107 protein-coding genes and 1 pseudogene are annotated in these 109,213 nt (G+C 64.0%); 59 read left to right on the forward strand and 49 right to left on the reverse strand.

The features are described 5' to 3' along the window. Positions 1-596, forward strand: a pseudogene (locus Q0Q36_RS08075) (elongation factor 4); the annotation flags it as partial. Positions 597-709: 113 nt separating this feature from the next. Here the strand turns inward: Q0Q36_RS08075 and Q0Q36_RS08080 are convergent. Next, entirely contained in the window at positions 710-1,045 is a 336-nt protein-coding gene (locus tag Q0Q36_RS08080) for a GIY-YIG nuclease family protein (protein WP_293797135.1), read from the reverse strand. Between the two features lie 160 nt (positions 1,046-1,205). Here Q0Q36_RS08080 and Q0Q36_RS08085 point away from each other — a divergent pair, with 160 nt between their 5' ends. The 9 genes from Q0Q36_RS08085 to tam all read left to right on the forward strand — a co-directional run bounded on the left by Q0Q36_RS08085 (position 1,206) and on the right by tam (position 9,372). Beyond that, positions 1,206-1,412 carry a CsbD family protein gene (locus Q0Q36_RS08085; protein ID WP_047573131.1) on the forward strand — a complete coding sequence of 69 codons (207 nt, stop codon included), beginning with the start codon at positions 1,206-1,208 and terminating at the stop codon, positions 1,410-1,412. A 132-nt stretch (positions 1,413-1,544) separates the two neighbouring features. Then, on the forward strand, positions 1,545-2,291 hold the full coding sequence (locus tag Q0Q36_RS08090) for an SDR family NAD(P)-dependent oxidoreductase (protein ID WP_293797139.1): 747 nt from the start codon (positions 1,545-1,547) through the stop codon (positions 2,289-2,291). A gap of 8 nt (positions 2,292-2,299) precedes the next feature. Beyond that, the gene (locus Q0Q36_RS08095) at positions 2,300-3,517 is read left to right on the forward strand and encodes an acyl-CoA dehydrogenase family protein (protein WP_293797142.1); all 1,218 of its coding nucleotides are present in this window, start codon (positions 2,300-2,302) and stop codon (positions 3,515-3,517) included. Positions 3,518-3,521: 4 nt separating this feature from the next. After that, a complete protein-coding gene (locus tag Q0Q36_RS08100; protein WP_293797144.1) occupies positions 3,522-4,559 on the forward strand; it encodes a phosphotransferase family protein in 1,038 nt (345 codons plus the stop codon). A gap of 174 nt (positions 4,560-4,733) precedes the next feature. Continuing rightward, positions 4,734-5,870: an ABC transporter substrate-binding protein gene (locus tag Q0Q36_RS08105; RefSeq protein ID WP_293797146.1), complete on the forward strand. Its 1,137-nt coding sequence runs from the start codon at positions 4,734-4,736 to the stop codon at positions 5,868-5,870. A 35-nt stretch (positions 5,871-5,905) separates the two neighbouring features. Then, positions 5,906-6,949 carry an iron ABC transporter permease gene (locus tag Q0Q36_RS08110; protein ID WP_293797147.1) on the forward strand — a complete coding sequence of 348 codons (1,044 nt, stop codon included), beginning with the start codon at positions 5,906-5,908 and terminating at the stop codon, positions 6,947-6,949. A 3-nt stretch (positions 6,950-6,952) separates the two neighbouring features. Continuing rightward, positions 6,953-7,738: an ABC transporter ATP-binding protein gene (locus tag Q0Q36_RS08115; protein WP_293797148.1), complete on the forward strand. Its 786-nt coding sequence runs from the start codon at positions 6,953-6,955 to the stop codon at positions 7,736-7,738. Then, complete coding sequence (locus Q0Q36_RS08120) at positions 7,738-8,532, forward strand: methyltransferase domain-containing protein (protein WP_293797150.1); 795 nt, start codon at positions 7,738-7,740, stop codon at positions 8,530-8,532. Before Q0Q36_RS08115 ends, Q0Q36_RS08120 begins: the two co-directional genes overlap by 1 nt. A 54-nt stretch (positions 8,533-8,586) precedes the next feature. Continuing rightward, positions 8,587-9,372 carry a trans-aconitate 2-methyltransferase gene (gene tam, locus Q0Q36_RS08125; protein ID WP_293797151.1) on the forward strand — a complete coding sequence of 262 codons (786 nt, stop codon included), beginning with the start codon at positions 8,587-8,589 and terminating at the stop codon, positions 9,370-9,372. Here the strand turns inward: tam and Q0Q36_RS08130 are convergent, their stop codons facing one another. The 6 genes from Q0Q36_RS08130 to Q0Q36_RS08155 form a co-directional block, all read right to left on the reverse strand. Beyond that, entirely contained in the window at positions 9,373-10,479 is a 1,107-nt protein-coding gene (locus Q0Q36_RS08130; RefSeq protein WP_293797154.1) for a siderophore-interacting protein, read from the reverse strand. It abuts the gene before it with no gap. An 11-nt stretch (positions 10,480-10,490) separates the two neighbouring features. After that, positions 10,491-11,603, reverse strand: a complete 1,113-nt coding sequence (locus Q0Q36_RS08135) for an ABC transporter substrate-binding protein (RefSeq protein ID WP_293797156.1) — start codon at positions 11,601-11,603, stop codon at positions 10,491-10,493. Beyond that, a complete protein-coding gene (locus tag Q0Q36_RS08140; RefSeq protein WP_293797158.1) occupies positions 11,600-12,439 on the reverse strand; it encodes an alpha/beta hydrolase-fold protein in 840 nt (279 codons plus the stop codon). Before Q0Q36_RS08140 ends, Q0Q36_RS08135 begins: the two co-directional genes overlap by 4 nt. An 8-nt stretch (positions 12,440-12,447) precedes the next feature. Beyond that, complete coding sequence (locus Q0Q36_RS08145; RefSeq protein ID WP_293797160.1) at positions 12,448-14,640, reverse strand: TonB-dependent siderophore receptor; 2,193 nt, start codon at positions 14,638-14,640, stop codon at positions 12,448-12,450. A gap of 164 nt (positions 14,641-14,804) precedes the next feature. Next, positions 14,805-15,668 (reverse strand): AraC family transcriptional regulator, encoded by an 864-nt coding sequence (locus Q0Q36_RS08150; protein ID WP_293797162.1) that lies wholly within the window; start codon positions 15,666-15,668, stop codon positions 14,805-14,807. Positions 15,669-15,801: 133 nt separating this feature from the next. Further along, positions 15,802-16,380 carry a cupin domain-containing protein gene (locus Q0Q36_RS08155; protein WP_293797164.1) on the reverse strand — a complete coding sequence of 193 codons (579 nt, stop codon included), beginning with the start codon at positions 16,378-16,380 and terminating at the stop codon, positions 15,802-15,804. Between the two features lie 324 nt (positions 16,381-16,704). Between Q0Q36_RS08155 and Q0Q36_RS08160 the strand changes: the two genes are divergently transcribed. From Q0Q36_RS08160 to Q0Q36_RS08190, 7 genes are all read left to right on the forward strand, one after another. Then, the gene (locus tag Q0Q36_RS08160; RefSeq protein ID WP_293797166.1) at positions 16,705-18,351 is read left to right on the forward strand and encodes an amidohydrolase; all 1,647 of its coding nucleotides are present in this window, start codon (positions 16,705-16,707) and stop codon (positions 18,349-18,351) included. Positions 18,352-18,366: 15 nt separating this feature from the next. Next, on the forward strand, positions 18,367-19,308 hold the full coding sequence (locus Q0Q36_RS08165) for an ABC transporter permease (protein ID WP_293797169.1): 942 nt from the start codon (positions 18,367-18,369) through the stop codon (positions 19,306-19,308). After that, positions 19,308-20,231 carry an ABC transporter permease gene (locus Q0Q36_RS08170; protein ID WP_293797171.1) on the forward strand — a complete coding sequence of 308 codons (924 nt, stop codon included), beginning with the start codon at positions 19,308-19,310 and terminating at the stop codon, positions 20,229-20,231. Before Q0Q36_RS08165 ends, Q0Q36_RS08170 begins: the two co-directional genes overlap by 1 nt. Positions 20,232-20,274: 43 nt before the next feature. Continuing rightward, entirely contained in the window at positions 20,275-21,864 is a 1,590-nt protein-coding gene (locus Q0Q36_RS08175; protein WP_293797172.1) for an ABC transporter substrate-binding protein, read from the forward strand. 71 nt (positions 21,865-21,935) lie between these two features. After that, on the forward strand, positions 21,936-23,369 hold the full coding sequence (locus Q0Q36_RS08180) for an amidohydrolase family protein (RefSeq protein WP_293797174.1): 1,434 nt from the start codon (positions 21,936-21,938) through the stop codon (positions 23,367-23,369). Between the two features lie 200 nt (positions 23,370-23,569). After that, positions 23,570-23,746: a hypothetical protein gene (locus Q0Q36_RS08185; RefSeq protein ID WP_293797176.1), complete on the forward strand. Its 177-nt coding sequence runs from the start codon at positions 23,570-23,572 to the stop codon at positions 23,744-23,746. Positions 23,747-23,776: 30 nt separating this feature from the next. Beyond that, positions 23,777-24,373, forward strand: coding sequence for an SCO family protein (locus Q0Q36_RS08190; protein WP_293797177.1), 597 nt, complete (start codon positions 23,777-23,779; stop codon positions 24,371-24,373). Here Q0Q36_RS08190 and Q0Q36_RS08195 read toward each other — a convergent pair. The 3 genes from Q0Q36_RS08195 to Q0Q36_RS08205 all read right to left on the reverse strand — a co-directional run bounded on the left by Q0Q36_RS08195 (position 24,318) and on the right by Q0Q36_RS08205 (position 28,257). Then, positions 24,318-26,234 carry a glycosyltransferase family 2 protein gene (locus Q0Q36_RS08195; protein WP_293797179.1) on the reverse strand — a complete coding sequence of 639 codons (1,917 nt, stop codon included), beginning with the start codon at positions 26,232-26,234 and terminating at the stop codon, positions 24,318-24,320. The two genes, Q0Q36_RS08190 and Q0Q36_RS08195, sit on opposite strands and share 56 nt — an antisense overlap. Before the next feature lie 125 nt (positions 26,235-26,359). Continuing rightward, positions 26,360-27,577, reverse strand: coding sequence for a tryptophan synthase subunit beta (trpB, locus tag Q0Q36_RS08200; protein WP_293797181.1), 1,218 nt, complete (start codon positions 27,575-27,577; stop codon positions 26,360-26,362). Continuing rightward, positions 27,574-28,257, reverse strand: a complete 684-nt coding sequence (locus Q0Q36_RS08205) for a phosphoribosylanthranilate isomerase (protein WP_293797183.1) — start codon at positions 28,255-28,257, stop codon at positions 27,574-27,576. Before Q0Q36_RS08205 ends, trpB begins: the two co-directional genes overlap by 4 nt. Positions 28,258-28,325: 68 nt before the next feature. Here Q0Q36_RS08205 and Q0Q36_RS08210 point away from each other — a divergent pair, with 68 nt between their 5' ends. After that, positions 28,326-29,657 carry a TAXI family TRAP transporter solute-binding subunit gene (locus Q0Q36_RS08210; protein ID WP_293797185.1) on the forward strand — a complete coding sequence of 444 codons (1,332 nt, stop codon included), beginning with the start codon at positions 28,326-28,328 and terminating at the stop codon, positions 29,655-29,657. A 60-nt stretch (positions 29,658-29,717) separates the two neighbouring features. Here the strand turns inward: Q0Q36_RS08210 and dinD are convergent, their stop codons facing one another. Then, entirely contained in the window at positions 29,718-30,563 is an 846-nt protein-coding gene (dinD, locus tag Q0Q36_RS08215; protein WP_293797187.1) for a DNA damage-inducible protein D, read from the reverse strand. A 212-nt stretch (positions 30,564-30,775) separates the two neighbouring features. Here dinD and typA point away from each other — a divergent pair, with 212 nt between their 5' ends. Together typA and Q0Q36_RS08225 are read left to right on the forward strand one after the other, a co-directional pair. Continuing rightward, on the forward strand, positions 30,776-32,599 hold the full coding sequence (gene typA, locus Q0Q36_RS08220) for a translational GTPase TypA (protein WP_293797188.1): 1,824 nt from the start codon (positions 30,776-30,778) through the stop codon (positions 32,597-32,599). Between the two features lie 203 nt (positions 32,600-32,802). Continuing rightward, on the forward strand, positions 32,803-33,741 hold the full coding sequence (locus Q0Q36_RS08225) for an aldo/keto reductase (RefSeq protein WP_293797190.1): 939 nt from the start codon (positions 32,803-32,805) through the stop codon (positions 33,739-33,741). 9 nt (positions 33,742-33,750) lie between these two features. On the opposite strand, the gene Q0Q36_RS08230 is transcribed toward Q0Q36_RS08225, so the two are convergent. Continuing rightward, entirely contained in the window at positions 33,751-34,362 is a 612-nt protein-coding gene (locus tag Q0Q36_RS08230) for a nitroreductase family protein (protein WP_293797343.1), read from the reverse strand. Positions 34,363-34,510: 148 nt separating this feature from the next. Between Q0Q36_RS08230 and polA the strand changes: the two genes are divergently transcribed. The 5 genes from polA to Q0Q36_RS08255 all read left to right on the forward strand — a co-directional run bounded on the left by polA (position 34,511) and on the right by Q0Q36_RS08255 (position 41,163). Next, positions 34,511-37,555 (forward strand): DNA polymerase I, encoded by a 3,045-nt coding sequence (gene polA, locus Q0Q36_RS08235; RefSeq protein WP_293797192.1) that lies wholly within the window; start codon positions 34,511-34,513, stop codon positions 37,553-37,555. Positions 37,556-37,645: 90 nt separating this feature from the next. Next, positions 37,646-38,788 (forward strand): AI-2E family transporter, encoded by a 1,143-nt coding sequence (locus Q0Q36_RS08240; protein WP_293797194.1) that lies wholly within the window; start codon positions 37,646-37,648, stop codon positions 38,786-38,788. A gap of 116 nt (positions 38,789-38,904) precedes the next feature. Continuing rightward, on the forward strand, positions 38,905-39,264 hold the full coding sequence (locus Q0Q36_RS08245; RefSeq protein WP_293797197.1) for a DUF883 C-terminal domain-containing protein: 360 nt from the start codon (positions 38,905-38,907) through the stop codon (positions 39,262-39,264). Between the two features lie 47 nt (positions 39,265-39,311). Beyond that, on the forward strand, positions 39,312-39,692 hold the full coding sequence (locus Q0Q36_RS08250; protein WP_293797199.1) for a hypothetical protein: 381 nt from the start codon (positions 39,312-39,314) through the stop codon (positions 39,690-39,692). Between the two features lie 79 nt (positions 39,693-39,771). Then, on the forward strand, positions 39,772-41,163 hold the full coding sequence (locus tag Q0Q36_RS08255; RefSeq protein WP_293797201.1) for a CHASE3 domain-containing protein: 1,392 nt from the start codon (positions 39,772-39,774) through the stop codon (positions 41,161-41,163). A gap of 5 nt (positions 41,164-41,168) precedes the next feature. Here the strand turns inward: Q0Q36_RS08255 and Q0Q36_RS08260 are convergent, their stop codons facing one another. Continuing rightward, complete coding sequence (locus Q0Q36_RS08260) at positions 41,169-41,549, reverse strand: response regulator (protein ID WP_293797204.1); 381 nt, start codon at positions 41,547-41,549, stop codon at positions 41,169-41,171. A gap of 161 nt (positions 41,550-41,710) precedes the next feature. Continuing rightward, positions 41,711-42,145 carry a DUF992 domain-containing protein gene (locus tag Q0Q36_RS08265; protein WP_293797207.1) on the reverse strand — a complete coding sequence of 145 codons (435 nt, stop codon included), beginning with the start codon at positions 42,143-42,145 and terminating at the stop codon, positions 41,711-41,713. Between the two features lie 146 nt (positions 42,146-42,291). Here Q0Q36_RS08265 and Q0Q36_RS08270 point away from each other — a divergent pair, with 146 nt between their 5' ends. Continuing rightward, positions 42,292-42,558 carry a hypothetical protein gene (locus tag Q0Q36_RS08270; protein ID WP_265057201.1) on the forward strand — a complete coding sequence of 89 codons (267 nt, stop codon included), beginning with the start codon at positions 42,292-42,294 and terminating at the stop codon, positions 42,556-42,558. A gap of 6 nt (positions 42,559-42,564) precedes the next feature. On the opposite strand, the gene Q0Q36_RS08275 is transcribed toward Q0Q36_RS08270, so the two are convergent. From Q0Q36_RS08275 to Q0Q36_RS08285, 3 genes are all read right to left on the reverse strand, one after another. After that, the gene (locus Q0Q36_RS08275; protein WP_293797210.1) at positions 42,565-43,182 is read right to left on the reverse strand and encodes an extensin family protein; all 618 of its coding nucleotides are present in this window, start codon (positions 43,180-43,182) and stop codon (positions 42,565-42,567) included. 227 nt (positions 43,183-43,409) lie between these two features. Then, complete coding sequence (locus Q0Q36_RS08280; RefSeq protein ID WP_265057203.1) at positions 43,410-43,574, reverse strand: hypothetical protein; 165 nt, start codon at positions 43,572-43,574, stop codon at positions 43,410-43,412. 142 nt (positions 43,575-43,716) lie between these two features. Then, complete coding sequence (locus tag Q0Q36_RS08285; RefSeq protein WP_293797212.1) at positions 43,717-44,511, reverse strand: response regulator; 795 nt, start codon at positions 44,509-44,511, stop codon at positions 43,717-43,719. 258 nt (positions 44,512-44,769) lie between these two features. On the opposite strand from Q0Q36_RS08285, the gene Q0Q36_RS08290 reads away from it, so the two are divergent. Genes Q0Q36_RS08290 through Q0Q36_RS08300 form a run of 3 tightly spaced genes read left to right on the forward strand, consistent with a single transcriptional unit; the run spans position 44,770 to position 47,223 of the window. After that, on the forward strand, positions 44,770-44,970 hold the full coding sequence (locus tag Q0Q36_RS08290; RefSeq protein ID WP_293797214.1) for a NepR family anti-sigma factor: 201 nt from the start codon (positions 44,770-44,772) through the stop codon (positions 44,968-44,970). Then, the gene (locus tag Q0Q36_RS08295) at positions 44,957-45,571 is read left to right on the forward strand and encodes a sigma-70 family RNA polymerase sigma factor (RefSeq protein ID WP_293797216.1); all 615 of its coding nucleotides are present in this window, start codon (positions 44,957-44,959) and stop codon (positions 45,569-45,571) included. Before Q0Q36_RS08290 ends, Q0Q36_RS08295 begins: the two co-directional genes overlap by 14 nt. After that, the gene (locus Q0Q36_RS08300) at positions 45,571-47,223 is read left to right on the forward strand and encodes a sensor histidine kinase (RefSeq protein WP_293797219.1); all 1,653 of its coding nucleotides are present in this window, start codon (positions 45,571-45,573) and stop codon (positions 47,221-47,223) included. The genes Q0Q36_RS08295 and Q0Q36_RS08300 overlap by 1 nt, the downstream gene beginning before the upstream one ends. 98 nt (positions 47,224-47,321) lie before the next feature. On the opposite strand, the gene Q0Q36_RS08305 is transcribed toward Q0Q36_RS08300, so the two are convergent. After that, the gene (locus Q0Q36_RS08305; protein ID WP_293797221.1) at positions 47,322-47,603 is read right to left on the reverse strand and encodes a hypothetical protein; all 282 of its coding nucleotides are present in this window, start codon (positions 47,601-47,603) and stop codon (positions 47,322-47,324) included. A gap of 186 nt (positions 47,604-47,789) precedes the next feature. Here Q0Q36_RS08305 and Q0Q36_RS08310 point away from each other — a divergent pair, with 186 nt between their 5' ends. The 4 genes from Q0Q36_RS08310 (at position 47,790) to Q0Q36_RS08325 (ending at position 51,811) form a co-directional block, all read left to right on the forward strand. Further along, a complete protein-coding gene (locus Q0Q36_RS08310; RefSeq protein WP_293797223.1) occupies positions 47,790-48,545 on the forward strand; it encodes a Crp/Fnr family transcriptional regulator in 756 nt (251 codons plus the stop codon). Positions 48,546-48,667: 122 nt separating this feature from the next. Continuing rightward, complete coding sequence (locus tag Q0Q36_RS08315; RefSeq protein ID WP_367187164.1) at positions 48,668-49,462, forward strand: class I SAM-dependent methyltransferase; 795 nt, start codon at positions 48,668-48,670, stop codon at positions 49,460-49,462. A 143-nt stretch (positions 49,463-49,605) separates the two neighbouring features. Continuing rightward, the gene (locus tag Q0Q36_RS08320) at positions 49,606-50,799 is read left to right on the forward strand and encodes a GGDEF domain-containing protein (protein ID WP_293797226.1); all 1,194 of its coding nucleotides are present in this window, start codon (positions 49,606-49,608) and stop codon (positions 50,797-50,799) included. Positions 50,800-50,857: 58 nt separating this feature from the next. Beyond that, positions 50,858-51,811 carry a glutaminase gene (locus Q0Q36_RS08325; RefSeq protein WP_293797229.1) on the forward strand — a complete coding sequence of 318 codons (954 nt, stop codon included), beginning with the start codon at positions 50,858-50,860 and terminating at the stop codon, positions 51,809-51,811. An 8-nt stretch (positions 51,812-51,819) separates the two neighbouring features. On the opposite strand, the gene Q0Q36_RS08330 is transcribed toward Q0Q36_RS08325, so the two are convergent. The 3 genes from Q0Q36_RS08330 to Q0Q36_RS08340 all read right to left on the reverse strand — a co-directional run bounded on the left by Q0Q36_RS08330 (position 51,820) and on the right by Q0Q36_RS08340 (position 55,033). Then, positions 51,820-53,442: an ABC-F family ATP-binding cassette domain-containing protein gene (locus Q0Q36_RS08330; RefSeq protein WP_293797232.1), complete on the reverse strand. Its 1,623-nt coding sequence runs from the start codon at positions 53,440-53,442 to the stop codon at positions 51,820-51,822. A 79-nt stretch (positions 53,443-53,521) separates the two neighbouring features. Beyond that, positions 53,522-53,995: a Cys-tRNA(Pro) deacylase gene (ybaK, locus tag Q0Q36_RS08335; RefSeq protein WP_293797235.1), complete on the reverse strand. Its 474-nt coding sequence runs from the start codon at positions 53,993-53,995 to the stop codon at positions 53,522-53,524. A gap of 348 nt (positions 53,996-54,343) precedes the next feature. Next, positions 54,344-55,033 carry an FRG domain-containing protein gene (locus tag Q0Q36_RS08340; RefSeq protein WP_293797237.1) on the reverse strand — a complete coding sequence of 230 codons (690 nt, stop codon included), beginning with the start codon at positions 55,031-55,033 and terminating at the stop codon, positions 54,344-54,346. A gap of 67 nt (positions 55,034-55,100) precedes the next feature. Between Q0Q36_RS08340 and Q0Q36_RS08345 the strand changes: the two genes are divergently transcribed. Next, positions 55,101-55,823 (forward strand): hypothetical protein, encoded by a 723-nt coding sequence (locus Q0Q36_RS08345; RefSeq protein ID WP_293797240.1) that lies wholly within the window; start codon positions 55,101-55,103, stop codon positions 55,821-55,823. 35 nt (positions 55,824-55,858) lie between these two features. On the opposite strand, the gene Q0Q36_RS08350 is transcribed toward Q0Q36_RS08345, so the two are convergent. Next, positions 55,859-56,500 (reverse strand): hypothetical protein, encoded by a 642-nt coding sequence (locus Q0Q36_RS08350; RefSeq protein WP_293797242.1) that lies wholly within the window; start codon positions 56,498-56,500, stop codon positions 55,859-55,861. On the opposite strand from Q0Q36_RS08350, the gene Q0Q36_RS08355 reads away from it, so the two are divergent. After that, positions 56,499-56,840 carry a hypothetical protein gene (locus Q0Q36_RS08355; RefSeq protein ID WP_293797244.1) on the forward strand — a complete coding sequence of 114 codons (342 nt, stop codon included), beginning with the start codon at positions 56,499-56,501 and terminating at the stop codon, positions 56,838-56,840. The genes Q0Q36_RS08350 and Q0Q36_RS08355 overlap by 2 nt on opposite strands. Before the next feature lie 96 nt (positions 56,841-56,936). Here Q0Q36_RS08355 and Q0Q36_RS08360 read toward each other — a convergent pair whose 3' ends face one another. Continuing rightward, a complete protein-coding gene (locus Q0Q36_RS08360; protein ID WP_293797247.1) occupies positions 56,937-58,214 on the reverse strand; it encodes a hypothetical protein in 1,278 nt (425 codons plus the stop codon). 175 nt (positions 58,215-58,389) lie between these two features. Here Q0Q36_RS08360 and Q0Q36_RS08365 point away from each other — a divergent pair, with 175 nt between their 5' ends. The 7 genes from Q0Q36_RS08365 to arsB all read left to right on the forward strand — a co-directional run bounded on the left by Q0Q36_RS08365 (position 58,390) and on the right by arsB (position 64,204). Continuing rightward, entirely contained in the window at positions 58,390-58,707 is a 318-nt protein-coding gene (locus Q0Q36_RS08365; RefSeq protein WP_291552543.1) for a helix-turn-helix transcriptional regulator, read from the forward strand. 51 nt (positions 58,708-58,758) lie between these two features. Continuing rightward, positions 58,759-60,156: an FAD-dependent oxidoreductase gene (locus Q0Q36_RS08370; RefSeq protein WP_293797250.1), complete on the forward strand. Its 1,398-nt coding sequence runs from the start codon at positions 58,759-58,761 to the stop codon at positions 60,154-60,156. Then, entirely contained in the window at positions 60,156-61,379 is a 1,224-nt protein-coding gene (locus Q0Q36_RS08375) for an MFS transporter (protein WP_293797253.1), read from the forward strand. Before Q0Q36_RS08370 ends, Q0Q36_RS08375 begins: the two co-directional genes overlap by 1 nt. A gap of 29 nt (positions 61,380-61,408) precedes the next feature. After that, positions 61,409-62,167, forward strand: a complete 759-nt coding sequence (arsH, locus tag Q0Q36_RS08380) for an arsenical resistance protein ArsH (RefSeq protein WP_293797255.1) — start codon at positions 61,409-61,411, stop codon at positions 62,165-62,167. Positions 62,168-62,241: 74 nt separating this feature from the next. After that, on the forward strand, positions 62,242-62,613 hold the full coding sequence (locus Q0Q36_RS08385) for a helix-turn-helix transcriptional regulator (protein WP_293797257.1): 372 nt from the start codon (positions 62,242-62,244) through the stop codon (positions 62,611-62,613). An 89-nt stretch (positions 62,614-62,702) separates the two neighbouring features. Beyond that, positions 62,703-63,128: an arsenate reductase (glutaredoxin) gene (gene arsC / locus Q0Q36_RS08390; protein WP_293797259.1), complete on the forward strand. Its 426-nt coding sequence runs from the start codon at positions 62,703-62,705 to the stop codon at positions 63,126-63,128. Between the two features lie 5 nt (positions 63,129-63,133). Beyond that, positions 63,134-64,204: an ACR3 family arsenite efflux transporter gene (gene arsB, locus Q0Q36_RS08395; protein ID WP_293797262.1), complete on the forward strand. Its 1,071-nt coding sequence runs from the start codon at positions 63,134-63,136 to the stop codon at positions 64,202-64,204. Between the two features lie 4 nt (positions 64,205-64,208). On the opposite strand, the gene Q0Q36_RS08400 is transcribed toward arsB, so the two are convergent. Together Q0Q36_RS08400 and Q0Q36_RS08405 are read right to left on the reverse strand one after the other, a co-directional pair. Next, entirely contained in the window at positions 64,209-65,087 is an 879-nt protein-coding gene (locus Q0Q36_RS08400) for a helix-turn-helix domain-containing protein (RefSeq protein ID WP_293797264.1), read from the reverse strand. Beyond that, positions 65,084-65,602: an arsenate reductase ArsC gene (locus Q0Q36_RS08405; protein WP_293797266.1), complete on the reverse strand. Its 519-nt coding sequence runs from the start codon at positions 65,600-65,602 to the stop codon at positions 65,084-65,086. Before Q0Q36_RS08405 ends, Q0Q36_RS08400 begins: the two co-directional genes overlap by 4 nt. A 112-nt stretch (positions 65,603-65,714) precedes the next feature. On the opposite strand from Q0Q36_RS08405, the gene Q0Q36_RS08410 reads away from it, so the two are divergent. Then, complete coding sequence (locus Q0Q36_RS08410; RefSeq protein ID WP_293797268.1) at positions 65,715-66,758, forward strand: ArsJ-associated glyceraldehyde-3-phosphate dehydrogenase; 1,044 nt, start codon at positions 65,715-65,717, stop codon at positions 66,756-66,758. Between the two features lie 4 nt (positions 66,759-66,762). After that, the gene (gene arsJ / locus Q0Q36_RS08415) at positions 66,763-68,007 is read left to right on the forward strand and encodes an organoarsenical effux MFS transporter ArsJ (protein WP_293797270.1); all 1,245 of its coding nucleotides are present in this window, start codon (positions 66,763-66,765) and stop codon (positions 68,005-68,007) included. Between the two features lie 287 nt (positions 68,008-68,294). On the opposite strand, the gene Q0Q36_RS08420 is transcribed toward arsJ, so the two are convergent. Beyond that, entirely contained in the window at positions 68,295-69,557 is a 1,263-nt protein-coding gene (locus Q0Q36_RS08420; protein ID WP_293797273.1) for a phospholipase D family protein, read from the reverse strand. 72 nt (positions 69,558-69,629) lie between these two features. Between Q0Q36_RS08420 and Q0Q36_RS08425 the strand changes: the two genes are divergently transcribed. Continuing rightward, positions 69,630-70,295 (forward strand): TauD/TfdA family dioxygenase, encoded by a 666-nt coding sequence (locus tag Q0Q36_RS08425; RefSeq protein ID WP_293797275.1) that lies wholly within the window; start codon positions 69,630-69,632, stop codon positions 70,293-70,295. Further along, positions 70,292-71,248, forward strand: coding sequence for a hypothetical protein (locus Q0Q36_RS08430; protein ID WP_293797277.1), 957 nt, complete (start codon positions 70,292-70,294; stop codon positions 71,246-71,248). The genes Q0Q36_RS08425 and Q0Q36_RS08430 overlap by 4 nt, the downstream gene beginning before the upstream one ends. Before the next feature lie 176 nt (positions 71,249-71,424). Here the strand turns inward: Q0Q36_RS08430 and Q0Q36_RS08435 are convergent, their stop codons facing one another. The 12 genes from Q0Q36_RS08435 to Q0Q36_RS08490 form a co-directional block, all read right to left on the reverse strand. After that, on the reverse strand, positions 71,425-71,811 hold the full coding sequence (locus Q0Q36_RS08435) for a cytochrome c family protein (RefSeq protein ID WP_293797279.1): 387 nt from the start codon (positions 71,809-71,811) through the stop codon (positions 71,425-71,427). Positions 71,812-71,839: 28 nt separating this feature from the next. Next, positions 71,840-73,114, reverse strand: a complete 1,275-nt coding sequence (glp, locus tag Q0Q36_RS08440) for a gephyrin-like molybdotransferase Glp (RefSeq protein ID WP_293797281.1) — start codon at positions 73,112-73,114, stop codon at positions 71,840-71,842. Between the two features lie 74 nt (positions 73,115-73,188). Further along, on the reverse strand, positions 73,189-75,651 hold the full coding sequence (locus tag Q0Q36_RS08445) for an arsenate reductase (azurin) large subunit (protein WP_293797283.1): 2,463 nt from the start codon (positions 75,649-75,651) through the stop codon (positions 73,189-73,191). An 11-nt stretch (positions 75,652-75,662) separates the two neighbouring features. Next, positions 75,663-76,184, reverse strand: a complete 522-nt coding sequence (locus Q0Q36_RS08450) for an arsenate reductase (azurin) small subunit (protein ID WP_293797285.1) — start codon at positions 76,182-76,184, stop codon at positions 75,663-75,665. A gap of 176 nt (positions 76,185-76,360) precedes the next feature. Beyond that, a complete protein-coding gene (locus Q0Q36_RS08455; protein WP_293797287.1) occupies positions 76,361-76,531 on the reverse strand; it encodes a hypothetical protein in 171 nt (56 codons plus the stop codon). 8 nt (positions 76,532-76,539) lie between these two features. Next, positions 76,540-77,076: a MerR family transcriptional regulator gene (locus Q0Q36_RS08460; protein ID WP_293797289.1), complete on the reverse strand. Its 537-nt coding sequence runs from the start codon at positions 77,074-77,076 to the stop codon at positions 76,540-76,542. Between the two features lie 76 nt (positions 77,077-77,152). Further along, complete coding sequence (locus tag Q0Q36_RS08465; protein ID WP_293797291.1) at positions 77,153-78,469, reverse strand: sigma-54 dependent transcriptional regulator; 1,317 nt, start codon at positions 78,467-78,469, stop codon at positions 77,153-77,155. Further along, on the reverse strand, positions 78,459-79,916 hold the full coding sequence (locus Q0Q36_RS08470) for an ATP-binding protein (RefSeq protein WP_293797293.1): 1,458 nt from the start codon (positions 79,914-79,916) through the stop codon (positions 78,459-78,461). The genes Q0Q36_RS08465 and Q0Q36_RS08470 overlap by 11 nt, the downstream gene beginning before the upstream one ends. Continuing rightward, positions 79,913-80,737, reverse strand: a complete 825-nt coding sequence (locus tag Q0Q36_RS08475) for a PhnD/SsuA/transferrin family substrate-binding protein (protein WP_293797346.1) — start codon at positions 80,735-80,737, stop codon at positions 79,913-79,915. The genes Q0Q36_RS08470 and Q0Q36_RS08475 overlap by 4 nt, the downstream gene beginning before the upstream one ends. 355 nt (positions 80,738-81,092) lie before the next feature. Beyond that, positions 81,093-82,919, reverse strand: a complete 1,827-nt coding sequence (locus Q0Q36_RS08480) for a hypothetical protein (RefSeq protein ID WP_293797296.1) — start codon at positions 82,917-82,919, stop codon at positions 81,093-81,095. Positions 82,920-82,966: 47 nt separating this feature from the next. Continuing rightward, positions 82,967-83,479, reverse strand: a complete 513-nt coding sequence (locus tag Q0Q36_RS08485) for an ABC-three component system middle component 2 (RefSeq protein WP_293797298.1) — start codon at positions 83,477-83,479, stop codon at positions 82,967-82,969. After that, complete coding sequence (locus tag Q0Q36_RS08490; RefSeq protein ID WP_293797300.1) at positions 83,467-84,468, reverse strand: ABC-three component system protein; 1,002 nt, start codon at positions 84,466-84,468, stop codon at positions 83,467-83,469. Before Q0Q36_RS08490 ends, Q0Q36_RS08485 begins: the two co-directional genes overlap by 13 nt. A gap of 308 nt (positions 84,469-84,776) precedes the next feature. Between Q0Q36_RS08490 and Q0Q36_RS08495 the strand changes: the two genes are divergently transcribed. Beyond that, the gene (locus Q0Q36_RS08495; RefSeq protein WP_293797302.1) at positions 84,777-85,913 is read left to right on the forward strand and encodes a hypothetical protein; all 1,137 of its coding nucleotides are present in this window, start codon (positions 84,777-84,779) and stop codon (positions 85,911-85,913) included. A 299-nt stretch (positions 85,914-86,212) separates the two neighbouring features. On the opposite strand, the gene Q0Q36_RS08500 is transcribed toward Q0Q36_RS08495, so the two are convergent. The 4 genes from Q0Q36_RS08500 to Q0Q36_RS08515 are packed head-to-tail and all read right to left on the reverse strand — an operon-like array spanning position 86,213 to position 93,114. Next, a complete protein-coding gene (locus Q0Q36_RS08500) occupies positions 86,213-89,170 on the reverse strand; it encodes a hypothetical protein (protein ID WP_293797304.1) in 2,958 nt (985 codons plus the stop codon). 2 nt (positions 89,171-89,172) lie between these two features. Then, positions 89,173-90,165: a TniB family NTP-binding protein gene (locus Q0Q36_RS08505; protein ID WP_293797305.1), complete on the reverse strand. Its 993-nt coding sequence runs from the start codon at positions 90,163-90,165 to the stop codon at positions 89,173-89,175. Positions 90,166-90,167: 2 nt separating this feature from the next. Continuing rightward, positions 90,168-92,333, reverse strand: a complete 2,166-nt coding sequence (locus Q0Q36_RS08510; RefSeq protein WP_293797306.1) for a transposase family protein — start codon at positions 92,331-92,333, stop codon at positions 90,168-90,170. A 13-nt stretch (positions 92,334-92,346) separates the two neighbouring features. Further along, positions 92,347-93,114 (reverse strand): TnsA endonuclease N-terminal domain-containing protein, encoded by a 768-nt coding sequence (locus Q0Q36_RS08515; RefSeq protein ID WP_293797308.1) that lies wholly within the window; start codon positions 93,112-93,114, stop codon positions 92,347-92,349. Between the two features lie 620 nt (positions 93,115-93,734). On the opposite strand from Q0Q36_RS08515, the gene Q0Q36_RS08520 reads away from it, so the two are divergent. The 6 genes from Q0Q36_RS08520 to Q0Q36_RS08545 all read left to right on the forward strand — a co-directional run bounded on the left by Q0Q36_RS08520 (position 93,735) and on the right by Q0Q36_RS08545 (position 97,985). After that, positions 93,735-94,187, forward strand: coding sequence for a helix-turn-helix transcriptional regulator (locus tag Q0Q36_RS08520; RefSeq protein ID WP_293797310.1), 453 nt, complete (start codon positions 93,735-93,737; stop codon positions 94,185-94,187). A gap of 249 nt (positions 94,188-94,436) precedes the next feature. Next, positions 94,437-94,667, forward strand: a complete 231-nt coding sequence (locus Q0Q36_RS08525; protein ID WP_293797311.1) for a hypothetical protein — start codon at positions 94,437-94,439, stop codon at positions 94,665-94,667. 96 nt (positions 94,668-94,763) lie between these two features. Further along, positions 94,764-96,881: an AAA family ATPase gene (locus Q0Q36_RS08530; protein ID WP_293797312.1), complete on the forward strand. Its 2,118-nt coding sequence runs from the start codon at positions 94,764-94,766 to the stop codon at positions 96,879-96,881. Continuing rightward, the gene (locus tag Q0Q36_RS08535) at positions 96,878-97,096 is read left to right on the forward strand and encodes a hypothetical protein (RefSeq protein WP_293797313.1); all 219 of its coding nucleotides are present in this window, start codon (positions 96,878-96,880) and stop codon (positions 97,094-97,096) included. Before Q0Q36_RS08530 ends, Q0Q36_RS08535 begins: the two co-directional genes overlap by 4 nt. A gap of 95 nt (positions 97,097-97,191) precedes the next feature. Continuing rightward, positions 97,192-97,545 carry a DUF6634 family protein gene (locus Q0Q36_RS08540; RefSeq protein WP_293797315.1) on the forward strand — a complete coding sequence of 118 codons (354 nt, stop codon included), beginning with the start codon at positions 97,192-97,194 and terminating at the stop codon, positions 97,543-97,545. Between the two features lie 68 nt (positions 97,546-97,613). Next, the gene (locus tag Q0Q36_RS08545; protein WP_293797317.1) at positions 97,614-97,985 is read left to right on the forward strand and encodes an MbcA/ParS/Xre antitoxin family protein; all 372 of its coding nucleotides are present in this window, start codon (positions 97,614-97,616) and stop codon (positions 97,983-97,985) included. 103 nt (positions 97,986-98,088) lie between these two features. On the opposite strand, the gene Q0Q36_RS08550 is transcribed toward Q0Q36_RS08545, so the two are convergent. Further along, a complete protein-coding gene (locus Q0Q36_RS08550) occupies positions 98,089-99,192 on the reverse strand; it encodes a hypothetical protein (RefSeq protein WP_293797320.1) in 1,104 nt (367 codons plus the stop codon). Between the two features lie 476 nt (positions 99,193-99,668). Here Q0Q36_RS08550 and Q0Q36_RS08555 point away from each other — a divergent pair, with 476 nt between their 5' ends. The 6 genes from Q0Q36_RS08555 to Q0Q36_RS08580 all read left to right on the forward strand — a co-directional run bounded on the left by Q0Q36_RS08555 (position 99,669) and on the right by Q0Q36_RS08580 (position 102,637). After that, on the forward strand, positions 99,669-100,001 hold the full coding sequence (locus Q0Q36_RS08555) for a four-helix bundle copper-binding protein (protein WP_293797323.1): 333 nt from the start codon (positions 99,669-99,671) through the stop codon (positions 99,999-100,001). Between the two features lie 31 nt (positions 100,002-100,032). After that, entirely contained in the window at positions 100,033-100,416 is a 384-nt protein-coding gene (locus tag Q0Q36_RS08560) for a DUF305 domain-containing protein (RefSeq protein ID WP_293797324.1), read from the forward strand. A gap of 47 nt (positions 100,417-100,463) precedes the next feature. Further along, complete coding sequence (locus Q0Q36_RS08565) at positions 100,464-100,934, forward strand: DUF305 domain-containing protein (protein WP_293797325.1); 471 nt, start codon at positions 100,464-100,466, stop codon at positions 100,932-100,934. Between the two features lie 99 nt (positions 100,935-101,033). Next, positions 101,034-101,375, forward strand: a complete 342-nt coding sequence (locus Q0Q36_RS08570; protein WP_293797326.1) for a hypothetical protein — start codon at positions 101,034-101,036, stop codon at positions 101,373-101,375. A 169-nt stretch (positions 101,376-101,544) separates the two neighbouring features. After that, the gene (locus Q0Q36_RS08575; protein ID WP_293797328.1) at positions 101,545-101,844 is read left to right on the forward strand and encodes a hypothetical protein; all 300 of its coding nucleotides are present in this window, start codon (positions 101,545-101,547) and stop codon (positions 101,842-101,844) included. Next, positions 101,834-102,637, forward strand: a complete 804-nt coding sequence (locus Q0Q36_RS08580) for a hypothetical protein (protein ID WP_293797330.1) — start codon at positions 101,834-101,836, stop codon at positions 102,635-102,637. Before Q0Q36_RS08575 ends, Q0Q36_RS08580 begins: the two co-directional genes overlap by 11 nt. Positions 102,638-102,756: 119 nt before the next feature. Here Q0Q36_RS08580 and Q0Q36_RS08585 read toward each other — a convergent pair whose 3' ends face one another. From Q0Q36_RS08585 to Q0Q36_RS08610, 6 genes are all read right to left on the reverse strand, one after another. Continuing rightward, positions 102,757-102,924, reverse strand: a complete 168-nt coding sequence (locus tag Q0Q36_RS08585) for a hypothetical protein (RefSeq protein ID WP_293797332.1) — start codon at positions 102,922-102,924, stop codon at positions 102,757-102,759. Then, entirely contained in the window at positions 102,924-103,412 is a 489-nt protein-coding gene (locus Q0Q36_RS08590) for a DUF411 domain-containing protein (RefSeq protein WP_293797334.1), read from the reverse strand. Before Q0Q36_RS08590 ends, Q0Q36_RS08585 begins: the two co-directional genes overlap by 1 nt. 159 nt (positions 103,413-103,571) lie before the next feature. Next, positions 103,572-106,751 (reverse strand): CusA/CzcA family heavy metal efflux RND transporter, encoded by a 3,180-nt coding sequence (locus Q0Q36_RS08595; protein ID WP_293797336.1) that lies wholly within the window; start codon positions 106,749-106,751, stop codon positions 103,572-103,574. Then, complete coding sequence (locus tag Q0Q36_RS08600) at positions 106,748-108,097, reverse strand: efflux RND transporter periplasmic adaptor subunit (protein WP_367187165.1); 1,350 nt, start codon at positions 108,095-108,097, stop codon at positions 106,748-106,750. The genes Q0Q36_RS08595 and Q0Q36_RS08600 overlap by 4 nt, the downstream gene beginning before the upstream one ends. Positions 108,098-108,158: 61 nt before the next feature. Continuing rightward, a complete protein-coding gene (locus tag Q0Q36_RS08605; protein ID WP_293797337.1) occupies positions 108,159-108,557 on the reverse strand; it encodes a FixH family protein in 399 nt (132 codons plus the stop codon). A 125-nt stretch (positions 108,558-108,682) separates the two neighbouring features. Next, positions 108,683-109,102 carry a hypothetical protein gene (locus Q0Q36_RS08610; RefSeq protein ID WP_293797340.1) on the reverse strand — a complete coding sequence of 140 codons (420 nt, stop codon included), beginning with the start codon at positions 109,100-109,102 and terminating at the stop codon, positions 108,683-108,685. Positions 109,103-109,213: the final 111 nt, after the last annotated feature.

Genomic DNA, 109,213 nt, shown 5'->3' on the forward strand with positions numbered 1-109,213 from the left:
TCGACGAGCCCTGGATCCGCGCCACCATCTTCACGCCGGACGAGTATCTCGGCTCCGTGCTGAAGCTCTGCCAGGACCGCCGCGGCTTGCAGATCGATCTCGGCTATGTCGGCTCGCGCGCCAAGGTCGTCTACGATCTGCCGCTCAACGAAGTCGTCTTCGACTTCTACGACCGCCTGAAGTCGATCTCGAAGGGCTATGCCTCCTTCGACTACCAGATCACCGACTATCGCGAGGGCGACCTCGTGCGCATGTCGGTTCTGGTCAATGCCGAGCCGGTCGACGCGCTCTCGATGCTGGTCCACCGGACGCGGGCCGAGTCGCGCGGCCGCGCCATGTGCGAGAAGCTCAAGGAGCTGATCCCGCCGCACATGTTCCAGATCCCGGTCCAGGCCGCGATCGGCGGCAAGATCATCGCTCGTGAGACCATCCGCGCGCTGCGCAAGGACGTCACCGCCAAGTGTTATGGCGGCGACGCCACCCGCAAGCGCAAGCTTCTGGAGAAGCAGAAGGAAGGCAAGAAGAAGATGCGGCAGTTCGGCAAGGTCGAAATCCCGCAGGAGGCCTTCATCGCCGCCCTCAAAATGGACGACTGAGCCGGACGCAGCCGGGCGATTCTGAGTAACAATCACCCTTGTCATTCCGGGGCTTCGCGCCATGGCGCGCCCCGGAATGACAAGGGTTGCGCTCAGCGACCGCAGTTGAGCGCCTAGAGCACTTCCGCTCCGAGCCTCGCCTGCCAATGGGCGAGGCGCTCCTTCAGTACGCGATCCAGCACATAGGCGATATCCTCGTCGTCCAACCTTTCCAGCGCCTCGAAGCGGAAGGCCTCGGGGCCATGCGCGTTCCATGCGGCCTGCAGCGAGCGCTGCCGGTGGCTGCCATGGCGCAGCGTGAAGCGCAGGCGGTTCTCGATCGTTGAAAGATCGGGCGCCCGGCCGACCCATGTCCGCCCGGCCGCCTCGCAATGGAAGGCGAAGATGCCCGCCACCGTCTTCCGTTCCTTGTAGGCGGCGGTCGCCGCCTTCCTCTCCGCGATCTGCATCGGTGCAACCTATCCTGTTCGACGGGGGCTAAATAATACCCGGATTTTAATAGCGCAAGTTTTTATCCGGGTAATTTATAGGGCGGCCGCATTTTCGGATGAACAATCGTGATGCCGGCGCGTTCTTTCAGGGAAGCCACTCTCAAACGAGGAGGTCCCGATGGACTGGAACCGCGTCGAAGGAAACTGGAAGCAGCTCAAGGGCAAGGTGAAGGAGCAGTGGGGCAAGCTGACGGATGACGATCTCGACGTCATCGCCGGCAAGCGCGATCAGCTCGAAGGCAAGATTCAGGAGCGCTACGGCCTCGCGAAGGACAAGGCTCGCAGTGATGTCGACGCCTGGTACGGCCGCCAGACCTGGCAGTGACCAGGGCGGCCTCGTGAGGCCGTAAAGGATTTGAGAGGCCCGGCGCGATGCGCCGGGCCTCTTCGACGTTTGGGCGCCTTGATCCCAGAGCGCGGCCGACCGAGACTTAGCTGTTCGAAGCGGGGATGCCTGATGTTCGACGATCTCTCGGGAAAGAGCGCGCTGGTGACGGGAGCTTCCGGCGGGCTGGGGCTGCATTTCGCCAAGCTGCTCGCGCATCACGGCGTCGACGTCACCCTCGCGGCCCGCCGACAATCCGCATTGGATCGGGCTGGCGCGGAGATCGCCGCAGCCGGGGGCACCGCAAAGCATCTGGTGCTGGACGTGGCTGACGCGGCCTCGATCGCGGAAGCCCTCGACGGCCGATATTTCGACATCCTGATCAACAATGCCGGCGTCAGCGGCGCCGGCCCGGCGGCCGATCTCGCGGAAGCGGATTGGGATGCGGTGCTCGACACCAATCTCAAGGGCGTCTTCCTCGTCGCTCAGGCCGTGGCGCGCGGCATGCGCGAAGCCGGCCGAGGCGGAAGCATCGTCAACATCGCCTCGATCCTCGGCCATCGCGTCGCCGGCGGCGTCAGCGCCTATGCCGCCTCGAAGGCGGGCGTGATCCAGTTGACCAAGGCGCTGGCGCTCGAATGGGCGCGCGATCGCATCCGCGTCAACGCGCTCTGCCCCGGCTATATCGAGACCGACATCAACCGCGATTTCTTCGCGACCGAAGCCGGCTTGAACCTGATCAGGCGCATCCCGCAGCGTAGGCTCGGCCAGCCGGAGGAGCTCGACGGCGCCCTGCTGCTGCTCGCCTCGTCTGCAGGCAGCTACATCACCGGCTCCACCATCGAAGTCGATGGCGGCCACCTCGTTTCGTCCTTGTGAGCACGGCCATGGATTTCGAGATTTCCCCCCGCATCGAGGATTACCGCGCGCGCATCGCCGCCTTCGTCGAGCGCGAGATCCTGCCGCTCGAAGCTGACCAGGCCTCCTACGATGCCCATGGCAATATCGCGCTGCCCTTGCTCGACACCATGCGCGCCAAGGCGCGTGCCGCGGGCTTGTGGTGCCTGCAGCTCAAGCCCGAAACCGGCGGAGCGGGCCTCGGCAAGATGGGCATGGCCGTTTGCTACGAGGAGATGAACCGCTCGATTTTCGGCCCGGTCGTCTTCAACTCGGCCGCGCCCGACGACGGCAACATGATGGTGTTGGAAGCCCTCGGCACGCCAGAGCAGAAGGAGCGCTGGCTGAAGCCCCTCGTCGAGGGCAGGGTGCGCTCCGCCTTCGCAATGACCGAGCCGCACCCAGGCGGCGGTTCCGACCCCTCGATGATCCAGACGAAGGCCGAGCGGCGCGGCGACAAGTACGTCGTCAGCGGCCGCAAATGGTTCATCACCGGAGCGGAGGAGGCCAAGCACTTCATCCTTGTCGCCCGCACCTCGGACGATCCGCGCAACGGCCTCACCGCCTTCCTCTTCCATGCCGACCAGCCGGGCTGGCGCATCCTGCGTCGCATCGAGATCATGGGGCCGGAGGAGCATGGCGGCCATTGTGAAATCGAATTCGATGGATTGGAAATCCCCGTCGAGAACGTGCTGGCGGGCGAAGGCAAGGGCATGAAGGTGACGCAGGTTCGCCTTGGCCCGGCCCGCCTGACCCATTGCATGCGCTGGCTCGGCCTCTCCAGGCGCTGCATCGAGATCGCCCAGGCCTATGCCGCCGAGCGCTATGGTTTTGGCCAGCGCCTTGCCGATCGCGAGAGCATCCAGCTCAAGCTCGGCGACCTCGCCATGCGCATCGAGATCGGGCGTCTGCTGGTGATGAAGGCGGCCTGGGAGCTCGATCGCGGCGGCTTCGCGCGTAAGGAAGTTTCGATGGCCAAGGTCCAGGTCGCCAATGTCCTGCACGATGCCGCCGATATCGCGATCCAGGTCAACGGCGCGCGCGGCTACTCCAAGGATACCGTGCTCGAATGGATCTACCGCTACGCCCGGCAAGCCCGGCTGGTGGATGGGGCCGATGAGGTCCACAAGATGGTGCTGAACCGTTTCCTCACGCAGGAGGGACGCGATTTCTGGCACTGGCCCGTGGCCGGGCGGGCGCAGGGCTGAGGCGATGGCAGCGCCGGCGCCGTCCAACATCGATTTCGATCCAGCCGCCCTGGCGAGCCTCTTGCGGGAGCGTTTCGGGCCCGGCGAACTCGCGCTCGAACGCATCGGTGGTGGCCAGTCCAACCCGACCTATTTCGTCGATTGGGGTGCACACCACCTCGTTCTGCGCAAGCAGCCGGCCGGGCCGATCCTGCGCGGCGCCCATGCGATCGACCGCGAGTTCCGCGTGCTCGAAGCGCTCTCGCGGACGAACGTGCCGGTGCCGCGCGCCGTGCTGTTCCACGCCGATCCCGAGCCGCTCGGCACACCTTTCTACCTGATGGAGCGGCTGGAAGGCCGGGTCTTTCATGATTGTGCCCTGCCGGGGCTGGAGCCGGACGAGCGGCGCGGCCTCTATCTCGGCATGGCCGAGGCTCTGGCGAAGCTCCATGCGGTGAGGCCAGATGAGGTGGGGCTCGGCGATTTCGGCCGGCCGGGCAATTATTTCGAGCGCCAGATCGCGCGCTGGACTAAGCAATTGCGGGAATCGCCGGGAGAACCAATCCCCGAGTTGGAGGCGGTCGCAGACTGGCTGCCGGCGCATCTGCCCGACGATGATGGTCAGGTTTCGATCGCGCATGGCGATTTCCGGCTCGGCAACCTGCTCTTTCATCCCGAAAAGCCCGAGGTGGTCGGCATCCTCGACTGGGAATTGTCGACGCTCGGCCATCCGCTCGCCGATCTCGGTTATTGCGCCATGCCCTGGCACACCACGCCCGACGAATATGGCGGCATCCTCGGGCTCGACCGGGCCGCGCTCGGCATCCCGGTCGAGGCGGAGTTCCTGGCGCATTACTATGCCCATGCCGTGCCGACGGCTCCGCTCCTGCGCTTCCATCTCGCCTTCGCGCTGTTCCGCTTCGCCGTGATCTTCGTCGGCATCGCCGACCGGGTCCGCGCTGGCACGGCTGCCGCCGCCAATGCCGCCGAGGTCGCGCCGCTCGCCCGACGCTTCGCCGTGCGAGCTCGGGAGGCGATGGAGGGGTCGGATCGCCTCGGTTGATTGCAAGACGAGGGCAGGATTCGGGAGAACGTTGTCTTCGTCGTCTGGCGTTACTCTCAATGAATTCTGGAATAGATCTAATTTAGATCAATTCAAAACAAGCAGAATTGCTTTGCTGTCCCAAGATGAGCTGTGTTAGCGCGAGGGCATCTTCCCCGGCAGGATGCTCTTCCAATGCCCGCTCCCCGTTGGCTTGCCCGTCTGTCTTCTGCCCTCCTGTTCGGCGTTTCCGTGCTCTTTGCCGGTGCTGCCGCCGCCGAGACGATCGAGGTCACCGATCTCGCCGGCCGCGTCGTCAACGTGACGCGCGACCCCTCGAAGATCGTGCTCAGCGAGGGCCGCCAGCTCTACACGCTGGCGATGCTCGACCGCGACGACCCATTCAAGCGCGTCGTCGGCTGGGGCAACGACCTGATCGAGAACGATCCCGGTGCCTGGGCAAAATACCTCGCCAAGTTCCCGAAGGCGAAGGACGTTGCGAACATGGGCAATCCCTATGCCGCCGATGTCAGCATGGAGAAGATCGCCGCGCTCGGCACCGAGGTCTACATCCTCGACCTCTCCAACTACTTCAAGGCGCAGGAGACCGGTCTGCTCGCCAAGCTCGAGAAGGCCGGCATCACCACCGTCTTCGTCGATTTCCGCCAGGACCCGACCCAGAACGTGCTGCCGAGCGTGCAATTGCTTGGCCGCATCCTCGGCCGCGAGAAGGAGGCGAACGCCTTCGCCGATTACTACATGCGCCAGACCCGCAGCATCTATGCTCGCGTCGGCGCGATCCCGGACAAGCAGAAGCCGATGGTCTTCGTCGAGCGCGCCGCCGGCCTGCTGCCCTGCTGTGCCACCTTCGGCCCGTTCAATTTCGGCCGCTATATCGAGGAAGCCGGCGGCCGCAACTGGGGCAGCCAGTTCTTCTCAGCCTTCCAGGCGCAGGCCGCACAGGAAAAGGTCCTCGCCGACAACCCGGACGTCTATTTCCTCACCGGCGCCAACTGGTACGGCAGCAATCCCGGCAGCAACGCGGTCGGCCTCGGCTATGACGCGACGCCGGAGCAGGTGCAGAAGCAATTGGTGGCGCTGATGAACCGCCCGGGCTTCCAGCAGCTCAAGGCCGTGCAGGGCAAGAAGGTGATGGCCTTCTACCATCAGTTCTACGACATGCCCTATTACTTCATCGCCGAGCTCGCCATGGCGAAGGAGTTCTATCCGGACCGGTTCAAGGACGTCGATCCGGAAGCGGTCTTCAAGGAATTCCACGAGAAATTCCTGCCGATCTCCTATTCCGGCGTGTTCTGGGCCAGGCTCCAGTGACGGCGGCCTGAGCGACGATGGCCGCGACCCTGCCCATGACGGCAACCGCCACCGGGGATTATCGCCGGCGCAATGCGCGCCGGCTGAAGCTCGTCCTGTTCGGCCTCGTCGCGCTCGCCGTCGCGCTGGCGCTCGATGTCTCGATCGGGCCCGGCAATCTCCCGCTCGGCGACGTCCTGCGCACGCTGGTCGATCCGCAATCGGCCACACCGCGGCTCTCCGTCATCGTCTGGGACCTGCGCCTGCCGATCGCGCTGATGGCGCTCGCCGTCGGCGCCATGTTGGGCCTGAGCGGGGCAGGCATGCAGACCATCCTCGCCAACCCGCTGGCCGATCCTTTCACGCTTGGCGTCTCTGCCGCCGCGACGGTCGGTGCGTCCGTCGCGATCGTGCTGGGCTGGAGTGTCGTGCCCGGCGCCGGCCCCTTCATCGTGACAGTGAACGCTTTCGTCTTCGCGCTGGCCGCCTCGCTCGTCCTGTTCTTCATGACCAAGCTGCGCGGCGTCAGCGCCGAGACGATGATCCTGGTCGGCATCGCCCTGCTCTTCACCTGCAACGCGATCACCGCGCTGCTGCAATACCGCTCGAATGAAGTGCAGCTCACACAGATCGTGTTCTGGACGCTGGGCAGCCTCGCCCGCGCCAGCTGGGAGAAGGTCGGCGTCGCAGCGCTTCTGATCGCACTGGCCTTGCCGTTCTTCCTGATGCGCGGCTGGGCGCTGACGGCGCTACGCCTTGGCGATGAGCGCGCCGAGAGCCTCGGCGTCCGCGTCGACCGCTTGCGGCTTGAGATCCTGATCGCGACCTCGCTGCTCGCCGCCGTCTCGGTCTCCTTCGTCGGCGGCATCGGCTTCATCGGCCTCGTCGGCCCGCATATCGCGCGGCTGCTCGTCGGCGAGGACCAGCGCTTCTTCCTGCCGGTCGCGACGATCGCGAGCGCTGTGCTGCTTTCGCTGGCCTCCACCGTCTCGAAGGTGATCACGCCCGGCGTGATCTATCCGATCGGCATCATCACGGCGCTGATCGGCGTGCCCTTCTTCATCAGCCTGGTCATGTCGATCCGCGGGCGGGGAGTCTGAGCGATGGCGCTGCTGATTCGCGATCTCGATTTTCGCTATGGCGCGACTCCGGTCCTGCAGCGGCTCGGCACCGAAGCCCTGCCGCGCGGCGAACTCGCCGCCTTGGTCGGCCCCAACGGCTCCGGCAAATCGACCCTATTCCGCTGCGCCGCCGGCCTGCTGCGGCCCGAGCGCGGCACGGTCGCGCTCGACGGCCATGACCTCTCGGAGCTCTCCCAGCGCGAACGCGCCCGCAAGGTCTTCTACCTCGCGCAGGATACCGGCGCGCGCGTCGCCCTCTCGGTCTTCGACATCATCCTGCTCGCCCGCAAGAGCCTGCACCGCGGCTACGCGCTCGCGGCCTCGCCCGCCGATACGCACGCCGTCGAGGCGGTGATCGAGGAGCTCGGTCTCGCGCCCTTCGCCTCGCGCGATATCGCCACGCTCTCCGGTGGCCAGCGCCAGCTCGCGGCGATCGGCCAGGCGCTGGTGCGCGAGCCCGACGTGCTGCTGCTCGACGAGCCGACCAGCGCGCTCGATGTCCGCCGCCAGCTCGACGTCATGGCGACGATCCGCGAGGCGACGCGCCGGCGCGACATCGTCACCGTCGTCGCGATCCATGATCTCTCGCTCGCGGCGCGCTTTGCCGACCGGGTGCTGGTGATGAATTCAGGGCGCATCGCGCAGGCTGGCGCGCCGGCCGAGGTGCTTGCGCATGAGGCGGTCTCGGAGACATATGCCGTCGGCGTGCATCTGGAGCATTCGGCCCGGGGGACGCTTCTGGTCGAGCCCTATATCCAGGTTCACTGATGTCCGCTCCTTCGACACATGACAATTTCACCCTGAAGGAAGAGATCCGAGCCTATTGGTCGGCGCGGGCCGAGAGCTTCGATCTTTCCTTCGGTCACGCCATCAAGTCGGACCGCGAGCTGAAGGCCTTCCAGCGCCTGATCGGCGATTCCTTCGGTCCTGAGCCGCTCGACGTGCTCGACCTCGCCTGCGGCACCGGTGAGATCACCCGCGCCTTGCTCTCGCTGAAGCATCGCGTCACCGCGCTCGACTTCTCCGAGGCGATGCTGGAACGCGCCCGCACCAAGCATGGCAAGGCCGCCCGCTTCCGGCTCGGCGATGCCGAGCGCCTGCTCGATGAAGACGCGAGCTATGACGCGGCGATCACCCGCCATCTCGTCTGGACGCTGACCGATCCGGAAGCGGCGCTCAGCGAGTGGTTGCGTGTCCTGCGCCCCGGCGGCCGCCTGCTGGTGATCGACGGCGACTGGGTCAACCGCACGCGCTGGCAGGCGCTGGTCAACCGCTTCGGCACCTGGCTGCGCGAGAAGCGCGGCGCGGCCGTCCACCAGATCGATGCCGACACCCATGCCTCGATCACCAAGCGCTTCTATTTCAAGGACGGCCTGAGCCGGCAGCAGCTCGAAACGATGCTGACCGCCGCCGGCTTCACCGACATCGTCCCGGCGGATTACCATCAGGTCGTGCGCGAGCAGCAGCGCGCGGCGCCGTTGCATGACGCGATTCGGCTGGCCTCCTCGACCCGTTTCGCCCTTCTCGCGCGCAAGCCTGCGGACGCTGCCGTTTCGCGCTAGAAGATGCGGACAGCGGCCGCTTCCTCAGGCGGCGCCGCGGGACAGGAGTGAGCGATGAACGCCAAGCCGGATTGGGATGCCGCGCAATATCTGCGCTTCGAGGATGAGCGGACGCGCCCGCCCGCCGATCTCCTCGCCCGCGTGCCATTGAACGAGCCCAGGCGCTGCATCGACCTCGGCTGCGGCCCCGGCAACAGTACGGAGCTGGTCGCGGCGCGCTTTCCCGGCGCCGTCAATGAAGGCCTCGATTCCTCGCCGGACATGCTGGAGAAGGCGAGGAAGCGTCTGCCAAACCTCACTTTCGACCTCGGCGACGTGAACACCTGGTCGGATGCCGCGGGCTACGACCTGATCTTCGCCAATGCCGTGCTGCAATGGCTACCGGATCACCAGGGCCTGTTTCCGCGTCTGGCGCGCTCGCTGACCCCTGGTGGTTGCCTCGCCGTACAGATGCCGAACAACCTCAACGAGCCGTCCCATGTCGCGATGCGTGAGGTCGCGGCGGAAGGCCCTTGGGCGGAGAAGCTCGCAACGGCCAAGGCCGAACGTTCGGCGATCGGTTCGTTCGGCGATTACCGGCGCTGGCTGATCGAGGCCGGCTGCCGCGTCGATATCTGGCAGACGACCTATGTCCATGCGCTGGCCAATCTCGAAGCCATCGCCGAATGGTTCAAGAGCACCGGCCTGAAGCCCTATCTCGACCGTCTGACGGCCGAGGAGCAGAAGGACTTCCTCGCCCGCTATCTCGGGCGCATCGCGCCGCATTACCCCATCGAGAGCGACGGCAAGGTGCTGCTGCGCTTCCCGCGCCTGTTCATCGTCGCGGTGCGCGAGGGCTGATCAGGCCTTCCCGGCTTCCGCCTTCTTGGCGGCGACATGCTCCTCGTCGGAGGCTCCGGCGCGCCAGTAGGAGACGACGAGGTTCTGGTCGCGCTCCGGCCGCAGCTTGCCGCGCGATGCCGCTCGGATTGCCTTGAACGCGGCATGTTCCGACGCCGACCAGAGATAGGTTGAAGGCCCGTCCTCCGGCCAGTCGATGGTCGCGAAGGCATCCTGCAGCAGCGGCAGGCTGCCCGGCGCGGCGTCCCCGCGATGCAGCCAGGTCAGCGCTATGCCGGCCGGGCGGCGCAGGGGCTGTTCCTCGCCGGCATCGGCGACCTCGATGAAGACCTGTCCGGTTGCCTCGGCCGGCAGGTTCTCCAGCATCCGCGCCACGGCCGGCAGGCCGGTCTCGTCGGCGAGAAAGACATAGCGCTCGGCCGGCTTGAGCCCACGCCCGCCGGGACCTGCCATGCCGATCCGGTCGCCGGCTTTGGCTCGGAAGGCGAAGGCCGAGCCGGGGCCAGCATCCTCATGCAGCACGAAATCGACCGCGAGCGTGCCGTTGGCGACGTCGATCTCGCGGATCGTGTATTTGCGCACCAGCGGCCGGGTTTCCACGGGCGAGGGCAGCAGGAGACCGTCATCGCCGACCATCGGCCAGCTCGGCTTGGCAACGCCCTCTGGCGGGATGAACAGGCGCACATGCAGCGCGTCGAGATGGTCGTAACGCGCGAGATTCTCAGCCACGAAGCGGATGCGGGCCATATGCGGCGTGATCCGCTCGACGCCGGTCACGGTCAGGATGCGGAACTCGGGCGGCAGGGCGGGGCCGGTGCCGTCGCCGGTCCAGCGCATTTCCGGCGCGGCGTCCTTCGGGGCGAACTCGATGACATGGCTGGCGATGGCCCGCTTCATGCCGAGCAGGGTGGACAGGTCCGGCGCCTCGACGCGGACATCGAGCGCGGCTGTGGTGAGCTCGATCCGCGCGTGGCTGCCATCAAGCGTGATGATCGTCGTGCCGCCCTGTTCCGTGATGACGGCCTCGTGTTCGACGAGATGCTCGCAGAGCGGCTTCAGGACGCCTGCCGGGTTGGCGAGCGCGATCCGGGTCGAAGTGGCCAGCACGATGGTCTCCGTCAGGCTTTCGGCGGTGCCGCTACCCACAGCGTCCCGTCGAGCGGGATCGCCGAGAAGCGGGCGCCCTCGGCAAGCGTCGCGGCCGGGTCGATATCGGCGAAGCGCTCCGGATGGAGCCATTTCGCCAGAACCTCGATCGCGACGACATGCAGCGGGGTATCGTTGAACAGGTGCCAGAAGCCGAAGGCGCGCCGCTCCCCGATGGCGCTGAGCATCTTGAGCGAGGGCGTGCCGAGGAGCCTGGCGAAGCTCGCGGCCGCATCGGCTTCGCTGACGCCGAGGCCGAGCACGAGCCCGCCGAGCTTGGCGAGATGGGTGCCGCCGGTCGCGATATAGACGTCCGGATCGGCGCCGATCAGCTGCTCCAGCCCGATCTGCCCGGTCGCGCCCGGCAGCATCGCGGCGGCGATGTTGCGTCCGCCGGCCGCCTGGATGAATTCGTTGAACGTGCCCTGCCCGGCCGTCATGCAGCAATCATAGCCGCCGGCATGGGCGTGGATGAAGACGGAGGGGTGCTTCGCGTCCGCGACCCGGCTCGCGATCCGCTTCATCCGCTCCTCGTAGAAGGCGATCAGCTTTTCCGCCCGCTCCTGCTGGCCGGTCAGAATGCCGAGCGCCCTGAGGCTCGGCACGGTATCGCGCAACGGCTCCAGGAAGAAATCGACGACCGCGACCGGAATGCCGGCCGCTTCCAGCTTCTCGACGAGATCGCCGGGGCCGCGGCGCGTGCCGGCGAGCGATTTGCTGAGTACGACGAGATCGGGGCCGAGCGCGATTGCTCGCTCCAGCGAGAAGCCGGCGGCCGTCCCGCCGTCGCCGACGAGCGGAAGCGCGTCGATCGCCGGGAAGCGCGCCCGATAGCGCGCGAGCCCGTCGGGATTCTGCCGTTCGAGATCGCTGCCCCAGCCGGCGAGGATGCTGACGGGACCGGGATGGATGAGGCCGAGCGCGTTGAGCTGGCGGCCCTGCGCCAGCACGATCCGTTTCGCCGGGGCGGCGAGCTTGACGGTGCGGCCGAGCACATCGGTCGCGACGATCGGGCTTGCTGCGAGGGCCGGCACCACCGGCAGGCTCAAGCCGCCCAGGATCAGCGAGCGCCTGTCGAGCATCATGCGGCTTCCGCCTTGTCCTGGGCCGTGCCGGCGAGCGCGAAGGCCACGGCGCGCGAAAGCATCGATGGGATCACCGAGACATGGTTCTCGCCGGGAAACTCGGTGAAGCTGCAATCGACGCGGCCCGAGGCGGACAGGCGCCCGGCCATCTCGGCGGCGTTGTCGCGCATCCGCGCCCGTGCAAGCCGCTCGGCCCGCTGGGGCGAGACGGAGAGCACGGGGTCCTGCTCATGGCTGCCGACTGTGATCAGGAGCCGCCCGGCGGGAGCGACGCTGCCGCATCGAAAGGATTCCTCGCTCGCGAGGACGGCGCGATCCTGCCACCAGATCGACGGGCTGCCGGCGACATGCGCTTCGAACAGGCCGGGCCGGGTGAACAGCACATGCAGGACGAACAGCCCGCCATAGGAATGGCCGGCGAGCGCGCGCCGTCCCGGGTCGAGCGGTGCGACCTGCGCGACGGCCGGCAGGATTTCATCGACGATCATGCCGAGGAAGCGGTCGGCGCCGCCGGTAACAGGCAGGAGATCGCGCTGGCGACGTTCCGCATCGAAGGGCCGTGCATCGGGATAGCCGATGCCGATCACCACGGCCGGGCCGATGCCGGTCGCTTCCGGGCGCTGCGCCTGCAGGCGAGCGGTCGTGGCGGCCAGCGGGAATAGTGCATGCCCGTCGACCAGCACGAGGCTGGGAAACCCGCGCGCCGGAGCAGCGCCTTCCGGCATGGAGATCAACAGCCGGTAGCGCGAACCGTCCTGCGCTTCGAAATCGCGCTGCCAGGCCTGCGGCAGCGTGACCGGCGTGAATGTCGGATCAGCGAGGCTTTGCGGCTGCATCGGCGCGCTCACCAGCGATAGGACAGCGTCGCCAGCACGGTGCGGCGCAGGCCGAAGGAGCACTGCGTCGTGCCGTAGCAGCCGGAGATATAGTCCTTGTCGAACAGGTTCTGGGCGTTGACCTGCACTTTCCAGCCCTTGAGCGCCGGGCTGGCCGCCGCGAGGTCGTAGCTGATCGCGGCATCGACCAGCGTGTAGTCCGACGTGGAGAAGGTGTTGCCGGGATCGCCCGCGCCGCCGCCGACATAGCGCACGCCGGCACCTAGCCCGAAGCCGGAAAGCACGCCCGTCCGGAAGGTGTAGTGCGCCCAGAGCGAGGCGGTGTGGCGCGGCACGACCGGCGGGCGCTTGTGGAGGTCGGCGCCGTTGCTCTTGGTCACCTCGGCATCGGTATAGGTATAGGCCGCGACGAGGTCGAGATTCTCGAACACGGTCGCGCGAGCCTCGACCTCGACGCCGCGGGCGCGGATCTCGCCGGTCTGGATCTGGAAGGTCGGGTGGGCCAGATCCATCGTCGCGACATTGGTCTGGGTCAGCTGGTAGACCGAGGCCTGCAGGAAGGCGGTGGTGCCCGGCAGTTCGTATTTGAAGCCGGCCTCGTACTGCTCGCCCTCGGTCGGCTTGAACGGCGTGCCGCCGAAGGCCGTACCAGCGACCGGCTCGAACGAGGTCGAATAGCTGACATAGGGCGCGAAGCCGTTGTCGAAATTGTACATCAGCGCGACGCGGCCGGTGCGGGCGGTATCGTCCTGCTTGATCAGGACGCCGGTGGTCAGCGCGCGGGTGCGGGCCTCGGCCCTGTCGAAGCGGCCGCCGACGAGCAGCGAGAGCCGGTCGAGCTTGATCTGGTCCTGCAGGTACACGCCGTATTGCGCGGTGGTCTGCGTGGTGCCAGGCACGGCCGGCAGGATGAAGGGCAGGCGGCCATAGACCGGATTGGTGAAGTCGAGCGACTGCACCGTGCCCCCGGCGCCGGTGAAGGCCTTCGCGTCGGTCCAGTAACCGTCGACGCCGAACAGCACCTTGTGCGCCAGCGGCCCCGTGCGGAAATCGGCCTGGAGCTGGTTGTCGATGCCGGCGGTGCGGGCATGCTCGTTCGAGATCGTGGCGCGGCGCGTCAGCGTCTTCTGGTCGGCCGCGATGCCGCCGACTGCGACGGTGCGGTTGCGTGAATCGAGGTCGGAGAGCCGGACGTTCTGGCGGAAGGTGAAGACGTCGTTGAAGCGATGCTCGAAGGCCCAGCCGACATTGGCCTGGTTGCGGCTATAGCCCTCGAAATTCGGCTCGCCCGGGAAGAAATTGCTGCGGATTCGGCCGGCCCTGCTCGGCAGCACGGTTCCGATGGCGGGGATGAAGCCGTAGAAGCCGGTTTCGGGATCGCGCTGGAACGAGGTCAGCAGGGTGAAGCTCGTCGCGCCGTTGGGCCGATAGGTGAGCGAGGGGGCGATGAAGATGCGTTCCTCGCGGGTGTAGTCGACCTGCGTGTCAGCCGCCCGGCCGAGGCCGACGACCCGGTAGAGCCAGGTCTTCTCCGGATCGATCGGCCCGCCGAAATCGAAGGCCATCTGGGCGCGCTCATGGCTGCCGAACTGGAGCTGCACCTCGCCGTGGCGCTCGTCTTTCGGGCGCTTGCTGACCATGTTGACGATGCCGCCGGGCTTCACCTGGCCGAACACGACCGAGGACGGGCCGCGCAGCACCTCGACCCGCTCAAGCCCCCAGGATTCATAGGTCGGGACGAGGAAGTTGATGCCGCGCTGGTAGCGCAAACCGTCGAGATTGTTGACGAAGCCGGCCGTGCCGCCCGAGCCGCCGAAGCCGCGGATGAAGACGCTGTCATAGCGCCCCATCGAGAGACGGGTCTCGCCCAGCACGCCCGCGGTGTAGCGCAGAGCCTGGCTGACATTCTGCGCGCCCTGGTCATCCATCTGGTCGCGTGTGACGACGGTGACCGACTGGGGCGTCTCCATCAGCGGCGTATCGGTCTTGGTCGCGGTGTCGCTGCGGCGCGCGACATAGCCGTTGACCGGGCCGCTGGCGCGTTCGCCCTGGACCTCGATCGTGTCGAGACCGATCGCGGTGCCGGTTTGGGCAGCCGGGGCACCTTGCGCCAGCGCCGTGCCCGCTCCGCCGACGATGAGGGCGGCCAGTGCCACGCCGGCCCGTCCCATCGCGCGATTGCTGCTGTAGATCCCGATCATGCCCGTATTCCTGCCCCTGGCGCCGTGGCGCCCTCGTCTGCGGGGTTCTTTCAGGAAGGCGGCCGAAGCGGCAACGCGGTTGGCTTTCGATCGCGACAGTATTTCTTTCGGTCGCGTTTCGAACGCGTCCAAGCAAGAACGGGAAGGCCGATTCATCGCCGGAATCAGCGCAGGGCGCTGGGCGTGACGCCGAAACGCTTGCGGAACAGCCCCGAGAAATGCGCCGGGCTGTAGCCGACCTGGAAGGCGGCGACGGCGACGCTGGCCTCTCCGCTCGCGATCAGCGCATAGGCCTGTTGCAGGCGCTGCTCCTGCAGGTATTCGAAGACGCTCGCGCCGAATTCGGTCCGGAAGGCAGCGGTGAGCTTGGTCGGGTTGAGCCCGCTTTCGCGCGCCAGCTCGCCCAAGCTCAGTGGCTCCCGTAGCGTTTCGAGCAGGCGGTCGCGTACGGCATGGACCTGCTCGCGCAGGCGCGGATTGAGCCTTGCCGGACGGACGGGCCGCTCGCCCAGCATCTGGTCCAGCACCAGCGCGCCGAGTTCGAGCGCCTTGCCGGCGAGATAGAGCGGGCGCAGCGTCTCGCCGACCGGACATTCCGCCATTTGCAGTGCGAGGGAGCGGATCGGCGCATCGGCAGGGCGTACCCAGATTCCGGCGTCACCGGAGCAGGCGAGGCGCGCGGCCTTCGCCACATCCGGCCCGAACTCACGCCCGACGAAATCGAAATCGAACTGCATCAGGGCGCAGCGCAGCGCGCCGTCGGCGAGGCCGGTGCGCTGCTGCAGATGCTCGCCGCCATTGGCCGCGACAAGCACGGTCGGCCCGTCCAGCAGCACGGCGGGGCGGTCGTCGAGCTCCAGCGCCTGTCGGCCTTCGAGCATGACCGCGACCTTGAGGCCGGGCCGCATCGGGCCGACGATCCGCTCGCCCTCCTGGATCGTGAAGGTGCCGGCCGAGAGCGAGAGATTGCGTGAGAACAGCTCCAGGCTCGTCGCCGATTTGGGTGTGGAGCTGGAACCGGTGTGCATTGCGACCTCTGCGAAGAGGCGCAGTTCTATCCGGTTCGGTAATAAAAATCAAATAATATCAATAGTTTACATAAATTCTAAGGTTTGTGCGACGTGGCGGCGCACATGCCGCTCGGCCGCCGGCTGCCGCTTCTCAAAGGTAAGGCGGCGTGCAGGCGCTGACCACGATGCAGCGTTCCGTGCCGATATTGCGGTAGCGATGCGGGATGCGGCTGTCGAAGAGATAGGCGTCGCCCGGCTTCAGTACCTTGACCTGGTCGCCGACGGTAATCTCGAGCTCGCCGGCCAGCACCACCCCGCCCTCATGCGACTCGTGCTTGAGCATGGCGGCGCCGGTATCGGCGCCGGGATCGTAGGATTCGTGCAGGATCTGCAGGTTATGGGCTTGCGCGTCGCCGACCTGGCGGAAGGACATCTGGCCGCGGCTCTCGCCGCCATTGACCTGATGCAGGCGCGAGGTCAGGTCGAGCAGGTCCGAGGCCTCGAAGAACACCTTGTCGCGCGGCGCCTTCGCCTCGTCAAAAAAATTCACCATCGTCATCGGGATGCCGTCGAGGATCTTGCGCAGGGACGCGACCGACGGGCTGTTGCGATTCTGTTCGATCAGCGAGATCAGGCTATGCGTGACGCCTGAACGCGCCGCGAGCTCGCGCTGGGAAAGCCCGGCCGCCAGCCTGATTTCCTTCAGCCTTCCGCCGACATCAAAACTCATGGCCGTTCCGTTTCCCCATTCTGCGCGCCTTGTCGTTCCTGCGCGTCATGCAGAGCCCGCCTGCTCGGCGGAGCTTGCCATGTTCAATATTCTGAGCGATGCTGCCGGAAAGCCAATAAGAAAATAGTGTCATGGGGAACCGGCGGAGTGGAATAGTTTTCGCGTTCAAAGCACACCGTCCAGACTAAAACCCCATTCGATACGAGAGGGCTGCATGCTCGCGCATAGCCGCGCGCATGGCACGGGAGATGCTTGCCGAAGACTATCGCTGCGCCAATGCCTCGTGACGAGAATTCAACAGGGAAAGCAGGATAATCCGGGCCGATGACGCAAGCTGAGACCGTTTTGTTGAATGGCCGCATCTTCTGCGGTCTGGCCGAAGGCTTCGTGGAGGCACTCGCGATCAGCGACGGCAAGGTGCTGGTGGCAGGTTCGGCCGCCGAGATCGCCGCCTTGCAGGGGCCGGCCACCAGGGTCGTTGACCTCGCCGGCCGCGTCGCCATTCCCGGTCTCAACGACGCGCATATGCACCTGCTGCCGCTCGGCCTCGCCATGAGCGAAGTCAACCTGCGCCCCGAGGAGGGCGTCAACAGCATTGACGAGATCCTGCGCCGCATCGCCGCCGCCGTGAAGGGCAAGAAGCCCGGCGAATGGGTCACCGGCCGCGGTTACGACCATAACGAGCTGGCCGAGGCCCGGCATCCGACGGCCGAGGAACTCGACCGCGTCGCGCCCAACAATCCCGTCTATATCAAGCGCACCTGCGGCCATGTCGGCGTCGTCAACACCCGTGCCATGGCGGCGGCCGGGATCGGCCATAACACGCCGAGCCCGGCAGGCGGCCTGATCGAGCGGCGCGACAACAAGCTGACCGGCCTGTTGGCCGAAAGCGCGATGCGCCTGATCGTCGAGGCGATGCCGCAGCCGAGCATCGCGGAGCTGAAAGCCGCGATCGAGAAGGCCGGGCACTACATGCTCGCGCAGGGCTTCACCAGCGTCATGGATGCCGGCGTCGGCATGGGCGCCGGCATGGCCGAGATCGAGGCCTATGAGGAGGTCGCGCGCGCCGGCACGCTGCCGGTCCGCACCTGGGTCTGCATTTACGGCAACGCCGACGGCATCGGCGATGAGGCCCATGCGGCGGGCTATCGCTTCGGGCGCGAGACCGGCCTCCTGCGCTACGGCGCTATGAAGGTCTTCGGCGACGGTAGTGCCGGCGGTCTGACCGCGGCGATGACCGAGCCCTACCTGGTCGGCGATTCCGATAATCGCGGCATCTTCATCTATTCCGATGCCGATATGCATCGCTATCTCCGGCACTACCACGAGCTCGGCTATCAGCTTGCGATCCATGCGATCGGCGACGCTGCGATCGAGCAGGTGCTCTCCGGCATCGAGCAGGCCGACAGCCCCGCGCATCCGATCAAGGGCCGCCGCCACCGCATCGAGCATTGCGGCTTCCTGACCAACGGCCAGCTCGCGCGCATGGCCGCCGCCGGCATCGACCCGGTGCCGCAGCCGGCCTTCATCTACGAATTCGGGGATCTCTACGTGATCAATCTGGGCGAGGAGCGCGCCGGTGCCTCCTACCCGATGCGCAAATGGCTCAATGGCGGCCTCCATGCCGCTGCAAGCTCGGATGCGCCGGTCTGCGCCACCGACCCGTTCAAGAACCTCTTCACGATGGTCACCCGCCAGACCAAGCGCCACACCGAGATCGGCGGCGCCGAGAAGCTGAGCATGGAAGAGGCGGTCCACGCCTATACCTTGCTCGGCGCCTATACCCAGTTCGCCGAGGACAGGCTCGGCCGGCTGGTGCCGGGCCAGCTCGCCGATATCGCGGTGCTCTCGCATGACATCTTCGCGATCCCTGTTGGGCAGGTCGAGAACGAGGTGCGCTGCGACCTGACCTTGCTCGGCGGCGAGGTCGTCTTCGACCGGCACGGTCAATTCGCGGCTGCCGCGCAATAGGCCGGGGTCTCCACGATGCTCAAACATACGCTGCAAAGGCTGCTGCTGGTCCTGCCGGTGATGCTCGGCGTGCTGCTGATCGGCTTCCTGCTGATGCAGGTCGTGCCGACCGATCCGGCGCAGGTCCGCGCCGGCCCGACCGCGACCCAGGACGTGGTGGAGGCGATCCGCCAGGAACTCGGGCTGAACCAGCCGCTCTGGAAGCAGTTCGCGATCTATATCGGGCGTCTCGCGCAGGGCGATCTCGGCGTCTCCATCATCAACAACGTCCCGGTGACGCAGGAACTCGGCAACACCATCGGCCCGACGCTGGAGCTGATGTTCGCCTCGCTGATCTGGGCGATCCCGCTCGGCATGGCCCTCGGCACGGTCGGCGCCTATTACCGGGGTTCGCTGATCGACCGCGCGATCATGGCTTTCTCTGTGGCCGGCGTCTCGCTGCCGGTCTTCTTCCTTGGTCTCGGGCTGATCTGGCTCTTCGGCTTCTATTATCCGATCCTGCCCTTCACCGGGCGCACCGGCCCGCTCTGGACCTGGGAAGGCATCCAGGGCGTCATCCTGCCGGCGATCACCTTGGGCGGCGTCTTCGTCGGCCCGGTCGCGCGCATGACCCGGACCTCGGTGCTCGACGAGCTCGGCGCCGACCATGTCCGCACCGCCCGTGCCAAGGGTCTGGGCGAGAGCACGGTCGTGCTGCGCCACACCCTGCGCAATGCGCTGGTCCCGGTCGTGACGCTGATCGGCCTGCAGATCGGCTTCCTGCTCGGCGGCGCCGTCGTCACCGAGACCGTGTTTAGCTGGCCAGGTATCGGCCGGCTCGCGGTCGGCGCCATCCTGTCCAGCGACCTGCCGATGGCGCAGGGCACGATCATCATGCTCTCGCTCGGCTTCATCCTGGTCAATCTCGCGGTAGACGTCCTCTATGCCGTGCTCGATCCGCGCGTGAGGGGCACCTGATGAGTTCCTCCGTGAAGCTTGAACGCAATGCGCTGCAGCCGGGCGCCAAGACGGTCGAAGCGGCCGTGAGCGTCGCTGCCGCCACGCCCGTCCGCCGCAAGACCGTGCTCCGGATGCTGACCTCCGATATCGGCTCCTGCATCGCGCTGGCGCTTGTCGTGCTCGCGATCCTCGGCGCGGTCCTCGCGCCCTGGCTCGCGCCGACCGATCCTTTCGGCAACGACCTCGCCAACACGCTGAAACCGCCCGGCGAGATGGGGCTGCTCGGCACCGACGGGCAGGGCCGGGACATGATCACGCGCCTGCTCTACGGCCTGCGCACGACCCTGCTGATGGGTTCGGCCTCCGTCGCTTTCGGCTGCGCCATCGGCGGCATCATCGGCTTCGCCGCAGCCTATTATCCGAAGCTGTCCGGCGTGCTGATGCGGTTCATGGATGTCCTCCTGTCCTTTCCCGCGATCCTGTTCGGCCTCGCCATCGCCGCGATCTTCGGGCCGGGCCTGCTCGCGGTCATCATCGCGCTCTCGATCGCGACGGTGCCGCTGATGGCGCGCGTGGTGCGCGGTTCGGCGCTGGTCGTTCTCCAGCAGGGCTATATCGAAGCTGCCCGTTCGCTCGGCTTGAGCGATCTCCGCATCATCCTGCGCTACGTCCTGCCGAACTGCCTCTCGGCAATCTTCGTCTTCGTCACCTTGCGCTTCGGGCAGGTCATCCTGCTCGGCGCGGCCCTGTCCTTCCTGGGTCTCGGCGCCCAGCCGCCGACGGCCGAGCTCGGCGCGATGGCTGCCGACGGGCGCAATTTCCTGTTCTTCGCGCCGCATGTCTCGGTCCTGCCGAGCCTGGTGATCTTTGCGGTCGTGCTGGCCTTCAACGTGCTCGGCGATTCCCTGCGGGACGCCCTCGATCCCAAGCTGCGCAAATAGCGCCGTCATCAACCAAGAAGCGTCAAAAAAGGGGACTTGCTCGATGCTGAAACTCTCAACTCTGCTGCTTGCCGGCGCGGCCGCGGCGACCTTCGCGGCGGCCCCTGCGGTCGCCCAGCAGAAGGCGCCGCTCTCGATCCTGCGCGTCATCGATGCCGACAATTACGACCCGATCCGCACCACCGCGACCGCGGCGGCCGAGGTCATGTACATGCTGGCCGACACGCTGGTGACGGTCGATTTCGACATGAAGACGATCAAGCCCGGCCTTGCCGATAGCTGGACGATCTCGCCGGATGGCCTGACCTACACCTTCAAGATCCGCAAGGACGTGAAGTTCTGCGACGGCCGGCCGATGACGATCGACGACGTCGTCTATTCGCTGAAGCGCTGGACCGACCCGGCCAACAAGTCGCCGGTCTCCTTCCGTGGCGGCCCGGTCAAGGATATCCGCGCCGACGGCGATTCCACGCTGATCTACGAATTGAAGGAGCCCTATAGCGATCTGATGTTCCAGCTCGCTTTGTCCTTCGCCTCGGTGGTCGACAAGGCGACCGTCGAGAAGCTCGGCCCCAATTTCGGCGTGCAGGGCTTCAACGGCACCGGCCCCTATTGCTGGTCGAAATGGACCCCGCGCCAGGAGCTCGTGCTCAAGAAAAACCCGCATTATTCGTGGGGCCCGCCGATCTACAAGAATCCGAAGCCGCAGATCGACGAGATCGTCTGGAAGGTCATCCCCGAGTCGAACACGCTGATGGCCGCGATCCAGGCCAAGCAGGCCGACGTGACCTATTACATGCCCTATATCGCGCTCGACACGATGCAGCGCATCCCCGGCATGACGGTGCAGCGGCAGGAAAACTACATCTACGACATCTTCATGGGCTTCAAGGTCGACAAGCCCGTTTCGAAGGATCCGGTGATCCGCGAGGCCGTCAACATGGCCGTCGACAAGCAGGCGATCGCCAAGGCGATCTTCTTCGGCAAGGGCCAGGTCTTGCCCTCGCTGTTGAACCCGGCCGTGCTCGACTACGACAAGGATTCCGCCGGGAAGATGCCGAAGCATAATCCGGCCGGCGCCATCAAGTTGCTGGACGAGGCCGGCTGGAAGCCGGGCGCCGACGGCATTCGCGAGAAGGACGGCCAGAAGGCCACCTTCGTGGTCTACGGCATCCGCAACGACGTGAACCCGCGCATCTCCGAGGCGATGCAGGCCGACCTGCGCAAGGTCGGCATCGACCTCAAGATCCAGCTCTGGGATGCGACCGTCGCCTGGGGCAAGCTCGCGACGCAGGAATTCGACGCCTTCTACATGGCCTACCCCTATGTGACGGCCACCGAGGCGCTGAACCTCTACTTCGCCAGCCGGCAGGTGCCGACGCCGAACCGGATGAACTGGAAGGATCCGAAGACCGACGAGTTGCTCAAGGCCGCGGCGACCGCCGTCGATGCCGGCAAGCGCAAGGAAGCGATCGGCGCGGTCCAGACCCAGCTCACCGAGGCGAATGTCTGGGTGCCGCTGGCCTCGCAGCCGCTTTGGGTCGTCGCGGGCGACCGGCTGGAGGGCGTCCGGGCCCACGGCATCTACGGCGCCGGCCTCTACAAGGGGCTCGACCTTAAGCTGAAGCGCTGAACGTCCCCAGCGCCGCGCGGCCTCGAGCCGCGCGGCGCTTTTTCTATGTCTGACGCCAGGGAGGAACCATCATGACGATCACGGTCATCAAGAACGCCGAAGTCGTTGTCGCCTGGGACGCGGAAGCCTCCCGGCATGTCTATCTGCACGGAGCCGATGTCGCCTTCGAGGACGGCACGCTGCTTTATGTCGGGCCGCGCTATGAAGGCCAGGCCGACGAGACGGTCGACGGGAGCGGGCGCATGGTCATGCCCGGCCTCGTCAACATCCATTCGCATCCGTCGAGCGAGGCGCTGAACAAGGGCTTCCTCGACGAGCTCGGCTCGCCCGCGCTCTACAATTCCTCGCTCTACGAGTTCATGCCGATCCTGCGGCCCGATGCCGAAACGGTGCCGGATTGCGTGCAGGTCGCCTATTCCGAGCTGCTGCTCTCCGGCGTCACCACGCTCGCCGATCTCTCGGTCGCCCATCCCGGCTGGATCGACCTTGCGGCCAATAGCGGCCTGCGCGTCTGCGTCTCGCCGATGTTCCGCTCGGCCCGCTGGTACACCAAGAACGGCCATGTCGTCGAATACGAGTGGGACGAGAAGGCTGGCGAGGCGGCCATGGAGACCGCCTTCGACCTCATCGAGCAGGCGCAGAAACACCCGTCCGGCCGGCTCTTCGGCATGGTCTGCCCGGCGCAGATCGACACCTGCAGCGAAGGCCTGATCAAGGGCAGCCACGCGGAAGCGAAGCGCCGTGGCCTGCCCTGGCAGATCCACGCGGCCCAGTCGACGGTCGAGTTCCACGAGATCACCCGCCGCCATGGCGTGACGCCGATCCAGTGGCTGGAGAAGCTCGGCGTGCTCGGCTCGACCAGCATCGTCGGCCACGGCATCTTCCTCGACGATTATCCGCGCGTCGGTTGGCACAGCCGCCGCGATCTCGCGCTGCTGGCCGAGACCGATACGGTCGTCGCCCATTGCCCGACGGTCTTCATGCGCCGCGGCATCGCGCTCGATGATTTCGGGCGCTATCGCCGTGCCGGTGTCCGCATCGGCATGGGCACCGACACCTATCCGCACAACATGCTCGAGGAGATGCGCCATGTCGGCTATGTCGCCCGCATGATGGCGGAGAACCCGCGCACGCTCACCACCACCGACATCTTCGAGGCCGCGACCACGGCGGGCGCCGCCGCGCTCGGCCGCGACGATATCGGCCGGCTGGAAGCGGGCTGCAAGGCCGACCTCGTCATGGTCGATCTCAAGCACCCGATGATGCAGCCGCGCCGCGACCCCGTGCGCAGCATGGTCTATGCGGCCGCCGAGCGCGCCGTCGACCGCGTCTATGTCGACGGCAAGCTCGTGGTGCGCGACGGCACGGTGTTGACCATGGACTATCCGGCCGCGGCCCTGCGCCTCCATGAGGGCCAGAAGCGGACGGAAGCGGCTGCGCCCGGCAACGACTGGGTCAAGCGCCCGGTGACGGACTATTCCCCGCTGACCTTCCCGGTGAAGTGAGCGGAACCTCTGCCGTCATGCTCGCCCTTGTGGCGAGCACCCACGTCTTGAGCACCGCATGGCATCCTTGAAGACGTGGATGGTCGGGACAAGCCCGACCATGACGGCATATCGTGTTCATGGGTGTCTCGCTGCATCGTGAGCCCCCTGCGTCACGCCGCCCGCTTTCGGACGGCGTGATCCGGCGATAGGTTATGCCCATGTCGCAGGCAGACGAGACAGCGCAGACGGAGGCCGGCTCTTCGAGCCGTCTTGGCCTCATGCTGATCGGCGGAGGCTTCTTCGCCCTGTTCCTCACCGGCCTGCTGCTTTGGTGGCGCGAAGGCGATCGGCTTTTCACCGACGGTCTGATCGCTGCCATCGTGGCTTGCTTTTAGCGGCTGCGGCCGCCTGATGGGATAAATTCCGTGAATCGCCGTCTCGTCCTGCCCCTCGTCGTCTTCCTTGCCGGCGCGCTCGCGCTTGCCGCCGCCGCGATCCTGACCTTCTCGCCCGGCCGCCAGGGCGGTGGAAGCGGCGTCGCCAGCGTCGGCGGCCCCTTCACGCTGACGACGCAGGAGGGCAAGCCGCTCTCCGACACCGACCTGAAGGGCTCGCCCTTCCTGGTCTTCTTCGGCTTCACCCATTGCCCGGATATCTGCCCGACCAAGCTCTTCGAGATTTCGGAGGCCCTGCGCGCGGCCGGCGACGGCGCCAAGGCGAAGGGCCTGAAGGCCCTGTTCATCACGGTCGATCCCGAGCGCGATACGCCTGAGGCGATGAAGAGCTATCTCGGCTCCTTCGATCCGCGCATCGTCGGCCTGAGCGGCGATCGCCCGGCCATCGACGCGGTGATCAAGGCCTATCGCGCCTATGCCAAGAAGGTGCCGCTCAAGGATGGCGACTACACCATGGACCACACTGCGCTGGTCTATCTGATGGGCAAGGACGGCAATTTCGTCGGCGCCTTCAATATCGAGCAGCCCCCGGCGCAGGCGGCAGCGGAGTGGCTGCGTCACTCGTAGCGTCAGGGATCGGCGCGCGCCGGCGCGCCAGCCCGTGTTCCGTCTTGTTCCAGGCGAAGCGGCGGTTGAAATAGTCGTAGAAGGCCATCCAGGCGGCGACCGAGACCAGCGCGTAGTAGAGCGGCAACAGCGGCACGAGCAGCAGCAGGCCTGGTGCGCCCCGCCGCAACGCCCCGACGATCGGTGGCACGAACAGCGCGACGCTGCCCATAAGCCAGACCCCGAGCGCGATGATCGAGGTGAGGGTCGCGATGGTACCCACGGGCTCGAACAGCGACCCATCCCAATAGGCGATCATGGCGGCGATGGCGAAGGCGGGATAGCCGAGAGCGGTCGCGACCGTGCCGAAGACCAGCGACAGGAAGGCAAAGGTCGCCGCGAGGCCGGCTTCGCGCAATAGGCGCAGAGGCGCGCGCGAATGCGTCACCAGCGTCTGGATATAGCCCTTGATCCAGCGCGAGCGCTGCTTCAGCCAGGCAGGAAGGGTCAGCGGCGCCTCTTCGCGCGTGTTCGAGGGCAGGTCGCCGATGCGATAGCCGGCGCGGACCAGCCGGAAGCCGAGATCGGCATCCTCCGTCACGTTCCAGGCGTCCCAGCCGCCCACAGCGCGCAGAGCCTCTGTTCGGAAATGGTTCGAGGTCCCGCCCAGCATGATCGGCAGCTGGAACTGGAGCAGGCCGGGATTGAGCACCTCGAACAGCCCGGCATATTCCAGCGCGAACAGGCCGGGCAGCACGCCCTCCTCGGCATGGTCGATCACGAGCCTGGCCTGAAGGCAGCCGAGCTCCTTCGGGCCGCCCAGGAAGCGCGCCGCCGCCATGCGCAATTGCTGGGGGTCGGGAATGTCCTCGGCATCGAAGATGGTGAAGAGCGATCCGCGCGCTTCGAGCAATGCCAGGTTGAGCGCGCGCGGCTTGGTCCGCGGCTGGCCGGGGGGCGCGATCGTCACCGAGAAATGCGGCGGCAGCGCCATTTGCGCCAATGCGCTGCGCATGCCGGTATCGTCGGCCTCGATCAGCAGGCGGATGTCGAGCTTGGCCGGGGGATAGTCGAGCGCGCCGAGCGCATCGATCAATTGCCGGAGCACCGCGAGCTCCCGGTAGAGCGGCACCGCGACCGTGTAGACGGGCAGGCGGCCCTCGTCGATGCGCCAGCGATGGCTGTGCCAGAGATCGGGCGCCGAGCGCTCGATCGAGGCCGCAAGCCGCAGCAGGATCAGGCCGAGAAAGAGCGGTCCGAGCAGCAATGCGAGCCCGAAGAAGGTTTCGAGCGGGGCGAAGACGCCACCGAGCGCAGCGGTTGCCACCCCGCCTCCGGCGGCGATGGCCTGTCCGCGGCTGGCGCCGGTCCGGGCGCTGTCGCGGGCAAGGCCGGCGGGGTCGAGCCCCGCTGCGTGCTCGGCAAGGGTCTCGGCATTGCTGTGGCGCAAGGCGCCGGCGAAGCGGCGCGGCGTGGTCACGGCGATGTCGCCGCGATGGCGCGGCCCGGCTTCGAGCATGCGCCGCAAGGACGGTCCCTCGGGCGCGAGGATGAAGCGGAAGCGTCTGTCGTCGACGGTTGGGGCGATGCCCTGGCGCAGGATCGCGTCATGGCCGCCGCCTGGCATCAGATGCGGTGGCTGCGGCAGGAAGGCGACCCCCATCTCGTTTGCGAGTGCCCGGTAGAAGCCAGTCTCGTCGATCAGGCCGAGCGCGATCGCCTCGCGGACCGGTTCGGTGCGGCTGCGCCGGGATACTTCGGCAGCACGGACAAGAAGCGAAGGTGCCAGACCATGCCGCGCCAGAAAGGCGAGCTCGATCGGCAGGCCGGCTATGTCCGGCCCGCGCCCGATCGGACGGTCGTCGTTACCGCTGCCCCCCACTGGCCCCGGTTCCGCTCCACGCAACAATGCCGATGCGGACGCACCGGCGACAATTCATGGTTGCCGTTGCCGTAGCGGAAGTCGAGAGGACGCGCCTAGAACTTTGGATGAGGCCGGCGGCGTGTTCAGCGCGCCGCCAGAATTTCCGCGACCTGCGGGATGTCCTTGTCGCCACGACCGGAGAGATTGACCACCATCAGGTGGTCCTTCGGCTTCTGCGGGGCGAGATCGGCGACGCGGGCGAGCGCATGCGCGGACTCCAGCGCTGGAATAATACCTTCCAACCTTGAGATCAGCTGGAACGCCTCCAGCGCCTCCTCGTCGGTGGCCGAGAGATAGGTCGCCCGGCCGACATCGTGCAGCCAGGAGTGCTCGGGCCCGATGCCGGGGTAGTCGAGCCCGGCCGAGATCGAATGGGCGTCCTTGATCTGCCCGTCATCGTCCATCAGCAGGAAGGTGCGGTTGCCATGCAGCACGCCGGGGCGGCCGCCGGTGAGCGAGGCCGCATGCAGGCCGCTCGGAATGCCGTGGCCGGCCGCTTCTACGCCGTAGATTTCGACGGAGGGGTCGTCGAGGAAGGGATGGAACAGGCCCATCGCGTTCGAGCCGCCGCCGATGCAGGCGACGAGCGAATCCGGCAGGCGTCCTTCGGCCTCCTGCATCTGTTCGCGGGTCTCCTTGCCGATGATCGACTGGAAATCGCGCACCATCGCCGGATAGGGATGGGGGCCGGCGACCGTGCCGATGCAATAGAAGGTCGTCGCGACATTGGTCACCCAGTCGCGCAGCGCTTCGTTCATCGCGTCCTTGAGCGTCTTGGTGCCGGATTCGACCGGGACCACCTTGGCGCCGAGCATTTGCATGCGGAAGACGTTGGGCGCCTGCCGGGCGACGTCCACAGCGCCCATGTAGACGATGCATTCGAGGCCGTAGCGGGCGCAGAGCGTGGCGGTGGCGACGCCATGCTGGCCGGCGCCGGTCTCGGCGATGATGCGCTTCTTGCCCATGCGTCGCGCCAGCAGGATCTGGCCGAGCACGTTGTTCACCTTGTGGGAGCCGGTGTGGTTCAGCTCTTCGCGCTTCAGATAGACTTTGGCGCCTCCGAAATGCTCCGTCAGCCGCTCGGCAAAATAGAGCGGCGAGGGCCGGCCGACATAATGCTTCAGTCCGCTGGTCATTTCGGCGTGATAGGCCGGATCGGCCTTGGCGGCTTTGTAGGCCTCCTCCAGCTCGAGGATCAGCGGCATCAGCGTCTCCGCAACGAAGCGGCCGCCGAACAGGCCGAAGCGGCCGTTCTCGTCGGGGCCGTTGCGATAGCTGTTCGGGGTCGAGGGGGCGTTCATGCCGTCAAACCTTCTTCCATTGCCGCCGCGGCCTTGCGGGCCGATGCGATGAATTTCGCGATCCGCGCGGGGTCCTTGACCCCCGGCGCGCTTTCGACGCCCGAGGAGACGTCGACGCCTGCCGGCCTCGTGATGCCGATCGCCTCAGCGACATTGGCCGGATCGAGTCCGCCCGATAGCATGAAGCGCTGCGAGGGGTCGAGGCCGGCGAGCAGGCCCCAGTCGAAGGGCTTGCCATGCCCGCCCGGGAAGGCTGCATCCTTCGGCGGCTTGGCGTCGAGCAGGATGAGATCGGCCGCATCGCGATAGCCGGCGACGGCCTTGAGGTCTTCCGCGGTGGCGATGCCGAGCGCCTTCATTACCGGCCGGCCGACGGCCCGGCGCAAAGCCGCGGTCTGTTCGGGCGTCTCGCGGCCATGGAACTGGAGCCAGTCGGGATTGAGTGCCTCGGCGAGTTCCGCCGCCCGCTGCTCGCTCCAGTCGACGACGAGCGCGACGATCTCGGTCTTGCCGCGGGCGATCGCCGCCAAGTTCCTGGCGCGCTCCAGCGTCACGTAGCGCGGGCTCTTCGGGTGGAAATTGAGCCCGATCATGTCGGCGCCGGCCGCGAGCGCAGCCTCGACGGTCTCCGGCGTCGAGAGACCGCAGATCTTGATCAGGAAGGGCGAACCATTGGACATGGCCCGGCGTTTAGCACGGCCCGTTCGCGGGCGCATGCCGTACTTGCGACATGATGGCGAAGGAAGCCATGTTCGGTGAGAGCGAAGAGGGGGGCGGATTGATCCGGCTGGGCATGACCAGGCGCGGGCTGGCGATGGCGGCGGCGTTGCTCGCCGTGTCCGGTCTGGCCGCGGCGGTGTTCTATTATGTCAGCCAGCCGCGGACCTTGCGTCTCGCCGTCGGGCCGCTCGGCTCGGAGGATGCCCGCATGGCCGCGGCCTTCGTGCAGGGCCTCAACCGCGACAAGGCCTCTGTGCGCCTGCGCCTCGTCCTGACCGAAGGCTCGGAGGACAGCGCCAAGCGGATCGATGCCGGCCAGGCCGATCTCGCCATGCTGCGCGCCGATATCGCCATGCCCTCGACCGCCGACACGGTGCTGATCACGCGGCGGACCTATCCCTTCTTCATCACCACGGCCGAGACCGCGATCGGCCGGATTGCCGACCTGCGCGGCCGCAGGATTGGTGTGGGGCGTAACCCCGCCGGCAACATGATGCTGCTGAAGCGGGTGTTGGCGCAATACGAGGTCCGGCCCGAGGAGGTCACGATCATCGGCCTCAACCAGGACGAGATCGTGCCGGCGGCGAAGGACAAGCGGATCGACGTCTTCTTCTCGATCAATGCGGTGGGCTCTCACACCAATAACGAAGGTTTGCGCCGCCTGCGCGAGGCCTGGGGCAACGACCCCGTCCTGATCCCTGTCCGCGAGGCCGATGCGCTGGCCGCGCATTATCGCGCCATCGAATCCGGCGAGATCGTGCGTGGCGCCCTTGGCGGCGATCCGCCCCGCCCGGCCGAGAGCCTGCCGACAATCTCGATCACCTCGCGCCTCGTCGCGGCGCAGAGCCTCGATGACAATCTCGTCGGCGAGCTCACCAAGGACATCCTCGGCCTGCGTCTGACGCTGGCTTCTGAACTCCCGGCCGTGCAGGCACTGGAGACGCCCTCGACCGACAAGGACGCGCCTTTGCCGGTTCATTCCGGTGCTGCCGCCTATATCGACGGCGAGCAGGAGAGCTTCTTCGATCGCTATGGCGACTGGTTCTATATTAGCGCCATGGCGCTCTCGGCCGTGGGCACAGGCGGCGCGGCGCTGCTCGGTCGAGAGAGCGCCAACCGGCGCCGACGGGCGATGTCGGGCCTCGACGAATTGCTGGAGCTGCTCAATGTCATCCGCTCCTGCGAGGACGAGGCGGAGTTGATACGGCTCGGCCGCGAGGCCGACCAGATCCTGACCCGCGTGCTCGCCGACTACGCCAAGGGCGACCTCGACGTGGCGGCGCTCGCCGCCTATCGCCTCGCCATCGATCAGGTCGGCCGGGCCGTCGCCGAAAGGCAGCGGACGCTGGCGGAGGCTTGAGCCCCGAAGCTCACCTTGCCGATTGAGCCGACGGCATCAGTTTCCGTGTGCCGGGCTTTCTCAATTACCATCTAGACGTTCGGGCTTGCCCAGCGTCTTGCGGTCGTCCGAGGCGACGCGGCGTTCAACTTTCTTGATGTCCTCCGCAGCCGGAAGGCTTTCGGGGCGAATGCCGCGATCAAGCAATGTGTTTCTGACAGCCTGATTGTTGGTCACATGCTCGGTGGAAATAGCTCGTTCGGTCTTCATGGCATGTGCTCGCGCATTGAAGATCGTGATCTCGGTCGCAAAGTCCTTGGCTTTCAGGATAATCGTCGGGGCGAAGTCCGCCAGCGGGCGCCCTTCGGGGACATTCCATCGCTCTTTCATCGCTTGCGTCGAATGACCGAACAGCGCCTGATCGCCCTTGCTGCGGATCAGGGCAAAATCCTGGTTGCCGCCGGTCTGTTCGTAGATCAGCCCTGAGAGCTCTTTCTCAGTGGCGGTGAGTTTGCGGCGAGCGTGGAGGCGTTCGACCTCCAGCATCCGCTGTTCGATCAATTCGGCGCGTCGGGTCTGGATCGCGAAATAGCTCTGCGCGAAGGCGATCTCGCGCTTCGACGGATCGCCGTTTTGGGCGACCAGGTAGCAAGCGAACCGCGTGAGCATGACATCGTCGATCTCGCGGCGGCTGCCTGAACCCAGCTCGACCATTTTGTTGACGTCAACAAAATGGTGATCGACGGTATGCCCTGCGACCTCACAGGCAACCTTGGCTTTGGTCAGCACATTCAAAAAATTGCGCCACTCCGCGTAACCCAACAAGTGCTGGATATCGCGCGCCAGCCAGTAATCGGTACCCGTTTCCGTTCGCTGCGCGTGCCCCTCAAACGTTTCGGTAAGTTGGACGATAACCTCGGTCTTCATCCTGCATCCTAGCGATCGAATCGGGAATCTAAGCCTCGGAACGATATAGCATATCAGGCTTCTCTTCGTTGAGAGGCAGAAGCTCCGGTTGCCCAAACGCTTCGGAGCGTTTATGTGCAGCGCAACGAATTCCAGATTCACGTGAAACAGGCTGCGCCGGCGGGGCATCGCTCCAGACCGGCTCGTGGCCTTGAAAACAAGGCCCAACCCGCATGTCCATGCGCAACATCGCCATCATCGCGCACGTCGACCATGGCAAGACGACCCTTGTCGACAAGCTCCTGCAGCAGTCCGGCGCCTTCCGCGAGAACCAGCGCGTCGCCGAGCGCGTGATGGATTCGAACGATCTCGAGAAGGAGCGCGGCATCACCATCCTGGCCAAGGCGACCTCGGTCGTCTGGAAGGATACGCGCATCAACATCGTCGACACCCCCGGCCACGCCGATTTCGGCGGCGAGGTCGAGCGCATCCTGAACATGGTCGACTCGGCCATCGTGCTGGTCGACGCCGCCGAAGGCCCGATGCCGCAGACCAAGTTCGTGGTCTCGAAGGCCCTGAAACTCGGCCTGAAGCCGATCGTCGCGATCAACAAGGTCGACAAGCCCGACGCCCGCACCACCGAAGTCATTAACGAGGTCTTCGATCTCTTCGCCGCGCTCGACGCCACCGACGAGCAGCTCGACTTCCCGATCCTGTACGGCTCGGGCAAGCAGGGCTGGATGGCGGATTCCCCGGAAGGTCCGCAGGATCAGGGCCTGGCGCCGATGTACGACCTCATCCTCAAGCATGTCCCGGCCCCGGCGGTCGAGGACGGCCCGTTCCGCATGATCGGCACGCTGCTGGAGGCCAACCCCTATCTCGGCCGCATCATCACCGGCCGCGTCACCTCCGGCACGGCCAAGCCGAACCAGACGATCAAGGTGCTCTCGGGCGACGGCACGACCGTCGAGACCGGCCGCATCTCGAAGATCCTCGCCTTTCGCGGCATCGAGCGCCAGCCGATCGAGGAAGCGGTCGCGGGCGATATCGTCTCGATCGCGGGTCTCGTGAAGGGCACCGTCGCCGACACCTTCTGCGACCCCTCCGTCACCGAGCCGATCAAGGCCCAGCCGATCGACCCGCCGACCGTGTCGATGACCTTCTCGGTCAACGATTCCCCGCTCGCCGGCACCGAAGGCGACAAGGTCACCACCCGCGTCATCCGTGACCGCCTGTTCAAGGAGGCCGAGGGCAATGTCGCGCTGAAGATCGAGGAAGCCTCCGACAAGGACAGCTACATCGTCTCCGGCCGCGGCGAACTCCAGCTCGCGATCCTGATCGAGACCATGCGCCGCGAGGGCTTCGAGCTCGGCGTCTCCCGTCCCCGCGTCGTGCTGAAGCGCGACGAGGCCGGCCAGCTCCTGGAGCCGATCGAGGAAGTCGTGATCGACGTCGACGAGGAGCATTCCGGCGTCGTCGTGCAGAAGATGGCCGAGCGCAAGGCCGACATGCTGGAGATGCGGCCGTCGGGCGGCAATCGCCTGCGCCTCGTCTTCCATGCTCCGACCCGCGGCCTCATCGGCTATCAGGGCGAGCTGCTGACGGATACCCGCGGCACCGCGATCATGAATCGGCTGTTCCACGCCTATCTCCCCTACAAGGGCGAGATCGCCGGCCGCCGCAACGGCGTGCTGATCGCGATGGAGACGGGCGAGGCCGTCGCCTACGCGCTGTGGAACCTCGAAGACCGCGGCCCGATGATGATCGAGCCGGGCTGGAGGGTCTACCAGGGCATGATCGTCGGCGAGCACACCCGCGAGAACGATCTCGAGGTGAACGTGCTCAAGGGCAAGAAGCTCACCAACATCCGCACGACGTCGAAGGACGAGGCGGTGCGCCTGACGCCGCCGATCCGGATGACGCTGGAGCGTTCGCTGGCCTGGATCGACGATGACGAGCTCGTCGAGGTCACGCCGAAGTCGATCCGCCTGCGCAAGGGCATTTTGGACCCCAACGAGCGCAAGCGCTCGCAGAAGCAGAAGGCCGAAGTGGCCTGAGACCAGATGCCCGGGTGAGAGCCCGGGCATTTTCGTTTCGAGGTCTGCGCCCAGCGCAGCCCGCGGATGACGCTTCGGCCGATTGTCCTTGCCCGCTCGCTCTGATCCTCTGCCAGCCTCTGGATCATCGTGTTGTCGCATCGGAGCTTTCCGAAAGTGGGGCCCACTTTTGGGTCCGATGCGAAAGGGGAAGGATCACCACCATGCAATTCCGCAATCTCGGCCGCTCAGGCCTACGCGTCTCGCTCGTCGGGCTCGGCTGCAACAATTTCGGCGGCCGCATCGATCTCGACGCGACGCGCAAGGTCGTCGATGCCGCGATCGAGCATGGCATCACCCTGTTCGACACCGCTGACATCTATGGCGAGCGCGGCGGCTCCGAGACGGCTTTGGGCGAGGTGCTGGGCGCGCGCCGCAAGCAGATCGTGCTCGCCAGCAAGTTCGGCATGGACATGGATGCCGAAGGCGTGAAGAAGGGCGGCTCGCGTCGCTACATCATGAGTGCCGTCGAGGATTCGCTGCGGCGCCTCAAGACCGACTGGCTCGACCTCTACCAGCTCCATCGGCCGGACCCGCTGACCCCGATCGAGGAGACCCTGCGCGCGATGGACGACCTCGTCCGCCAGGGCAAGGTCCGCTATATCGGCTGCTCGAACGTCGTCGCCTGGCAGGTCGCCGATGCCCAATGGACGGCGCGCGATCTCGGCATTCCCGGCTTCGCCTCGGCCCAGGACGAATACAGCCTGCTGAAGCGCGGCGCCGAGAAGGACCTGATCCCGGCCATCGCCCATTACGGCATGGGGCTCCTGCCCTATTTCCCGCTCGCCAATGGCGCGCTCACCGGCAAGTACAAGCGCGGCGCGGCGATGCCGGAAGGCGCGCGTCTGACCAAGCTGCCGCAGCGCGCCGACGAAATCTTCAGCGAAGACAACTGGCGCCGCATCGAGGGGCTGACCGCCTTCGCCGAGCAGCGCGGCCATAGCCTGGTCGAACTCGCCTTCTCGTGGCTGGCAGCGCAGCCGGTCGTCTCCAGCGTCATCGCCGGCGCGACCAGGCCGGAGCAGGTCGCGGCCAACGTCAAGGCGGCCGACTGGGCGCTGAGCGCGGAAGATCTCGCCGAGATCGACAAGATCACCGCTTAATCGAGCGCCTCACAGGAAGGTCGCGATCTCCTCCAGCGGCTTCTTGCCGATGGCGGGGACAGCGCAGCCCTCCCTGGGATAGCCGACGACGAGGAGGATCAGCGCCTTCTCGTTGTCGGGCCGGCCGCAGATCGCGTTGAGGAAATTCATCGGCGCCGGCGTATGCGTCAGCGTCGCGAGTCCGGCATCGTGCAGTGCCGCGATCAGGAAGCCGGTGGCGATCCCCACCGATTCCGGCACGTAATAGTGCTTGATCCGGTTGCCCTCGGCATCGATGCCCCAGCGCTGCGCGAAGATCGCGATCAGCCAGGGAGCGGTCTCCAGAAAGGGCTTGTTCTCGTCCGTGCCGAGATGGGCGAGCGCATCCAGCCATTCCTCGCCGGCACGTCCCGCGTAGAAGGCGCGCTCTTCCTCCTCCGCGCCCACGCGGATCAGCGCCTTGCGCTGGGGATCGGAGATGCAGACGAAGCTCCAGGGCTGCTGGTTCGCGCCTGACGGAGCGGTACCGGCGACGCGCACGGCGGTCTCGATCAGCTCCCGCGGCACTGGCTTGTCCGAGAAGTCGCGCACGGTGCGGCGCTTGCGCATGTGGGCCAGGAAGGCGTCCGCTCGCCCCTGCATCTCCGCTTCCGGGACCCCTTCGAACACGAGGGGCATGGTGACATAGCGATTCACGACGCTTCGCTCCTGACGCATTTTGGCCAGCTTGCTGCGAATCGCCGTCCGGATGCAATGGACCGGTTGCGTCGGCCCGCTTATGGTCCGCGCCATGAGCGAGACAGCCACGACCGCCCCCGCCCTGAAGCCCGGCGACCACCTCTTCCTGGTCGACGGCTCCAATTTCATTTTCCGGGCCTATTTCCAGTCGATCAACCAGGACCGGAAATACAATGCCCGTTCGGACGGCTTGCCCTCCGGCGCCGTCCGGCTCTTCGCGACGAAGCTGTTCCAGTTCGTGCGCGAGGGCGTGCTCGGCGTCAGGCCGACCCATCTCGCCATCGTCTTCGACAAGTCGGAGAACTCGTTCCGAAAGGCGATCTACCCGGCCTACAAGGGCAACCGCTCCGAGCCGCCGGCCGATCTCATTCCGCAATTCCCGCTGATGCGCGAGGTGGTGCGCGCCTTCGGCCTGATCCCGGTCGAGCAGGATGTCTACGAGGCCGACGACCTGATCGCGACCTATGCGAAACAGGCGCGCGAGGCCGGCGCCGACGTTCTGATCGTCTCCGCCGACAAGGACCTGATGCAGCTCGTGAAGCCGGGCGTCGCGATGTACGACCCCGCCTCCGGCGACCAGAAGAAGGGTGCCGGCTTCCGGGCCGAGCGCCGCATCGGCGAGCCCGAGGTCGTCGAGTATTTCGGCGTGATGCCGGACAAGGTCACCGACGTGCAGGCGCTGGCCGGCGATGCCACCGACAACGTGCCGGGCGCGCCCGGCATCGGTATCAAGACAGCGGCCCAGCTCATCGGCGAATATGGCGATCTCGAAACCTTGCTGGCGCGGGCGGGCGAGATCAAGCAGCCCAAGCGCAGGGAGACCCTGACCAATCCCGAGGTGATCGAGAAGGTCCGCATCTCCCACAAGCTCGTCAGCCTCGTCGACGACGTGAAGGTCGAGACGCCTCTGGAAAACCTGACGCTGGAGCAGCCCGACCCGGCCAAGCTCATCGCCTTCCTCAAGGCGATGGAGTTCACCACCATCACCAAGCGCGTCGCCGAGGCCTATGAGGCGGATGTCGGCGCCGTCGATGCCAACCCTGACCTGGCGCCGGGCGGCGCACGCGCGGCCGAGCTCAAGGCGCTCTATGCCGGTGCCGATGCGATCGAAGACGCGGTTTCCGGCACGGCCCCGGTTGCGTCTCCTGCGCCGGCCGCTGCTGCCTCAGGCGCCACCGGCGGCGAAGATGGCTGGCTGAAGCCGGGCGATCTCGCTGCCTCCCGCAAGAACGAAGCCGTTGCCGGTAAGATCGACCGCACCGCCTATGAATGCGTCCGCACGCTCGCCGATCTCGAACGCTGGATCGGCTGGGCCTATGAGACCGGCCATGTCGCCCTCGATACCGAGACCAACTCGCTCGACGCGATGCAGGCGGATCTGATCGGCATATCGCTCGCGGTTGCGCCGGGTCGTGCCTGCTATATCCCGCTCCAGCACCGCGGCGGCGATGGCGGGCTGTTCGACGAGGGGCTGCTCGAAGGCCAGATTCCGCTGGCGCAGGCGGTGGCGGCGCTGAAGCCGCTGTTCGCCGATCAGGGCGTGCTCAAGATCGGCCAGAACCTGAAATACGACCTGCTCATCCTGGAGCGTCACGGCCTCACCGTGTCCCCGATCGAGGATACGATGCTGATCTCCTATGCGCTCGATGCCGGCAACAATACGCACGGCATGGACAAGCTCTCGGAACTGCATCTCGGCCACGAGACGATTCCTTATTCGCAGGTCGCCGGCACCGGCAAATCGCAGGTCACCTTCGACAAGGTGCCGCTCGACCGGGCGACCGACTACGCCGCCGAGGATGCCGACGTCACGCTCCGGCTCTGGCTGGTGCTGAAGCCGCGCCTCGTCGCCGAGAAGAAGACATCGGTCTACGAGGTGCTGGAGCGGCCGATGGTCGAGGTTCTCGCCAGGATGGAGCGCCGCGGCATCGCCATCGACCGGCAGATCCTCTCGCGCCTCTCGGGTGATTTCGCGCAGGGGCTCGCCCGGCTGGAAGACGAGATCTACGAGCTTGCCGGCGAGAAATTCACGATCGGCAGCCCGAAGCAGCTCGGCGACATCCTGTTCGGCAAGATGGGACTGGCGGGCGCCAAGAAGACTGCGACGGGCCAATGGGCGACGGGCGCCGGTGTGCTGGAGGAACTCGCCGAGCAGGGCCACGCGCTGCCCTCGAAAATCCTGGAATGGCGCCAGCTCGCCAAGCTGAAATCGACCTATACCGACTCGCTGCCGGGCTATGTGAATCCCGAGACCAACCGGGTCCACACCTCCTACGCGCTGGCGGCGACCACCACGGGCCGGCTCTCATCGTCGGAGCCCAACCTGCAGAACATTCCGATCCGCACCGAGGCCGGCCGGAAGATCCGCACCGCTTTCGTGCCCGAGAAGGGCTACAAGCTGGTCTCGGCCGATTACAGCCAGATCGAACTGCGCCTGCTCGCCCATATCGCCGAGATTCCGCAGCTCCGGCAGGCTTTTGCCGATGGTATCGACATCCACGCGATGACGGCCTCGGAAATGTTCAGCGTGCCGGTCGAGGGCATGCCGAGCGAGGTGCGCCGCCGCGCCAAGGCGATCAATTTCGGCATCATCTACGGCATCTCCGCCTTCGGCCTCGCCAACCAGCTCGGCATCGGCCGGGAGGAGGCGAGCGCCTATATCCGCAAGTATTTCGAGCGCTTCCCCGGCATCCGCGACTACATGGACCAGACCAAGACCCATGTTCGCGCCCACGGTCAGGTCACGACGATCTTCGGCCGCGTCTGCCATTTCCCGGCGGTCGCCTCGAAGAACCCGTCCGAGCGCGCCTTCGTCGAACGTCAGGCGATCAATGCGCCGATCCAGGGCTCGGCCGCCGACATCATCCGCCGGGCGATGACCCGCATGGACGACGCGCTCGCCGCCAACCGCCTCAACGCCCGCATGCTCCTGCAGGTTCATGACGAGCTCGTCTTCGAGGTGCCGGAGGAGGAGGTCGAGAAAACCCTGCCGATCATCGAGAAGATCATGGTCGAGGCGCCGCACCCGGCCGTGCAATTGCGCGTGCCGCTCGCGGTCGAAGCTCGCGCCGCCGGCAACTGGGACGAGGCGCACTGAGCCGCTGACCAACCGGAACCCGGTCGATACTTCCGGCGTTGATCCCTCCGACGCGCCAGGGGGGCGCGGATAGCGCGTTGGAAGCATCCCATGCTCAATTCGTCGGCCTGGAGGCCGTTTCCGCGCTACATGGCGGAGCCGGAATCGGTGGAAGACAGCACGGAGGTCACGGCCTACGAGCATGACCTCATCGTCCGCTACGCCATCGTCGGCATTTTCGTCATCCTGGCGACGGCCTCGCTGGCCCTGACCAAGGTCATCGCCATGCCGGTCGTGGCGGGTGTCATCTTCGGCCTCGTGCTCGGCCCGCTCGTCGATGTGCTGGTACGCTACCGGGTGCCGCAGCATGCGGCTGCGGCGCTGGTCGTGCTATTCTTCATCGGCCTCCTGCTTGGCGCGATCGCGATCCTCGCCGTGCCGGTCGCCGGATGGAGCGACCAGGCCCCGGCCATGATGGCGGCGCTCCAGGGCAAGCTCGCCGGCGTCTTCGCCTTCATGGACGAATTCAAGCGCGGCATCGCCTCGATCACCGGCAAGGGCGCCGAGCTCAGCGTCTCCCAGGGCAATCCGCTCTTCGACATCGCGCTGACCTCCTCGGCAGCGGCCGGCGGCATGCTGATCTTCGTCGCGACGATCTATTTCTGGCTGGCGACCCGCCGTCATCTCAAGGCGCGGGTGCTCAGGCTCTGCCTCGGCCGGGGCGCACGCCGCTCGGCCGGCTCCTTCTTCGAGGAGATCGAAACCCGCGTTGCCCGCTATTTCGCGTTGGTGACCACGATCAATTTCGGCATGGGCGTCCTCACCATGGCGATCGCCTGGATCGCCGGCCTGCCCTTTCCGGTCTTCTGGGGCGCGCTCGCCTTCCTGCTCAACTATCTCGCCTTCATCGGCCCGATCTTCGTCGCGATCCTGCTTCTGGCCGGCGCCCTGCTCGATGCGCCCTCGATCCTGGCGGCGCTCTGGCCAGCGGCGGCGTATTACGTGCTGCACCTGATCGAGGGCAACGCGGTCACGCCCGTCTTCGTCGGCAACCGGCTGACGATCTCGCCTTTCCTCGTCTTCATCGCCTTCATCTTCTGGCTCTGGCTCTGGGGGCCGGTCGGCGCCGTGCTCTCGACGCCGATCGTCATCGTCGCCATGGTGGCGCAGGAGGAATTCGCGCGCTATCGCCGCGAGAAGGCCAAGGCTGAGGCCGAGGAGGTGGAAACGGGCGGCGAAGCCAAGGCTGCCTGATCGTCTCCCGGAACAGAACCACGGGGCATGCGTTGCCCGTTTAAGTGGTGGCCCTTGCGGTCGCCGCGCCTCCTCGCCACCATCCGAATTCCAATCAGCGACAGGACGATACTGCCATGGCCACCACGACATCCGCGAAACGACAGGCTGCCGCCGCCGCCAAACGCGTGAAGGCTGAGGTCGAGGCCGGCGCCGAGGATGTCGCGGCCGAGGCGCGCCAGGCGGGAGCTCGCGCCAAGCGCCAGGCGAGCGCGCTGGAAGACACCCTGACGCGCAGTGCCGAGGACATCGTCGCCACCGTTGGCGAGCGCCTGCGCGCCGTCGGCGTCGACACCGACAAGATGGTCGACGTCGCCAAGGAGCAGGCGACCGAGCTGCAGAAGCTGATCGAGGACGAGATTCGCGAGCGGCCGCTGCGCGCGCTCGGCCTTGCGGCGGCGGTCGGTCTCTTCGTCGGCTTCCTGTCGGCGCGCTGACCATGTTCGGGGGGATTGGATCCTTCATCGCCGCGGAGGTATCCGGGGTGGTGAAGCGCAATGTCATCGTCTACGGCCTCTTCGGCCTCGCTGCCCTGCTTATGCTCTGTGCCGGCGGCTATGCCTTGAACGCCCTGCATACAGTCCTGGTGCTGCGCTACGGCGCGGTTGCCGCGAGTCTCTGGATCGCCGGCGGCTTGTTTGCGTCGGGGCTCCTGGCGATCTGCATCGCGCTCTTCGTCAAGAGCCGGCGTCGGCCGCCGCGTCCCGTTGCGACGGCGGCTCTCGCCGCGGCGCCGCTGGCGGCTAAGCTCATCGGCTCACGCCTGAGCTGGCGCATGGCGCTGGCTGGCGGCATCGTCGTTCTCGGCGCGATTCTGGGCCGCCAGATCGTCGCGGGCGGCGATGATGACGATGCGGAAGCCTGATTCCGCACCGATTCACGGCATGGACGGAGCATGTCTTTTTACATAGGGATGTCGCCATGCGTCCCTTAACAAGACCTGCATGTCCGATCAGGTGAGGCCTCGCTCCCGCTTTCCGATCCCGGTCTTCCCGGCCATCGGCGCGCGCTTTCGCGCGGCTACGACCACGATCGTTGCGATCGCGGTCGTGGCGCTCGCCATCGTGCTCGCGGCCTGGATCAATTGGCAGGCGCGTCAGGCCGCGGACCTGGTCTCCCACGCGATCGAGATCCGCGAGCGGGCCGAGCGCTTCCTCGGCCGGATGCGCGATGCCGAAACCGGACAGCGCGGCTTCCTGTTGACCGGGGAAGCGGATTATCTCGATCCCTTCACCGAGGGCCGCGCCGCCGCCGGCCCCGAGCTCGACATCCTTGCAGCCCTGGTCGATTCCGATCCCGCTCAGAAGGAGCGGGTCGCATCGCTGCGCGCGGATATGGCCACAAAATTCACGGAGCTCGACCGGACGGTCTCGCTGGAGCGTGCGGGCCGCCGGCCGGAAGCGCTGGCGCTCGTCCGCAGCGACGCCGGCACGGCCGCGATGGACCGGTTGCGCGGCACCGTCCAGGCCATCCAGCAGAGCGAGAACATCCGCCTGATGTCGCTCTACCGCCGGGAGGAGCATCGCCGCCTCTGGGGCAGCACCGGCATCGTCGTTGCGCTCGCTGGCCTCGCCTTCGCCGCCTGGCAGCAGTTGCGCCGGCGGCAGCGCCGCAGCAATGCATTGGCGATCACCAATGCCGAGCTTGAGCAGATTGTGAGCGAGCGCACGCGCCAGCTCGAAAGCGAGCGCCTGCGCATCGAGGCGCTGCTGCGCGACGTCAATCACCGCGTCGGCAACAACCTCGCCATGGTTTCGGCGCTGCTCAACGTACAGGGTCGGCAGACACGCGAGCCCGCGGTAAAGGCGGCGCTGGCACAGGCCCAGTCGCGCATCCAGGCGATCGCCGCCGGTCAGCGGCGCCTGCGCCTCGATATCGAGACCGACGAGATCGATGCGCGGCCCTATATGGAAGACCTGCTGGCCGAAATCGGCAAGTCGGCCGAAGGCCGGCCGATCCGGATCGATCTCGACATGGAAGCGATCAGGCTGCCCGGCCGCGACGCCGTCTCCTTCGTCGTCATCGTCAACGAACTCGTGACCAACGCCATCAAGCACGCCTTCCCGGACGGCATGACGGGGCGGATCGTCATCCGTTTCGTGCCCACCGATCATGAAGGCGAGCCCGCACTTGCGCTGTCGATCGAAGATGATGGCGTCGGCATGCCTGCGGAGGCGGCGAGCAAGGGGCTGGGGCAGACCGTGATCGCCAGCCTGCTGCGCAGCATGCGGGCGACGATGACCTCGCAGCCGCTCCATCCCGACCAGGCCGAGCGACCGGGCACAAGGGTGACGATCGTTTTTCCGAAGCGGGAAGCGCCCTGGGCCCAATCCTGAAAAAGTCAGCCCTGCACCGTCTTGAGGGCGGGCATGGCGAGCGCGCTTTTCACGAATGCGGCGACCTCGCGCGTCGAGAAGGGCTTGCGCAGGAAGCGGACGCCGCGCAGCGCGGCCGGCACTTCATGTGGCGCCGAGCCCGAGACGAAGGCGAAGGGCGTGCCGATGTCCTGGAGCGCGCTCGCGACGTCGAAGGTCTTGCCGCCGACCACGTCGATATCGAGCAGGGCGCAGGCAAGCGGCTTCGCCGTCATCCGACGGGCTTCGGCCACGGATTCGACGACGATCAACTCGACACCATCGCCGAGCTGGTCGGCCACGGCGCTCTCGATGTCCATCGCGATGAACGGATCGTCTTCTACGATGAGTACGCGGATATCAGCCATCGACCGGCTCTCTCACTCACTGCAATCTCTGTTACGCGATCTCAACGTAACAGGATTGGCGAAGTTCCTGCTTCGGCACGCCAGCATGACCGAAAGCTTGGAATTTGAGTCGAATTTGACCGGTCAAGGTTAGCAAAAGGTAATCCTGCCCCCATTTTGGATCAGCGTCGGCGGCCTCCCGAGCCCGACAAGGTCAGCTCGAACTGCGTCACCCCGACGGCGGCATTGAAGCCGCGCACCGTTTGCGCCACCCGCGGCTGCAGCGTGACCTTGTTGTCCTCACCTCCGACAAGCGTCGATCCGCCGGGGGTCCCGGTTTGGGTGGGGGCTGCATAAGTTCCGTTCAACGCCCCCAGGGGCGCCCGCGCGTAAGGCCCGTAGACATGCCACGCCATCCGCGTTCCGCGGATCGAGCCGAGGTCGATGCCATACTGGCGAACGATGCCGATATAGTGCTGTGCAGGGCCTCGGCGTGGCCTGAAGCGGCAATCGAGTGGCTTCTGCGCCTTGGCGATGGCGGCAAAGCCGGCGCCCACGGTGCAGGAGAGACGTCCGGTCGGTGGACCACCGGCCTGTGCCGCAGCGGGCTCGTGCATTCCTATGAGGCCAGCGAGGGCAAGGACAGTTAGGCAGGAACGGGTATGCCCAAGGCTCATCACGAATGCTCCTGGTGAACTGGCGGTACGAACGCCCCAAGAAACCCACAGTTCCTAAGTAGGGAACCAAGGGAGAGTTTGTAGCGTTGGCGTTTCATCTTGGCATGGGAATGTCGATGGCCGTGAGTCGTCTGCTTGGGGAAACCCCAACAATAATCGATCAGGAGTTCCTGACGGCACTGCCGCCGTTCTGGGAGCTGGAGGATTTGATCGCCGCCGGTCTCGATTGCGAGGCCGCCCTGGCCGTGATGGCCGCGCGCCGCAGCGGCCCCCGCCTCGTCGACGGTGTCGTGCCGAGCGGCGGAGAACAGAGCCTCCTGCAGCGCTTCGGATCATCCGACAACACCCACTGAGCCTCTTTACTGGCAGAAGTGCGACGCCCGCGAGCGCCGCTCCTGGATGTCGACATGCAGGTGATTGGCATGGGCGGCATCCGAACCCGGCCCGAGCGTGGTCATGAAGGCGCCGCAGGCGGATTGCCTTATCGCCTCGAGAAAGCGGTTCTGCGCCAGACCTTGCGGCTTCTCGACCGCGACCTGCAACGCCTCGGAGCCACTCCCCAGCTTGAAGGCGAAGATATCGAGCGCCTGACCGGTCGCATGCTCGCTGACCGGGCCGGCCGAGGCGCGGTTGCGCCGCCGGCATTCATGGCCGCCGCCGACACGCAAGGCCACGAGATCCCGCTCGAAATGGCCGCGCGCCAGGGGCTGGACGCTGCGGTCGAGCCAACCGGCAAGCGTGCTGGCCATGGCACAGCTCAGCAGGGGCGGGGGCTCGAAGGCCACGACCGCGGGGCCGCCTTGTCCCCGGATGGCAAGCGCCTCGACACGAACGGGGTCGCTGATCCGGCAGGCAGGATCGCTGTCCTGCGGGGCGGGACTGGCCGCCGTTACCCGGTTGCCGGGAAGCGCCGCCAGTGCCGAGAGGCATGAAGCCTGAACGGGCGGCGTCGCTGCTACGCTCGGGATCGAAGGCATGGCCGTCGCGGCAGGCGGCTCTGCCTTGCCGGCTCTATCCGGCACGGACGGCCGCAATTCGGGCGGGCGCGGCGGAGGCTTCGGTGTTGAAATCGGCGCGGTAGTCGGAGCTGCCGCCGCGACGGCCGGCGCAAGCCCGATGCCGATGGCGATGATCAGGGGAGCGAGAATCCGTTCGCCCGGGCGGCGACGGGCGCTTGCCCGGCGAAACCCGCCGGAACGCCGCGTTAGCTGTCCAGAGCCGAGGCGCTGACGATCGTGAGACCCGTCAGGCCGGCAAGGACCAAGGACAGGATGTCCGCACCCGGTGCGCCCGGTTGCACCATCCCGGAGAAGAGGGCTGCCCCGATCGATAGCGCCGCGATCGCGGCCGAGAAGCAGGTCGTCGCCATGGTCCACGCCCTCCCCAACTGCAAACGAAACTGTCATTCATCGCGGAACGCATGATCATCATGCGGGTTCCTGCTCGGCAAGAAAAAAGGCCCGCGGTTTGCACGCCGCGGGCCTTGCTCGTCTTCGCACGAGGTCGAAGCGTCAGGCGGCCTTGCGGCCGGCGCGGCGATCGAAGAACAGGGCCTGGCTGATCGCCGCCTTCACGGCCTCCGGCTGGAACGGCTTGGTGATCAGGAAGGCCGGCTCCGGCCGGTCGCCGGTCAGGAGGCGCTCGGGATAGGCGGTGATGAAGATCACCGGCACGTCGATCGAGGACAGGATCTCGTTGACGGCGTCGAGGCCCGAGCTGCCATCGGCGAGCTGGATATCGGCGAGCACCAGGCCCGGCCGCTTCTTGGCGACGAGGGCGATGGCCTCGCGCTGCGTCCGGGCGACGCCGGTGACGCTGTGGCCGAGCTCCTCGACCATCGTCTCGATGTCGAGCGCGATGATCGGTTCGTCTTCGATGATCAGCACCTCGGTCGCGACCTGCTCGGCGATCTCCTGCCCGGCGGTCTGGATCAGCGCGGAGGCTTCGGCCGCCGTGATGTCCATCACCTTGGCGACGTCGTCGAGCGGGAAGCCCTCGACCGTCCGCAGCAGGAAGGCCTGGCGCGGGCGCGGCGTCAGCGCTTCCAGATTGCGCTCGGCCGGCGGGCGCGAGAGCTCGACGACCGGCGCGGCGGCATCGACGCTGGCCGAGGACCACAGCTTCAGGAAGGTCTTGTAGAGGCCGACGCGGGGATCGATGTCGCGTGGGAAGCCGCTGGGATCGGCGACGAGCGCTTCGAGCATGGCGACGACATAGGCGTCGCCGCTCGGCTGGCTTCCGCAGAGCGCCCGCGCGAAGCGGCGCAGATACGGAAGATGAGGCGCAATTTCTTTTGCAATCGACATGGACGCGTCCCTTTTAGCGTGCTGGAATAATGGCTTAGCCTGCGCAAGAGACAAGGAATTTATTTTTGCGAGATCGTGGAACCTTGTTGGGAGAGGCCGGTTATTAAGGCGTATTGGTGTCGCCATCGCGACGTGGCTTCGGCATCGCCGGCAGGAAGTGGCAAGACCAGAGATGGTGGAATTCGAGAATGCGGGATCGGCTGGAAAAGCCGACCTGTCGGTGGTGCGAGGGCTGAGATGAATAGGTCGGATGTAGCGATGACGGAACCGGACGATCCCGATGAAGGCTTCGATCTGGTTCTGGACCCAAAGGTGCAGGAATCCATCGGCCGCTCTCTCAAGGCCCATTACGACGACATCGTGAACGCACCCGTGCCCGACAAGTTTCTCGTGCTGCTGGCGCAGCTTGAGGCGACCGAGCAGCGTGCAGCTGGAGCGTCGCGCGATGACTCCCAGTGATACAGTCCCTGCGAACGGCACCGAAACTCTGGCGCAGGAACGCCGGACCGAAGATTTCAAGGACGGCCTGATCCGCGAAATTCCGAATCTGCGCGCGTTCGCGGCCTCGCTTTCGGGCTCCATGCAACTGGCCGACGACCTCGTGCAGGACACTCTGTTGAAGGCTTGGGGCAATTCCGACAAGTTCGAACCGGGCACCAGCCTGCGCGCCTGGCTCTTCACCATCCTGCGCAACACCTATTACTCGCTCTACCGCAAGCGCGGCCGCGAGGTGCAGGACAGCGAAGGGACCTATGCCGAGCGCATGGCGACCCACGGCAACCAGGAAAGCCATCTCGACCTTGCCGATTTCCGCAAGGCGCTGGCGAAGCTCCCGGAGGAGCAGCGCGAGGTGCTGATCATGGTCGGCGCCACCGGGCTGTCCTATGAGGAGGCGGCGGAAATCTGCGGCGTGGCGATCGGGACGATCAAGAGCCGGGTCAACCGTGCCCGCACGAAACTCGCCGAATTGCTGTCGATCGGCAGCGTCGATGATCTCGGACCGGGCCGCACCAACGCGGCTGCGATGCAGAGAGTTGGTTCCGAACCCGTTGGATCCTGATGCGTTTGCGGCGTTTCAGCACTGTCAGGGCGCGTCTGCTGGCTATGCTGGTCGCGATCGCCGTTCCCATCGCCTGCGCATCGGCCTTTGCCGCCTATGCGACCTATCGCGCCGCTGTCGTCGCGATCGAGGCGGCGCAGACGCGCGCCGTCGATGATTTCGCCGTGCGGACGCGCGTCTGGTATCGCGGCATGTCGCGCGCGCTCCTCGCCTTCGGTACCACAGCGGCCGAGGTGGGGCTCGATACGGCCGGATGCCGAAATGCCGGCGTCACGGCGATGGAGCGATCCGGAGGCTTTCGCGGCTTTCTGCTGCGCGGTGCGGATGGGCAGGTTTGCGCCGGTGCGCTCGATCCGGATCTTTCCGCCGCGATGCTGGACGGCTTCGCGAAGCAGCTTGCGAGCCGGCCCGCGGTCGGGATGTGGAACGGCGCCAATCTCGGCCGGATGCGTTACGATCAAGTCACTGCGGGCGGGCGGCGCTATCTCGCCATCCTGGCATCGGATTTTCCGAGCGGGAGCGGCGGTTTGCAGCAGGCCCTGCTGCTGACGGCTCCCGAATTGCTGGAGAACGTCTTCGATCTCGGCGAGGACGGCCAGGTCCTGAACGTTGCCCTGATCGGGCGGGATGTCGGCGTCGTCGCCAGCCGTGGCGACAACCGCGACATGACCTGGCTACCGCGCTTGGACCGCGTTCCCGACAGGCATGCTCGCTGGACAGCTTCGAGCCGCGCCGGAGACGACAATGTCTATGCCGCCCGGATGGTCGCCGAGCCGGATTTCTATATCGTCGCGAGCTTCGATGACCGGCCGGCGGAGGCTGCCCGGCTGCAATTCATCGTGCTGCTTCTGGCGCCGCTCCTCACCTTGGCCCTGCTCTGCCTCGTCTGCATGAGGGCGATCGAGAAACACTGCCTGCGCTGGCTGCGGGGCATCGAAATGGCTGCCCGGTCGCGGACCTCGAGCAACCGGGTCAGGGCCGTGGTGGCGGACGGCATGCCCGGCGACATCCGCAGCGTCGCGGAAGCTTTTAACGGTATGGTCGAGGAGCAGGAGGTGCGGCAGCGCCGCCTCCAGACGGCGCTCGACGACAACCGCTTTCTCGTCCGCGAGCTGCATCACCGGGTCAAGAACAGCCTGCAGGTCGTGCAGAGCTATATCGGGCTGAGCAAACGCGATCATCGCGACGAGGCAAGGCTTGCGCTCGCCGATGCGGAATGCCGGGTGCATGTTCTGTCGGCCGCCTATCGCTTCACGCTTGCCGATGGCGAGATGCAGCCGGTCCGCGTCGACCTTTTCCTCGACGACGTCGTCACCATGATCTCGAATCTGATCCGTGGCCGCGACCAATGGGTGGCGGGCCGGATCGAGACGGCGGCGACGCTCTCCGTCGACCGCATCATCCCGCTCGGCTTTCTCGTCGCGGATGTCGCATCGAGGGCTCTGCGCAGCACGCCCGGCGTGCGGATCGTCGTGGAGGTTGTGGATGTCGATGCTTCCGCGATCGAGGTTGGCCTCGAAGCCGATCGCGACATCCAGCACAGCGCTCCGCCCCGGCTTTTCGCAGGCTTGCTCACACAGATCGAAGCCGTGCAGACGCAGGAGCCCCACGGTCGCAGCCTTGGCCGTTGGCGGATCGCTCACGACTCCTGAAGCGCGCTGAATTCAAGCGAGTGCGCGGCCGTCCAGGCTGGCCCCTTTCGAGGCTTGTCGGGACGGCCGCGCATTCGCGGGGGAACAGGAAATCGGCGTTAACGGACGATATGCGTGACCGGCCCGTCGGCCATCGCCTGCTGCGACGGCGAGGCGATGGCGCGCTTCGCGGCGCTGCGCGAGCGGTCGGAGCGGTCGACGGCGGCGAACTGGACGGTGGCGGCAGCACCGTGCTCGGCCTTGGCGAGAGCGGTGCTCGTCGAACTCTGGTCGGCCGGCATCTGAAGCCCGGCCCCCAGGGTCATGCCGGACACGGCCGTACCCATGAGGCCGAAGAAGACGATGGCGCGCACGGCCGGCGCAAGGCTGGGCTTGAGCATGGATGTCTCCAGGGCTTGCCGGCCGATTGACCGGCTTTCGGGATTGAAAACGCCGGAAATCCCGCTTCGGTTCCCCTGAAGGCGCTCGGTTGTGTACGGCCCCCGTCGCCGCGGAACGCGGAGCGCCTTCGCCGCGTTGTTGGAAAAGCCGGATATCCGCCGGCGATCGGGGGATCCGATTCAGCCATGAACATCGCCAGCCGGCCGGGGCGCCTCGGCACACCCTGCCTTGCCTGCCCCTTGCGGCTCAAACCCGCTTTCCGGGACAAGACCGATGACGAAATCCGCTTCATCCAGACGATGAAGACCGATCATCGTGTCGTGCGTGCCGGGCAGGACATCATTCATCCAGGCCAGGAGGATGCGGAGCTCTACACGCTCTTCTCGGGCTGGGCCTTCCGCTACAAGTCGCTGCCGGACGGGCGGCGCCAGATCCTCAACTTCCTGCTGCCGGGGGATCTCGTCGGCCTGCAGGCTTCGCTGCTCGCGGCGGCCGAGCACGGCATCGAGGCTCTGACCGATGTCGAGCTCTGTGTCTTTCCGCGCAAGCGCCTCTGGGACCTGTTCGTGCGCATGCCGACGCTGGCCTACGAAGTCTCCTGGCTCGGCTCGCGCGAGGAGTGCATGGTCGACGACAACCTCACTTCGGTCGGTCAGCGCAATGCCGGCGAACGCCTCGCCGCGTTGATCATCTCGCTGCATCACCGCCTCGACGCACTCGGACTCGTCACCAATGATGGTTTCGATTTCCCGCTCTCGCAGCAGCAGATCGCCGATGCGCTCGGTCTGTCGCTCGTCCACACCAGCAAGACCTGGTCGCGTTTGCGCCGGGAAGGATTGTTCTCGCTGGCGGGCGGAAGGCTCACGCTGCTGAACCCGCATCTCACGGCGCGGATGGCGGCGGCCTATGAGAGGATCGTGGCGCCAAGGCCGCTGATCTGAGGATATGGTTTGGGGCGACCCGGATTAAATGCTTGGCGCCGGCGCGCTCTTGACCCCATATGCCGCGCAGGTAACGTTGATTTGCGTCAGACGCGTCGTCTCTGCGGCGTTCAAGGGGTGTCATGTCTTCGACGATTCGCCATCGCCCACCGCGCGCCGCTTCGCTGGCGGCCCGCCTCGGGCAGTCCCGCGTCGCGACCCGGATCGAGGGCGAGGTGCGCGTCACCGCGGCCGATCTCGTCGATCGCGTCGCCGAGGCGAAGCTGAAGGTCGCGGCCGTCCGCTACAAGGTCGAAGGCGAGGTCCGCAACACCGCGGAGAAGTTCAAGAGCCGCGTCAGCGAGGCCAAGGCGAAGCTCGGCGACGAGGCGCGCTTCATCAAGTCCTGGATCGACGACCCGCGCCGGACCGGCTCGGTGACACCGTCGAGTCCGGCGCTCGCCCGGCGCATGGCCTCCTTCGTCGATCCCGAGCAGCCTGGCCCGGTGATCGAGATCGGCCCCGGCACCGGCCCCGTCACCGAGGCGCTGATCGAGCGCGGCATCGACGAAAGCCGGCTGGTCCTCGTCGAATACAGCCCCGAATTCTGCGAATTGCTGAGCAAGCGCTTTCCGCGGGCGACTATCGTGCAGGGCGATGCCTATGCCCTGTCGGCGACACTCGCCGGCCATCTCCACGAGAAGGCGACCGCGCTGGTCTCCAGCTTGCCCTTGTTCAACCGCCCGCCGGCCGCGCGTTCGGCGCTGGCGCGTGAGGTTTTCCCGCTGCTCGCCGAGGGCGCGCCCTTCATCCAGTTCACCTATTCGGTGATCTCGCCGATTCCGCGGAAGGGTTCGGGTCTCAAGGCCTTCGTGTCCGACTGGGTGCTGCGCAACATCCCACCGGCGCGTGTCTGGGTTTATCGCCAGATTCGTTGATTTTTCGATATATTGACGCAGCGTCACTGTGCTGCGCTGCGGATTTAGGCCGTTTCCACACGAAATCGTAAGACGTCGCTGTTAGGCAGCGCTCGCGATCAGGTGCCAATTGGCCTGTTCGGCAGTGAGGAGCCTAACAGCCGATGAGTGGCGCAGTCCTCCGCTACAGTTTGCCGCGTTGGCGCGTCACGCGTTGGCTGGCGGATGCCGGGCCGGACGTGCCGCCGGACATCCGGGTGGCGCTGATCGCCAACCTCTATGGCACCCTGCCGATCTTCATCGGCGGCGTTGTGAATTCGCTCGCGGTCTCCTTCCTGATCGCCTGGCGCATCCCGACGCTGCCCTTCATGCTCTGGTGCACCTACGAGCTCATCTGCTGCGGCATCCGCCTTGTCGTGCTGGTCAGCGCGCGCCGCCGCGCCGCGCGTGGCGCCTCGACGCCGACCGATCTCTATCTCCTGCTCGGCGTGGCCTGGGCTGCCGGCATCGGTGCCGGCACCTTCCTCAGCCTGACCAGTGGCGACTGGGTCGCGGCGGCCTTGGCCTGCCTCTCGGCTGCCGCGATGGTCGGCGGCATCTGCTTCCGCAATTTCGCGGCGCCGCGCATGGCCGGCGTGATGATCGGGCTGACGCTCGGGCCTTGCGTGCTCGCGGCACCTTTCCTGTCCGAGCCGATCATGATGATCACCTTCATGCAGATCCCATTCTACCTCTTCAGCATGACGGTCGCCGCCTACAAGCTGAACGCCATGCTGATCTCGACCATGCGGGCGGAGCGCGAGAACGCCTTCCACGCCCGTCACGACATGCTCACCGGCCTGTCGAACCGGACCGGATTGGCCAAGGCCTTCGCCACCCGTTTCGAGAGCGAGACAGGTCCGCGCGGTCTCGCGCTGGTCTATCTTGATCTCGACGGCTTCAAGGCGGTCAACGACAATTACGGGCATATGGCGGGCGATGCCTTGCTCCAGCTCGTCGCCGAGCGCCTGCGCGGCCTCGTCCGCAGCTCCGACATTGCGGCGCGCATCGGCGGCGACGAATTCGTCGTGCTTTCCGAGCAGACCGAGCGGACGCAGCTCCAGCGCTTCGGCGAGCGCATCGTGCGCGAGATTTCGGAGCCCTACGAGCTCGACAGCGGGCACCAGCTCAATATCGGTGCTTCCGTCGGCATCGCGCTCGCACCCGAGCATGGCCGTGACATGAACAGCCTGATGACGGCGGCCGATGCCGCGCTTTACCAGGCGAAGTCACGCGGCAAGTCGCTCTGCGTCATCGCCGGGCAGCGTTCCGTCCTGGATGCGCGCACCTCAGCGGGGCGCCATCCGCGCTTGCAATAGTCCACGATCCCGGCTGCGGCTTGACCGGCGGCGGCCGCTCTGGCTTGGCTTGCGGCCGATGGAGAGCAGCCGGGGCGCGAGCGTGACGGATATCGGGCGGCTGGTCCGCGACATCGCCGATGAGATGCGGGGCGCCGAGGAGCGCGGCGAGGTCGCGACCTATATCCCGCCACTCGCCCGCATCGATCCCCGCCAGTTCGGGCTCTGCGTCGTGACGGCCGATGGCGAGGTCCATGCTGCCGGCGAAAGCGAGGAGCCCTTCTCGATCCAGAGCGTCTCGAAGGTCTTCGCCTTGACGCAGGCGCTCGGCAAGGTCGGCGACACGCTCTGGCGCCGGGTCGGGCGCGAGCCCTCGGGCACGCCCTTCAACTCGATCGTCCAGCTCGAGCGCGAGCAGGGCGTGCCGCGCAATCCCTTCATCAATGCCGGCGCCCTCGTCGTCGCCGATATCAACCTTGCCGGCCACGAGCCGCGCGTCGCGATCGGCGAGTTGCTGCGCTTCATGCGCTATCTCGCCGATGACGACACGATCGTCATCGACGAGGCGGTGGCGCGGGCCGAGCAGGCCACCGGCTTCCGCAATATCGCGCTCGCGAACTACATGAAGGCCTTCGGCAACATCACCCATCCGCCGGAATTGACGCTCGGCGTCTATTTCCATCAATGCGCCATCGCCATGAATTGCCGGCAGCTCGCCATGGCCGGGCGCTTCCTGATGCATGGCGGCTTCTACGAGCCCGGTGGGCCGCGCGTCGTCTCAGGGCAACGGGCGCGGCGCATCAACGCGCTGATGCTGACCTGCGGCCATTACGACGCCTCCGGCGATTTCGCCTTCCGCGTCGGCCTGCCCGGCAAGTCTGGCGTCGGCGGCGGCATTTTGGCGATAGCGCCGGGCAAGGCCGCGATCGCGGTCTGGTCGCCCGGCCTCAACGCCAACGGCAATTCCCTGCTCGGCACGCTGGCGCTGGAGCGTCTGACCGAAGCGACGGGCTGGTCGGTTTTCGCCAGGTAGCGCAGCGATCAGCTGCGCAGGCCCGGCGCTTCCTGCCCGGTGCGGGCGACGTACTCGGTATAGCCGCCGCCGTAGGCGTGGACGCCATCGGGGGTCAGCTCCAGCAGGCGGTTCGACAACGCGGCGAGGAAATGCCGGTCGTGGCTGACGAAGAGCATCGTGCCCTCGTAGTTCGAGAGCGCGGTGATCAGCATTTCCTTGGTGGCGATGTCCAGATGGTTGGTCGGCTCGTCCAGCACCAGGAAATTCGGCGGATCATAGAGCATCATCGCCATGACCAGCCGCGCCTTCTCGCCGCCCGAGAGCACGCGGCAGCGCTTCTCGACATCGTCGCCCGAGAAGCCGAAGCAGCCGGCGAGCGAGCGCAACGAACCCTGTCCAGCCTGCGGGAAGCGGTCTTCCAGCGCCTCGAACACGGTGCGCTCGCCGTCGAGCACCTCCATGGCATGCTGGGCGAAATAGCCGAGCTTGACGCTGGCGCCGATATTGACCGTGCCGGTATCGGCCTCGGTCGTTCCAGTGACGAGCTTCAGCAGCGTCGACTTGCCGGCGCCGTTGACGCCGAGCACGCACCAGCGCTCCTTGCGCTGGATCTGGAAGTTCAGCCCGTCATAGATGCTGCGGCTGCCATAAGCCTTGTTGACGTTCTTGATGCTGACCACGTCGTCGCCGGAGCGCGGCGCCGGCTGGAACTCGAAGGCGACGGTCTGGCGGCGGCGGGGCGGCTCGACGCGGTCGATCTTCTCCAGCTTCTTGACGCGGCTCTGCACCTGCGCGGCGTGGGAGGCGCGCGCCTTGAAGCGCTCGATGAAGGCGATCTCCTTGGCGAGCATCGCCTGCTGGCGCTCGAACTGCGCCTGCATCTGCTTTTCGGCCAGCGCCCGCTGCTGCTGGTAGAATTCGTAATCGCCGGAATAGCTGGTCAGCGCGCCGCCATCGATCTCGATGATCTTGCCGACGATGCGGTTCATGAACTCGCGGTCATGCGAGGTCATCAGCACGGCGCCGTCATAGTTCTTGAGGAAGGATTCCAGCCAGATCAGGCTTTCGAGATCGAGATGGTTCGACGGCTCGTCGAGCAGCATCGCGTCGGGGCGCATCAGCAGGATGCGGGCGAGCGCGACGCGCATCTTCCAGCCACCGGAGAGGCCGCCGACATCGCCCTCCATCATCTCCTCGCTGAAGCCGAGCCCTGCGAGCACCTCGCGTGCCCGCCCGTCGAGCGCATAGCCGTCGAGCTCCTCGAAACGCCCCTGCACCTCGCCATAGCGGGCGATGATTTCTTCCATCTCGTCGGCGCGGTCGGGATCGACCATGGCGGCTTCGAGTTCGGCAAGCTCGGCCGCGACCGTGCTGACCGGACCGGCCCCGTCCATCACCTCGGCGACGGCGCTGCGGCCGGCCATCTCGCCGACATCCTGGCTGAAATAGCCGATGGTGATGCCGCGATCGGTCGAGACCACCCCTTCGTCGGGCGCCTCTTCGCCGGTGATCATCCGGAACAAGGTGGTCTTGCCGGCGCCATTCGGCCCAACCAGCCCGACCTTCTCGCCCTTCAGAAGCCCTGCCGAGGCCTCGATGAAGACGATCTGCTTTCCGTTCTGCTTGCTGATGTTCTCGAGGCGGATCATGGAAATGCGGAACCTTGGAGGAATGCTCCCGCGGCACTAAGCCATCGGGGCGTATCGGGAAAGCTTGGAGAGCCTGCTATCAGGCCGAGATGACGGCGCTGCGAGCATTGGCCGCGCTCAGGAGATCGGCTGGCGCCAGCGCGATCTGCAGCCCGCGCTGGCCGCCATTGACATAGACCAGCACTTCGGAGGAGGCGGGTTCGTCGACGATCGTCGGCAATTTGCGCTTCTGGCCGAAGGGGCTGACCCCGCCGACCTTGTAGCCGGTCAGGCGCTCGGCATCGGGCACCGGCATCATCGCGGCAGCCTTGCCACCGAAAGCCGCCGCGACCTTCTTCATGCTGGCCTCGCGGTCGGAGGCGAGCACGATGCAGACCGGCTTGCCATCGACCTGCGCGATCAAGGTCTTGAGCACGCGATTTGGCGGCTCGCCCAGGGCCTCCGCCGCTTGCAACCCGACGCGCTCGGCATTCGGGTCATAGGTGTAGCTGTGCAGCTCGAAACGGATTCCGAGCTGCTTCAGCGCCAGCGTGGCGGGGGTCGTCTGGGCCATCGTCCGGACGTCGCGTGTAGCGTCTCAATAAAGTTGAATCCGGCCTAGCTCTAACTCGTTGATTTTCCTAAGAGCAGATTTCTGAAATTAAGAATCTAAATTCAGAAAAGTAGCCTTAAAAAACGCCATTCTCAAAAATCGCGAGTCTAGCGCGCGTCCAGATTACGAGTATCGCAGCGAAAGCAGCGGTGCAACATTTTGTTTACTATCTTGGAGCGGGCGGGTGAGCGGGCAATCTGGACCATGTGCCTTCTCCGCGTCTGCTATTCGGGGGGATGCCACGTCGCTAACCAATGTTGTGCCGCGGATAGTGGGTGCGCAGGCGCCAGCTCCAAGCCGATTGCGGATTCACTCTGTGGCTGGTCGCAAGTGCTGATCACGCAGGTGAACCGTGGTCTGATCGATGCTCGGATAGACAGTGGTCGCGTTGATGTTGATGGCATCCAACTGCGCCAGAATATGCTCCTTGTTACCCACGGTTACTCGCGAAACCTCGATCCCGTCGTTGCCCCACTCCGGCAACGTTGCCTCATGACCGAAGAGAAGGAACGCCCCCGATTGGGACTTGATCCGGCTATTGGTCCTTTTTGCCTTGACACACACGACAGAGCCGAGGTCGTCGGGCTTGATCCGACCTTCGAAATAGCTCTTTTCCGACTTGATGTGGTGGAGCAGTTTACGAGCGACATCAGTCTCGTTGAACTGCACGGCGTCCAGGCGAAGGTCGATCAGGCTCTTTTGGGAATGAGGCAGGTTCGAGAGGTTCGCTAGGCAGCTGACCGTATCGGAGTCGAAGTACTTCACCTTGTCGCGCGCAAGGCGAAAGACAATCACCTCCCCTTTCGTCTCCATGAGCTCCGGCTTGCAGTGACGGGCGAAGAACAAGGCGACGAGAGGATTGCCCGAGATATCGAGCAAGCGGGTGGGAAGGCCATAGTGCTGCATTCTCACCAAGCGATCGAAGCAGTACTGGTCGCCTTGGAACTCGTCGTAGTGAGCGATCAGCACTTCCTTGCAGAGCCGGTCCTCGTCCGGCATGTATTTCCACGATCCGTTCGGCCACTTTTCTGAGCAGCGACGGCGTTAGTTCGAACGTGCCATCCTCATGGCCGCGGTAAAAGCTTTCCGCTGTCGGGTCCTTTTCGACGTCGAAAAGCACCTTGAGAAAGCTCTCGACGCTGTCGGCCTCGCCAATCTCATTCTTTCGGCGCTCGGGCGGCTCAGCCGCCACTCCGGCTCGTCCGTCGCCGTAGCGCGCGATGGCTTCCCGCCCACCGGCACTGAAGTCAGCAAGGTTCGTCAATACGTCCCGGTAATTGCCAGGCCGCACCGCCCAATGCGTTCGATAAAGCTGGAAGTTGACGATTCCGAACGCCTTGCGAGCCGCCTCGACGCTTGGAAACTGGACTTCGCCAAAATTGACTGCGGTGCTGAATTGCGCAGCGACCACCTTCTTGTCGGCGCGGATTTGCCGCAGGTGTCCGAACCGGACGAGCATCGTCGGCTGGTCAGGGCCGGTGTCGATCTCGCTGCAGAGAAAGGTCGGCAACTTTTCCAGGAAGGCCAGCGCCGGCCCGTCCAAACCGACCAGTCGCTGTTCTGTGTCCGTCGGGGTATGCTCGAACATGCGGCCCCGGCCCATCTCGATCAACGTATCGTCCTCGGCAAGCCAGGAGCGGTTGCCAAACGAGATGTAGTTGAAGTTTTCGAGCATCATTCCTCGAAGCGGCTAGTGACGTCTTTCACAACACAATTTGGAAAGGTTGCAGCTCACGGCCCTCGTTCCCTCACGTCTCAATCGTCAGCGGCACTCGGGTCTTCAGGGTAGCAATCGACGCTTCGGTCTCAGTGGCGAGGTCGACGTCAATCCGCGCGGTCTCGATCGAGGCGATCAGGGAAAATCGTACGGTCTCCAACGGGTCTCCCGCGCCGCTGTTGTTCCGCCACCATCCATTGAGGATAAATGGCGATGGCGCCCATTTGGCTCAGATCGCTTGCGCGGCCTGTCCAAATGTCCTGCCGGATCGAACCGTTGGAGCGCTTTTTGTCGCCTAGGAGCCAGGTTCCCACCGGCTGCCTCGTCGGAAGCTTCTTGCCCGGCTCTCGGGCCAGCTTGTTGATCCTCGCAATTGCAAGCTCGTCGTGGTCGTCGGGATCTTTGATATCGAATTTGAGGTGATGAGAATGATAGTTTTGAGCCCTTTGAGCGTTGAGTGCGAGAGGGGCAGGGTCTGTAAAATAAGAAAGTGTGATCCTTAAACTAACGTCGGTTGTCCCGAGTGCCTCAAGCGCATCGATTGGCCAAGGAAGGCGATAATATCGCATAAGGGCGTGCTGCCACTTTTTATTTTTATTTTGCAAGAGCTGAAGCTCGTCCTGGATAATCATCGTGAGCGCGTTGTTCGCACTCTCAAAGACCCGCTTTTCATTGGGCACGCCCCAGCCGAAGCGGTGGAGCAAATTATCCACGGTGGACCGACTCACGCGACCGGCGCGAGCTTCCATGGCCGGCGTCCAACGCGCGGCGTGGACGACAAGCCCGCGAACCGTCTCCGGCCAGAACTCGGGATATGCGGCCATCACCCGCGTGCAGAGTCCGCCAGCGCTCGACGGCTTGCAGCTTCGGCAGGCAATTCAGGTCATCGAACGGGCCGCCGTGCTCGACCTCCTGGGCTATGATGATCCGAATGCGGGGCTCTACGATCTTCATATGAATGCCGCCAAGGCACGAGCTCACGGCTTTCGCCTGATATGCGAGGGGCGCCTCGAGGCACTTCTCGACCGTGTTCATGCCGGCAATGTAGGCGACTGGATCTCGCTTATTCGGGATAGCATGGGCCGCTAGACGCGCGCGCTGGCCTAAGGGTCATGCGGGACAGATACAATGATACTCTCTGGGCGTGCGTCGGATGACGAGCCGAGCGGCAGCGATGGCCTGGATCTACTTGGCAGAAGGCTCGCTGAGGATCCAATCCGGAAACAGCACTTCGCGCAATCGGCCGATTGCGCTACGACGTCCCCATTCCTTGGCACTTTCTGCCCTCAACTTTGCTTGGGCCCTTTGAAGAGCGTTCTGCATCGAATTGCGCTCAAAAAGGTGCGGCTGCCAACGCTCGATTCCCTTGCGCACGAGCGTCAGCGCTCGATGGCCGCCGTTGGAATCGAAGTCGTTCGCGATGGAAATCAGCTTGGGGTGGCCAGATCCTGTGACCACTCCGGCTTCCAATGAAATCAAGAGTCTAACCAGTGAAAGGATGCAGGCCGAGCCGCTGTTCGGCCCAAACGGTGGCAGATCTGCCTGTTCGGCGGCCTCGTTGAGCATGTCGTACGGGTCCGGCAGGCCCGGCATATGGTAATATCCACCTTGATAGGTTTTTACCCATCGCTCCTTGAAATCATCGGCCCAACGCCTGGGCCGCGCACGAGCCGCCGCCTCTGCGATCGTGACGATGCTCGAATCCCAGGGCTCCTCTCGCTCAGCGTGGTAGGTCCACGCTCGCAGTCGAAAGCCGCCGTCAGCTTCGCATTCCGCAATCACTTCGCTATCGACAGAGAACAACAAGCCGCCCTGGTCCGCGATGATATCTCGAACGGAGGCCCGCATCGGTCCGGTCGGGTCGAAGTTTCGCATCACCCAGAGGAGAGCCGTTCCCATCCGATCGTAGAAGGCCCGCCGGCCATTGATGCCGTGCAGCGTGATGGTGGCGAGCTGGGCCTCCAGGACGACCTTCTTGCCTTCACATTCGAATTGAATGTCAGGAAATCGGCCGAAAGGGAACTCGAAGCGCATCTCGTCAGTCGGGCGTTCGTAAGCCCCCAGGGAAACCGAACCGACGTTTGGATCGTCCTCCGCAAGCCGCGCAAGCAAGGCAACCAGGTTCTTATGTGCCTCTCCTTCCTGCCGGCCATGGAAAATTCGCGCGTTGATCTGGTCGGGGGTCAGCTTCCTTTTGACTTCCAGCGGGCATTCATACGCCCCGCGGGGCAAGTGCGACCAAAAGTACCGCGCCCCATTGAAAACGGGAGCATGCGGATAAAGCTGCTGTCCACACGCCGGGCAGGTGAACTTTATCGGGCGACGTGTTCTCGTGCTGAGATGGGCAGTCGCCTGGAGGCGAACTGTCGAGCTTGGATCCTCCATCATCTCGGCGATGTCGGAGGCCGAGATCTTCACGTGGCGCTCGACGTCGATCGCGTAGGGAATGAGAAGCGGGCGCATCGGTGAATCCTGCCCTGAACGTGCTCTGGCGAATCAATGACCACGCAATTTGTGATGGCCATTTCACTTGCTGTGTCAGTGGTCGTCCACCAGCGTGGATCGCTCTGTGTCATGTATTTCTATCATTCTAGAAATACGAATTGACTCGATGTGGGACTCGCGCCAAACTCCCTTCATGGTCACGATCCAAAGCGCAGCCGCTCAACTCGAAGCCCTCGGCAATCCGACGCGGCTTTCGCTCTACCGTCTTCTCGTAAGAGCCGGCCACGACGGGCTATCTGTCGGACAGTGCCAACAACGACTTGAGGTCGCGGCCTCAACGCTTTCCCACCATGTGAAAGCGCTCGTCATCGTCGGGCTGATCAGCCAGGAGCGCGACGGTACGAGTCTCATCTGCCGCGCGAATTACGATCGGATGAATGCGCTCGTCGAGTTCCTCGTCGCCGAATGCTGCGTCGACAGCCAGTGCGGCTCCAACCAGAGCGCTGCGTGAATAGTCAGGCCTTCTATTTCAATATTTCTAGAACGACAGCAGGAAAGGAAGATGGCAGTGAAGAGCGTCGCTATCATCGGGGCAGGACCAGTTGGACTTGCTGCAGCTGCTCATGCGCTGGAGCGTGGCTTATCTCCCGTAGTCCTGGAGCGCGGTCCGGCGGCCGGGCATGCTATCCGGCAATGGGCACACGTCCCGATGTTCTCGCCCTGGGCCTTCAACGTCGATAAGGCGGCGGAGCGCCTCCTCGAGGTGTCGGGCTGGACGCGCCCCGATCCCGATCGTTATCCGACGGGTGGTGATCTGATTTCGCAGTACGTCGCCCCTCTAGCCGAACGACTGCGGGATCGGATCAAGCTCAATGCCGAGGTGATCTCGGTTTCCCGGGCAGGCTTCGACAAGGTCAAGACGGATGGCCGCGAGGCAGCGCCGCTGCTGGTGCGCTATCGCAACCGCGATACGCTCGCGAGCTTGGCCGTGGATGCCGTCATCGATGCGTCCGGAACCTGGTTCTCGCCGAACCCGGCTGGCGTCGGCGGTTTACCGGCGATCGGCGAGATCGAAGCGACCGAGCATATCGCTTACGGGATGCCGAACATCTCCGGAGCAGCCCGATCGCGCTATGCCGGCAGGCAGGTCGCCGTGCTCGGCGGAGGCCATTCGGCCATCGGCACCCTCATCGCGCTCTCCGAGCTTCAGGCCGAGAATCCCACAACCAAGATCACGTGGCTCTATCGGGGTCCGATCCTGGCGAAGGCATTCGGTGGCGGCGCCGCCGATCAGCTCTCCGCCCGCGGCGAACTCGGTCTCCAGATCGCGGATCTCGTTAAGCAAGGCCGCATCAGGACCCATACCGGCTTTCGTCTGGAACAAATCGAGCGCGATGCCTCCGGTTTGCGCCTGATCTCAAGCGACGAAAGCAAGCAGTCCGTCACCGTCGACGAACTCATCGTCGCGACCGGCTTCCGCCCGGAACTGGCTCTCCTGCGCGAGCTGCGCGTCGAGCTCGATCCGGCGCTCGAATGCCCGCCGAGCCTGGCGCCGTTGATCGACCCCAATGTCCACTCCTGCGGAACGGTGCGTCCTCACGGTGCCGCCGAGCTCGCCCATCCGGAACCTGGCTTCTACATCGCGGGCATGAAGTCCTATGGCCGAGCGCCGACCTTCCTGCTCGCGACGGGGCATGAGCAGGTCCGTTCGATCGTGGCTGAACTCGCCGGCGATCACGCCGCGGCCCGGCGCGTCGAGCTCGTCTTGCCGGAGACCGGTGTTTGCAGCGCGACGCCCGGTGGGCCGTCAGCTTCGACATCCAGCTGCTGCGGAGGTCCCGCGCCTGCGGCCGTCGATGCTTGCTGCGTCGATGACGCGGTTGCCAAGCAGTCCGGGAAGGTGGGATGCGGATGCTCGTCCAGCTCCCACGAAACCGCCCGCGAGACGGCCGAAGCCTGATGTCCAGCCTGTCGCTGCCTGTGCCCACTCCCACCGGAGGGCGTGGTCTCGCATTGATCACGGCGCTCGGCGTCACACAGGTCGCTGGTTATGGCGGCTTGTACTATGCCTTCGCCGTGCTGGCGCCGAAGATGACCGAGAGCTTCGGCTGGTCGCCCGAGTGGACATATGGCGGGTTCGCGGCCGGGCTGCTGATCGGCGGACTGATCGCGCCCGTCGCAGGGCGATTGATTGATCACTACGGCACCCGGCTGATGATGACCCTGGGTTCCGTACTTGCCGGCCTCTCGCTTCTCGGCTTGGCGGAAGCGCGTGGTCCGATCGGCTATGTCGCGGCCATGATCGCCCTGGAGGTTGTTTCGACCCTCGTCCTCTACGATGCGGCGTTCACGGCGCTGACGCAGTCACGCGGCCCAGGCGCAAGGCGCGCGATCAGCCAGCTGACATTGATCGGGGGCTTCGCATCGACACTGTTTTGGCCGTTGACGACTGCTCTGCTCAATTCCTTCGACTGGCGCGACATCTACCGAATCTACGCGGTCGTCCAGATGGCTCTGTGCGCGCCGCTGCATTGCCTGCTGCTCCCGGGTCCGGCCCGCCGTGCCGTGGACTCTGTGTCATCCACCAACAACGCCGATGCCGCACTCGCGGGCTACCTTGAGGGCAACGCCCGCCGCAATGCGTTCGCACTTCTGGCGCTGTCATTCTCGCTTCAAGGCTTCGTGGTATCGGCGATGTCAGTCCACATGCTGACAATGCTTCAGGGACTGGGGCTGAGCGCGGCTGTCGCTGTCGGCATCGGCGCGATGGTCGGTCCCTCCCAGGTTGCGGGGCGCCTGATCGAAATGTTGTTCGGAGCCTCGATCGACCCTGTCACGACCGCCTGGACCTCTGCGGCATTGATGCCGGTCGGGTTCGTTCTGCTGACCATCGGCGGTTCCGCGGCCGGGCTCGCGGGTCTGTTCGCCATTGCGTACGGCATCAGCATGGGCCTGAGCTCGATCGTGCGCGGGACGGTTCCCCTGAAGCTCTTCGGTCCCGTCGGGTATGGGGCGATGTTGGGCAAGCTTTCCGCACCCGGGCTGGTCGTCAAGGCCGCGGCGCCGCTCCTCTTCGCCATGCTGCTCGAACGGGCCGGTTTGATGCCGAGCACGTTGCTCCTGGTCGCCCTTTCCGGCCTGGCGGCGGCTGCGATGTACGTCCTGGCGCGCAAGCTGCGCTGAACTCCCTTCCGATTATCAAGGAGAACCTCATGCCATTGCGTGAGCTGACCGATATTTCCTCGCTTCCAGCCCTCAAGCCCGAATTCGCGATGAGGCGCCCCGCCGGTCTGCCCGATCCGCTCGGACACCCGCCGCGCATCCTGCTGCTCTACGGCTCCCTGCGCGAACGCTCCTTCTCTCGGCTCGCCGTCGAGGAAGCTGCGCGCCTTCTGACTCTGTTCGGAGCCGAGATCCGCATCTTTGATCCATCCACCCTCCCCCTTCCTGACCAGGTCAAAGGCGACGACCACCCGGCGGTTCGGGAATTGCGCGAGCACGCGCTCTGGTCGGAAGGTCAGGTCTGGTGCAGTCCCGAACGCCACGGGCAAATCACCGGCGTGATGAAAGCGCAGATCGATCATCTGCCGCTGGAGATGGGCGGCATGCGCCCGACCCAGGGACGGACACTGGCGGTGATGCAGGTTTCCGGCGGCTCCCAATCCTTCAATGCGGTCAACACGCTTCGCCTGCTCGGGCGCTGGATGCGGATGTTCACGATTCCCAACCAATCGAGCGTCGCAATGGCCTACAAGGAATTCGATGAGGCGGGGCGGATGAAGCCATCGTCCTACTACGACCGCATCGTCGACGTGATGGAGGAACTGGTCCGCTTCACCGTCTTGCTGCGGCCGCATGCGGAGACGCTGGTCGATCGCTATTCCGAGCGCAAGCAGAAGCAGATCGTCGCCGATCCGACTACGGACATGTCAGCCATCGCGATCGCTCACCAGCATCGCCGATCGGCCTGACAACGCCAAGCCAGCCGCCCAATTCGAAGGTCGCCCAGCTTGCGATACATCCATATATCCACTAACTTGGATACATGGAATCAGAGCAGAGCATTCTGGCGCTGGCGGCTCTCGCACAGCAGACCCGCCTCGACGTGTTTCGCTTGCTGGTGAAGCATGAGCCCGAAGGTCTGCCCGCGGGAGAAATAGCCCGCCGCCTTGCCGTGCCGCAAAACACCATGTCGTCGCACCTGGGCATCCTGGCCCGAGCCAAGCTGGTCCGAACCGAACGCCAGAGCCGCTCCATCATCTATCGAGCGGACCTGGAAGCGGTGCAGCACCTCGTCACCTTTCTGCTGAACGATTGCTGCGGCGGACGGACCGAGATCTGCGCTCCGGTGGTCGCGGCGCTCTCGGCTTGCTGCGCCTCCTCTTCGGCCGCGACCGAGATTGAGGAAAACGCCTAGACCCCTCCCCCGACCGGCTCTGCGCCTCTCGATAGGCGGTTCGCGCCTTGCCGCCGGAGCACGAAACCTCTGTGCCGGAGTCACTTCAGATGGACGTCGTCATCTACCACAACCCCGATTGCGGGACCTCACGGAACACGCTCGCAATGATCCGGAATGCTGGGGTCGAACCGCACGTCATCGAGTATCTGAAAACGCCGCCCTCACGCAGAATGGTGCGCGAACTCGTCGATCGCGCAGGTCTTTCGCTGCGCCAGGCACTACGCGAAAAGGGAACGCCTCACGCCGAGCTTGGCCTGGACGATCTCTCGCTCAGCGATGAAGCCCTGCTCGACGCGATCGAGGCCCACCCCATTCTCCTGAACCGCCCCTTCGTCGTGACGCCGAAGGGCGTCCGGCTGTGTCGCCCGTCCGAGCGGGTGCTCGACCTATTGCCGCCGCAGTACGGCGAGTTCCGCAAGGAAGACGGGGAGCTTGTCGTTGATTCATCCGGCCGTGTTCTCGCGGGAGCCTGAGAGCCATGTCGACCTTCGAACGTTACCTGACCCTCTGGGTCACCCTGTGCATCGTCGCGGGCATCGCGCTCGGCCACATTGCGCCCGGCGTCTTCCAGGCGATCGGCGCGGCTGAGATCGCCAAGGTCAACCTGCCGGTGGCGATTCTGATCTGGCTGATGATCGTGCCGATGCTGCTGAAGATCGATTTCGCGGCGCTCGGCGAAGTCGGGCGCCACTGGCGCGGCATCGGCGTCACCCTCTTCGTCAACTGGGCGGTCAAACCATTCTCGATGGCCGCACTCGGCTGGTTCTTCATCTCTTATCTGTTCCGGCCGTACCTGCCGGCGGATCAGATCAACAGCTACATCGCCGGCCTGATCATCCTCGCGGCGGCGCCCTGCACGGCGATGGTCTTCGTCTGGTCGAACCTGACGAAGGGCGAGCCCCTGTTCACGCTCAGCCAGGTCGCTCTCAACGACGCGATCATGGTGGTCGCCTTCGCGCCAATCGTGGCCCTGCTGCTCGGCCTTTCGGCCATCACCGTGCCTTGGGACACGCTGCTGCTGTCGGTGGTGCTCTATATCGTTATCCCAGTGATCGTGGCCCAGCTCATGCGGCGTCAGCTTCTGGCGAGCGGCGGCCCCGCCGCGCTTGACCGCGTGCTCAGCGTTCTTGCCCCGATCTCGCTGGTGGCATTGCTGGCGACGCTGGTGCTGCTCTTCGGCTTCCAGGGCGAGCAGATCCTGGCGCAGCCGCTCATCATCGCGATGCTCGCGGTGCCGATCCTGATCCAGGTGTATTTCAACTCGGGTTTGGCCTACCTGCTCAACCGGATGACTGGCGAAGCGCATTGCGTCGCCGGACCTTCAGCCCTGATCGGCGCGAGCAACTTCTTTGAGCTCGCCGTCGCTGCCGCGATCAGCCTGTTCGGCTTCAACTCCGGAGCCGCGCTCGCGACCGTCGTCGGGGTTCTCATCGAGGTCCCGGTGATGCTTTCTGTGGTCGCGATCGTGAACCGGAGCAAAGGCTGGTACGAACGCCACCCGGCCGTCGTACGCAGCGCCACCAAGCGCGATGCGTCAGCATCGGCCTGAACGGCTAGGCGGCCTCCAGGGATCTGGGGGTCGCCCCGTCCATCCGGCCGATGGCTTCAAGCGCCGGCGCCAGTTCGGCCAGGGGCATGCTCTCGAACGGCAGATTGACGAGAGCCGTGACCCGAGCGGTCAGGTCTCGATAGCTTTGACGGAAAGCAGCACGGCGCGCCTCAATCGGGCCGCCGACCTCTGCGGGGTCGTCCAATCCCCAATGCACCCGCGTCGGCGCGCCCGGGAAGGCCGGACAGGCTTCGTCGGCCGCGGAGTCGCAGACCGTGATGACGAGGTCGATTTCAGGTGCGTCCGCCGCCAGGAATTCGTCCCAGGATTTTGAGCGAAAGTCGGCGGTCGCGTAGCCGAGCTCTCCAAGGAGTTGGAGCGCAAGCGGGTGCGGCGCCTCATGCGGGCGGCTGCCTGCCGAGTAGGCCTGGATGCGGCCAAGCCCTTCCCGGTTCATGACCGCCTCCGCCATGATCGATCTGGCGGAGTTCCCGGTGCAGACGATGAGCACCCGCAATGGGGTGTCGGTTGCCTGCGCCTCCCTGCGCGAAAGATAGGGAGTTGCGGGCACCTCGCAGGCCGCCAGGCTCTGCGAGCAGCAGGCCTCGGACAAAAAACCGAGCAAGGCGTCCGCGCGATCCGGAACCGCGGCGAAGATGATGTGTCGGCCTTCGCGGCGCGAGGCAAGCAGTCCAACCTGCTCCAACGCCGCGAGATGGGTCGACAGGGTATTGTGCGGGACGGCTAGCAGCCGACCGATATCGCCCGCCGCCAGGCCGTGAGGCCGGTAGCGCATCAACAGGCGGAAGACTTCCAGGCGGGTCGACTGGGCAAGCGCTCCCAACAAGTCGACCGCGCCGGCGGCTTCGAGGCGGGTGGTCAAGCGGCGTCGTCCTTCCTTCCCAGATCGGTACCGATCGCGTTCAGCCGATGCTGTAGAGCGACACGCTCCAGTGAGGCTAGCGGCAAATTGGTGAAGATCGATATCCGATTGTTCAACATGCGATAGGCATCGGCGAAGGCAAGCGCCTTCTGGACATCCTCGCCCACGAAGGCCGCCGGATCAGGCAGACCCCAATGCGCGCTCATCGGCTGCCCCGGCCAATGCGGGCACGGCTCGTTCGCGGCGTCATCGCAGAGCGTGAAAACGAAATCGAGCGGCGGCGCATCCGGCTTCGCGAACTCCTCCCAGTTTTTCGGGCGAAACTGGGTGACGTCGTAGTTCAACGACTTCAGCAGGCGCGCAGCGAACGGATTGATCTCCTCCCGCGGATCGCTTCCGGCGCTGAATCCTTTGAACTTGCCCGGCGCGACGCGACTGATGATCGCCTCCGCCATGATCGAGCGGGCGGAATTACCGGTGCAGACAAAGAGCACGTTGAGCGGAGCGCGGGCCATGTTTGTCATCTCATCATGTCGATAGGTTTCGACATGATTGACTCCGTCGTCATTTCGATGTCAAGCGACATATCGAATAATGCGCTCTGGATCGAATTTGAGAGGCGATGGTATGAAGGTCGGGATCAACGGCATGGGGCGGATCGGACGGCTGGCCCTGCGAGCGGCGCTGGGCGCGGCGGAACGACCGAATGATGATCCCCGGCGCGAAAACCGCCTCGAGGTCGTTCATCTGAACGAGATCAAGGGAGGCGCCGCGGCGACGGCTCACCTGCTGGAGTTCGACAGCATGCAGGGCCGCTGGCGAACCGAGATCGGCCATGACGGCGACGGGGCGATCCACATCGGCGAACGCAAGCTCAGCTTCTCATTCGAGGCATCCCCTGCCGAACTGCCCTGGGGCGATCTGGGCGTCGATGTCGTTCTCGAATGCACCGGCAAGTTCCTGACCCCAGCGGTGCTAGAGGGACATCTGAAGCGCGGAGCCAAGCGGGTGATCGTCGCCGCGCCGGTGAAGGATCCGTCCGTCCTGAATGTCGTCGTCGGAATCAACGAAGGCCTCTACGATCCCACCAAGCATCCGATCGTGACGGCAGCCTCCTGCACCACGAACTGCCTGGCACCGGTCGTGAAGGTCGTTCACGAGAACCTCGGGATCCGGCACGGCCAGATCACGACGATCCACGACCCCACCAACACCAACGTCGTGGTCGACGCCCCGCACAAGGACCTGCGCCGGGCTCGTTCGGCGATGCTCTCGCTCCAGCCGACGACGACGGGCAGCGCAACGGCGATCGCGCTGATCTATCCGGAGCTCAAGGGGAAGCTCGATGGCCACGCAGTCCGCGCGCCCGTGCTCAATGCCTCGCTGACCGACTGCGTCTTCGAGCTCGAACGGTCGACGACGGCCGCGGAGGTCAATGAGCTCTTCAAGAGTGCAGCGACAGGCTCCCTCGCCGGAATCCTTGGCTTCGAGGGGCGCCCCCTCGTCTCGATCGATTATCAGCGGGATACGCGCTCCAGCATCGTCGACGGCCTATCGACGCTCGTCACGAACGGCACGATGCTCAAGGTCTACGCCTGGTACGACAACGAGATGGGCTATGCCTGTCGCATGGTCGATCTGGCCTGCCATCTCGAAGCGGCGGGGATCTGACGCGATGAATGAGGGCACGCGCAACTACGCCATCGTGACGGCCGCATATTGGGGCTTCACGCTCACGGACGGCGCTTTGCGCATGCTCGTGCTGCTGCACTTCTTCCGGCTCGGATACTCGCCCTTCACCCTTGCTTTCCTCTTCCTCCTCTATGAGGCCGCGGGCGTGCTGGCGAACTTCATCGGCGGCTGGCTCGCAGCGCGCTATGGCATCACCAGGATGCTCACAGTCGGCCTGACGACGCAGATCACCGGCTTTCTGGTGCTCTCGGCTCTTTCGCCCGATTGGTCGGCCGTTACCTCCGTGATCTGGGTGGTACTCGCCCAGGGCATCTGCGGGGTCGCTAAGGACCTCACGAAGACGGCCTCGAAATCGGCCATCAAGATCGCCGAGACCGCGGCCAAGGCACAGGATTCGGAAGGCCGCCTTTTCCGCTGGGTCGCCTGGTTCACCGGCTCCAAGAACGCGATGAAGGGCTTCGGCTTCTTCCTCGGCGGCCTACTGCTCGAATTCCTCGGCTTCCGGGGCGCACTGTGGGCGATGGCAGCGGCGCTCAGCCTAGTGCTGTTCGGGGTCGGGGCATCGCTTCCGCCCATGCTCGGAAAGGCGAAGGCGAGCAAGAGCGCACGCGAGCTCTTCGGCAAGAACCGTGGCGTCAACCTGCTCGCGATCGCACGCGTCGCCTTGTTCGGAGCCCGGGATGTCTGGTTCGTCGTCGGCGTGCCCGTCTTCCTCTATGCAGCAGGCTGGACCTTCACGATGGTCGGCAGCTTTGTCGCGCTCTGGACCATCGGCTACGGGCTCGTGCAAGCGGCTGCGCCCGCCGTGGTCAAGCGCAGCCCCGACGGGCTGACGCAGGAGGTGAGAGCGGCAAGGCTCTGGTCGCTGATCCTCGCCATCATTCCCGCCGCCATCGCCGCCGTTCTGGCGAGCAACTCGGGATTGAGGCTGGATATCGTCCTGGTGGTGGGCCTGGGCCTGTTCGGCTTCGCCTTCGCGGTCAATTCGTCGGTGCACTCCTATCTGATCCTGGCCTATGCGGGATCCGAGAAGGCGGCCGAGGATGTCGGGTTCTACTACGCAGCCAATGCGCTGGGGCGCTTCAGCGGAACCCTACTGTCAGGCTTGCTCTATCAATGGGGCGGCATCTACGCCTGCCTGGTCGGTTCGTGTTTGATGCTTATAGCGTGTTTCCTGGCCACTCTCGCGCTGCCGGGGCGTGATGCCCTGGTTGCAGCACGGAGCTGAGTTCTTAAGACGCGGGAAAATTCTGGACTGGCGTATTGCGCCATGAACGGGCTCAGGCTCCCGGCCCGAAAGCAGACCTTAAGCAAGCGAGGTGGCACGACCGAAACGACCCACTTCCACGTCTGGAGCGTCCGTGGATCGGTCGACCTGGCGAAAGGCCAAACTGGTGGCTCTGCTCGCATCTGACATTTAGGCTCATCGATGCTTGCGGACATCCAACAACGCATCGCCCGCTCGATCGTGAGATCGCGGTCGGCGCGTAGCGGTTCAAAACTACGCCGAGGTCATCAGCCTCGGACGTCGAAGCCGATGTACCTGAGGGCCTTTGCGATGCGTCCGTTGAGCGGCGGGCACTCTTCCGGCTTTAGGGAGCCGTACAACTCCAGAGCGCAGAAGAGTCCGAAATTCGAGAGTTTCCGATAGGGAGAATACAGAACATCGTGGAGGCGCTGGATAAACTCCCCGCCCCCGTAGATCAGGTATGCGAGCGTCTGCCTGACCCGCTCGACGTCGTTGTTATTCCGGGCCCAAAATTCTGGGATGAGGTTCTTCTCCCCGCCTTTCACGAAGCGCAGTTGCTCGTTGAACGCGTGGAGAGCCATCAGCCCGACCGACAAAACTTCCTTTGATACCGAGTGGATTCCCTCGACGCTCGCAAAAACCTTGTGCAGGTTTTCGAGCCGAATGGCGAAGTCCTCGGTTACCTTGTCATCGTCGGTCGAGACCCATTCGTTTCCGAGCTTTTCAAGCAGCGGGCGGCGCTCGGCTTCGTTGCGATAGGGAGATGTATTCCAGGAGTCGTCGCCGATGGCGTAGGTAAGTCGGACCCAGTTCAGAAACCGGTTGGTTTCGCTCGCAGGTCCGAGTTCAGCGAGCTCTTTCCTCCGATAGCCGGCGGCCTCGAGGACATTGGTGACCTCCGTGAATGCCGGGCGGTACTCTTGGTAGACCTGCCTTCTGAGCCCCTCCAAGAAGATCTGCTCCTTGGACGCTTTGTGGCTGTCGACCTGGATGTTTGGCGGAACGGCTTTGCCGATCGCCTTCTCAATCTCCGTTTCCGGGTTCGGCCCCTGCTGGAGCCGCTTATGAGCAGCAGCAAAATCAGACAGGATTTGAGGGGTCAGTACCTTTCCTGCCTCCCAAAGCTCAACAAAGAGCGCGATGATCTCCTCGACCGCATCCCGGTCATTGTCCTGATCGAGGCGGATCGACGCTTCGCGGTTCGAGAACAGGCCGCCATCCGTCAGGTTCGATGAGCCCAGGATCGCCACATCATCAAAGATGAAAATCTTGGCGTGGAACCGGTCTGTGAAATAGCGAACGGAAACTCCTGGCTTCTCGCTCACCTGTGCGAGCGCCTGCGGGCTGGTCGACTCGTTCAGCCCAATCAGGAGCTGGACCTGCGAGCCCTTCTTCACGGCATCGAGTATGGGCTCGGCTTTCGTGAAATACGGCGCGGCCAGATAGATTTGAGAGGCGCCATCGGCCAGTTCATTGAACGGGTTGATGACGTAGTCCTTGCGCGGACCGTTCGTGAATATTCTGACCATTCCCACCCACCCCGGAATCGACCTAACGTCAGCACCTACGGTGGCGGCACATCAAGTGTGCAAGGACGCGCGATGGGGATTTCGGTCAAAACGATCGTGGATTGCGACGGGTGCATATTCATCGAGGGGTTTGAGCCGGGCAAGCCGTCCGCCGAAATCGCGCCCATGTTCGGAAAGGTCCTGTCGGTCTGGGACGACGCCCCAGTCCAGGAGCTTGTGCCAATCGACCAGAACGTCGCAGCTCCCAACACCTACAGCGGCATCTTCGGCCGTGATCGCTTCCCCTTTCACACCGACCTGGCGCATTGGCGAGATCCGCCGCGCTACCTGATGCTCCGATGCATCAAAGGTTATCTTGATATCCCGACGCCGGTGATCGACGGGCATGACCTGGTCCAGGCGATCGGGCCGGATTTGCTCAACCGCGCCCTGGTTAAGCCGCGACGGCCTCGCGGTGGAAGCTTCAGCATGCTGACGCTTCGCGAGCCAGAGGGCGACAGGCCAGCGCTGATCAGGTGGGACGAGGTTTATCTGAAGCCGGCCAGCAAGCTCGGGGAGCAGGCGATCTCTCGGATGAAGGTCGAGATCGATAGACGACAGGCTATCGAAAACGCGCTCGTCCAGCCCGGAGACATGATGATTATCGATAACTGGCGGATGCTGCACGCTCGCGCCCCAGTGCCAGCCGGGCGCGAGGACCGCATGATCGAACGGACATACCTGGGGGAACTGAATTGAAGAAGACAGTGAAGCCGGGTCCGATCGAGGCGATATGGAACCCAGATGATCTCTTCAACAAGGCCCTCCTCTACGTTCAGCAGACCGAGGACTTGGAAAGCGACCAGTGGCAATATGCCCTCTGGCTCAGCCTGTCGCTGGAATTTCTCGCTCGTGCGGCCCTAGCAAACATCAGCCCGGCACTGCTCGCCGAGACTGAAAACAAGCAGTGGGGCAGCCTGTACCACGCCTTGGGATTTGTTCCTAAAGAGCAGAAATACTCGCCCAAATCGATCGGCACGGCGGAGGTTTTTAAGCGCCTGAACCTCATCCTGGATGACTTCACGCAGGAGCACGAGAACTTCGGGATTCTGCACACTGGCAACCGGAATTCCGAGCTGCACACAGGCAAAATGGCATTCGAGGGCGTCAATGCCTCGACCTGGCAGCCGCGCTTCTATGGTATTTGCCAGGTACTGCTGGCGTCGATGGGCAAATCGCTCGAAGAGCTTTTCGGCAAAGACGAGGCCAAAGCTGCTAAAAAACTGATCGCTGCGGCCGCCGACGAGGGAGCTAAAGCGATCCAAGGTGATGTCGCCGCTCACAAGAAGGTTTGGGAGGCGAAGCCCAAGGCCGAGCAGAAGGCGCTGACCGAGTCAGCCGCGATCTGGGCAACACGTCATGTCGGGCACCGCGTCGCCTGCCCATCGTGTGGATCCCAATCTCTTCTGCATGGTGAACCAGTTGGCGACGCGAAGCAGCAGTTCTTTGAAGGCGAAATCGTCGAGACGCAGGAATACCTGCCCACGCATTTTGAGTGCGTGGCTTGCGCGCTGAAAATAACAGGCCTTTCCCGGCTCTCGGTGGTCAAGCTTGGTGATCGATACAAGAAGACGCAGCGATACGACGCTGCCGAACTTTATGCGCCCGAGGACAAATACGACGGCTACGAGGACGACAACAACGAGCGTTAGCCGGTCACAGCGTCTACTTCAACCACCGGCCACACCCCCTCACCGCCCTCGCCCCACACCCGTCCGTGGTCTGAAAGATCGCGACTAAGTCACCACAATCAAGATGGCCGTGAACCGCCCGAAAACAGACGTTGTGAGCGTCAGCAATGGGCCAAGAGAGCGACCGTGATGTCTGCTCACGGAACCTTCTTTCCGATCTTATCGAATTGTTTGAGGAATGCGGTCAGATCCTTGATCTCCTGCTCATTCTTGATGCCGGCGAACACCATCTTGGTTCCCGGGATCTTCGCCTTGGGATCCTTGATGTAGACGGCGAATGTCGCCTCATCCCAGGTGATGCCCGAGTTCTTGTTGGCGCTCGAATAGCTGTAGCCCTCGACTGATCCGGAATGCCGCCCGAACAGGCCATTGAGTTCCGGACCGACGCCGTTTTTTGCGGTTTCACCTATCTGGTGGCAGGCCCGGCATTTGTTCCAGGAGCGCTCGCCCGCGGAGATGTCCTGTGCAAAGGCAACGGACGGCGAAGCTACGAGCAAGGCAAGCACAGGCCACAGGCGATTCATGTTCGATGGATCTCCGATGATGAAAGGATCAGGTGGCGAAGCCGCCGCGCAGCGGATGAAACAGGACGACATCACCGGGATGAACGCCGCTGTTCTCCGCGGCGATCTCGGCCAGGCCATCGGCTTCGGCGAGCGGTTGCAGTCGGGCAGAACCGCCGCGGCCAAGGATCTCGACGCCAAGGCCCTCGTGACCTTCGACGAGCTTGACCGGAACGAACTCGGTTCGGCCTGCGCGGCGGACAAAGGCCGACTTGCTCGGTAAGGGAAAGCCGAGCCGCCGTGGAGGCTCCCGCCCCTCCAGGGAGCTGGCCATCGTTCGACCCAGCAGTAGCCAGCACACCAGGCTCGAAACCGGATTCCCCGGCAGGCCCAGGTACGCCGCGGAACCGATGCGGCCAACGACGGCGGGCTTGCCGGGCTTCAAGGCGATCTTGAGGGTTTCGCCGCTGCCGCCTGCCCGCTCCAACGCTTCAAGCGCATGGTCCTCCTCGCCGAGGGAGGCGCCGCCGCTGGTGATTACGAGATCGGCTCGCTCGGCCGCACACTGAAGTCGATCGGCGATCATTTCAGGCCGGTCAGGAACCCAGCCACCGTCGATTGGCACCAGGCCTGATTGCTCGATCAAGGCGAGCAGCATCGGCCGATTGGAATCATAGATCGCGCTGGGTTCGAGCGCGTCACCGGCCTGTCGAAGCTCGTCTCCCGTCGAGATCACGGCCACACGCGGCCGTGCGCGTACCTTGAAGGTGCCGATGCCCTGCGCGGCGGCAAGGGCGACATGGCGCGCATCGAGACGCTCGCCCACTTGGAGAAGGGTCTCAAGCGGTTGAACGTCCTCGCCCTTGATCCGGATATTGTCTCCCGCCCGGATCGGGCAACGCAGAACGATGATATCGCCATCGCGGTCGACATGCTCTTGCATGACGACCGCGTCGGCGCCCTGCGGCAGCGGGGCCCCGGTGAAGAGCCGAGCGGCCTGGGCCGCAGCGATCCGCCCGCCGCGGCCGCCAGCAGGAACACGGCCGACGACCTCGAGGCGGATGCCTGCGGCAAGTCCGTCGCCGGCGGCCAAGGCATATCCGTCCATGGCGGACTGGGTGAAAGGCGGTGCCGCAAGACGCGCCACAATGGGCTCTGCGAGCGTGCGTCCGGCCGCCTGCGTCACCGGGACGGTATCCGTCCTGGTCAGCGCCGCCGCATAGGCAGCCGCGCGAGCGCACGCTTCGGAGACAGAGAGAAGAGCCGGGGCGCGATCGGCGGCGAGAGCCGAAAGCGGCGCTTCGACCACAATGGGAAGCGTCATGACAGACCTGCGAGCTGGAAGTGAGGAGAGATGAGCGGGTCGCGTAAGCGTACGCCCCGCTCATCGTGACGGCGTCAGACCGCGTATTCGCGGCTCTTGAAGGACAGATGCCTGGTATTCTCCGGTGCGCTCGCGATCTTCCGGATGTTGCCCCAGGTCTGCTTGTAGTTCGGGATCACGAACTCATTGACGCCTGCAGAGACGACATTGCCTTGGACGCCCGTGGGAAACGCGAACAGCATGAAGGCCTGATTTCGCTTCGCCGAAGGCGTCGGATAGGCCATGGCCTGCGTCGAGCCGTTGTCGTTGTAGACCTCGACAAGATCCCCGTCCTTGAGGCCGAGCTCGGCCATATCGGCTGGGTTCAGCTCGATGAAGGGATATGGCTGAGCGTCCATGACGAAGTCGTTCTTCTGGTCGAGATAGGCGCTCTGCCAGATCAGGTTGGCCCGCCCGTTGTTGATCAGGAACGGGAACTTGTCCTTCTCGGCCTGCTTCCCGGCAGCCTGGAGACCACGCCACTGCGTCTCCATGAAGGTTGCCTTGCCGTCCTTGCCGCCGAACTTACCGTCGGCGAACAGCCGCTTCGTGCCGATGATCTTGCCGTCCGCGAAGCCGGTCGCCGGCTCCTGGAAGCCATTCGTGCCCATCGCCTTCAGGCGAGCATAGGTAACGTGCTCACCACCCTTCTCATGAGCATGGTAGCCGTCCATGAAGGCGTCTTCCTCGGTCTTCCAGTCGAAGCCTTTGAAGTTGTCGGCAACCTGGGCCATGCCGATTTCCCGGAAGACGCGTTCCATGTTGTTGGCGATGCGGGCCGCGATCAGGCAGTCAGGCATGGCTTGGCCTGGCGGATCCATGTAGCGCTCGACGAGGCGCATGCGGCGCTCGCCGTTCATTGAGGTCAGATTCATTTCGCCCGAGGTCGCGGCCGGGAGCCAGACATGCGACGCCTGGCCGATCTGGCTCGGTATGATGTCCACGTCGACCGAGAACAGCCCGCCCTTCTTGATTGCCTCGACGATGGCGTTGACCAGCGCCGTCCGGTCACCGAATGGGATCGAGTCCATCGCCTCCTTCACCAGATCGGTGCGCTTCTTGTAGGTTCGCTTGAACTGGTAGGCATTGAGCGTCGTCTTGTAGTGGTCGCATCCCCAGATGTGGTGAACGCCGCCCTTGCCCTCGATCAGGAGCTTGTCGACATAGGCGGCCGGCCGGCCGACATGGGCGTCAGACGGACGCGAGTAGCCTTCCTGGTGGCCGCCCAGACGCACGCAACCACCTCCCGGCCGACCGATATTGCCGGTGGCGAGAGCGACGTTCACGAGCGCGCCGTTAGTGCGGTAGTTGTCGTTGCCCCAGATCAGGCCCTTCTCATAGGCGAACATGGTGCGCCGACGCGCATTGCCTTCCTTTGGCGACGCAATCCATTCCGCCGACTGGCGGATCTGGTCGACGGTGAGGCCGGTCAGAGCGGCAGCCTGCTCCAGGGTCGTCTTGTTGGCCGCGACCATCTTGTCGAAGCCGTTTGTCGAAGCGGCAATCAGCGCCTTGTCGACCCAACCCTTCTCGGCGATGTACGTCATCCAGGCGTTGAACAGCGCAAGATCACTGCCCGAGTTGATGGCGAGGTGCATTACCCGCTCTTTGCCGGCCTCCACCTCGCAGGCGTTGACTGTCACGGTGCGCCGCGGGTCGATGATAACTATCCGCGCGGGAGAATGAGCCTCATTCGGAAGCTCGGCGCGCTTCTTGTCCATCGAGGTGCCGCGCAGGTTCGGCACCCAGTGATTCAGGAAGTAGTTGGTCTGCGTCTCTAGCGGGTTGGCGCCAACCACGACGATCGTGTCGGCGAGCTCGGCATCCTCGTAGCAGTTGTTGAGCTCGCCGATGCCCATGTCGCGCGTGGCGTGGACCTCGGAATTGTAGGCCGGCCGGTTGTGGATCCGGATGTTCTTCACCTTCATGGCGCCGAAATAGAGCTTGCCGGTGCCCCAGGTGTTCTCGTAGCCGCCGCCGGCGCCGCCATGATCGAAAGCGGAGACGAAAAGCCCATCCTCGCCCTGATCTTTGACGATCTGGCAGGTGACCCGGGCCACGAGATCGAGAGCATCATCCCAGGACGTCGGAGACATCGCTCCATATCGCCAGACCATCGGGTGAGTGAGACGCTGCTGTTGGGTCGAACGCGCCTCTGAGTACGAGGTCTCCGCCATGCGGGCGCCGCGGACCGAACCGAGGCCCGAATTCACCACGCAGTTCTTGTCCGGCATGATGACCAGGTGGACGTCCTTACCGTCCTGCTTGACGATGTTGTACATCGACGGCGAGTACCAGGCGCTGCTGTCGGCCCCTTGCTGCTGGGCAAGATCGACCTTGAACTTGTTCTGGCTCGGATCCGTGCCGCCCTGCCGGTTGATGTCCCAGGTGTAGGCCTTGTAGCCGCAGCCGACGATACAGAAGTGGCAAGTGACATTGTGCTCCTTGGCGTCCGCGGGGACGATGGGGAGGCGATCGATCTGACGCTTGTAGGTCATGGTCTTCTCCCTCAGAGCACGTTGGACAGGCGGCCGTAGAGAAGCTCGTCGAGCCCCTCGGCAACGATGTCGCCATTGGCTTCGACACGCAGGGCGTATTGAGGCAGGTTCTGGGTCGATTGCCCCCAAACCTGCTGGCCGCCGGCCTCGCAATCGAAGCGGGAGTAGTGCCCCGGACAGTTCAGGGTCTTGTCGGAGGAATTGAAGGCCAGCGGATAGCCCTTGTGCGGGCAGACAGTGGAGAAGCCGACGATGTCGCCGTCCGGCCCGACACCGCCCGGCACGCGCTTACCGAGCTTGATCAGGACGCCGGGTGCATCGTCATCGGGATAGGCAACGTCCTTCGGTTCGTTGACCTTGAGCTCCGCCACGGTTCCGAGCTTGTTGGCGGGATACTCGACCAGCGCGGCAGCGGGTTTCGCCTGAGCCGGCGCGGAAACGATCGTCGTCGCAGCCGCGCCAGCCGCAGCAAACCCCGCTCCTGACAGGAACCGGCGGCGGCCGAGATCGACCATCAGATCGCACTTCTTCATTGGGATTCCTCCAACCGTCTCGTGAGCGGTGGAAGGTGAGTGCAGGGCCCGTGCCGAGTTCCGAAAAGTCGAAAAGCCCTTTGAAAACCAGGACGTGAGTGGAATGATAAGATCGGACTCGTTCAGATTTCCGAACGTGTTGCGACCGCGAAGGTTCGTGACGTTGAACGTCGCGATCAACGCCGGGAGTTCGGCGGCTGGTCGCCGTCGTCGCGGCCGAAAGAAAGCTCCACATCCCTCCATTTGAGACGCCGCAGTCGCATCGCAAGGACGAGCCCGACGACTCCGATCAGGCTCAACACGGTGGGATTGGCGACGATCGCTGCCAGGGAATCGAGGCTTGGCATCGTGTTCCTCACTCGTCCGAGGCAGAGGTTTCGACGATCAGGTGCGGTCGATCGAGCTTCGCCAGGATCGCCTCGGCCGCCTTCTTGCAGTCGAAAATGATGGAAACCGGCCCGGTCTGATGCGTTCCCCGCTCCTGCTCATACTCATCGAGGCTGTCTGTCCGGCAAACCCCGGCGCTATCGACGATCACATAGCGCCCGATCTTGTGCCGGGGGTCAGTCGTCCGGACCGCATAGTCGGCGAAACCAAGCATTGGCAGCATGGCCATGCTCGCAGCCGTTTCCGCGTTGCGGAAGCCATCGCTGCCAAGCGGAACGGTAGCGACCCGAAGCCCGATTCCCGCGTCCGAAAAGGACTTGAGCGCGAGCATGCGGCTCAAATCCTCAAACGTGTACCGGCTGTGCTTTCCATCGTCTCGCGCGGCCAAATAGCCGCGGCGCTTCCAATCGCGCTGCAACTCCACCGACACGCCCGTTGCGCGAGCCGCTTCGGCGGGCGTGAACTCGGTCGAGATATAGCGGGTCGTGTAGCGACGTGGGCTCATGCAGGACAATCCGTGAGAGGTCCCACGAATATCGCGCGACATAAACCGTGTCAATCCTCACGGTTTGAGCGAAACCTCAATCTCTCACGGATCCGAGACCGTACCGCCTCATCTTTTCCCAAAGCGTTGTCCGGGAGACGCCAAGGGCCCTCGCGGTGGCAAGCACCGCTCCGTCGTTTTCTGCGAGGACGCGGGTAATATGGCGCCGCTCAGCCTCGTCGCGAATGCCCTCCAAGCCTTCCCGATGAGAAGGTTTGAAGGCAGTTTCGAGATCAGGAAACAGATCGCCAGGCATCAGCAACGGACCGTCGCTCAGAGCAACCGCACGTTCGACGCGATTGCGGAGTTCGCGCACATTGCCGGGCCATCCATGGGCGAGGGCCGCCTCCACGGCCAGGGCGCTCGTTCCCTGAATACGGTCGTCGCCATTCCCGGTGAACTCCGCGACAAAGCGGTCCATCAGCCACGCGATGTCCTCGCCGCGATCGCGCAGCGGCGGAACCGGTACGTGCACCACATTGATCCGATAAAGAAGATCCTCGCGGAATGAGCCCTCTCTCACCTTCTGCAGCAAGTCGGCATTGGTGGCGCAGATCACCTTGGCCCTGAATGGCACGACCTGCTCACCGCCGACCCGCGTGAAGCTGCGCTCTTCCAGAAGCCGCAGCAGCTTGGCCTGGAGCTTGGGCGCCAATTCGCCAATCTCATCGAGAAACAGCGTCCCCGCCCCGGCACGCTCGGCGTAGCCGAGATGACGCGCATGGGCGCCCGAGAAGGCACCCTTTTCATGGCCGAAGAGCTCGCTCTCCATCAACTCAGCCGGAATCGCCGCGCAGTTGACGGCCATGAACGGACCCGACTTGCCGCGCGAGGCATGGAGCAAGCGTGCGCAGACCTCCTTGCCGCTTCCGGTTTCACCAGTCAGCAGGACCGGTGCCCCCACTTTGGCCAGCCGCAGCAGAGTACACTCAACGGCGCGCATCGCTGCCGACACGCCCAAGACCCCATCCCCTTCCTGCGCAACCGGCTCGACGAGCGTCTCCAGGCGCTCAAGGAAGGACGACATCTCGAACGGCTTCGTGACGTAATCACCAGCGCCGCAGCGCATCAGCCTGACTGCCTGGTCGATCTCGCCAAATGCCGTCATGAACAGGAATGGCGGAGCTCGTTCGAACTTGGCGGTTTCAAGAAAAATTTCCTCGCCATTGCCATCGGGTAGCTTGAGGTCGCAGATCACAGCTCGCGGCCGGCGCTTCGAGAGCCCTTGCACGGCCTCCGCCTTGGTCTTCCACCAGGTGACCTCGGCTCCCTCGATTGCGAGCCTCTGGACAAGGGATTCGCCCATGATCGGATCGTCCTCGATCAAGCCGATCGCGCAGCGCTCAAGCGACATCGCGAAGCTCCTCTCTCATCCCGACGGGGACCATCACCCGAACCAAGGTGCCTCCCAGGGGCGAGTTGGCGATCACCGCCTTCCCTCCCATGTCCTGCAGCAGCCGGCGCGTGACCCAGAGCCCAAGCCCAGTCCCCTCACCGATCGGAGCCGGCCGGTTGCTTTCGCCGGCAAGGACGGCTCGGGCTTCGGCACTGAACCCCGGGCCCTGGTCATGAACTTCAAGCAACAGGAATTCGCCTTCGATGGCGCTGACGAAGATGACCGCTGCGCCCGAAGGGCTGACATGAATCGCGTTGAGCAGCAGATTCAATGCGACCTGCCGGAACGCCGTGGCCTCGACAGGCAATTCACCGCCGAGCTGGTTCCGCCATTCAAGCGCCAGCGCCCGCCGCGCGATCTCAGGCCCGACAAGCAGGCGAAGATCATCGAGATCATCCGAGGTCAGGCGCCGCGGATCGCGGTCGGCACGGTAGGCGGCAAGCGTCGAACGCACGACATCGCGTATGCCCTTCAGGCCGCGCTCGAATAGGTCCAGCGAGGTCGCGCGGACCGATGGCTTGTCGCCGTGGCGCTTCAATGTGTCGATCGCATTGAACAGCCCGCCGAGGGGATTGTTGATCTCGTGTGCCATGCCGGACGCAAGGCGACCGAGGCTGGCCAGGCGTTCCTCATTCGCGAGCTCCTTGGCGATCGCCTCGCGCTCATTCACCGCATCAGCCAATGCGTTGAAACGCATGAAAAGACGCCTGAACTCCCTTGTTGACCCGGCTATCTCACTTGACGGAATCGGTTGCACCGGCCCCGAGACACTGAGATCAAGATGGCGGGACAATGTGCCGATCGGGCCGAGCATGCGCCGGATGATCCAATAGCCGAAGGCCGCCAGCAGCAAGGCGATCACGGCATTCGTGGCGATCAAGGTGCGAAGGACGTCGCTGCGCTCGCGCAAGAGGTGGCCGATGTCATAGTCGACATAAATCTCCCCTATCCGACGGTCCTGGTAGATCAACGGCCTGCGGGCGAAGGCGCGCGCCTTGTCGGTATCGACCGTCAGCCGTGCATCACCGCGAAAATGCCGATCACGGTCCGATTGCCGGCTGAGCACAGGCGCTTGCCTCGGATCGCTGGCAGCAAGCGTCTCCCCCTTGCTGTCGACGACAACGATGCTGGCGCGGCCAAAGCCGCCTTCGAGCGAAGCGCCTCGCTCGACGATGTCGAATACCTCCCAGATATCCTCCCGCAGCACATGCGGAATAAGTGCCGATGCGAGGCCGTTGAGGTAGATCGTCGACATCGCGGCGAGCTGCCGCTCCTGGGTCTCGCGCAGTCTCGACAGCACGGCGTTGGTCATGACGATGCTGACGATCAGCATGAACGCCGCCACCAGCGCGGGCGTCTTGAAGGCGAGCGGCCAGCGCCGCGGATCAAACGACGCACGCTTCATCCGAGCGCCCTCACAAGCTCGACACGGCCCGCGATGCTATCGAACAGCGTTGGACTGCCGGTCGCGAATCCGTCGAGCCGCAACAGTGACAGAACGCTTCGACCGGTCTGATCCGTGGGCATATCGATCAGCGCCCGCCGAAGGCGCGCTATCCCCTCGCTCGCAGCGTTGCCGGCGGACGTTGCTATCGGCGGAAACCCCATCCAATCAGAGCGCCATGCAGCCTTGGTCTGCCGCGTCAGCTCTGGCTCGGTCTCGGTCATCACCTCCCAGACATAGCCGTCGACACTGCCGGATTGGGCAAGTCCCGCGGCTACCGCCCGGACCACGTTCCGGTGCCCATAGGTGAAAAATGTCCGTTTGAAGAAGTCCTGGGGTTTGAACTTCTGCTCAGCCAGCAGAGCTCGTGTCACGAGGTATCCCGAGTTCGAGTCTGGATCGGAAAACGCGTGAATATCGCCGCGCAGATCAGCGATGTTGGTCGCCTCGCGATCAGCGCTGACCAGCAGGTAAGACTGATAGGTCGGCTTGCCACGCCAGATTGGAACCGCGACCAGATCCAGTTCGCGGCGATAGGCCACGAAGGGAAACCCGCAGATCCAGGCCGCATCCAGCAACCCGGAAAGCAACTGGGATGTGATTTCCTGATAGGTTCGCTTGAGGACGAGTTGAACCTCGGTGTCCATGGCGACTGTCAGATAGTGCTGCAGGGCCTCAAGCAGTTGGAGATCGGAGGTTAGGAATACGGGCGTCAGCCCAAAGCGAAAAGGCTGCGCTGCACGCGGGGTCCTCGGCAAGACGAGGGAAGCCGAGGCACCCACAAGCAAACCACGGCGCGTAGGGGCGGCGCCTGCAAGAACTGAATCTGAGAGCCGGTCGACCCTCGAACTCACCGAAAACCTCCCAGTTTGTTATTGTTTTTGTTGCAATCTGGACGCTTGCCGACCCCCAGTCAAATGGCTTCGATATCTCGACGAACACCGAATTGGCCGTCGAGACCCTAAGCAATCCGAATGTTTCAGGTCCGCCTGAGGATTGGCCGGCCCCTTGACCGGTTGCACGGGGACTAATCGCGGTATGCAGACGGCCCAATTGGCTCAGCGCGCGCTACAGATCATTGGAGCGATGGACAACGACGGAGTAGGAAGCGCGAACTTCAAGCCCGTCCATCCCCGGTTAGCCGAACCCGCCCCGCGGGAAGAACCCTTGCCTGCCTTCGCCGCCCTGTCCGACGAACACCGTCACATGTGCTTTCGCGTCGGGCGGCGGATCAATGTTTTCGAGAACGATGAACTGGCCGAGATTCCCCAACTGCGCCAGGGACCGGAAGAACCTGGCTGATAGCTTCGTGTCCTTGATTTCCTGTTCATCCTCCGACAAGGCGCCTTCCCTATGCGTCATAGGCTCGCGGTATGTCAGCAGCGGCGTATCCAGGACGATGAAGCCAGGATGTGGCAAGCCCTTGCGCCGGCAATGAATCAGGATAGCAACCTTGAAAGCCGAATGCAGGACGGCGCGGACGCCCTTGCCGTTGCTCGCCCGCCCCTTCCCGTCTACCTGGATATCCTGTTTCGCCGGGTCGAAGGCCACTACAGGGTTCCCGGGAAATCCCCAGTCGCGCAGGAGTTCCTGGACAATCTGGGAGAACTCATGTGCCGTGGTAGCGCTGACGCCCGCCTGTAGCTTCGACGGGGTGCTGCGCGAGGCGTCGCGCGAACTCAACTGCGAACGGCGAGCAGCCATCCGGTCTCGCTGCGTGTAGAGATCGAGCGCGCGCTTGATCTCGTCGCGCTCTCTGATGACCTGCTCGTAGTCGGTCCGGACGCGAAGCTCCTCCGGACGCTCCGTCTCCAAGTTGCGTTCCGCATCCGCCAGTTCAGCGAGCATCCTCTGCCGGCTCCGGCTCAATCCCGCGGCGTCGGCGTTGACCGACGCCATGGTCTGCGAGAGGTCACGGCGTTCGCGTTGAATCTTCGCGATTTCCGCGGCGGCAGCGGCTTGCGTCCGGGCGATCTCGTCCGCGGCATGGGAATGCACCTGATGTTCGGGGTCGGCGCCGCAGAGCGCGCAGGGCCGGCCCGCCACCGCCTTGAGGAGGAAGCCACCTTCCTCCAAGGCGACGAGCCGCTCGATATCCGACAGAAAAACGCGGTCCAACTCTGCGAACCGACCCGACATGGTTTCGAGTTCGGCGAGCTTGGCTGTGGCCGCGTCCACTTCGTCCGTAAGCCAGCGGCGCCGACGGGTGAGCGCGTCTATTCGTTCCTGGCGAACGCGTAGATCGGCATGGCGGTCGGTGAGCGCCGCTTCGAGCCGGCCGGAGCGTCTTTCCATCTCCTGCCGCAACGGGGCCTTCTCGCCGATCTCGGCGTCGATGCGCTGAATCAACTCGTCGAGCAGCTCGATCTGGCCTTCGACCTTCGCCTGCCTGACCGCGGGCCTGACCTGCGCCACCACGGCAGAATCGTCCGTGCCGGTCATCAGCAAGCGGAAAACGTTCTTCTCCGCGGTGTTTTCGGTCTTGATGGGGCTGAGGACTGGGCTGGCCTCGTCCATGATCGGCCCCTCGCCCACGACCACGTAGGCCGCCAGCTTCCGGAAGCTGAGGCTGTCCTTCTCGCCATAGATGTTCGTTACGACTTCCTTGCCAGAGAGCCCGAGGGAGGAAAGCAGGAACTGCGAGACGTTGTTGCCGGATTTTGCGCTGTGGATGGCGCTCAGCGTGGCTGGTGGAGCCCGATCCTTCGGGCGTTCGGTCAGCAACCCGTCGAATCGTTCGAGATCTCCGCCCTTGACGGACCGGTGTAATGTGACTTCGCCCCCATCCGGCAGGACCATCGCCAACAGGGCACCGTCGTAGCCTTCCCGCTGCTCGATGTCCGGGAGCTCGTCGCCCCCGCCCAGCATGAAGTTGATCGCTTTGGCGACGAAGCTCTTGCCGGTGTTGGATGCGCCGTAGACGATGTTCAGGCCGTCCTCGAATGTCAGGATGGCAGGCTTCACGACTGCGCCCGTGAAGCTGAGGCTCCGCAGCCTAATGCCCCTCGTGCTCACTGGTTCGCCTCGCCCGGCGATCCTGCGGCCTGGAAGTCGGTCCTCAGGCGTCCGATGCGCTCCTTGACGATTCGCTCGATCTCGGCGGGCTCGGCGCGCGCGAAGCGCTCTGCCAGCCAGCGCGCGCGGTCTTTTAGATTTACGATGTATGGCGATTGCAGCATGCCGAGGAACGAAGGGGCGTCCTCGCTCGCCTGGAAATGGATTCCATCGTCGTCGTGCCTGACATCGACCATATGCACGCTGCGCATCAGGTTGAGGCTGTCCTCGACGAGCCTTCGCCGCACGAACAGCTCGCCGATCCGTGGCGCGAGGTCCGGGTGCAGGCTGTCCGGCCCGTCAACGTCAGCGGTGTGCACGACGAGATGATCGAACCAAGTCATTTCCATGAGGCTGCACCGCCGCGGATAGAAAGCCTCCAGTACGATGAGCGCCCGCAGTCCAGTTTCCAGCGCACTGTTGAAGAGCGGGCCGTAAGCGGAAGATGACGGAGGGCTTAGCGTTTCCAAGGCAGTCGGCCTTCGTTGGCGAGGTGGTGACAGAAGCCCTGCTTTACCTCGACGCGAGCGTAGGGTGCGAGGATACCCGCCGGCACAACCGAGGCGGCGCGGTCCGTCACACCGTCGATCCTCGCCAAGGTGTCGGGGTAGGACGCCCGATAGGCGCCCACGACCCCATGGTAGATTTGTTGTCCGAAATCCACCAGCTCTTGCTCCAGGGTGTTGTCCCGATAGTGGCGCTTGAAGTACGCCGCCTCGAAATAGCGGGTTCGCTGCTCCCACAGGTGCTCTCGGAACTCGCCATGCGCCAGCACTGCCGCGACGTCGGGAAAGGAGGCCCGCGCGCGCTCTTCGTAGGCCTGCACGATCTGGGCGAGATAGTTTTCCTCGACGTCGGCGATTGCGTCCGGAGTGCCCTCTGACGCGTAGGGTCCGGGATCAGCCCCGAAGAACTTGACGAGCGTCGGGCGGATGTGTGGATCCTTGAGGATCGCGTAGACGTCGAACAGGTAGACCGAAGCGAAGTCGAACCTTTGGATGAGGGCCAGCAGCTCGGACGTCAACGGCACCGTGGCGCGCTCGACGATCTTCGTGGCGCAGTTCTGATCCCACTGGTCGATAATGGTTTGGCGCAGCCGCGTCGGATGTCCGATGCCCTCCAGGACGGCGCGTGCCGCACCTTGTGGAGCGATAAAGTGATAAGCCGCGGGGAGCGAGGTCCCATCTCGGTTTGCGTGGTGGAAGACCTTGGCCAGTTCAGGAAGGATGTCCGGCATTCGCAGGACGGATTTCAGTTGTTTCGCCTGGAAGAGGTGCCACGGCCCCTCGAAACGCTGCGGCGATAGAAAGCCCACGACGTCGCGCCCCTTGTCGCCCGTGCCGGCCCACACCTGCGTGGCGGAATACGCCTTGGCCTTGTTTGACATCCAATGATCGACGAAGAGCTCCAGTTCGTTGGGGCGAAGCGTCTGGATACCGCGGACGTGGTCGGTCGACATTCAGTGTTTCCGAATCCGAGGCTGGCTGAGCGCGCGATCAAGGCAATCCACGCGACAGACGGAGGGCCGTCAATAGGGCCGGCGCCCGCGCCGATCGGCCGCTGTGGGCGCCTCGACGGAGAATGGAATGTACGTCGGCGAGGAAAACGGGCCCGAGCCGCCGGGGTGAACGGCGTGTCAGCGCCAGTTGCCGCAGCTACCCCCCGGTACTTCGCGCTTGCTGGGTTCTACGAAGCCGCCGCCCGTTGGCATGTGCGTCGGCTGGTATAACCTCGCGACTGACATGGTCCGGAGGGCGCGCAAACCGAATGACGAAATCGCGGGACGACTTCAGCGCCCGGACGAAGCTCGACTTGGCGCTGCGGGCCAGCTACCTCTGTTCGTTATGCAAGCGATCAACGGTCGGTCCTAGCGACGAGGCGCCCGACGCCGTGACGATGATCGGCGTCGCAGCGCACATCTGTGCCGCCGCGCCGGGGCCTGGAGCGCGCCGCCACGACCCGACAATGACGCCCGAGGAACGGTCCCACATCGACAACGGGATATGGCTGTGTGCTTCGTGCGGCGTCCTGATCGACCGAGACGAGAAGCGCTATACCGCCAATGCACTCCGAAGGATGAAGCGCGATCACGAAGGCTCGCGGCGCCTCGAGGGATCGGATTCCGACGCCGACGGCGACCTCATCACCATAGGACAGGACATCGTCGCAGTCGGGACCGTCATTCGCTCCGGCCCGGATGGTACGCGGGTTCGCCTGTCCCACTTCGTCAACGGTTCGGGTCGCGATCTCTGGTCGTTGAACCGGGACTTCGATAGATGGCTGCCCGAGCGGCGCCATGTGCTTTTGAACGAACTCGGCTTCGGTGGGTTGCTGGCCGAGCCGCCTGTCGTCGAGCGCGCGGGGCAGGCCTATGAAGTTCTATTCAGGCTCAAGGATCAGGTCCCGCGCCGAAACGCCGCCGCAAGCATCTCGTCCATGTCTAGCGAGGACGGGCGCATGCTTCATGGAATGGAGGCATACGTCCAGGTTTTCGAGAGCGTACTGGGCATGGGCCTAGGGACTTGGTTCACCGATCTCGGCCTCGGCAGCGATCTGTCCGATCTGTACTGGCGCTACAAGGGGTCTCCGTGGTTCGAACGCCTTGCGATGATAGAAATGATCCGGCTCTCCTCCATCCCGCGCGTCCAAAATGGCCTCGACGCCCCATCGACCCCGTTTCTGGCCGTCAACCGCATCGACAGCGTCAAGGTGCCGTCCTTCGACCTGACGGGCCAGCAGCTCGGAATCGAAGTGCGGTTCGATCTGGAGGGGATGGGACTGTGGGAGCACGTCCTTTCGGTATTCGTCTCGACGCCGGAGCAACTTGCGCGGGATCGCGAGAAGGCGCGGCTCCACAATGACAAGATCAAGCGAATCGAGGGAGAATATGCAAAGCGCGAGTGACTTCCTCCCCGCTTAAAGTGGGCGTCCGCGGTGCTGGTCGTGTCCCGTCGCGCGCTCCACCTTGCGGTTGTGTAGCCCAATTAAACGTCGCACGCTCCACAACGCTTAATCGGGCTACACAACGCCCTGTACGACGTTCAATCGGGCTACATCGCGCGCGCAATTGGGAGCCATATCGACTGGACTCATTGGAAAATTTGGCGTCGTAGCGCCAAAAATCCGGCTACGCCGCAGCGCCGCAGTGGCCGGGGCTGCGGCCGACTGCCGGTGCGCTCCCCACGTCAACGCGTTCAATCCAATTATTTCCGACTGGCGCCCTCGACCCATTTGAGGCCCAAGCCCTTCAGCATCGTCCCAATTGACTGAACGCTATAGTCGGCGCCGAAATTCTCCGAAATATAATTGACGACGTCGGTCTGGTTATACGTTCCAGTTCCGCTAGCGTTCGCCATGATCAGCGTTTGCGCAAAATCGTGAACGGACCGGCGCTGTCCAGGGTTTAGGACAGCCTTGTTAGCATACAATCTAAGTCCATCGATGCCATCACGATTGAAGTCATTGATCAGAAGTTTCACAGCTTTGCGCGTGGTCTTCATTCCGTTCAAAACATCATTCAGCGGGATTCCTTGAATCAACTGCGCCGCGATGTCAAAGCGCTTGCGTTCCAGAGAGCGGGCGGTTTTGTATTTGGATAGCGTATCGGCTGGTATGTCCGTTCGTATCTGAGGGAAAACTTTGTTATATGAATCTCTTACGATCACCCCGCTGGCCGATTTCCATCTAAATCCCGCTTCGGTGAGCATGATCCTTAGTTTTCCCTGACCGACTCTGTGACCACAGACGCTTTTCGCGAACGCCTGAAGATCATCGATCCGCCATCCTCCCTTTTTGGATGAGACGTCATCCACCATCTCACGGGCGCGTCGAACGATCGCGGCTCGCTGCTCAGCAGTGATGACGGCGACCTCTCTCGGCGGGCGCTCTGCCGCGACCAGTGCAGCCAAGCCACCTCGCCGATAGCGGAGCGAAAAGATGTATAGACTGTTCGCCGCAACGCCGTACCTATGCGCAGCTTCGTCGAGAGGTGCGCCATCGATAAGGTCGGCGACGGCCAGAAGCCGACGTTTCTCGCGGGCTTGACGACTGGCGGCTGCCTGCCTGCGGAGTGGCTCCGCATCAGCCGACGGTCCGAACCGAATGACCTTGGCATTCAGGATGCGCAAAATCTCTTCGCGATCGGACTCGGCGAATGGGCGGTTTAGCAAGGTAATGCCAGGATCACGCTCGCCATCGATTGCCAGGCCTCGGGGCCCGAGCTTCTCATTCAGTTCCCCTCTTTTGGCGAATAGAGGGGCATAGCCGATCTCGATGAGCTCTACGCCGATGTCGGTCAGCAGTCCCTTCAACGTGCGGGTCACCATACCCAGCTTCGTGGCAAGAAATTTGACGAAGACGTACTCGGAGTGAAATCGGTCGATATCACCACGTTGGATGATATATTTTCGCGAATACCTGACGTCCGGGTCGTCCGGCCGCTCTTGTGCGCTAATAATCCCTGCTCTGACCAGCTCGCGCAGATGCTCAAACGATATCCGTAATTCAATAGCGACGGCCTCCGCGCCGATTTCGGAATAGGGAGTAGCGCTAGCGAGGTTGTCTATGAGCTCCTTCGCGTCCTCGTAATCGATAACCAAGCGCGCTCCGATGCTGGTGGCATCTGGCACCAAGGCTCTCAGCCGGATAGAGCCCGCTTGGATGCCGGAAAATATATCGGCCAGCGATGTGAGGCGCCGCCGTCCCGCTATCGAAAGAGCGTCGCACAACCTGATCGACTTCCGGTCAGGGTCTGGGGCGAGACGCGCCTCCAGGTCACGCTTGGTGGCATCCCAGGCACTTTGCCTCCAGGCGAGTTCTTCAATGCCGGCCAACCGGCGTGCGACGTCTGTGGCTGCAACGAGAACGTCACCCTGCTCCAACGCCTCGATTGTCGCATCGCTGACCCTCTCCTGGCTTTTGAGCGAGGTGACCGTCAGCAGGTCGCGAGACTCGTCGATGACCTGAAGGGCGAGCTCCTTGTTGACGAGCGACAGTTCGCCCGTTCCACCGCCACCGGCCACGACAATCCCAGGGTGGTCGATGATCCTCTTGAAGCGATCATAGGCTGTTTTCCGCAGCTTCAGCACGGTCTGGAGACTGCAGATGCGTGTGGACCAACGCTGGATGACGGCGAGTGGGTATCTTGCGACCTCCTCGTCCGGGACGGCATCGAGATGCCTCCGCAGCAGTGACTGGAAATAAGCGGCGCGGGTTTCTCCGACGCGCCAAGGCTCGATCAGATCGGCCAGCGGTCCGAGCATTTCCCGTGTCTTGTCCGAGTACGTCGACGTGACCGGCCGTGATCGCATTGCCTCGACCAGCTGAAAGAACCCGTTTGGCCAGTCCAGGAGCGTGCTCATTCCCGAAGATAGAAACTCCGGCGTCCATGACTCTCGTTTGCGGTGGGATAGCTCTCGGCGCAACGAGTCGGTTCCCGCGGATTCCATCGACACTGCGCCAAAGAGCGCCGCAAGGCTGATGATCTCACCAGGGCCAAAGCTTGCCAGGTCCGGCGCGAAACACTGGATCGCCCGCTCGCGTGTCGAGGGATCTGCATCGACCAGGGCAGCGGCTAGCTTAATGTTGGCCAGCACGGTCTCGTCGCGGACAACAGCATCTGCTTTGGCATCGCGCAGGTCGATCTGGCATTCGGCGCAATGCACGATCGATGGATAACTCCAACCGAGCGTCGATTTGCAGTTGGGGCATTCGGTCAGAAGGACCTCTCCCGTCTCGGCCGAGGCGTTGATCGCAACGATGTCCCACTCGGCACGATGGATAGGCGATATGCGCAATGCAGCGGGAGAAACGGCTCGAACGTGCGACGTCAGCAGCCTCGTGCGAAACGGGAGGCCCCTGAAGTTGCAAAACTCGCGCTCGCCCTCGCCGGGCAAGCTCGTGTATGCACGTCTCGCAATTTCCGCGCGTGGCAGCCCGCACAGATCAGCGAGCGCGGTCACGGCGTCATCTTGATCCTTGGCTCCGGGCGCCAATAGTTTTGTTGCGCCCGTGGCTTGTAGGACCACATGTTCGGCGACCCCATTAGCTGTCGCGAAACGTGCCAGCAGCCCGCGCAAGCTCTCACTGGGCTGTGGTGTTACGCGGTCCGGCGCGGTTGTAGCGCTGATCTCGAAGCAAAAATCCGGCTGAACATTCGACATCGTCAGTCCAGTATTTCTTCCCAAGGACCCTTCCAGACTTGCTGCGGCAGGAGCGGCCTGTCCGAGGTGAAGGGATTCAGCGCCACGGCGTTTGAGAACTTCCATAGGCGGTCGAATGCAGAGGCCAGGATCGCGTTGTCGATGACATTGCTGCCCTGCATAATGGCGTCTGTCGCGGCGATCTGCAGGAGTTTTGCCGTGGCGCCGGGGTAGCCCAGCGAAGCGGCATGGATTCGAGCCGCAACATCAGGCTTGGCAAAATTGCTTCGCGAAAAATCTGCGACCGTCACGAACTGGTGGTCGAAATTGGCCAGGTACGCCCTGTAGAGCTCCCAGTCTTTCTTCTGTTGCGGGTTGCGTTGGTAAGGCTCGACTTCCCAGTGGAAGTCGTTGCGGCCGATCAGATGCCCGTTCTTCGCAAAGACCGAGCGTGCGCGCGTCGTGCCGACCAGGAGGACGGCGCATATTCCGCGGCAATTGTTGATCAGATTCTGGATCCAGTCCGAAACGTTCTTGGATACCTTCCCTCGGTCCTTCTCGACCAGACGCTGAAGCTCGTCAAAAATGATGAGGGTTGTGCCGCGCCGGCGAAGGGTCGCCACGAGCTCGACTCTTTTGAAATCACCGTCCCCCTTTTCGGGGTTGAGATGATTGAGGGCCGTCAAGGCGGCGCGACCCAACGTTTTGGTCGTGGCGCCTGACGGAACCTCCACATAGACCACTGGCACGCGATCGGCCGCCCCCTCTCTGATGGGTGGATGCTTCGACATGAAAGTGTCGATGATCGTCGTCTTTCCGCCACGGGTCGGCGCGGTCAGCGACGCCGATGCGGACTCGCCTCCTCCCAGGGCCGTGTCTTTGAACAACTGGATCTTCTTCACCAGATCAATTGTCCGATCGTTCTCAATCCGAATGCCTTTTATCGCATTGATGCGAGATGCGTGGCGATCGGACAGCTCCATATGATTGGAGCTCATTAAAACCGTCTGCAGCATACTTAAGCCTTGTGAATCGTATTGAATGAATATTTTGCCAAGAGCGCGTCGGTATCGTCTTCGTCTTCGAATTCCGACGAGGGCTCCGTGGGGTTCGATTTGGGTGCTGCAGATGTGATGGCAGGGAGCGGCGCCGTGCTTGCTACCCCTTGCGTCGAAGCATCGCCCTCACGCGTTTCTTCGTCGTCGAGATTTTGGGATGAAGCGACCTGCATCGGCACGGTGCCCACGGAAATCGGCCGGGTCGTTGAGCCATTGTCGCTTTGAACCACGGCGATGGTTGTGGATTTCTGCGAGCCAATACCTTGAAAGCGGGCATCGGCCGCCTTTCCGCGGCCTTCGCGGATGGCTTGTGCGGTTTCCTCGATCAATTCGGCTCGGGTGATCATCAGATCGCGGAAATCTTTGGGGTTCCGCTCTCTGCGGCGATTTTCGTCGCGAATAAGCCCGTGCTGCCAAAGCGAAAGCCCCTTGGCATAATCGAATTCGTCGCAGCGCATCGGCCCTAGATACTGGCCAGTCTGTGGCTCTCGTACGTAGATGCAGCCGAGATCCGTGGGGTCGAAGCGCAAGTCGACATCAACGCGAGGGGCGCGAACAGAGGCCAGGATCGTCCGAACGACGTTGTCGTTTCGATATGTCAGGCCTTTAAATCTGATGCCTTCACGGGAGATGGACCGGCTGGCGTATCGCGATAGCGAATGGGCGAGATCTCCCATCCGCGCCGGCAGTTCCACACGATGGCGCTGCGTTCCCTCGATCCAGCGCTTTTCCGGTGTGGTTCCCATAGAACGATTGCGGGAACGCGCGTAATCCTTCACCAACCACCGTAAGAACATGCTCTCGAAGGTGAGAAACGAGATGCACATTTCCTGTTGAGGGTTCAGTTCGAGAGCCTTCAACTTCCGTGCATCGCCAAAGGTGGTTCCCGGTAGCCGGTGGATAAAACGCGTGTTCATCGTGCCGAAGAAGCGCTCGATGATGCCCTTGTAGTGGGGCGTTCGGACGGGCGATGTCTCCAGTTCGATGCCGAGTTCCGCGCACGCGTTCGGCAAGGAATAGCCGACCATTTCTTTGCCGTTGTCGGCGATCAGCTTGAACGGGACGCCCATGGCGAGCCAATCGTCTGCAACGCCTGCCTTTCTGCGGGCGAGATCGAGCTTCGGCGCAATGGCCTGCCGCAGGCACATCATCACCGAATAGACGCTCGGCGGCTCGAAGCCGATGTAATAGCCGAGCGGATAGCGCGAATAGGCATCCAGGGCCATCGTGAGCCAAGGGCGCCCGCCGCAGGGCAAGCCAGTCGCGTCGTCGAAAAAGAGCCAGCTGTCGATCTTGGTGTGATCGATGATGATGGCTTCCAATGGAGCATCATGCTGCGGGGCAGCTTTCAGCGGGCGCAAAAGCCTATCGGCTTGCCGTCCGAGCCGAAGCCGCATCGTCCGATAATAGTCGCTGTCACGAACACGCCGAAAAACCGTGGCCTGGCTGGGCTCCGGCAATTCCTGCCCGGCTGGCGCCGGCTCGCCGCTGCAATCGTCAAGGAGCCCGGCGTTCCGTTTGGCGATCTGGCCAATGACGTGTTCGTAGACGGCGCTTGGCGGCAGGTTGCCTCGATTCTGATACACAGATGCGATGCTTTCGCTGATGATCAGCTCGACATCAGCATCGATCCCCTTTTTGCGCCCCTTCTTGTCATGGAAGGAGCGCATTGCCCGTAAATTGCGCCGGCCGGAAACCCCTCGGGTCCTCAGCCACCGGCAGAGGGTTCTCCAATCGGGCTTGTGGGTGTGGCCTTCTCGGGCGGCGACAGCATCGATGAGTGCGGACAAATCCTGCTCATTCTTCCGCGGCCGCGGGTCAGCTTGATCAAATGCGACGCAATAGCAGTGACGCCAAAGTGCCTCCTGCGGAAACTTCGCCGGGAGAGCATCGAGCGCGCGTTCCGCCGCGACCCGGTATTTTTCGGGCAAGCGCGACCAGGATGGCACCGCAATGCGATCGGCGAGGTAGAGCTCGATGAACCCGTTCTCGTCGAGCACACGGCGACGCCCATTCTCTTCATCGTCGAAGGCCATCCGGCCGTCTTGGAGCAGCCGGGCGAATTGAAATGCCCGCTGGTCGATCATGACGGTCGTGTCGACCTTGAGCCTCAGGTTCGCGTTCAAGGTATTGCCCCCCTCAAGCCGCTTCTTGGACTGATGGCATTGCGCTCAGCCGTGTCTCGTAACCGGCCTTGAGCCGAACTCTCGTCTGGCCGTTCACGGGCCTGGAAAGGTCCACCGAGATGATCCTGCGGGCGATCAGAGCGAGGACGCGATCTTCCGCCCGCTCCTGCCCGACGAGCACGCGAGCGCAGTCGTGCATGGTCGACTCTGAACGTGCCTCGAGGTGCTGGATGAGCGCCGCGAGCTCAAACGGGCCTGGGCAAAGCCGGCGCGTCTTCTCGACCATTCGAGCATTGTTGTGCCAGACCGGGAACATGCGAAAGCGCATGTCGGAAACGATCTGAAAGTTGATTCCAACGGAACGATAGAGGTGCCGCGCATGGTGGATCTTCGCGCGGTACAAAGGATCGAGCTTGCGCAAATCGTCCCGGTATTTGCATTCGACGATGCGCGTTACGCCGTCCTCCTGCTCCACCTCAAAGTCGGGAGTGTATCGGACCTTTCGGCCACCGAGCCTGAAGGACAGCGTGTGCGGCTGCTCTCTGTAGCTCACGACAGATTCGTCCACTTCGAACCATCGGATTGCCTTCCGCTCAAGCCGCGATTCCCAAGCGATCATCCGTCTAGATTTGACGCTAGGGACCAATCCGACGGGCATGTGTCGTCGGCCATTGAAGATCTTACGAACCGGAGAGCCGTCGTCTCGTTGTTCGATCACCGCGTCTGCCTGTGAAAGCAGATCGTCGAGGCGCTGTTTGGCATCCCTGTCATTCACAAGCATGGACCCTCTCCGCCGATGCCTCCCAGATCCTGAGTTGGCACGGAAAGTAGAAGTTGATTTCTTAGGTCAGCGGAATTCATGCGGGGGTAGCGAAGACGAAACTGTCTAAAGAGCGTGGTTTCGGCCTCGATCGCTGCCAGCTAATGTGGAAAAAGACGGGGCTAGAGCGCAAAATTGCATAGACATGCTGCGAGCAAGAAATTGAAATTCAAGCACGATTGTTACGTTCCTGCGCGGCTATTTATTGACGGGCTAGCATCTTTATTCTGCCCAGAATGTTAATGACGGCCGCCTGCGCGCCACTTCCCTGACAAGACGCGGAGGTATCGTTTCTCAATCCTTATGCGTTGGCATCTCGTTCAAGGAATTCGCTCTGATTCCTTGTTTCTGAAGGGGAGCATGCCGGCCCGGACGATGACCTCGGTGAGCATTAGGTCGCGTGCTGCGCGAACTCAGATGCAAGGCCCGTCGACGCAAGGAACAAACTTTGCGATCCTTATCTGATGAACGACTGTTCGACCGGCGGGGGCGAAGCGACCTGGTTAGAAGCGCACGAACTTGAGGGTGAGAGGACCTGGCGCCGCTGGATGTCGCTTGCAACGGCAAATCGTGATGTGTGAATGAAGGGTATCGGCTTGAACAGCGCGGCTGCGCAGGAGAATGCAGTGGCGAGCCTTGAAGCTCCGCCGAGCTTGGCGGAACCCTGGTATTATAGCAGTGCTATCAAAATATTTCACCTGGAAAATTCGGAGCCTGCTCCTTTGGCGGGAATTGCGCTTCTACCCATGCGCCGCGAAACCCTGATCGCGGGGTACCTATGCCAAGCCGCACGGTCGTTGCTGAACGTGTCCCAGGCTTGGCTTTGGGAGCAAGCGAAGGTTTCCAGGAAAACCATCAACGACTTCGAGAACGGGTTTTCTCAGCCCAAGCCGGCCTTGGTTGCGCGCATTCGACAGGCGCTTGAAGAAGAAGGCGCCCGATTTGTCTCGGGCGATCGGGTGGTCGGCGTTGTCGTCTATTCGTCGCCGCTTGCTGCAGCTCAAAGGTCGCGGTCAGAAAAGCTGCGGAGCTGATGGACGCGGCGTTAACCATATTTATTTAAAATTCTAACGATATTTTCATATCATTGATATATTGGTTGTCGGGCGGGTGTCTCGACGTCTCCCGGGGTGGACCGATTTCGCCGGCAGCGCTCTGCCAAAGCCACCTCCCATATACCGACCTGCTCCTCGACATCTCTGGCGATCCGGCCCGTGCCGGCCATGTTGCTCTCGTGATGTGGCCAGTTGGCATCTTCATCGGCCGCAGCAATGGAGTCTCTTATGAAAGCACAACGGCGCTTCAAGCTGGCCTATCCGCGATCTCTGGCCTCTTCGGCCTTTCGGCGCCCGCCCAGAACCTCCGATCGAAAGGCTGTCCGCCGTCTGACGTCAAGGACACCGGTCACCGCTTTGCACGAGAGCGACGAGGACCTGAATGTCCTGTTGGACGAAGATTTCGACGATCTCTTCTGCGATCCGAGAATTCTCCTGCAGCTTGCCAATCAAAATTGAAGGGATGGTCGGCGCGCTCAAGGCCCGCCTCGAAACTCGATCAGCATCCAGCGGCTTCAGATTTCTCGTTCTAAGTCGACACAAGAAGGAGCCTATATGCACCATCGCAAATCCGGCTCGTCCGCCAATAAGCGCCAGCCCGCCAGCGACCTCCTGGCGCGAGCTTACCTTGAAAGCCTCGCAAAGGAGGCAGGCGCGAAGATCAAACCAATGCTTCGTGGTGAATATTCCGATGATGCGCTGGAGCGCCTGATAGACGAGCTCGACGATGACGTCGCCGATCCCAGCATTGCGATACTCCGCGCGGATCTGGCAGCTGTCGCGATTTTGATGGCTCGCGCGATCGAAGGGGAACCCGGTCTAGCGCGCGGATTGCGTCGGGAAGCTCCCATCGTGGTGTTGACCGCCCATAATCCGAGCTTCATCGAGATGGCGAAGGAAGTAGCTCAAACCTGCGTGTTGCCGACCGGCTCGCGCGTCCTGGAGGTCGGCGGCCTTAGTATCGGATTCCATACCAGGGGAATGCTCGTCGCTCGCGACGGGACTGCGAAAGACGATCGGCCGGAAAAAGGTAATCGTGAAGTCACTGCTGCACTGCAGCGCCGAATTCCTGTGCTGGGAATCGCGCCAGATCCCATTCGCCACCTCCCGCAGGCTCTGATGCGGACTGCGGAGTATGAGCTCGCGCTGCCGGCGCTCGACCAGAGTGCGATTGCCCTGGTCATCGAAGCGGTGACCGGGCAGACGCCAACTCGCGATATGGATCCAGATTTGATCCGGCTGATCGATATCGACGATCTTCCGCTGGCATTCAGATCTGGCCGCGCAGGAAACGACTGTCTCAACGCCATCGAAGACGTGGTGCGGAAAAAGGGCGACTACCTGATCAGCGGGCCCTCGCTGGAACAACTTCCCGGATATGGCGCGGCCAAGGAGTGGGGTCTCCAGTTGGCCGAAGACTTGGCGGAGTACAAGGCAGGCCGGCTCAGTTGGGCTGACATCGACAACAAGGGGTTGCTCGTTTCGGGGCCGCCTGGCACAGGAAAAACGCAGTTTGCGCGCGCGTTGGCTAAAACCGCTCGGGTTCCATTGATTTCGACGTCCGTAGCGCAATGGAATGCGGCCACATACCTCTCCGGTACTTTGCAAGCTATCCGCGGAGCGTTCGCTCAAGCCCGACGTCAGGCGCCGTGCATTCTATTTATCGACGAAATGGACGGTATCTCTGATCGCGCGAAGCTTCGTGGTGATTATGTCGAGTACTGGACCCAGATCGTAAACCTCCTGCTTGAACAGCTTGCTGGCATCGAGGAACGACCCGGGGTCGTGGTCATCGGCGCGACAAATCATCCGGACCGGATCGACGCGGCAGTAAAACGGGCAGGCAGACTCGATCGGGAAATCGAGATTCCAAAACCGGACACGCTCACCCTTGCCGACATTTTCCGCTTTCACATCGGCTCGGAGCTCTTGCCCGATGCAGATCTTGTTCCCTTGGCGCTGGCGTCACGTGGGGCCACCGGAGCGGATGTTGAGGCGCTCGTCAGGCGTGCGAAAGGTACCGCCAGGCGTTCTCGTCGCGCGCTGATGCTCGACGACGTCATGGCGGCCATAGCGGCCGACGCGCCAGCCATTCCGGCTCAAGCTCGGTGGCGCATTGCCGTGCATGAGAGCGGTCATGCGTTAGCCGCCCACGCGCTGGAGACTGGAACTGTCTGCGGGATTTCGATCCATACGCGGGGCGGCTTCTTTGAATTCGAGAGCAATCTGTCTGGCTCAGCAACGTTCGACCGCCTTCAGCGGGAAATGGCCGTGTTATTGGCCGGCCGCTCGGCAGAGCGTCTAATCTTGGGCGATGTGAGCGCTGGGGCTGGGATGCAACCCGCCTCCGATCTGGGGCGTGCGACGGCATTCGCCATGCTGATCGAGACGCAATGCGGGATGGGTCATTCCGGAGGCGCCTACCTGGAGGAGGTCAAGGAGCTCGCCCAAGTTCCAGCCCTGCACCTCGCCGTCAATGCGCAGCTCAAAGACGCGGAAGCCAAGGCAGCGCAAATTCTTGAGCCGAGACGCGCCACATTGTTGGAACTGGCAACGACGCTCGACCAACGAGGCTATCTTTCGGGAGGCGAGATCGAAGGCATCATCGGCCAAACTAGGATGGAAGCGGCTAAGTGGGACCGGGCTCCTGCGCAAGTCGCGAGGTCCGCATGATCCGCCTCGGCCAAGCCCTGCATGAAGACGAAGGGTCGGGTTCTCTGCCGGAGGTCGAGGCTCTTTTGCTCCAGGCAACCCACGACCTTGCCGCCACCCTAGGCGTCGAGCCTGAGCAGGCATTGCGCGCCCTCGCGGTTGTCATACGGCGGCGCGCTGATTTCGAGCGCCTCAAAGGCGCGGCCAAGGCAACCTCAGGTCGCATCCTCCGCTGAGCGCACCGCGGTTCTGAGAATCTACGATTGCCTGCCAGCCGGCTCTCGCCGGTTGGGTGCGCTTTTGACCGAAATCGCCCCGAAGGAGGTTCGCCATGAAAGAACTGGCAGAGAAGATCATGTCGGCGGCCGCTGACCTTCGCCGTCTCGAAGCGGGCTGGCGCCCAACAGAGGTCGACCTGGAAGAAGCTGTTGGACTCGATGATTGGCTGCAAGGGATCGATTGCGAGACTAAGCAGCATGTTCTCATTGGACAGTCGGTCGGCCACCCAATTCTCGGCGATCAGCTTATTACCACCAGCCCTGTATTGTGGATCAGTCAGGATCGTAAAATTGCCCGGACACTGAGCCGCTGGTACCGCCTACGGAAGCCTGCTGCATTGGTGACCGCGCATCAGACTTCCGCGGATCGGGCGAAACCGGAGGACCCAGGGCCGCTTCGTGGCTGACCGGGGCGGCAAGTCCGTCTGCAGCGCCTCCTCGCGTATTCATCGAAATAGCCCGAGGATCCTGACCGATGGCTGAACCGTTGACCAGATCGGAGGAGCTCGTGCTCATTCGCACAGTCATCTCCTTGCTCAAAAACTGGTCCGCCAATGATGGCGAAGCGCGAACAATTCTGAATCTGTCGCCGACAACATATGCCGAATGGAGGCGGAACAACGTTGGCTACGTCTCCTCGGAGCAGGTTTATCGCTCGACCCTTCTTTTGCAGATCCATGCAGCGCTGAGAATGCGCTTCAGCAATGCAAGTCGCGCGGCGGGATGGATGAACCGTCCGAACGACATCTTTTCAGGACGAACCCCACTTGCGCTGATCGCCGGCGGCGAGCTCTCATCGCTTGAGCGTCTCCTGGCGTATTTGGCCGCTGACCTTTCGCCGTGGTGAACCGGTCCCCGACGTGCACGCGCTTGGAGCTCGACTTTGTCGGTGGACCGAAGTGGCAAGATTGGCCGATCCGGCTTTTGCGCCCTATTACAGGCTGGCATGCTCACGGCGCACTGACGAAACGCTCCAACTCTTCGTCACTGATCCGTGTCAATGGCAGACCAAAGGTCTCGCGCAGCCGCATCACGAGCGATTGCGCCCAGAGCGCGTTCCACACCAGACCGGCGTGATCATCAGCGAGGATCGCATTGTTCGGCTCATCTCCGATGGTGTTCGTGACCCGCAGCTCCTCGCCTACGACAACCGCCTTGTATTTTGGCGTGCCGTCGAGCTCGCGCATTCCCCAAAGATTACGAAACCAGATCCCCAGATCGAAAAAGCCGAGGCGGGCATCAGAGCCGGCCAATCCGCGTAATCGGGCGTTGAAATCGTCAAAAGCGGTTTGGATGTTGGCGATGGCGACAGCAGAGCGGTATTTGTCGAAGGCTCCCGGTTCATTCATCTCGTTGTCGACGCCCACCAACAACATGCGGGTGTTTGGATGCCTAGCATGGATCAATCTTATGGCCGCGGCGATCTTTTCCACGCAATAGGCCGCCGCAGCCCGGACCTTAGGCGCCTTGGGATCGCGTGCCTGATCGTCCAGAACCGCTGACCAATCATTGTTGCCGATACGGATGACGACGATACCGCTGCGCCAGCGCCCAGGGTCAAGGTCCATCAGCTCCACCAACTGCGATGCCTGGCCGGGTTTTTGTAGTGTCCCTCCGATCAAATTGCCGCAAGAGGCGCCGGAACTGGCGAAATTATAGAGGTAATCCTCTTTTCTTGGCGTACGACCGGCGTCCAGCCCGATGGCGCGGCGCAACCAGGCCGCTTGGCCGGATCTCCCCCACAGTACCCAGGGCCCCAAGTTCAGCTCATTGCCGCGCACGCGCGCCAACACCTCAGTCCACTGGAAGGTACGGGCGCGAAAAGCGCCGCCACGATCGGCGGAACCTGGTGGAAAGCTCAGGCTGTCTTGATAGGAGTGGCTGCTGGAATCACCTAGAACCGCGAGCGCGATTGTCGTTGGCCGCGAGTTGTCGGCGGGAACGTCGCCTTCTCGCAGCACTACAATCGCTATACCCAACGCGACAAACCCAATCAGCGCAGCGATGACTCGCTTTAAGCTGCGGGCGCGGATGTTAGCCCGATCGATGTCCATGGACATGCTTCCTCGAGGTCCCTCCACGTTGATTTGGAGGACTCCGTAGCTGCGATTTGCGCACAATTGACCGGCAGCTTCGAACGAAACCTCACCACGCGATACGGCGCTTTGGAGGGATACGGTGCTCATTTTCGTCGTTGAACGACCCGGTCGACGCTGCTTGCTCGCAGGCAGCGACGGAGGCGGCGTGAGATCAGGCGGAATTCCGTGAAAGACAAGGCCGACCTCACCCGGGGAGCGGCTGAGGCTCGCCGGTATCCTGCTCGATCTTGTCCCCATCGAGGAGGATGAAATCGATTTAGCTCGGCGCGCCGTGGATCGCTTTTTCAAGGCGCCGCCGAAGTCACGTCCGCTAAACGGCGAACTCCTCCACGACTGCTTTGTTACCGTTTGTTTCAGCCGGGAACAGCCAATCGCCACCTGCGTCTTATTCGAGGAACGACAATTGTCGTTCGATGAACAGGAGGCCGATCATGCACCATCTCGACGCCGCCATGCAGTCCTGCATCGACGAATGCCTGCGCTGCTATCAAACCTGCCTCGGCATGAGCACAAGCCATTGCCTTAAGCTCGGCGGAGCGCACGCTGCCCCGGAGCACATCCAGCTGATGCAGGCTTGCGCCGAGATCTGCCGAGCCAGCGCCCAGGTGATGATCATCGGCTCCGCGCACCATAAGCATCTCTGCGCCGAATGCGCCGACATCTGCGAAGATTGCGCCAACGAATGCGAGCGGATTGGAGACATGGACGATTGTGTCCAGGCGTGCCGCAGTTGCGCGGATAGCTGCCGGAAAATGGCGGCGTAGCGACTCCTGTCCTCGTTTCGTGGAGATTCCGATGATGCGCTTCATTCTGACCGCCGGTCTCGCAGCCTCGATGATGACCGCGGCATTTGCCCAGCCAGCGCCCAAGCCTCAGATGGGCGACAGCATGCCCATGAAAATGATGATGCCGGAGGCTTCCGATTCCGGATCAACGAAGGAATACAAGGCGGCGATGATGCGGATGATGCAGGCGATGCCGCCGAAATTTACCGGCGACGCCGACATCGATTTCATGATGCAGATGAAAGCCCATCATCAAGGTGCGATCGATATGGCCAAGGTTGCCCTCGCCCATGGCAAGGACCCGACCGTCAAGAAACTCGCCACCGAAATCGTCAGCGCCCAGGAAAAGGAGATCAAAACGATCGATCAGTGGCTGAAGGCCAAGGGCAAATAGCTGCGGGTTGGGACGTCCCGGGCAAACCTGAGCGTTAGGAGGCTGCCATGGAGCATGGCAATCACCATAAAGGCCAGAACCACTACGGCCGGCTAGCGATCGAACTGACGCTGGACTTCATCGTGATGTACCTCGTCATGTACACGATGATCGCGGCGCTTGGGCATTTCCATCTTAATCTCAACAACGTCTACATGACGCTGATGATGGTGGCGCCGATGACGCTCATCATGCTCGTCTCGATGCGTTCCATGTTCCCGTCGCAGCGCCTGAACATGATCATCGGCGCCGGCGCCCTTGCTGTGTTTGTCGGCGGTTTCATAGCCATGCGAACCCAAGCTGGTATTGGCAACGCCGAGTTCCTGCGCTCGATGATCCCGCATCATTCCGGCGGGATCCTGATGTGCGAAAAGGCCAACATCACCGATCCGGAGATCGTCGCGCTTTGCCGCGAGATCATCAAATCGCAGAGCCAGGAAATCGCGCAGATGGAGGCGATCCTCGCTCGGCAGAGGTGAAACACTTCACATCCGAAGTCGACATCCCCATTTCAAGCTTAGGTCCTCAAGCCCCGACCGGGTTGCCCTCGGGGCAAGCCAGAGGAGGCTACGATGAGGATGGTCCGCCAAATCGCCGTGTCGGCGACCTGCTTGCTTTTCGTGTCTCAGCTTGAACCTGCGGTCGCCCATCGTGCCAACGTGGTCCTGGGGATGAAAGAGCTCACCAGCGCGATCAACGGCAAGGTCTGCGCGACAGCGGGAGGAGCACGCTTCACCTTCGATCATGATGGGCGCTTCTCATATGACGGCCTCTGGCAAAGTAGCGGGAACTTCACGCTTGGCGACAGCGCTGTGGTCGTCACGTTCGATAGCGGCCTTCAGCGCGCGTTTGAAATTTCCAGACGAAACGGCGCGCTCTATATGGAGCAAACACGCGTCGTGTGCGCGGCAAAGGAATAGAGCCAGCTCGGAAGGGTATTGCCCCAGGCGCTGCGGTTTGATGCTCGTTTAGCTAAAGGCGCTTCGCGTGGTTGTCGGCGCCTCCTTCAGACGTTCCATCATAGCCACGCAGGCTCATTTGAGCGCATGGAGTGGACCGCTCGCCGGTGAAGCCTCGCCGGCAGTGGCCATGAAGCCTGAGCCCCTAAACACAACGAAACATCCACCTTTCGGGGCGGATTCTATTGACTTTTTCGGTGCATCGACCGACATTTTAGGTGAGGCTATCATGCAAGTCGGACCTTCATATAGCGTCGCAGAGCGACGTGAAGCCAAGCGCGCCTCGCGAGAGCGAGATGCCGAGCGGCTACGCAATGGGAAAATCAGCGCCTCTGAGCTGAACGAGCGTAACGGCTTTTTCTCAGCGCTCGATCGCTCCAAAGCCCGTGTCATCGTTTGGCGTGGCCGCGTCAAACTTGATGGCAAGTGACGCCGACGAGCCTCGATTTGGGGCTGAGGATGTCATTCTGGTCGCGTCGAAGCTGACGCTAGATGACGCGACTTTTGTGGTCGGTGGGCAAGCTACTAATCTGTGGGCTTGGTGGTATCAGGGACGCGATCCAGCACTGAGCCCAAACGATCCACTGACAAGTCGGGATATCGATTTCTTCGGATCGTTCAAGGCCGCCCGGGCATTTGCCGAGGCCTTAGGTGGGACGGTCAGTTCACCAGATTCCGACACTATGAACAGTCCGAGTACGGCACTGGTCGTCGCCGATCTAAACGGCAGGCGGCTGGAGATCGATTTTCTCAACGGCGTGCTTGGAGTTACGAAGCGCGAACTCGAACGCGGTGTAGCCATCATCCGTGCATCGGCCGTTGTCGATGGAAATCAGGTCGAAGTCCACGTCCCGGTGATGCACCCGATCCTATGCTTGAAGAGCCGGGTCGCGAATATGTTGTCGCCAGCAACGCTTCGGCGCGACTCGACCGCTTGGGCTCAGCTCCATGCAGCGATAGCCGTCACGAACGCTCACATAGACGACGCGCTCGGTGAAAACTGGGATGAAGCGAAAGCCTGCATTCAGGATCTTATCCGCTACTTCCGATCCGACAACTACGGACGCCAGGTCGAAGCCGAGCTGGGCGTCGACCTGATCGACATCTTGAAGCGGATCGAAGATCGACCCGAACTGGATGAACGGTATCGGGAAATGACGCTGAAACCGGCAATCGAGCTGCTCACCGAAAAAGTGACGGCCAGATTAGATCGGAAGCGTTGACGCGAAATCGGAACGCCTGTGACTGCTTAACTGCGGCTCATCCACGATCTCCAGAATCTAGCGGAGCGCGCTGAAGAAGCAGGGATCAGGCATGGCCGTCTCGGGCGGTAATGCTGCCGTCATGCTCGGCGAACTGCGAAAATGCCCCGCGCCGGATCTCCTGTCGCGAAAAGAGTCTCGCCTGCTGCGAGTTCCCGGATGGTTGGTTTCAACCCGGCGAGGATTGATTCAGCCTGCTGAAGCCCTTCGCCTTCGGTTGCCATGCCGAAGATCGCCGTTTCAGCCATCAGATCTGCTGCAGCCCGCGATAGCGCGCAAACATGTTCTGTCGGCCAGCGGAAAAAATGGCGATCTCGTAGGTCTGCGGCGCTTGACCCGGCACCTTCATTCCGGGCGAGCCGACCGGCATACCCGGCACCGCAATCCCGATAGCCTTCGGGCGCTCGATGAGCAGGCGCTTCACCGCCTCGGCCGGGACATGCCCTTCAATGACATAACCGCCAATCTCGGCTGTGTGGCACGACATCAAGGCCTCGGGCACGCCGAGCCTGGCCTTGAGTGGCAGCACGTCATCGACCTGGATCACGTCGACCGGAAATCCCGCGGCTTTGATGTGCTCAACCCAATTGCCGCAACAACCGCAGTTCGGATCGCGTGTCACGGTCATCTTCGGCAGCGTTTCGCCTGCCGCCTTTCCGGCCAGCGCGAGGGCCGTGAGCCCTTGGACTGCTCCGATCATCAGCCCGCGGCGGGATAGGGACTTATCGGTTTGCATGTTTGCTCTCCTTCAAATTCAACCGCGCCTTCACCGGAAGAAGACGAATTTGACCAAGGCGGCGACGGCCAACACCAGCACGGCGACGCCAAGCCAGTGAAATGAACCCATGCTCCAGCTCATGCCATTCATCATGTTGTGCATCTCGGACACTCCATCTTATTCAACGACTGCTGCTTGCCGCGCTGCCGAGGGCTGCGGACCTTGCGAGTTCTCAATCGCCGCGCCCGACGGCAGCCGCCAGCCCTTGATCAGGCCGTAGATCGCCGGGATCACGAGCAGCGTCAGCACGGTCGAGGAGACCATGCCGCCGATCATCGGCACGGCGATGCGCTGCATCACCTCCGAGCCCGTGCCGGTGTTCCAAAGGATTGGCAGCAATCCCGCCATGATCGCGACCACGGTCATGATCTTCGGCCGCACCCGCTCGACCGCTCCCAGCATGATCGCTTCATGCAGGTCGGCGCGAGTGAAGGCCTTCCCCTGCGCCGCACAGCGGTCACGCACCTCGCTGAGCGCGTGGTCGAGATAGATCAGCATGATCACGCCGGTCTCGGCGGCGACGCCGGCGAGTGCGATGAAGCCGACCGCAACGGCGACCGACATGTTGAAGCCGAGCCACCAGAGCAGCCAGATGCCACCGACCAGGGCGAAGGGCAGCGACAGCATGACGATGAACGTCTCGGTCAACCTGCGGAAATTCAGGTAGAGCAGAAGGAAGATGATCGCGAGCGTCACGGGCACGACCAGCTTGAGCCGTGCCTCGGCCCGTTCGAGGTATTCGAACTGACCGCTCCAGGCGATGCGGTAGCCCGCAGGCAGCTTGATGCTCTGCGCGATCGCGGTTTGGGCATCGCGGACATAGCCGCCGAGGTCGCGCCCGGCGGTGTCCACGAAGATGTAGACCGCGAGTTCGCCATTCTCGGTTCGGATCGAGGTCGCGCCGCGCTTCCGCTCGATGCTCGCGACCTCCCCGAGCGGGACGCTGGCGCCGGACGGCGTCGAGACCTGGACCTCGCGCGCGATCGCCTGTGGATCGGAACGCAGGTCGCGAGGGTAGCGGATGGCGACGCCGTAGCGCTCACGACCCTCGACCGTCGTCGTCACGGTCTCGCCGCCCATCGCCATCACGACCGCGTTCTGGACATCGCCGACCGCGAGCCCGTAGCGGCCGAGTGCGACCCGATCCGGCACGATGTCGAGGAAGTAGCCGCCGATGACGCGTTCGGCATAGGCACTGCTCGTGCCCGGAACGGCCTTCAGCACAGTCTCGATCTGGCGCGAGACCTTCTCCATCTCCGCGAGATCGGTGCCGAAGACCTTGACCCCGATCGGCGTGCGGATGCCGGTCGCCAGCATGTCGATGCGCGCGCGGATCGGCTGCGTCCAGGCATTGGAAACACCTGGGAACTGAAGGGCCTTGTCCATCTCCGATTTAAGGCTGTCGAGCGTGACGCCTTGGCGCCATTCAGCCTTGGGCTTCAGGTTGATGATGGTCTCGAACATCTCGGTTGGCGCCGGATCGGTCGCGGTCTGGGCGCGTCCGGCCTTGCCGTAGACCGAGGCGACTTCCGGAAAGGAGCGGATGATCCGGTTCTGGGTCTGGAGCAGCTCGGCTGCCTTGGTCACGGAGATGCCGGGCAAGGTCGTCGGCATGTACATCAATGTACCCTCGTCGAGGGACGGCATGAACTCCGAGCCGAGCTGCCGCGCTGGCCAGAGGCTGAGCCCCAGGACGGCCACCGCAGCCAGGATCGTCAGGGTCTTGGTCCCGAGAACGCCGCGGATCATCGGACGGTAGAGCGCGATCAGGCCGCGATTGATCGGGTTCCGCCTCTCCGGGATGATCCTGCCTTTGACGAAGATGACCATCAGCGCCGGGACAAGCGTCACCGACAGGAGCGCGGCGGCCGCCATGGCGAAGGTCTTGGTGAAGGCGAGCGGTCCGAACAGGCGGCCTTCCTCCGCTTCCAAGGTGAAGATCGGCAGGAACGAGACCGTGATGACGAGCAGGCTGAAGAACAGCGCCGGGCCGACCTCGCTCGCCGCTTCGATCAGGATCTCGACGCGCGGCTTGTCCGGCGGCGCCCGTTCGAGATGCTTGTGCGCGTTCTCGATCATGACGATGGCGGCGTCGATCATCGCGCCGACGGCGATGGCGATGCCGCCGAGGCTCATGATGTTGGAGCCGAGGCCGAGCGCCTTCATCGCCGCGAACGCCATCAGGATGCCGACGGGCAGCATGATGATCGCCACGAGGGCGCTGCGCAGATGCAGCAGGAACACGATGCAGACCAGCGCGACGATGATGCTCTCCTCGATCAGCGTGCCCTTCAGCGTCTCGATCGCCCGCTCGATCAACCCGGAGCGGTCGTAGACCGGCACGATCTCGGCCCCGCCCGGCAGGCTCGCCGCGACCTCGGCAAGGCGCGCCTTGGCGTGTTCGATCACGGAGAGCGCGTTTGCGCCGAAGCGTTGCAGGATGATGCCGCTCGCGACCTCCCCCTCGCCGTTGAGCTCGGTGATGCCGCGCCGCTCGTCCGGACCGAGTTCCACGCGGGCGACGTCGACCAGGCGCAGGGGCACGCCCCGGTCGCTCTTCAGGACGATGTTCTCGATATCGGCGATCGACTTCAGGTAGCCGCGGCCGCGAACCATGAACTCGAACTCGCTGAGCTCGACCGTGCGTCCGCCGACGTCCATGTTGCTGCTGCGGACCGCGTCCCGGAGCGTCGAGAGCGAGACGCCCTGGGCGCGCAGCCGCACGGGATCGACGACGATCGCGTATTGCTTGACGAAGCCGCCGACGCTGGCGACCTCGGCCACGCCCTCGGCACGAGAAGCCGCGAAGCGTACGACCCAGTCCTGAAGGGAGCGCAATTCCGCGAGGGTCATGTTCTTGGCCATGACGGCGTACTGGTAGACCCAGCCGACACCGGTCGCGTCCGGCCCAAGCGTCGGCGAGACGCCCGCCGGGAGGCGCCGGGCGGCGGCATTGAGGTATTCGAGCACGCGCGAGCGCGCCCAATAGGGATCGGTGCCGTCCTCGAAGATGACGTAGACGAAGGAGACGCCGAAGAACGAGAAGCCGCGCACGACGCGGGCCTTCGGCACCGTGAGCATCGAGGTCGTCAGCGGATAGGTGACCTGGTCCTCGATCACCTGCGGCGCCTGGCCGGGATATTCGGTGTAGACGATGACCTGGACGTCGGAGAGGTCGGGTATGGCGTCGAGCGGCAGGGTCTTCAGCGCATAGATGCCGGCAGCCACGGCAAAGGCGGCGGCAACGAAGACGAGGATCAAGTTGCGCGCCGACCATGCGATCAGGCGGGCGATCATGGCTTGGCCTCCGGCGGCGCGAAGCCGTTGAGGGCGGCCTTGAGGTTGCTCTCGGCATCGATCAGGAAGTTGGCGGAGACGACGACGCGGTCGCCTTCGGAGATGCCCTCAGTGATCGCGACCATGCCGTCGCCGCGACGGCCGAGCTTGACCTCGCGCGGCTCGAACCGACCCTCGCCCAGATCCAGAATGACGACCCGGCGCGAGCCGCTGTCGATCACGGCGCTGTCGGGAACCGCGAGTTGCGGAGTTGCGTCACCGGAGCCGATCTCGACGTCGGCATACATGTTCGGCAGTAGGATGCCGTCGCGGTTGGCAAGCTCGATGCGGACCTTCGCCGTCCGGGTTGCCTCGGCGATCTCCGGGTAGATCACGCTGACGCGCCCCTCGAAGGAACTCCCGGGACGGCCGCGCAGCCGAATCGTGGCTGGCGCGCCGATGCCGACGGCAGCCAGTTGGCGTTCCGGAACATCGGCCAGAACCCAGATCGTCGAGATGTCGGCGAGCCGGAACAGACTGCCGCCGGCCGTCATCCTCATGCCGTCGCTGACCGAACGTTCAAGTACGATGCCGTCGCGCGGCGCCGACCAGTTGATCGTCAGCGGCACCTTCCGACTGCGCTCGATCTCGGCGATGACCTCCGGCGGGACGCCGAGGTTTTCGAGCCGCTGTCTCGCGCCGCCTTCGGGTACGCCGCGCGCGGCGGCATTGAGCTCGGTGATGAACTGCGCGCCCGCCGTGCTGATTTCCGGCGAGTAGATGCGTGCGAGGCGCGTTCCCTTCGTGACGCGGTCGCCCGTCGTGACCGGAGCGACCTCCTGGACGAAGGCATCAGCTCGGATCGTCACCACCGAAACCCGCCGCTCGTCGAGTTGCACGACGCCGGGCACATGAATCGTCTGGGCGATGATCTGGCGGCGGACCGGTTCGGAGCGCACGCCGCTGCGCTGGATGCGCCCGGGCGAGAGCTTGATGACGCCGTCCTCGTTTCCCTCGCTTTCATAGACCGGGAGATAGTCCATCCCCATCGAGTCCTTCTTCGGCACCGGCGACGTATCCGGGAGACCCATCGGATTGCGGTAGTAGAGGATGCGCTTCGGGTCGGCCTGCGCCGCCCGCTCCTCGCTCGGAGGCTTGACCTCGAAGCTGACGTCCTGACTGGCGGGGACGGCCGCGAAGGGCCTGCCGTCCTCGGTCTGGCGCGGCTGCGCCGAATAGACGGGCTTCCCGTCCGGGTCCTGATAGTAGATGACCGGACCGGTTCCGACGGGCTCGTTTGCCGCGAGCGAACCTTCGATGCCGAGCCACCGCGCCAGCCGACCGCAAGGCCGCGTTGCCCGGCCCAATAGCCCGCGCCTCCAGCCCCCAGAATGGCGGCGAGAGCGAGGCCCGTGAGGGCGATGGGTTTCATGGCAGGGCCTTGAGGATCAGCTTGTTTTCGAGCGTGCCGGTTTCGCCCTGGACCTTGGCGCCCAGTGAGAGCCGCCAGCCGCCGGCCATCGTCAGGTTGGTCTTGAAGCGGTAGGTTCCCGGCTCGCTCGACGGCATGGCCTCGATCGGCGATGCCATCGTCTCCATGCCGTCCGGCGCCATGTCGACGCGCTGGGCGAAGATCACGGCGTCCGGAACGGGCTTGCCCGAGCGCTTGTCGACGAGCGTCACGGCGACGACGACGCCGTTGCCCTGCTTGATCTCGTTCTGCACGAGCCGAAACTCGTAATCCTTGATGTCCGCCAGCGCCGGGAGCGAAACGGAGGCAAGCGGAAGCGCTGCGGCAAGCACGCGCAACGTGTTGATGAGCGTCATGTTCGTAGTCCTGAGTGCATCAGGCTGCCGCATGGGCGCGCAGCCAAGACGTGGCGATGGCCACGGCTTACCGTCCGCCGGAGGCCCCGTGCGGACGAGACCAGCGCGGTCGCGCTGGCGATGCGTCAGCTTCGTGGAGGTCGCGCGGGTGGCTCGAACGGACGGGACTGACGCGTGGCCTCATCTCCCGACAGGCTGAGGTCAGCGACGAACGTCCTGGCGAGCGTGACGAAAGACGTCGGCTCGCTGGCAAAGCACTTCGCCAAGCAGAAGCTGGCTGCCGGGCAATTCGTCGCGCAATCCGTTTGCTTGTCCGTCGGCTTGGGGCAGCAAGGCATATCTGCCTGCATTGCCGCCATTTCTTCGCTATCCATCCGGACGTAGCCAGCCTTCGCCGGCGTCACCAAGGCAGCCAGCATCGTGGCCGTGACGAACAGGCCCAAGACCAGGACGTGAATGAGAAGCCGGAACTTCATAACGTCAATTCTGCCATGGTGGCGGGGTTCGCAAAAGGGCGAGAACTGCGGCTGTTTGACCGGGATCAAGCAAATCGCTGCTTCGTGATCTCACTCTTGGCCCTTCAGCATCCGGCGCAGGATGTGATCGCGCCGATAGAAATGGTGCCACAGCGCCGCGGCAACATGGATCAGAGCTAG

Source organism: uncultured Allobosea sp. (assembly GCF_945957345.1).
Taxonomy (GTDB): domain Bacteria; phylum Pseudomonadota; class Alphaproteobacteria; order Rhizobiales; family Beijerinckiaceae; genus Allobosea.

What these genes read in the sequence shown, in the direction of transcription:
- Q0Q36_RS08545 (WP_293797317.1), top strand. Translation starts at nt 97,614, where the DNA reads ATGGCTGAACCGTTGACCAGATCGGAGGAGCTCGTGCTCATTCGCACA.
- Q0Q36_RS08330 (WP_293797232.1), bottom strand. Translation starts at nt 53,442, where the DNA reads ATGATCCGCCTCGAGAACATCAGCAAGCAGAACGGAAAGCAGATCGTC.
- Q0Q36_RS08540 (WP_293797315.1), top strand. Translation starts at nt 97,192, where the DNA reads ATGAAAGAACTGGCAGAGAAGATCATGTCGGCGGCCGCTGACCTTCGC.
- Q0Q36_RS08230 (WP_293797343.1), bottom strand. Translation starts at nt 34,362, where the DNA reads ATGCAGGGGCGAGCGGACGCCTTCCTGGCCCACATGCGCAAGCGCCGC.
- Q0Q36_RS08420 (WP_293797273.1), bottom strand. Translation starts at nt 69,557, where the DNA reads ATGGTCAGAATATTCACGAACGGTCCGCGCAAGGACTACGTCATCAAC.
- Q0Q36_RS08140 (WP_293797158.1), bottom strand. Translation starts at nt 12,439, where the DNA reads ATGCAGCCGCAAAGCCTCGCTGATCCGACATTCACGCCGGTCACGCTG.
- Q0Q36_RS08185 (WP_293797176.1), top strand. Translation starts at nt 23,570, where the DNA reads ATGTCGCAGGCAGACGAGACAGCGCAGACGGAGGCCGGCTCTTCGAGC.
- Q0Q36_RS08500 (WP_293797304.1), bottom strand. Translation starts at nt 89,170, where the DNA reads ATGTCGAATGTTCAGCCGGATTTTTGCTTCGAGATCAGCGCTACAACC.
- Q0Q36_RS08340 (WP_293797237.1), bottom strand. Translation starts at nt 55,033, where the DNA reads ATGCCGGACGAGGACCGGCTCTGCAAGGAAGTGCTGATCGCTCACTAC.
- Q0Q36_RS08145 (WP_293797160.1), bottom strand. Translation starts at nt 14,640, where the DNA reads ATGATCGGGATCTACAGCAGCAATCGCGCGATGGGACGGGCCGGCGTG.
- Q0Q36_RS08470 (WP_293797293.1), bottom strand. Translation starts at nt 79,916, where the DNA reads ATGAAGCGTGCGTCGTTTGATCCGCGGCGCTGGCCGCTCGCCTTCAAG.
- Q0Q36_RS08445 (WP_293797283.1), bottom strand. Translation starts at nt 75,651, where the DNA reads ATGACCTACAAGCGTCAGATCGATCGCCTCCCCATCGTCCCCGCGGAC.
- Q0Q36_RS08285 (WP_293797212.1), bottom strand. Translation starts at nt 44,511, where the DNA reads ATGTCGATTGCAAAAGAAATTGCGCCTCATCTTCCGTATCTGCGCCGC.
- Q0Q36_RS08565 (WP_293797325.1), top strand. Translation starts at nt 100,464, where the DNA reads ATGGAGCATGGCAATCACCATAAAGGCCAGAACCACTACGGCCGGCTA.
- Q0Q36_RS08245 (WP_293797197.1), top strand. Translation starts at nt 38,905, where the DNA reads ATGGCCACCACGACATCCGCGAAACGACAGGCTGCCGCCGCCGCCAAA.
- trpB (WP_293797181.1), bottom strand. Translation starts at nt 27,577, where the DNA reads ATGAACGCCCCCTCGACCCCGAACAGCTATCGCAACGGCCCCGACGAG.
- Q0Q36_RS08110 (WP_293797147.1), top strand. Translation starts at nt 5,906, where the DNA reads ATGACGGCAACCGCCACCGGGGATTATCGCCGGCGCAATGCGCGCCGG.
- Q0Q36_RS08530 (WP_293797312.1), top strand. Translation starts at nt 94,764, where the DNA reads ATGCACCATCGCAAATCCGGCTCGTCCGCCAATAAGCGCCAGCCCGCC.
- Q0Q36_RS08135 (WP_293797156.1), bottom strand. Translation starts at nt 11,603, where the DNA reads ATGATGCTCGACAGGCGCTCGCTGATCCTGGGCGGCTTGAGCCTGCCG.
- Q0Q36_RS08425 (WP_293797275.1), top strand. Translation starts at nt 69,630, where the DNA reads ATGGGGATTTCGGTCAAAACGATCGTGGATTGCGACGGGTGCATATTC.
- Q0Q36_RS08090 (WP_293797139.1), top strand. Translation starts at nt 1,545, where the DNA reads ATGTTCGACGATCTCTCGGGAAAGAGCGCGCTGGTGACGGGAGCTTCC.
- Q0Q36_RS08410 (WP_293797268.1), top strand. Translation starts at nt 65,715, where the DNA reads ATGAAGGTCGGGATCAACGGCATGGGGCGGATCGGACGGCTGGCCCTG.
- Q0Q36_RS08095 (WP_293797142.1), top strand. Translation starts at nt 2,300, where the DNA reads ATGGATTTCGAGATTTCCCCCCGCATCGAGGATTACCGCGCGCGCATC.
- glp (WP_293797281.1), bottom strand. Translation starts at nt 73,114, where the DNA reads ATGACGCTTCCCATTGTGGTCGAAGCGCCGCTTTCGGCTCTCGCCGCC.
- ybaK (WP_293797235.1), bottom strand. Translation starts at nt 53,995, where the DNA reads ATGGCCCAGACGACCCCCGCCACGCTGGCGCTGAAGCAGCTCGGAATC.
- Q0Q36_RS08370 (WP_293797250.1), top strand. Translation starts at nt 58,759, where the DNA reads ATGGCAGTGAAGAGCGTCGCTATCATCGGGGCAGGACCAGTTGGACTT.
- Q0Q36_RS08155 (WP_293797164.1), bottom strand. Translation starts at nt 16,380, where the DNA reads ATGAGTTTTGATGTCGGCGGAAGGCTGAAGGAAATCAGGCTGGCGGCC.
- Q0Q36_RS08255 (WP_293797201.1), top strand. Translation starts at nt 39,772, where the DNA reads ATGTCCGATCAGGTGAGGCCTCGCTCCCGCTTTCCGATCCCGGTCTTC.
- Q0Q36_RS08320 (WP_293797226.1), top strand. Translation starts at nt 49,606, where the DNA reads ATGAGTGGCGCAGTCCTCCGCTACAGTTTGCCGCGTTGGCGCGTCACG.
- Q0Q36_RS08350 (WP_293797242.1), bottom strand. Translation starts at nt 56,500, where the DNA reads ATGGAAGCTCGCGCCGGTCGCGTGAGTCGGTCCACCGTGGATAATTTG.
- Q0Q36_RS08460 (WP_293797289.1), bottom strand. Translation starts at nt 77,076, where the DNA reads ATGAGCCCACGTCGCTACACGACCCGCTATATCTCGACCGAGTTCACG.
- Q0Q36_RS08575 (WP_293797328.1), top strand. Translation starts at nt 101,545, where the DNA reads ATGAAGCCTGAGCCCCTAAACACAACGAAACATCCACCTTTCGGGGCG.
- Q0Q36_RS08275 (WP_293797210.1), bottom strand. Translation starts at nt 43,182, where the DNA reads ATGCCTTCGATCCCGAGCGTAGCAGCGACGCCGCCCGTTCAGGCTTCA.
- Q0Q36_RS08405 (WP_293797266.1), bottom strand. Translation starts at nt 65,602, where the DNA reads ATGGCCCGCGCTCCGCTCAACGTGCTCTTTGTCTGCACCGGTAATTCC.
- Q0Q36_RS08560 (WP_293797324.1), top strand. Translation starts at nt 100,033, where the DNA reads ATGATGCGCTTCATTCTGACCGCCGGTCTCGCAGCCTCGATGATGACC.
- arsH (WP_293797255.1), top strand. Translation starts at nt 61,409, where the DNA reads ATGCCATTGCGTGAGCTGACCGATATTTCCTCGCTTCCAGCCCTCAAG.
- Q0Q36_RS08240 (WP_293797194.1), top strand. Translation starts at nt 37,646, where the DNA reads ATGCTCAATTCGTCGGCCTGGAGGCCGTTTCCGCGCTACATGGCGGAG.
- Q0Q36_RS08535 (WP_293797313.1), top strand. Translation starts at nt 96,878, where the DNA reads ATGATCCGCCTCGGCCAAGCCCTGCATGAAGACGAAGGGTCGGGTTCT.
- Q0Q36_RS08210 (WP_293797185.1), top strand. Translation starts at nt 28,326, where the DNA reads ATGTTCGGTGAGAGCGAAGAGGGGGGCGGATTGATCCGGCTGGGCATG.
- Q0Q36_RS08605 (WP_293797337.1), bottom strand. Translation starts at nt 108,557, where the DNA reads ATGACGCTCATCAACACGTTGCGCGTGCTTGCCGCAGCGCTTCCGCTT.
- Q0Q36_RS08590 (WP_293797334.1), bottom strand. Translation starts at nt 103,412, where the DNA reads ATGCAAACCGATAAGTCCCTATCCCGCCGCGGGCTGATGATCGGAGCA.
- Q0Q36_RS08160 (WP_293797166.1), top strand. Translation starts at nt 16,705, where the DNA reads ATGACGCAAGCTGAGACCGTTTTGTTGAATGGCCGCATCTTCTGCGGT.
- Q0Q36_RS08265 (WP_293797207.1), bottom strand. Translation starts at nt 42,145, where the DNA reads ATGCACGAGCCCGCTGCGGCACAGGCCGGTGGTCCACCGACCGGACGT.
- Q0Q36_RS08450 (WP_293797285.1), bottom strand. Translation starts at nt 76,184, where the DNA reads ATGAAGAAGTGCGATCTGATGGTCGATCTCGGCCGCCGCCGGTTCCTG.
- Q0Q36_RS08225 (WP_293797190.1), top strand. Translation starts at nt 32,803, where the DNA reads ATGCAATTCCGCAATCTCGGCCGCTCAGGCCTACGCGTCTCGCTCGTC.
- Q0Q36_RS08375 (WP_293797253.1), top strand. Translation starts at nt 60,156, where the DNA reads ATGTCCAGCCTGTCGCTGCCTGTGCCCACTCCCACCGGAGGGCGTGGT.
- Q0Q36_RS08150 (WP_293797162.1), bottom strand. Translation starts at nt 15,668, where the DNA reads ATGCACACCGGTTCCAGCTCCACACCCAAATCGGCGACGAGCCTGGAG.
- Q0Q36_RS08100 (WP_293797144.1), top strand. Translation starts at nt 3,522, where the DNA reads ATGGCAGCGCCGGCGCCGTCCAACATCGATTTCGATCCAGCCGCCCTG.
- Q0Q36_RS08455 (WP_293797287.1), bottom strand. Translation starts at nt 76,531, where the DNA reads ATGCCAAGCCTCGATTCCCTGGCAGCGATCGTCGCCAATCCCACCGTG.
- Q0Q36_RS08300 (WP_293797219.1), top strand. Translation starts at nt 45,571, where the DNA reads ATGCGTTTGCGGCGTTTCAGCACTGTCAGGGCGCGTCTGCTGGCTATG.
- Q0Q36_RS08310 (WP_293797223.1), top strand. Translation starts at nt 47,790, where the DNA reads ATGAACATCGCCAGCCGGCCGGGGCGCCTCGGCACACCCTGCCTTGCC.
- Q0Q36_RS08345 (WP_293797240.1), top strand. Translation starts at nt 55,101, where the DNA reads ATGGCCGCGGTAAAAGCTTTCCGCTGTCGGGTCCTTTTCGACGTCGAA.
- Q0Q36_RS08505 (WP_293797305.1), bottom strand. Translation starts at nt 90,165, where the DNA reads ATGCTGCAGACGGTTTTAATGAGCTCCAATCATATGGAGCTGTCCGAT.
- Q0Q36_RS08570 (WP_293797326.1), top strand. Translation starts at nt 101,034, where the DNA reads ATGGTCCGCCAAATCGCCGTGTCGGCGACCTGCTTGCTTTTCGTGTCT.
- Q0Q36_RS08580 (WP_293797330.1), top strand. Translation starts at nt 101,834, where the DNA reads ATGGCAAGTGACGCCGACGAGCCTCGATTTGGGGCTGAGGATGTCATT.
- polA (WP_293797192.1), top strand. Translation starts at nt 34,511, where the DNA reads ATGAGCGAGACAGCCACGACCGCCCCCGCCCTGAAGCCCGGCGACCAC.
- arsB (WP_293797262.1), top strand. Translation starts at nt 63,134, where the DNA reads ATGTCGACCTTCGAACGTTACCTGACCCTCTGGGTCACCCTGTGCATC.
- Q0Q36_RS08515 (WP_293797308.1), bottom strand. Translation starts at nt 93,114, where the DNA reads ATGCTTGTGAATGACAGGGATGCCAAACAGCGCCTCGACGATCTGCTT.
- Q0Q36_RS08170 (WP_293797171.1), top strand. Translation starts at nt 19,308, where the DNA reads ATGAGTTCCTCCGTGAAGCTTGAACGCAATGCGCTGCAGCCGGGCGCC.
- Q0Q36_RS08585 (WP_293797332.1), bottom strand. Translation starts at nt 102,924, where the DNA reads ATGGCTGAAACGGCGATCTTCGGCATGGCAACCGAAGGCGAAGGGCTT.
- Q0Q36_RS08365 (WP_291552543.1), top strand. Translation starts at nt 58,390, where the DNA reads ATGGTCACGATCCAAAGCGCAGCCGCTCAACTCGAAGCCCTCGGCAAT.
- Q0Q36_RS08305 (WP_293797221.1), bottom strand. Translation starts at nt 47,603, where the DNA reads ATGCTCAAGCCCAGCCTTGCGCCGGCCGTGCGCGCCATCGTCTTCTTC.
- Q0Q36_RS08085 (WP_047573131.1), top strand. Translation starts at nt 1,206, where the DNA reads ATGGACTGGAACCGCGTCGAAGGAAACTGGAAGCAGCTCAAGGGCAAG.
- Q0Q36_RS08115 (WP_293797148.1), top strand. Translation starts at nt 6,953, where the DNA reads ATGGCGCTGCTGATTCGCGATCTCGATTTTCGCTATGGCGCGACTCCG.
- Q0Q36_RS08435 (WP_293797279.1), bottom strand. Translation starts at nt 71,811, where the DNA reads ATGAATCGCCTGTGGCCTGTGCTTGCCTTGCTCGTAGCTTCGCCGTCC.
- Q0Q36_RS08180 (WP_293797174.1), top strand. Translation starts at nt 21,936, where the DNA reads ATGACGATCACGGTCATCAAGAACGCCGAAGTCGTTGTCGCCTGGGAC.
- Q0Q36_RS08175 (WP_293797172.1), top strand. Translation starts at nt 20,275, where the DNA reads ATGCTGAAACTCTCAACTCTGCTGCTTGCCGGCGCGGCCGCGGCGACC.
- Q0Q36_RS08465 (WP_293797291.1), bottom strand. Translation starts at nt 78,469, where the DNA reads ATGTCGCTTGAGCGCTGCGCGATCGGCTTGATCGAGGACGATCCGATC.
- Q0Q36_RS08355 (WP_293797244.1), top strand. Translation starts at nt 56,499, where the DNA reads ATGGCCGGCGTCCAACGCGCGGCGTGGACGACAAGCCCGCGAACCGTC.
- Q0Q36_RS08525 (WP_293797311.1), top strand. Translation starts at nt 94,437, where the DNA reads ATGAAAGCACAACGGCGCTTCAAGCTGGCCTATCCGCGATCTCTGGCC.
- typA (WP_293797188.1), top strand. Translation starts at nt 30,776, where the DNA reads ATGTCCATGCGCAACATCGCCATCATCGCGCACGTCGACCATGGCAAG.
- Q0Q36_RS08360 (WP_293797247.1), bottom strand. Translation starts at nt 58,214, where the DNA reads ATGCGCCCGCTTCTCATTCCCTACGCGATCGACGTCGAGCGCCACGTG.
- Q0Q36_RS08165 (WP_293797169.1), top strand. Translation starts at nt 18,367, where the DNA reads ATGCTCAAACATACGCTGCAAAGGCTGCTGCTGGTCCTGCCGGTGATG.
- Q0Q36_RS08495 (WP_293797302.1), top strand. Translation starts at nt 84,777, where the DNA reads ATGACGAAATCGCGGGACGACTTCAGCGCCCGGACGAAGCTCGACTTG.
- Q0Q36_RS08080 (WP_293797135.1), bottom strand. Translation starts at nt 1,045, where the DNA reads ATGCAGATCGCGGAGAGGAAGGCGGCGACCGCCGCCTACAAGGAACGG.
- dinD (WP_293797187.1), bottom strand. Translation starts at nt 30,563, where the DNA reads ATGAAGACCGAGGTTATCGTCCAACTTACCGAAACGTTTGAGGGGCAC.
- Q0Q36_RS08295 (WP_293797216.1), top strand. Translation starts at nt 44,957, where the DNA reads ATGACTCCCAGTGATACAGTCCCTGCGAACGGCACCGAAACTCTGGCG.
- Q0Q36_RS08325 (WP_293797229.1), top strand. Translation starts at nt 50,858, where the DNA reads ATGGAGAGCAGCCGGGGCGCGAGCGTGACGGATATCGGGCGGCTGGTC.
- Q0Q36_RS08290 (WP_293797214.1), top strand. Translation starts at nt 44,770, where the DNA reads ATGACGGAACCGGACGATCCCGATGAAGGCTTCGATCTGGTTCTGGAC.
- Q0Q36_RS08315 (WP_367187164.1), top strand. Translation starts at nt 48,668, where the DNA reads ATGTCTTCGACGATTCGCCATCGCCCACCGCGCGCCGCTTCGCTGGCG.
- arsC (WP_293797259.1), top strand. Translation starts at nt 62,703, where the DNA reads ATGGACGTCGTCATCTACCACAACCCCGATTGCGGGACCTCACGGAAC.
- Q0Q36_RS08595 (WP_293797336.1), bottom strand. Translation starts at nt 106,751, where the DNA reads ATGATCGCCCGCCTGATCGCATGGTCGGCGCGCAACTTGATCCTCGTC.
- Q0Q36_RS08520 (WP_293797310.1), top strand. Translation starts at nt 93,735, where the DNA reads ATGAAGGGTATCGGCTTGAACAGCGCGGCTGCGCAGGAGAATGCAGTG.
- arsJ (WP_293797270.1), top strand. Translation starts at nt 66,763, where the DNA reads ATGAATGAGGGCACGCGCAACTACGCCATCGTGACGGCCGCATATTGG.
- Q0Q36_RS08120 (WP_293797150.1), top strand. Translation starts at nt 7,738, where the DNA reads ATGTCCGCTCCTTCGACACATGACAATTTCACCCTGAAGGAAGAGATC.
- Q0Q36_RS08550 (WP_293797320.1), bottom strand. Translation starts at nt 99,192, where the DNA reads ATGGACATCGATCGGGCTAACATCCGCGCCCGCAGCTTAAAGCGAGTC.
- Q0Q36_RS08205 (WP_293797183.1), bottom strand. Translation starts at nt 28,257, where the DNA reads ATGTCCAATGGTTCGCCCTTCCTGATCAAGATCTGCGGTCTCTCGACG.
- Q0Q36_RS08490 (WP_293797300.1), bottom strand. Translation starts at nt 84,468, where the DNA reads ATGTCGACCGACCACGTCCGCGGTATCCAGACGCTTCGCCCCAACGAA.
- Q0Q36_RS08385 (WP_293797257.1), top strand. Translation starts at nt 62,242, where the DNA reads ATGGAATCAGAGCAGAGCATTCTGGCGCTGGCGGCTCTCGCACAGCAG.
- Q0Q36_RS08555 (WP_293797323.1), top strand. Translation starts at nt 99,669, where the DNA reads ATGCACCATCTCGACGCCGCCATGCAGTCCTGCATCGACGAATGCCTG.
- Q0Q36_RS08260 (WP_293797204.1), bottom strand. Translation starts at nt 41,549, where the DNA reads ATGGCTGATATCCGCGTACTCATCGTAGAAGACGATCCGTTCATCGCG.
- tam (WP_293797151.1), top strand. Translation starts at nt 8,587, where the DNA reads ATGAACGCCAAGCCGGATTGGGATGCCGCGCAATATCTGCGCTTCGAG.
- Q0Q36_RS08280 (WP_265057203.1), bottom strand. Translation starts at nt 43,574, where the DNA reads ATGGCGACGACCTGCTTCTCGGCCGCGATCGCGGCGCTATCGATCGGG.
- Q0Q36_RS08105 (WP_293797146.1), top strand. Translation starts at nt 4,734, where the DNA reads ATGCCCGCTCCCCGTTGGCTTGCCCGTCTGTCTTCTGCCCTCCTGTTC.